The organism is [Flexibacter] sp. ATCC 35103, from assembly GCF_001975985.1.
Taxonomy (GTDB): Bacteria; Bacteroidota; Bacteroidia; order Flavobacteriales; family Flavobacteriaceae; genus Flavobacterium.
In genome coordinates this window covers 115,344-230,686 of the sequence record NZ_MTQF01000007.1, presented here as the reverse complement: position 1 = coordinate 230,686, position 115,343 = coordinate 115,344, and the positions used below count along the sequence as shown (strand labels likewise).

The window sequence follows — 115,343 nt, the reverse complement described above, 5'->3', positions numbered from 1 at the left end:
AATTCCTGTTAATCCTTATAAAAAAGTATGCGCAAAGATAGAATTAAACATTAATTTATGAATTCTTTTTAACAATAAAATAAAACAAAAAAAAGAGGTTAGATGAATCTAACCTCTTTATCAAAAAAAATAAAAAAAACAAAGCTAATGATTAACTAACTTTTAATGCTTTCACATTTATGATTAGAATGAAATAATCTTATACTTTTTAGATTTTTTCATTAATCAATTATTTCAAGATAGCATATTCTAAAGTAACATTTCCTCTTTCTCCTGCTTCATTCAACATGGTAAGGAATTTAACTTTATAATAGTTTCCAGCTGCATCTTTAACCACATAAAAACGGTCTGTTCTAATACTTGGTAAAGTTGTATCACTACCACCATTTCTCCATGTAGCTCCAATTATTCTTTGATCTGTAACAGAAACTCTAAAATTATCCTCAACAACTTTAGCTTTTGTAAAATCAGCATAAGCTCCAGTAGAAACTAAAACCTGATAAACTTGTGCTCCACCTTTTGCATTTGTAGTAATAAAATCAGAATAACCATAAGTAACTTCACCAGAACCCATGTTTAAATAATTAGTAAACACAGTAAAGTTTAAATCCCATTTTGCTTTTTCCGGCTCAACAGAAACTGTATTTCCAGAGGCTAAACTAAAAAATGTAAAATTGTAGGCAGCATCTTTAGAAATTACTTTCTCTGTAAAGGTTGCAGAAGTTAAATCAGCATATTGAATTTTGTATCCATTACCACTTCTTAAAATTCTAACTTTTTTCCATCCTCTAGATTCTCCATCTACACTAACTGATCCTTTGTTAGGTGTTGCGGTTCCTACTAAAGATCCCATATTTACAAGATAAACTTTATTTTCAGAATCTGTAGCTGAAATTTCTGCAATAGCAGTTCCAATTCCTGCGCCTGCACCTGCTAAAACACCAGTTGGGTTATCTACATATCCGTTTGAAGCAGCAGTTGTTCCAGCGCCAACTGTTACATTTGCATCGATTACTTGAGATAAAGTAATATCAGAAGTTTCTAATTTTTTTACGGCCATTTTCACAGATCCGTTTATTACAACTCTAAAATCAGTCCCTGAAGAGAAACCAAAATCCCAAGCTGCTCTGTTTACTGATTTAGACGTACCAGAACTTAAATCAAGATAAAGTTGATTTGGCTGATTTGGACCTCCAACAGTAGCTGCTAAAACACTTCCTAGTGAAGCTGTTTGATTAAAATTAACCTGAATTGATTTGTTCAATCCAGTTACAACGTTAATAGAAGAACTAGTAACAGTAAAAACAACATTTTTCACTTCTCCTTCAATAGCTTCTTTTAACTTATTAACAGTAAAGCTTACTGATGAAACATTTTTTTCGAAAGGAACAATAACAGTCTTAGCCGTTGCAGCTGGCAAAGTTGTAAAATCAGTTCCACTAACAACTGCAGTTTCAGTAAAAGAGATTGTAAGAGTTCCTGCAGCAGCTGTAGGTGTTGCAAATTTTAATTCTATAGGAGTTGTTGCTGCAGTTAAATTTAATGAAGCCTCTGCAAAAGTGACTGCATTAGCCTCAACTGTATTATCATCACTTGAACACGAAACAAGCGATAATAAAGCGATTGATAAAAATAAAAGTTTTTTCATTGAGTTATTAATTTATATTAAAGATTAAGGTTATATGCTAATTTTAAAAAGTATGAGCGCCCGTAAGCCAGCATCACTTCTCCCGGCGCAGCATGTCCAGCCGTTTGACTTGTATTTGTTTGATTTACATTGGTTATATCAAAAACATTTCTCGCTCCAATCGTAACTTCAAATTGGTCTTTAAAAAAGTTTTTTCGAATTGAAATATCAAGCCAGTTGCTTGGATCAATATCAGATATGATAAAAGAAGAAGAGCCTTCTATAAAACGTTGTGTTTTTCCATTGTATTTATAATATCCTGAAAATGTGGTTTTCCATTTTGGAATTAAATATGAAAAACTTGCATTTAAATTAAATGAATAAAGAAATTTGTCATCAGACGTAAATACTTTGTTCTCTATTTTTTGTGAAATACCAATTATTGCAGCTCCAAAATTAAAAGTCAAATTATCTTTTTGAAATTGATTCATTGTCGAAAAATTCCAAACCTTATATTTACTTATATTAATGTATTGATATTCTGGATTGCCTGTATCGGGATTAAATCCCGTTAATGCCATATCTATCCTATCATCTACATCTAAATAACTACCCGCCACAGTATTTGACATTTGTAATCCTGAAGAAAATACTGTTGTTTTTTTAATACTGGTTTCGTAAGATGTACTGGTTTCAGGGATAAGATTTTCATTACCAATAAAGAAATGTCCATCAAAAATTAGCTTAGAATATAGTTCCTCAAAAGTTGGTGTACGAAATCCATTTCCATATGATGCACGAGCTTCTACTCCTTTGTCGAATAAATATCTTAGACCTATTGAAGAAGCATATTGATTTTCAAATTTTGATTGAGCTGAAAATCTTAATCCCGGTCTAATCGAAAATCTTTGAGTTGCCATAATCTCCGAAGAAGCAAAAAAGTCATAATTTTCAATGGTTTTGCGTATGGGCACAAAAATATTACTGGCTTCCTGAACAAGTGAAAATCCTTGATTGTTTACAAATTCATATCCTATCTGTAAGTCAACTGTTTTATCTGTAAAAAAATTACTTAATGTTCCTGTAGAATAAAGAACTTCCATCGATTGGTCTTTTACCTTAACATTATTTGCCTCTGTCTTATTTGCAAAAAGATATCTGAAATCTTCTACGTCACGCTGTTGTTTTTGATGAGAAACGGACACATTGTAATTTAGCTGAGAAAATATTTTACCTGTTGAATTTAAATTATGGAAATATCTATTCGTTAAATATCTTTTATCATCAGCGTATCTGTAAGATCCTGTTACAGGATTAAAACCAGACTGTACCGTACTATTATAATAATCTACGTTTTCATCTAAATATTCAAACTTATAGAAAAAACGAAAATTATCTTTACTGTAAGCTATTAATGCAGTTCCGTTTAGCTGGTCTTTCGGCAACCATCGATAACCTCGTGAGCCATCATTTTCATCATAATCGACTCCATTTTTATCATTTAAATATCCTTGAAAGTCGTTACGATTTGCACCTAGTGAAACATACCAGTTTTTATTAAAATTATGAGAAACTTTTAAGGATTGAATATGTCGTCCTTCTTTAAAAAGAGAGTATTCATCACTGATAGTTTCTTCCTGAACCGCAGCATTTATACCCCATTTATATTTTGAAGATTTTTTTGTAATAATATTTAAGACACCACTAACGGCATTCCCACCATATGTAACTCCCATTGAGCCTTCAACGATTTCGATATGATCAACATCATTAAGGTTTATCTGAGATAAATCAGTATTATTTCCTAAACCTGCTTCATTAACCAAAGGAACATTATCAACCAAAATTTTAAAATACTGGGCATCTAAACCAAATAAAGAAACTGTTGATCTACCACTAGTACTACTTGGTCTTACAGTTATATTTAAATATTGATTTAAAACATCTGCTAAATTATTGGCTGCCAGATTTTGTATGTCCTTACTCGAAATAATCCGAACATTAAAAACCGATTTTTTAATTGACTGTGGTTCAAACTGTCCGGTAACAACCACTTCAGAAAGTTTATTTACAGCCGTAGAATCTTTTTCTTGTGCAAACGAAATTTGACAAAAAACAATAGCTGTAAAAAGGGTAAATTTTATTTTCATTATTTTTATTCAGTCTTAATAATGGCGCAAATATATAACTATTTTTAATTGTTCTAAATAAAATTTATATATTTGCAAAAAATTTAAAAACAAAAAATAAGTTATGATTTCAAAAAGCCTCTATTTTTCAGCCGTTATGGCTTTGACTTGTAGTCTTGGTTTCAGTCAGGACAAAAAACAGCAAGACATTAAATCAATTAAATCAATGTGTGGTTGTTATGAAGTGAAATTTAATTTTACTGAAACTTTTCAATATCCTAAAGATTCAGCTACTTATAAACCTTCTGAAACTAAACATGAATCTGCTTTAGAATGGGTTGAGTTATTAGAAGACACTCCAAACAAAATCGTAATGCAACACTTATTAATAGTAAGTGACGATATGATTATCAAACACTGGAGACAAGATTGGCTTTATGAAAACACAGACTTATATTCATTCGATAAAGGGACTTCCTGGAAATATAAAAAACTAGATAAAAAAGCCGTTAAAGGTCAGTGGACTCAAAAAGTATATCAGGTAGATGACAGTCCAAGATATGAAGGATCTTCAACTTGGGTGCATGTAGACGGAAAAGATTACTGGGCGAACGTTGCTGATGCGCCTTTACCAAGAAGAGAGCAAACAAAACGTAATGATTACAATGTTTTAAAAAGAAGAAACATTCACGAAATCACTGCTACAGGATGGAATCACGAGCAAGACAACGATAAACTAATCAGAGACGATAGTGGAAAAGATGTTTTGTTAGCGCAAGAAAAAGGATTTGATGTTTATACTAAAGTTCCGGATATTAAATGTATTGCCGGACAAAAATGGTGGGTAGCAAACAATGCTCTTTGGAAAAATGTTCGTGACAAATGGCAAACTCTTTTTGACAGGCATCAGGACTTAAACTTAGAAGCAAAAGTGGACAGAAAAGCTCTTTATTCTCTTTTGTTTGATTTAAAACCAACTGCTTCAAAAGCAGAAACAGATGCTATCATCAACAAATTCGTAAAATAAAATATTTGTGTTAGTTATTGAAAAAGCCGATAGTTTTAGGACTATCGGCTTTTCTTTTTAATAACAAAACCATTAAGATCAATTTCTTTGGTTTATGTTTATCCAAATCTTTAACAAGATACAATGTTAGTTTTTGTCCCAAAATAGTTTTGTTGCTAACTTATCTCCTCCTATTGATGCCGCAGCAGCATTATAGTTTATAGTATTTAAGGTTTGTTCCCTAATTGGATATGTCATTCTTGACGGAATCTGGCCTTCTGCAGAAGCATCAGCATTTGATGGTGGCAAAAGAGCCGGGAAATTCAATCTCCTTGCAGACGTCCATCCTTCAAATCCTCTATTAAAAATAGATATCATCTTAAAACAAAAAGCCGATAATTGATGATCAATTATCAGCTTTTTAGATGTTTTACTTATGTTTTTACATTCTCTCAGGAACCTCAATTCCTAACAAAGTAAAAGCAGATTTTATAACTTCGGCAACTTTTTGTGAAAGCTGAACTCTGAATATCTTTTTAGTCAAATCTACTTCTCCTAATATATGTACGGACTGATAGAATGAGTTATATTCTTTTACTAAATCATAGGTATAATTTGCAATAAGTGCAGGACTATGATTTTGCGCTGCATTTTGAATCACCTCAGGAAAAAGCTCAATTTGTTTTACCAATTCTTTTTCTTTCTCGTGTAATTCTTCTGTATTTGTTTTAGCGGAGAAATCAAAATCGGCTTTACGAATAATCGATTGAATTCTTGCATATGTATATTGAATAAACGGACCTGTATTTCCTGCAAAATCAACTGATTCTTCCGGATTAAACAAAATACGTTTTTTAGGATCTACTTTTAAAATGTAATATTTTAAAGCTCCAAGTCCAATTGTCTTATATAATTTCGCTTTTTCTTCAGGTGAATAACTATCTAATTTTCCAAGATCTTCTGAAATTTGTTTTGCCGTATCCGTCATATCCTGCATTAAATCATCTGCATCTACAACAGTTCCTTCACGGCTTTTCATTTTCCCTGATGGCAAATCAACCATCCCGTATGACAAATGGTATAAACTTGAAGCCCAGTCAAAACCTAATTTTTTCAGGATCAGGAACAAAACTTTAAAGTGATAATCTTGTTCGTTACCAACTGTATAAACCATTCCGCCAACATCCGGCATATCTTTTACACGCTGAATTGCTGTACCGATATCTTGCGTCATATAAACAGCAGTTCCGTCAGAACGTAAAACAATTTTACGATCTAAACCTTCATCTGTCAAATCGATCCAAACAGATCCATCAGGATCTTTCTCGAAAACGCCACTATCAAGACCTATCTGAACAACATCTTTTCCTAATAAATAAGTATTGCTTTCGTAATAATATTTATCAAAATTAACTCCCAGATTAGTATAAGTTGTTGCAAAACCTTCATAAACCCATTCGTTCATCTTTTTCCAAAGCGAAATTACTGCTTCATCACCGGCTTCCCATTTTTTAAGCATTTCCTGTGCTTCAACAATAATCGGAGCTTGTTTTTTAGCCTCTTCTTCGGTTTTACCGGTTTCCATTAATTGAGAAATCTCAGCTTTATACGCTTTATCAAACTCAACATAATATTTACCAACTAATTTATCTCCTTTTAAATGTGAACTTTCAGGAGTTTCTCCATTTCCAAATTTCTGCCAAGCCAGCATCGATTTACAAATATGAATTCCACGGTCGTTGATAATTTGTGTTTTGTACACTTTTTTACCAGAAGCTTTGATAATTTCGGCTACAGAATATCCCAACAAATTGTTACGAACATGACCTAAGTGCAATGGTTTATTGGTATTTGGTGAAGAATATTCGACCATTATTGCTTTATCATCTGAGGATGGAGTTACATACCCAAATTTTTGATTGTCTCTTATCTCATTAAAGAAATTCAAATAATAACTATCTGCAATTACAATATTCAAAAAGCCTGAAACTACATTAAAACGTGCTACTTCAGGAAGATTTTCGACTAAATAATTTCCTATTTTATTTCCTAATTCTACAGGATTGCTTTTAATCACTTTTAATAAAGGAAAAATTACCATTGTAATATCGCCTTCAAACTCTTTTCTGGTAGTTTGATATTCGATTTTATCAACAGTAACATCAAATAATGCTTGTATTGCTTTTTGTATAGAAGGTGTAAGAATTTGTGATAATGACATGTAAACTTATTTTTAAAGTGAGCAAAGATACTGCTTATTCATCAATTACAGAAAATGAAAAACATATAAAATAGAACAAATCAATTAGAATTTCTCAAAAAGGATTTTAATTTGATTGTTAAAATTATCAAAAAATTAAAACGCTAATCTATTAAAAAACAGGCTTTCTTAAAAAAAACTAAAAAATTTTTATTTTTTCCTGTAACATATCGGCGACAAAAGAGTCTTAATAGAAAATTAGAATTCATTTTCAAGAAGAAAAAATTAACAAAAAACAAAAAAACAATCATCATCAATCAAATCAAAATAATCAATTAGTACTTATGAAATTAAAAATTTTTCTGTTCGCATTACTAGGTGTAATTGCAACAGCACAAGCCCAGAACGCGGGAACCGTTTCTGGAAAGATTACAGAAAAATCGAACAACGCGCCTATTTCTTATGCGACAGTTTCAATAAAAGATAACGGTAAAGTAGTTACTGGAGTTAACACGGATGATAATGGAGATTTCTCTATTAAAAATCTGGCTTTAAAAAGTTATACTATCGAAATTCAATACATTGGATTTAGAAAATATACAGGCTCTCTTATTTTAAGTGACAATAAAAAAACTGCTACGGTAAATGTTTCTCTTGAAGAAGAAGCTACTCAGCTTAAAGGTGTAAATATTGTAAGTGACCGCTCGACAATAGAACAAAAAATTGACCGAAAAGTGATCACAGTCGGAAAAGATTTGACTACTGCCGGAGCTTCAGCATCAGATATCATGAACAATATTCCATCTGTAAATGTAGATCAGGACGGAAAACTTTCACTTCGCGGAAATGACAATGTTCGTGTATTAATTGACGGAAGACCATCTAATATTGATCCTGCACAATTATTAAAACAAATTCCATCAACATCGATCAAAAAAATCGAATTGATTACAAATCCTAGTGCAAAATACAATCCGGAAGGAATGTCAGGAATTATCAATATCGTTTTACATAAAAATGCAAATACTGGTTTTAACGGAAGTTACAGTGGCGGAATCACTTTTGGAGAAACGGCTAAATACAACCAGTCTTTAAACTTGAATTACAAAACCGGAAAAGTAAATTTCTTTGGAAATGTGGGACAAAACTTTGGAACGTATTATAATGATGGTTTCATTAAAAGATTTGATCCAAGCGTAGTGCAGAAAATTGATGTTATAAATGACAACGATTCCTATTTGTATAAAATTGGAATGGATTATTTAATCAATGATCATAACACTTTATCTTTCTATACGAATCAAAACAAATCAAATGGTAAAGGTTTTGTAGATACTGCCATTGACTATAATAATGTAGCGGGCTCTGATGTTGCAAGTATTTTTCAGAAATCTAAATATTCAGGACCAGATAACGTTGGAACTTACAATTTAGCCTACAAACACATCTTTAAAAAAGAAGGTCATACTTTAGATTTTGAAGGAAACTATAGTGATAATAAAGAAACTAATTATGCTTCTTTTGATACTCAATCTATAAATAACGACAATACTCAAAACAATGTTATTTATGATGATTACATCAAAGGAACGCGTAAATTAACTACTCTGAATGTAGATTATGTAAATCCTTTAAACGATAAAACAACGCTTGAAGCCGGTGCTGAAGCAAGAATTACTAAAACTGATAATTATTATAGTACAGGAAATCCGCTTGCAGCACTTCCAGTTTCTGTTTATACTTATGATACAGATATTTATTCGGCTTATGTAACATTTGGTCAGAAATTTAAAAAATTCAGCTATCAGGTTGGTGGTCGTTTTGAAAGTTATAAAGTTGTCGCTAATTTAAATCAAGGTCTTGAAAAATTCAATGATGATTATATTACCTTATATCCTTCAGCTTATTTTACATACAACCTGAACGAAAAAAACACTTTGCAATTTAGCTATAGCCGTCGTGTAGACCGCCCTAGTTTAGAGCAGACAAAACCTATTCGTGAGTTTTCTACTCCGTTAGTTACCTCATTAGGAAATCCTGAATTAAAACCTCAGTTTACAAATTCTGTCGAAGTAAATTATACTAAAACTCTTGAAAAAGGAAGTTTTACAACAGGTGTTTTTTACAGAAGCATCAATGACCAAATTAGTAGAATTTTATATCCGGACGATACAGATCCAACTGGTAACAAACAAATTCTGACTTATACAAACTACGATCATAATACGTCTTATGGTTTTGAGGTTTCGTTCAATTACAAAATCACAAAATGGTGGGATATCCAGCCTTCTATCGATTTCTCAAGCATTAATCAACAAGGAGTTGTGTTTGAATATGATCCTGTAACACAAACAAGTAATCCTTTTGAAAGAAAAGTTACAGTTGCAGCATTTAATGGTCGTATGAACTCAAACTTTAAAGTAAACAAACGTTTAAGCTTTTTATTATTTGGTTTTTACAGAGGTGGAGTTGACGGAGTTCAAAATAATAGCAATGAAATGTACAAAATGGACATAGGTTCGCGTTATACATTGTTAGACAACAAGATGAACATCAGTTTACGTTTTAATGATATCTTTAATACAATGAAATATTCATTTGATGCTATGTATCCTTATGCGCATGAAGGACAATTTAAATGGGAAAGTCAAACTGTTTATTTAGGTTTAACGTATAATTTTGGTGGAGCAAAAATCAAAAATTTAGAGCGTAAACAAAGAGAAGATAACACTAGTAAAGGTGGCGGCGGAATGTTTTAATCCCACTTTTAATAGTAGATTTTAATAGTTCTTGTAGAGGAAAAGCCTGGAGTTTGCCAACTTCAGGCTTTTCTTATTTTATGGAATGGCTATAGAAAATTTCGTAATTCTTTTATTTCTTCGGGATTCGCTGTTTCTGTATTGTCAGTAATAGCAGACGAATGATAAAAAGTTGGTTCTAATTTTTCCTGCAGCAATTTAATGTTTGAGGATCGTAAACCTCCACCAGGCATAATTTCTATTCTGTCTTTGGCAAGTTCCTGAATCATTTCTAAATCATCAATTCCTTCTTCGACATTTTTTCCTCTTCCAGAAGTCAGGATCGTTTGAAAACCACAATCTATTACATCTTCCAGTGACTGTTCAATGTTTTTTACAACATCAAAAGCACGATGAAAAGTACAAGAAAGCGGACTGGCTAAATTTACTAATTCCTGATTATGTCTTTTATTGACACTTCCATCAGGATTTAAAATTCCGAAAACAAAACCATCAACACCCAATTTTTTCAAGTGTTTTAAATCTTGCTTCATTTCAACAAACTCTTCATCAGTATATACAAAATCACCGCCGCGAGGTCTTATAATAACATGCATTTTAATCGAAAGAATATCACGAACCCTAACCGCTAAAACCGCATTTGGCGTTGTTCCGCCAAGTTGCATGTTTTCGCATAATTCGATTCTGTCTGCGCCACTTTCTTGTGCAATTATCGCCGATTCGTAATTAAAACACGCTATTTCTAATTGATTTTTTTTCATTTTGTTTTTTAATCTGTTTTTCCGCAAAAGAAACCTAACAAGTTTTAAAAACCTAACAGGTTTGAATATGCAATTTATAAAAAAAACCTGCTCTAAAAAAGAGCAGGTTTTAAAATATAATGCAAGATGAATTAATTTACCATTTAATGATTGCGCTTGCCCAGGTAAAACCACTACCAAACGCAGCTAAAACAACTGTGTCTCCAGATTTTATTTTTCCTTGTTCCCAAGCTTCTGTCAAAGCAATTGGAATTGACGCTGCGGTTGTATTACCATACTTCTGGATATTATTATGCACCTGATCATCCGTCAATTTGAATTTGTTCTGAATGAATTGTGAAATTCTCAAATTCGCCTGATGCGGAATCAACATATCAATATCTGAAACCTGTAAACCGTTTGCTTCCAAACCTTCGTTAATTACTTCTGCAAAACGAACTACGGCATTTTTAAATACAAATTGTCCGTTCATGTACGGATAATAACTTTCGTCGTTTGGGTCATTATCTGCCAAAATATCAGTTACCCAACGTGCTCCCATTCCTGGTGCCTGCAAAGCTAATTCCTCTGCATGTTGTCCTTCTGAATGTAAGTGAGTAGATAAAATTCCTTTTGTTAAATCTTCTTCACGGCTCAAAACTGCTGCTCCAGCCCCGTCTCCAAAAATCACAGAAACTCCACGACCGCGGGTTGTCATATCTAATCCTGTAGAATGAACTTCAGAACCAATTACCAAAATGTTTTTATACATTCCGGTTTTAATGTATTGATCTGCAACAGATATAGCATAAACAAAACCAGAACACTGATTTCTTACATCTAATGCCCCAACAGTTCTTAATCCTAAATCACGTTGTACTAAAACTCCGGGACCTGGAAAATAGTAATCAGGACTTAATGTAGCAAAAACTACAAAATCAATATCTTCTTTGGCTACGCCAGAACGTTCTATAGCAATTTTAGCTGCTTTTACTCCCATTGTAGTTGTGGTATCTTCTCCACGAATAATATGTCTGCGCTCCTGAATTCCTGTACGTTCCTGAATCCACTCATCATTGGTATCAATAATTTTAGACAAATCGTCGTTGGTCACAACATTGGAAGGAACATAATATCCTAAGCCCGCTATTTTTGAATGATACATATTCTTTTGTTATTTGTTAAAAATTTGGAATGCAAATTTAAGTATACTTTAAATCATTAGCGTACAAATTAGTGTTTTTTTCGTAATTGACAATTTAATATACTTTAATTATATATCGAATTAAGACTATTTGCATTTTGAAAAATCAGTTTTTACATCAAAATGATGAAAACTATGAAAAATAACCCATAAAATGTAACAAGATTCAATTACTTTAGTCAAACATAACGAATACCATTTTTAAACTCCTAAAATTCAAATTATGAAATTAAAGGTTACACTCCTCTTATTTCTTAACATTGGCTTTTTTGCCTTTGCTCAGGAAAATTTAACCTACCAAAAACCATCAAAATCTATATTAGATTTAGCTGATTACCAAAAAGCTCCCCTTGTATCTATGGATACTAAAAAAGAGAATATGTTGCTCCTTTACAGAAATACATATAAAACATTAGATGATCTTAACCAGGACGAACTTCGATTAGGTGGTGTGAGAATTAATCCGGTAACTAATATTTCGAGTACAGCAACGTACACAATTAATCTTAAGCTTAGAAAAATTAGTGGAAAAGACGAAATACAAGTTACAGGTTTACCTGAAAATCCTAAGATAACGAATGTTCTCTGGTCACCAAATGATAAGAAAATTTTATTCTCGCATACTACAAATACGGGTGTAGAACTTTGGGTTGTAGATGTTGCAACTGTAAAAGCTACAAAACTTACAGATGCGACTGTAAATGCAAATCTTGGCAATCCGTTTAGCTGGTTTTTAGACAATGAAACTATCTTGGTTAAAATGTTGCCAAAAAACAGAAAACCATTATTGGATTCTAAAAAAGATCTGCCAGCCGGACCTATTATTTCTAACACATCAGGGGCAAAATCTCAGAATAGAACCTACCCTGATATGTTGAAAAATCAAAATGACGAAATTAATTTTGAGAATATTATTACTTCTGAATTGTATAAAGTTAACCTTAACGGAACTGCCACTTTGTTTAAGGAAGCAGCCATGTATGCCGGAGAAAAAATTTCGCCGGATGGTAATTATATTATGCTAACTACAATCCAGAAACCGTTTTCATATGTTGTTCCTTTAAATCGATTTCCATCCAGAACTGTTGTTTATGATGCAAGAGGAAAAGAAGTTAAAGTAGTTAATGAAGTTCCTTTAAACGAAGTAATACCAAAAGGTTTTATGGCAGTTCGCAAAGGAAAAAGAGAAATGACCTGGAGAAATGACAAACCCGCAACCTTATCATATGTTGTTGCTTTAGACGAAGGAGATCCTGCAAACAAAGTCGAATTTAGAGATGAAGTTTTTCTTTGGGATGCACCTTTTACAAACAATGCAACAGCATTAGTAAAAGTACCTCAACGCTACAATGACATTGTTTGGGGTAATGACAATATCGCTTTTCTTACTGACGAATGGTACGATACCCGTAATACAAAAACATATTTAATCAATCCGTCAAATCCTGCCCAGCAAGCAAAAGTAATTACAGACAGAAACCAACAAGATGTTTATTCAGATCCGGGAACTTTTGAAACTAAAAAGAATGAATACAACAAATATGTTTTAGCGATCGAAAAAGACAATGCATATCGTATTGGAGAAGGATATACAAAAGAAGGACAATTTCCTTTTATTGATGAATTTAACTTAAAAACATTGCAGTCTAAACGCCTTTATACTTCGGCTTATAAAGATAAAAAAGAGGATTTATTAGGTATTGAAGATTTTAAAACCGGTAAGGTTTTAGTTCAGATCCAGTCTAAGAGTGAATATCCTAATTATTATTTTAGAAACATTAAAAAACAAAATAGCTTAACGCCAATTACTTATTTCCCAAATCCGTTTGAAAGCATTAAAGATGTTAGCAAAGAAGTAATCAAGTACAAGCGTAAAGATGGTGTTGAACTTTCAGGAACTTTATATTTACCTGCCGGTTATGACAAAGCAAAGAAAGAAAAATTACCATTATTAATCTGGGCGTATCCTGCTGAGTATAAAGATAAAAACAGCGCCGGACAATCGACACAAAACTCAAACGAATTTACAACTCCTTATTATGGATCGTTTGTATATTGGGTAACAAAAGGATATGCCGTTTTAGATGATGCAGCTTTCCCTATTATTGGAGAAGGAACTACAGAACCTAATGACAATTTTATTTCTCAATTAGTAGATAATGCTGCAGCTGCAATTGATGCAGTTGATGCTTTAGGATATATCAACCGTAAAAAAGTAGCTATAGGAGGACATTCTTACGGAGCTTTTATGACGGCAAATCTATTAACACATTCTAATTTATTTGCATGCGGAATTGCAAGAAGCGGAGCTTACAACAGAACCTTAACCCCATTTGGTTTCCAGACAGAACAACGTAATTATTGGGAAGTTCCTGAGGTTTATACTGCAATGTCTCCTTTTATGAATGCAGATAAAATGAAAACACCTCTTTTATTAGTTCACGGTGAAGCAGATAATAATCCCGGAACTTTTACTTTGCAGACGGAGCGTTATTATCAAGCATTAAAAGGCTTGGGAGCAACGGCAAGAATGGTAATTTTACCTAAAGAAGCACATAGTTATGTTGCCAAAGAAAACATTTTGCACCTGCTTTGGGAACAAGATCAATTCTTAGAGAAATATTTAAAGAACTAATTTATACAAGTAAACCCGACAGGTTTTAAAAACCTGTCGGGTTTAATAAAACAAGAAACCCGATAGTTTTTAGACTATCGGGTTTCTTGTTTTTATACTATTAAAAAGAATTATCTCATTTTCTAATTGACACATTCTCTAATTAAAGATAATTTAAACCTAAAAATATTTCCTGTTCCAGAGGCAAATCGATTTCACTTTCAAAAAATACCAGCTGTCTTTTATAAACGGTTTCAATTAAAAAATGATTTCCCCTAAAATAAGTCCTTCTAATTTTTACCGGTAAATTCGATTCGGTTACCATTTTAAACTGATGCGGATATACTAATGTTTTATGTGTTTGATCTTCATACGGCAATAACAAATGGGTAGGAATCTCATTTACTTCCCCAAAAAGCGAAGCCACATATTTTGTTTCAGGATCTTCATAAATTTTTGTCGGATTATCTTTTACGATAACTTCTCCGTTTCGCATCACGATTGCTTCATCTGCAAACGATAAGGCATCTGTACTGTCATGAGTTGCAATAATACAGGTAATTCCTTTTTGTTTTAAGTATCTAAATAAATTTCGACGTAAAGCGTTTTTACGAAAAGCATCTATTTGACTAAAAGGTTCATCTAATAAAATTACTTCCGGCTCCAGAGCCAAAACTCTTACCAGTGCTACCCTTTGTTGTTGTCCTCCACTTAAAAATTTAGCTTTTACATTAGAGAATTGCTCCATTTCTACCATTTCTAGTAATTCCTGAACACGTAGTTTTTTCATGTTGGCAAAACCATTCGACAGGAATTTTCCAACATTTTCGGCTACAGTTTCAAAAGGGGACAAGTCAAAATCCTGAGCCAGATATTTCATAAAAGGCATTCCCGGGATCAAATTGTATTTAGGACCTAAAATAGGTTTATCATTATAAAAGATCTTACCTTCTTTTAAGTCATATAAACCGTACATTAATTTTAAAAGTGTACTTTTTCCGCAGCCACTTTCTCCAATAATAGCAATATTCTCGCCTTTATTTATGGTAAAAGAAACGTTTTTTATAACAGGGCTATCGGTATACGAAAAAGAAATATTCTGAATGTCAAGCATGGGTTGTATTTGAAAGTTCAAATTTACAATGTTTAATTTCTAAAGTCAAAAAAAAGCTGCTTCAATTATGAAACAGCTTTTAAGAAATTTTATTGCGTTTGAAACTATTTACCTGCTTCGGTTTTAGCGTCATTTACCATTTTGTCATTTGCAGTGATAGAAAACTCTACACGACGGTTTTGAGCTCTTCCTTCCGGAGTATCATTTGTAGCAATTGGATCAACAATTCCTAAACCTGAAGTTTTGAAACGGCTTGATTTTAATCCTTTAGAAACTAAATAAGATTGCACAGAAGCAGCTCTTTGTCCTGAAAGTGTTAAGTTATATTCTGGTTTTCCTGTATTATCAGTATAACCAAAAATTTGAATATCAGTATCTCCGTACTCATTAAATACAGGAACTAATTTATCTAAATTTGCTTTTGCCTGAGTTGTCAAAGTAGATTTGTTTGTATCAAAACGAACCGCATTTTCATTAAGAGTCAAGTGAATTCCTTCTCCTACTCTTTCTACAGATGCACCTGGTAAAGCCTGATCAATTTCACGGGCTTGTTTATCCATTTTGTTTCCAATAAGAGCACCAGTTCCACCACCTACAGCAGCTCCAATTGCAGCTCCTAAAGCAGCGTTTCCGCCTTTTCCTAAATTATTTCCTAAAATACCACCAATAAGACCACCGGCAACTACTCCAATTCCTGCACCTTTTTGTGTATTGTTTGCGTTTTTAACTGAATCGCAACTTGCAAAAAAACTTACTAATACAAGTAAACTACTCAAACCTAAAACTGTTATCTTTTTCATATTATATATTTTTAATTTTAATTAGCTCTTTGAAATTGGTAAGTAACATCTTTTACTTGTCCTCCAACGTTGATGTTATCAACTAACTGAAATGAATTTTCAGTTAAACCGGCAACTTTTAATAAGTATCCGTCTCTTACTTTTTTTGCTTTTATACCAGCATCAAGAATTTTAAGTACAAACAATCCCTGATTATTTATACTCCAAACAATTGGTGAGCTAAAAGCAGTACAGCTTGGTGCTGTTAAAGCCATTGATCCTTTGTTATTATTTGAAATAAAATTCCAGGTACTTCCAATGAAACATTTAGAATCTGCAAGATCAAAAGAATTTACCTTGATATATTCAGAACCTGGATAAGATACATTAGTTAAAACCCAATTTCCTTTAATAGCTACCTGAGTAGGTCTGTCAAGTTTTTTTGATAGTGGAGTGGCTTCAGTTGAAGCTGTAGACGAAGCTGATTTACACGCGAATAACATCGTTGCGATCATGCAAATGAAAATAATTTTCTTCATTTTGTACTTTTATTTAAGTTAATACTTACTTATTTAACAATTATTATACGACAAAGATACAATTCATAAGAATATCTTTTGTTTTAGAATCTAATTATTTTCTTTCAAAATTAACACTTACGACATTTTGTCATTCAAAAAACAATTGGTATTCTATTTGAAGAAATGAAAATCATCACTTTAAACTAAAAAAATAATAAAAATATGACAACAGGTAAAATTAATGTTTCGGTAGAAAACATCTTTCCCTTAATCAAAAAATTCTTGTATAGCGATCACGAAATCTTTTTACGTGAGTTAATTTCAAACGGAACCGACGCGACTTTAAAGCTAAAACACTTAATTAGTATAGGAGAAGCTAAAGTAGAATTCGGAAATCCTGTTATCGAAATTAAAATTGATAAAGAAGGCAAAAAAATCCACATCATCGACCAGGGATTAGGTATGACAGCTGATGAAGTTGAAAAATACATTAACCAGGTTGCTTTTTCAGGAGCCGAAGAGTTCCTTGACAAATACAAGGATTCTGCTAAAGATTCCGGAATTATTGGTCACTTTGGTCTTGGTTTCTACTCTGCTTTTATGGTTGCAGAAAAAGTTGAAATTATCACTAAATCATACAAAGACGAACCAGCTGCGCACTGGACTTGCGATGGTAGCCCTGAATTTACTTTAGAGCCTGCTGACAAAACTTCACGCGGTACTGAAATTATCCTGCATATCGCTGAAGACTCTCTTGAATTTTTAGAAGATTCTAAAATCAGCGGATTATTGAATAAGTATAATAAGTTTATGCCTGTTCCAATTAAATTTGGAACCAGAACAGAAACACTTCCAAAACCGGAAGATGCTCCTGAAGATTATGTAAACGAAACTTTTGAAGTTGATAACATCATCAATAACCCAAATCCGGCGTGGACTAAACAACCAACGGAATTATCTGATGAGGATTATAAAAACTTCTACAGAGAATTGTATCCAATGCAATTTGAAGATCCGTTGTTTCACATTCATTTAAATGTAGATTATCCATTTAACTTAACCGGAATTTTATACTTCCCTAAGTTAGGATCTGATATGCAAATCCAGAAAGATAAAATTCAATTGTACCAAAACCAGGTTTATGTTACAGATAACGTAGAAGGAATTGTACCTGAATTTTTGACAATGCTAAAAGGAGTTATCGATTCACCGGATATTCCGTTAAACGTTTCCCGTTCAGGATTACAAGCTGATGGTGCAGTTAAGAAAATTTCTAACTATATTACTCGTAAAGTAGCGGATAAACTTAAAGCATTATTTAACGAAAACCGTGCTGATTTTGAAGCTAAATGGAACGACATTAAAATCGTTTTAGAGTACGGAATGCTTTCTGAAGATAAATTCTACGAAAAAGCAGGTGCATTTGTATTGTACCCAACTGTAGATGAAACTTATTTTACTCTTGAAGAATTAAAAGAGAAATTAAAAGAAAACCAAACCGATAAAGACGGAAAACTGGTTGTCCTTTATGCTGGAAATAAAGATGCACAGCACTCTTATATTGAAACAGCAAAAGAAAAAGGATACGAAGTATTGCTTTTAGATTCTCCGATCATCTCACACTTGATTCAAAAAATTGAAGGCGATAATAAAGATGTAACTTTTGTTCGTGTAGATTCTGATCATATTGATAATTTAATCAAAAAAGACGAAAACACGATTTCTAAGTTATCAGATGAAGAGAAGGAAACTTTAAAAACTTCATTAGAATCTTATATCCCTAAAGCATATAGTGTACAACTACAAGCTATGGATAGCCAGGCTGCTCCTTTTATCATTACGCAACCGGAATTCATGCGCAGAATGAAAGAAATGAGCCAATCTGGTGGTGGCGGAATGTTTGGAATGGGTAATATGCCTGAAATGTATAATCTGGTTGTAAATACAAACTCAGATTTAGCTTCAAGCATCTTAAATACTGAAGACAAAACACATCAGGAACACTTGGTAAAACAAGCTTTAGACTTAGCCAAGTTATCGCAAAACCTTTTAAAAGGAGAAGCTTTAACCGCTTTTGTAAAAAGAAGTTTTGAGATGATCAAATAATATTTTTTATTAAAAATACGTTCTAAATCCTGTAGGCTCTGCTTACAGGATTTTTTTATTATCATTTACTTTTTTTATTAAATTTGAATGCCTTTTTAACCCTAACAAAAACCCAAACTACTATGAAAAAGACCTTAATTTTATTACTAACCATTTGTGCAACAGGATTTACCTACATTTCTTGTTCCAGCAATGATGATGACAAAACGAATCAGGCCGATGTAAGCTCAGTTGGAGCTTCGATTGCAATTGACGCCACTAACGAAATGGACATCAAAACCGGATTATTGGTTTCATCAAAAATTTCATCTACAGGAAAATCAGCCGAAAATATAACTGGAATCTGTGGCACCATTACCATAACACAGCAAAGTGCAGAATCGTACCCTAAAGTATTTACGGTAGATTATGGAACTGCAGGATGCTCAGACAATCAAATAGTAAAAAAAGGAAAACTGAAAATTACATTTTCCGGACCTATTACTACGACAGGAAGCAAAATGACCATTGAGAGAATAGACTATTCTATTACTGGAATAAAACTGGAAGGAACAATTGAATATGTAAATACTACAACTATTGCAACTGTACCACAATTTAGCAGAAAAGTCACTAACGGAAAATTTACAGATTTAGCTGGAAGAGTTTATCTTAATTCAGGAATGGTTACCATAAAACAATCTGCAGGCGTAGAAACACCATTTGTTCTTGAGGATAATATTTATGAAATGACCGAAGGAACTCATACCGTAACAGCACAAAGTGGAGGAACATTAACCTTAACTGTTCAGGAACCATTGATCAAAAAATATTCGTGTGAGTTTATATCTAAAGGAAGACTAAAAATTCAGGGAGAATTGCTAAACGGAGTTGTAGATTATGGCAACAATGATTGTGATAGTAAATATACTTATACGAACGAAAACGGAACTTCATATAATTTAGCGATGTAGAGAGATAATTTTCAATAAAATTTATGAATCCCAATTTAGAAATAGATTGGGATTTATTTTTCGCAAAATTTAAACCCGACATCATTACATTCAAACTATTTTCTTTATTTTGCAGCAAAATCTAAAAAACCAATGAAAAAATCACTTATTGCTTTTGTTACACTCGCAGTATTAGCATCTTGTAGTAAAAAAGAATCAACTGACAGTTTGCACCTTACAGGAAATATAAAAGGATTAAAAAACGGAACTTTATATATTCAAAGAATCGTTGATACATCTCTTGTTGCTATTGACAGCATCAAAATAGACGGAAATTCTGCTTTTGAAAGCGATTTAAAATTAGAATCTCCTGAAATTCTTTATTTATATCTGGACCGTGGCGTAACGAACTCATTAGACAACAATATTATGTTTTTTGCTGAGCCAGGAAATGTAAATATCGATACCAACTTAGATAACTTTATCTATGGGGCAAAAATTACCGGATCTAAAAATCAGGATTTATATGAAGAATACAAAAAAATAAATTCTCGTTTTAATGACGAAAGCCTTTCTATGGTCGAATCAAAATTTAAAGCTATTAAAAGACAAGATCAAAAAGCGATCGACAGTATTAATATAAAACAAGAGTCTAATATTAAGAGAAAATACTTATATGCTACAAACTTCGCCCTTAATAATAAAGATCACGAAATAGCACCTTATATCGCTTTATCTGAGATTTACGACATCAATATTAAATTTCTGGATACGATTCAAAAATCGATGACTCCAAAAGTTGCACAATCACTTTACGGAAAAAAATTGACTAAATATGTTGCTGATATTAAAAAAGAGCAACAGAAATAACATATACCATTTTAAACAAATAAAAAAGTCCTGAGAATCTCAGGACTTTTTTTGTTTTATAGCAAACTCAAATTAAATCAATAAAAAAGATTCTTAGAAAGTTTGAAATTTTATTTTTCTATCTTCCTAATAAAGCTCCAAAAATAGCAAGTACAAATATTAATCCGTATAATACCAAAATGGCAAGCATAAAAATACCGATAAATTTGTAATGCGATTTTAAATATCCCAAAGAACTTGTCAGTGCTTCAGTATCATTATCCCTGAAAGCTTTTTTTGCATTAGATGCAAACTTAAATAAGTAATATACTGGAAAAAAATAGATTGCTCCGATAATAAAATACACTATGCCCATTACTACGCCAAAAGAACCTCCCATTGCATTTGCTCCGGGAATAGCTGCTCCCATTGCTGCGAAAAAGGTCCCGGCAAAAACGGCGATTAACATAATAAGCCCAATGCCCACAAAACCTAAAATAGATAAAAAATAGGCCCATTTTGCGGTTTCTTTTAAAAACTCTTTTGCAGATTGGTCGAGCTGCAACTCAAATTTTTCAAAAACTGAATTTTCTTCCATTTGTATAATATATGTTTTGGTTAAGAAACAAACATAAGAAAAATATGGTTACAATTTTCTAAATTATAAAATCAGGTTTTGTTCAATATTTTTTAATACGGAATCAAATATTTCTCACTTCAAAAAACGAGACAAAAAAAAAGAGGTTTTATAAGACCTCTTTTTTCATTACTTTCCTTTTATAATATTCTCTAAATATTCTGTTTTTTCTTTTTCTGACTGAACCAAACGCTCATAAAGTTCAACTACTTTATCAAGCGGATTAAATGAGCATTGTTGATTTTGACTAAAAGCTCCTTGACTATTGCTAAAATCAGTATCATGAAATGTATTGAAATAATTAATCATATTTTCTTCTGAGAAATTTTTAATTGCTTCTGCAGTTACACCATGTGCTTTTGCTACTTCAATTAATTTTTCTTCATCAATGGTTTCACTATTTTCAATAGCTGAAATAGTTTGCTGGTTTGTGCCTAAAGCTTGTGCCAATGCTTCCTGCTTCATGTCTCTAAGTTCACGAATACGGCTAATTTTTCGCCCTATATGATTTGGTTTTTCTAGTGTGCTCATAATTCAAAGATAATAATTAAGTGCAACAACAACAACAATATGTAAAAAACATATTTAACAATGTAGCATACAAATCACTGTATTAAGAAAAGCTCAAATTTTATTTAAAAAAGCAAAATCCGGGAGTTTTTTAAATTTAGAGCAAAAAAAAACCACCACTAAAAAGTGATGGTTTTCCGTTGAGCCGGCGGAGGGACTCGAACCCACGACCTGCTGATTACAAATCAGCTGCTCTAGCCAACTGAGCTACGCTGGCGACTCATTACGGGTGCAAATATAAAATGGATTTTTGTATTTTCCAAAATAAATTTACTGCTTATTTTAATAAAAAACCACCACTAAAAGTGATGGTTTTGTTGAGCCGGCGGAGGGACTCGAACCCACGACCTGCTGATTACAAATCAGCTGCTCTAGCCAACTGAGCTACGCTGGCGACTCATTACGGGTGCAAATATAAAGCGGTTTTTCGTTTTACCAAAATAAATTTGCACTTTTTTATACTTTTTTTTGCTTACAATTCGTTGATTTTAGCAATCAATTGATTAGCAGTTTCTTCCAATTCAACATTGATTTGTTTAAAGTGCGCTTTTTTGTTTTCAACGTTCTTAGCATTCACTTTTGTGATCAAAGTATCAAAAGCAGCGATAGCCTGATCGATCAAAGCATTCGTTTCTGGAGTAGGATTTCCTGATGTAGACATTTCGAACAAGTAAATTGCCTCAATAATATCTCCTAATACGAAGTTGATGTCTTTCTTTAAATTTTTAACGTTTGCCATTTTTATTTTTATTTTAATTTGCGACTGCAAAAGTACACATAATCTTTTTATTAAGTGCTATGAAATGTAAATTTCTAAAATTGAAGCTTTTCCGTTCAAAATAAATGCATTTATCTCAGCCGGAACTAAAACCGTATCTCCTTTTTTATAGGATTGTTTAAACCCATTATATTCAATTTCAAAATTTCCTTCGATACACATATAAACCGTAAAAGTTTCTCCTGTTTTTGCAACCTCAACTTTATCTTCAAGAGGGATAAAATTGGTCGTAAAATAGGGGCAATCAACCACTACATTAGAGGAGTTTGCTTTTCTTTCATATTTTTTTTGTGTATCTGTCTTATTATAGTTTATTGCATCAAGCGCTAAATCTACATGAAGTTCTCTTTTATTACCTTGCGCATCTACTCTGTCAAAGTCATATAAACGATAGGTAATATCTGATGTTTGCTGTATTTCGGCCACAACTAATCCAGCTCCAATGGCGTGAACAGTTCCGGTTTCTAAAAAGAAAACATCTCCGGCTTTTGCTTTTACATCATCTAAAATCGAAACTAATGTTTTATCTTCTAAATTTTTTAAATACTCTTCTTTACTTGAACTCTCCTTAAAACCCACAATAATTCTGGAATCAGGATCTGCCTGCATTACATACCACATTTCAGTCTTGCCAAAAGAGTTATGACGTTCTTTTGCTAATTTATCATTTGGATGTACCTGAATCGAAAGATCTTCGCGGGCATCTAAATATTTAAAAAGCAACGGAAATTGTTTTCCAAATCTCTTGTAAACTTTAGTTCCTAAAATTTCGTTTGGCATTTCATCAATAAGTTCCATCAATGATTTTCCTTTCAGAACTCCGTTAGCAACAACACTAACATCTCCTTCTACGGTTGATAATTCCCAATTTTCTCCGGTAATGTTAGAAACGATTGGTTTATGAAGAATTGTTTTCAACTTTTCTCCTCCCCAGATTCTATCTTTCAATATGGGTTCAAATTGTAAAGGGTATGATTTCAGGTTCATATTTTTAAGGCTAATAACTTTATTAATTCAATATCAATCTGATACTATTGATATATTCTATAATACTAATTCTTTGACAGTTTCCAGTGCTTTCGGTATATGCTTTCCGGCATTCATACTATCAAATATTAATATAACAACACCATTTCTATCAATAACATACGTTACTCTTCCAGGCAAAAGTCCAAACAAAGTATCACGAACACCAAAAAGATGTCGTAATTTTTTATCCTGGTCAGATAAAAGTATAAAAGGTAATTTATGTTTGCTGGCAAATTTATGATGTGACTTTACGCTGTCGCTGCTTATACCAATAACCTCAGCCCCCAAATCTTTAAAATCTTCGTATTGATCTCTAAAACTACAAGCTTCGGTTATGCATCCTGGCGTATTATCTTTTGGGTAAAAATAAATCACTAGAGGTTTTCGCCCCAAAACACTTTGGCTTTCAAAAACTTCTCCATGACTATCTTTTGCAGTAAAATTGGGAACTATATCTCCTATTTTTAGTGACATTTATTATTCTCCTTTATAAGTTACAAAATTGCGGTCCGTTTCATTCAACACGATTTCTAAGTCAAAATCAGGCTGAATTCTTTTTCTAATTTTATTCCATATCACAACGGCAATATTTTCTGCTGTTGGATTCAAATCCTGAAATTCCGGAACATCCAGATTCAGATTTTTGTGATCAAACGGAATCTCTACTTCTTCGTTTATGATATCCGCTAATACTTTCACATCTAAAACAAAACCAGTTTCAGGGTCAATTTTTCCTGTAACACTTACTGTTAAACCATAATTATGACCATGAAAATTGGGATTATTACATTTTCCAAAAACTGCATTGTTTTTTTCAAACGTCCAATCTTTTCTGTGCAATCGATGTGCAGCATTAAAATGTGCTTTTCTTGATATGGTTACTTTCATTTTGAGGTTGGTTAGTTTGGGGTTAAGCTTGTAATCTTTTAAATCTTATGATCTTCTAAATAATGATCAAATTCATCAAATATTATTTTAAACCAAACGGTGTAAATTTCAGGTTGCTTTTCGATATCTGCTTTTACATCTTCAATTTTCATCCATTTCCAGTCTTCTACTTCTTCAAAATTTATGTCCGGATTATCGTTATAATACCCAATCATAACATGATCGAGTTCGTGCTCTGTCAAACCATTATCAAAAGGAGCTTTATAAATAAAATGAAAGAGCTCTTTCAATTCTGCTTTAAAACCCATTTCTTCAAACAATCTTCTGCTTCCGGCTTCAATATTTGTTTCTCCTTCCCGCTGATGACTGCAACATGTATTTGTCCAGAGTAAAGGTGAATGGTATTTTTGATGGGCACGTTGCTGCAGCATTATTTCATTTTTGTCATTTAAAATAAAAACTGAAAAAGCGCGATGCAGAACTGCTTTTTCATGTGCTTCTAATTTTGGCATTAAGCCAATTTGCTCATCATTTTGATTTACTAATATTACGTTTTCTTCTATCATAGGGCTTATTGATCAAACAAAAATACGAAAAAAGAAATGGCTTTAAAATCCTCAGAGAGATTGTGAAAAGTTTAACGAGTCAATGATTTTTCAAAGCGTTAACTTTCAATCAATTGAAATTTAAACATCACATAAAAACCTTTACAAAACAAGCTATAAAAACTAAAACCAGCTATTATACGTAAATAAAGAAAAGTTAAAACATACTTAAAAAAATCTGAATTGTAAAGTACACGACATTTCAAGGCGAAATCTAGTTGTATCTTTGAAATCACAGAATTAAAGCACTAAAACAATGAAAACAAAAACTCAAATCTTCAGCCTTTGCTTTTTAATTCCGCTTTTCATTTTGCAGGCATGCGGACAAAGTGCAAAAAAACAAAATACCAAAACAGCAGTTATGGAAAACAAAATCACCAAACCCGGAAATCCTTATTATTCGAATACGGATACTACTAAACTAAATATAAGTAATGCCGAGTGGAAAAAAGTATTACCTGAAGACGTATATGATGTAATGCGTAATGCAGATACCGAAAGACCTTTTACCGGAAAATACTGGAATACAGATGAAAAAGGAACTTACTATTGCGCTTCATGCGGAAACTTACTTTTTCGTTCCGGAGCTAAGTTTGCCAGCAGCTGCGGATGGCCAAGCTTTTTTGAACAAGACAACAAAAAAAGTGTGGTCTATAAAAACGATAATTCTTTAGGAATGGAAAGACTTGAAGCTTTATGCGGTCGTTGCGGCGGACATTTAGGCCATTTATTTGATGACGGGCCTGCACCAACCGGAAAACGATATTGCATGAACTCGATTGCACTTGACTTTGTTCCTGATACTAAATAAAACATATAAATGAAAAATATAATTTTAATTTGCATTTTGGCATTCTCCTTAAACGGGTTTACACAAAATGATAAAACAAAAAGCACTTCAAACCTTGAAACCATCACTCTTGGCGGAGGTTGTTATTGGTGCGTCGAAGCAGTTTATGAAAACTTAGACGGAGTAAAATCTGTGGTTTCAGGTTTTTCCGGAGGTAAAGTTGCTAATCCAACTTATGAAGAAGTTTGCACAGGAACAACCGGTCATGCCGAAGTAGTTCAGATTACTTATGACAAAACGAAAACCGATATCAATGAAATCTTTCAGGTTTTCTTTACCGTTCACGATCCAACAACATTAAATCGTCAAGGTGCAGATGTTGGTACGCAATATCGCTCTGTAATTTTTTATAAAAATGCTGAACAAAAAAAAGCTGCCGAAAGTATTATTGCAGAACTAAACAAAGCAAAAGTTTACAGCAATCCTATTGTGACAAAAGTAGAGCCGTTTAAAGCGTTCTATAAAGCCGAAGATTATCATCAAAATTATTATGCAAACAACAAAAATCAGCCTTATTGCAAAATGGTCATTCAGCCAAAAATCGAAAAATTCGAGAAAGTATTTAAAGACAAATTAAAAAAGAAATAACAGTATTTTATCTTGGTTAATAATAGTTGCCGTCCATTTTTATGGACGGTTTTTTTATGTTCATTTTTGTCAAATTTTCCGAATTTTCATATTGAATTTAAAAAGATAATTCATGTAATTCGTGGTGATTTTTTTCTCTGATAGCAATTCATATTTTTTGTAATTTGCAGCGACAAATCAATCAAAAATCACAAAATGAAGCAATTATTGTTATTCTTTACCTTATTCATAACACTTTCTCAAGTTCATTCTCAGCAAAACCTTCCAACAGATTATCTTTCTAAAGAATTCCATAAAGGCCGCAGAGAAGCTTTTAGAAACTTAATGCCCGCAAATTCCGTAGCTTTAATTTTCTCTTATCCGGAGAGAGTTTTTTCTAAAGATGTAAATTATAATTACCATCAAAATCCCGACTTATATTATCTTTCAGGCTACAAAGAACCTGATGCTGTTTTAGTACTTTTTAAGGAAGATCAGGGCACAGAAAAATACAATGAAGTTCTTTTTGTGAGAGAAAGAAATGCCGGAAAAGAAATCTGGACAGGAAGACGCTTAGGAGCCGAAGCCGCAAAATCTAAACTAGGTTTTACAACGGCGTATAACGGAAAGGATTTCAAAGATTTTGTTATTGATTTTAAAAAATTCAATACCATTATTTATGATAAAATCCCAACAGATATTGGCAATGATAAAACCGGATTTGATCTTTATGGCTTATTAGAAAGTTTTAAAACCAAAGCCGGAATCACAAAGGAAAACGAAACCTCAATAGATTTATTTACAAACATCACAAATTCACTCAGAGAAATAAAAACCCCTGAAGAAATGGATTTGCTTCGTAAATCTGTAAAACTTTCCTGCATTGCACACAACGAGGTAATGAAAGCTATTGGTCCGGATATGAGCGAAAATGAAGCCGATGGAATCCATGCTTATATACACAGACATTATGGTGCCGAAGCCGAAGGATATGCACCAATTATAGGCGCCGGAGCAAACGGATGTATCCTGCATTATGGAGAAAACAATAGTACAAAAATTGACAATCAGTTACTTTTGATGGATGTAGGTTCTGAATATCACGGTTATTCTGCCGATGTTACGAGAACAATTCCGGCAAACGGAAAATTTACCGAAGAGCAGAAAGCGATCTACCAATTAGTATATGAAGCTCAGGAAGAAGTTTTTAAAATTTGTAAACCCGGAACTCCCATCCAGAATCTAAACCAAAAATCGAAAGAAGTTATAGCAGCAGGTTTAATAAAACTCGGAATCATTACAGAGCCTAAAGATGTCAGAATATATTATCCGCACGGCTGCTCTCATTTTCTGGGTCTGGATGTGCATGATAAAGGCAATTATATGGGAAATCTAAAAGAAAACATGGTTCTGACTGTCGAACCTGGAATCTATATCCCGGCAAATAGCAAATGCGATAAAAAATGGTGGAATATTGGTGTTCGCATCGAAGATGATCTTGCCATTACAAAAGACTCATATGAAAATCTCTCAGCAGAATCTCCAAGAAAATGGCAGGATATAGAAAAATTGGCCACACAAAAAAGCACTTTCAACGAAATGAAATTTCCTAAAATCTAATTTTATTTTTTTTGCCTTATAATCTGTAGCTATAAAAGTTTCAAACTGGAAACAAATTTTCACGTACTTTGTATTTCTTAATTTAATTAAAAAATGAAAGCACTAACCTTTTCTTCTTTTGGTAATTCTGATGTTTTAGAATATATTGAAATTCCGAATCCTGAATTAAAAACCGACGAAATTTTAGTCGAAATGAAAGCCATTGGATTAAATTTTGCCGATGTTTACAGACGAAAAGGAAATTATCATTTAAAAGGAAATCCGCCTTTTATTGCAGGTTACGAAGGTGCAGGAATTGTTGTTGATGCAAACAATCATCCGGAATATAAAGTTGGAGATCGTGTGGCTTTCGCCGATGTTCCTTTTGCAAATGCAGAATTGGTTGCCGTGAATACAAATCATGTTCTTCCGTTACCCGAAGCCATTTCTTTTGAAACTGCAGCTTCTGTGTTATTACAAGGTTTAACGGCACATTATTTAGCAACTAACAGTCATAAAACGAACCAGGGAGAAACCATTTTAATTCATGCTGTTGCTGGCGGAGTCGGTCAATTTCTTACCCAAATAAGCAAATTATTAGGTGCTAATGTTATTGGACTAACATCCTCTCCCGACAAGGCAAAAGTTGCCATTAAACAAGGTGCAGATTATGTTTTTTTATATCATGAAGATTGGAAATCAAAAATTTTTGAAATTGTCCCAAAAGGTGTCGATGTCGTTTATGACAGCATAGGAAGTACTCTTAAAGAAAGTTTTGAAGTCACAAAAGAATGCGGACAAGTCGTTTTCTTCGGGATGGCAGGCGGTGATCCTGAACCTGTTGATCCAAGAATGCTAATGGATGGCTCGAAAACTTTAACGGGCGGGGATTTATGGAGTTATTTAAATTCTAAAGAAGAAAGAATTAAAAGAGCGAATCAATTATTCTCTTGGATTATCGATGGAAAACTTACACCAACAACCCCAACTTCTTTTAAATTATACGAAGGAAAACAAGCACACGATTATCTCGAAAGCCGAAAAAGTACCGGAAAAATAATATTGATTCCGTAAACAATCCGGACAACCATTGATTTTCAGTTATTATTCTCAGATTTCAGTCTCAGTCTCACTTTCACTTTCACTTTCACTTTCACGTAACCTTATTATTCCCAGGAATAAAGGATCTCAACAACATAATCCGTTTTTATCAGCGTTTTCGCTTAGCGAATCCGTTTAATCTGCGTTCTTTTTTCAATCGTTTTTGACCTTCATAAAAACAAATTCAGGCAAACAACTTCGCGACAAAATTTAATCCAATATCTCAAATCAATTTTATAAATTATCAACCTCAATCTTCGTCAATGCAGACAATTCTAAAATTCTGGCAACATCACTTTTATTTGCTACAAAAAACAAATAATTATCTCCGTGCGTATCGTAACTCATTAATTTAAAACCTTTCTTTTCTAAAGCCGACTGTATGTAAGGAAACAAATCATGGCTATACGTTTCTTCCGGGTAATCGAAATTTAGATCTTCGCCAATCATCTCAGAGATAAAATATTCAGCATCTTCAGGATCAAATTTCCAATCGCTGTTCCAAGCATCGATAATTTCAAAAAAATCCCAATGCCCTTGCACTATTTCGTGATATTCTGTATGACCTTTTCTAAAATTCTTCAATAGCTTTTTCGACTGCTTTTGAACCAATTTCCCCTCTACATCTCCTCTTGTAACCAATTTTATAAACTCTTCAAAAGTTTCCTGAGTAACCTCAACATCTTCCGGCAACAGATTTTCTTGCGAAGGAAGTTCGATACTTTCCGGTAATTCTATTTGCAAATACTGACAAATACCCTGCAAAACCCTTTCAAATTCTTTAAAACCTATTTTCTGAGTCTCATTTTTAGGATCTTTTATATCAATAGATTCAGCTTCTAATATTCCTTTTGTATAATCCAGAAAATAACTATTATTATAGATCATTCTAAAATCATTCGTTTCCAGGCTATTGGTACAACAAAAAAATATCATGAAATTATGCAAAACATGTTTCAGATACTTTTTAGCTTCCGGCGCTGGCTCGGTGTAAAACTGAATATGAATATAATCGTATTCTAATTCCTGAAGCATCTGTTCTTCTGAAACTGACCCTATATTAATCTTTTTATATACTTCGTTCAAAACTTCGTATGCATTCTTAAAACCGCTTTTCCCGATCTCAATTTTTCCTTCATCGTGATCAAATGAAGTTGGAAATGAATACAAATTCACAGAAACTGTATCATGAATTCCTTTTATTTTAAATTCAAAACTATTATTCCCATTATACAATTCTGAATAAATACTGTCCATAACATCAAAAGAAACAATTGATTTTGGATCATTATTTCTACCAAAGAAATTAGAAAAGAAGTTCTTCATAATACTATATTATTTTAAAGTTTCGGCAATCATCAAAGCACATTTTTCGCCATCAATCGCAGCAGATATAATTCCGCCGGCATAACCTGCTCCTTCTCCGCAAGGATACAAACCTTTTATTTGCAAATGCTCATAAGTTATTGGATCCCTCGGAATACGAACCGGAGACGAAGTTCTGCTTTCCGGCGCATGCAAAATAGCTTCATTAGTCAAATAACCGCGCATTGATTTTCCGAATTCTTTGAAACCTTCGCGTAAAATTTGTGATAAAAATCCGGGAAAAACCTGCCCCATTTCTACCGAAGTTGTCCCGGGAACGTAAGAAGTTTTAGGAATATCAGCAGAAACTATATTTTGCGTAAAATCAACCATTCGCTGTGCAGGAACTTTTTGAGTCTCCCCTGCCAAATGCCACGCTTTTTGTTCGATACTTTTTTGAAATTCCATTCCGGCCAAAGCACCAAATTTTGCAAAAGGTTTAAAATCTTCTAATTTTAATTCGATCACAATTCCTGAATTTGCCGTAACCTGATCACGTTTAGAAGGCGACCAACCATTTGTAACCACTTCACCCGGACTTGTAGCACAAGGCGCAATTACACCTCCGGGACACATACAAAATGAGTACATTCCGCGACCGTTAACTTGTTTTACAATAGAATATGGCGCCGGAGGCAAATGTTCGCCACGATAATCGCAGCTATATTGAATACTATCTATTAATTGTTGAGAATGCTCTGCACGAACACCCAGCGCAAAAGGTTTTGCTTCAATAAAAATTTTCTTTTTATCCAATAATTCAAAAATATCCCTTGCAGAATGTCCGGTTGCCAAGATCAATTTATTAGCCAGAATCTTGTCTCCGTTTTGAGTAACGATTCCTTCAACTTCGTTATTCTTTACCAAAATATCAGTAACGCGGGTATCAAACAAAACCTGACCACCAAATTCGATAATTTTATTTCGGATATCTTCAATAATTTTAGGCAGTTTATTTGTCCCAATATGCGGATGTGCTTCTACGAGAATATCTTCAGAAGCTCCAAAAGCTACCAGAAGTTCTAATATTCTAGTCACATCACCACGTTTTTTAGAACGCGTATATAATTTTCCGTCAGAGTACGTTCCTGCTCCACCTTCTCCAAAACAATAATTAGAATCTTCGTTTACGATATGCTCTACGTTTATTGCTTTTAAATCACGACGACGGCCTCGAACATCTTTTCCTCGTTCTAAGACAATTGGCTTTAAACCTAATTCTATTAATTGCAAAGCTGCAAAAAGTCCTGCAGGACCTGCTCCAACTACAATTACTTCCTGAGCCGAAGAAACATCCTTATATATAGGTAGCTCTATTTTAGTTTCCTGAAAAGGTTCTCCTTGTAAATAGATGATTACTTTCAGATTGATTTTTATCGCTTTTTGGCGTGCATCAATAGATCGTTTTAAAATAGAAATATGTTGAATTTCCTTAGGAGAAACCTTTATTTGTTTAGACAAATAGTCTTTTAGCAACAATTCGTTTGCAGCTATTTCCGGAGTTACCTGAAGTAAAAGTTCTCTTGGCATTTTGTTATATTTATTCAATTAGCTTTTCTTTTTATGAAAAGAACATGCAAAAATACTATTTTGAAATGAGATTATGTATTTACTGTAAAATTTGAACGCAGATTGTGGTTAGAAAAAGTAAAGTTCGCCAAGCTTTATTTTTTAATCTCGCAAAGTCGCAGAGTCGCAAAGTTTTATTTTCTTTGCGCCTTCGCGACTTTGCGTGCATATTAAACATCAGTTTTAAAAAATCTTAGCTCACTTTGCGGTTAATTCTGCAGTAACTTTTTTAATTTTCATGAAAAAAGACTTTGTACCTTTGCTCCTCTGAACCTTTGCACCTATAAAAAAAAATGTCTAGAAAAATAAAATTGATTTGGGATTTTCGTGGTCCGGCTTCGGCAAAAACAGCCGAACATCATGAAATTCATTTAAAAGAATATATCGCAATAGAAAAATTGCCTTTGAATATTACAGGCTTTAAAATCATAAACGATATGCATGCTACCGCTTTTATGGTCGTAACGGATGAAAATATGATTTCTGTAAGAGATGCTTTAAAACCACATCGCGGGGAAGTATATGAGGGGTAAAAAAGTCACAGTTCTCAGTGGCAGTTTACAGTTTTATGTACTGAGAATAAATTTAAGTCGCAGTCTCAGTTTTCGGTCACAGTTTACAGTTCTGACTATGACTGTAAACTGTGACTGTAAACTTTTTAATTCGCTACTTCACTAATAAATTTAATTCGCATTAAGCGTAATTCATCAATATCATAATCGCCATCGAATTCTTTAAGAGCGTCTTCGATTTTATCTGATTCTGATTCCATGAAATAGTCGTGAATTTCTTCTTGCTGATCGTCGTCGAGCATATCATCTACCCAATATTTAATATTAAGTTTTGTTCCTGCATATACGATCATTTCCATTTCTTTGATCAAAGCATCCATCGAAAGTCCTTTTGCTGAGGCAATATCACTCAATGGTAATTTTCGATCTATATTCTGGATGATATATAATTTATTTGCAGAGTTCACTCCGGTAGATTTCACCACTAAATCATCTGGACGAATAATATCGTTATCTTCTACATAACGACTAATTAAGGTCACGAAATCATTACCATATTTCTTGGCTTTTCCTTCACCAACACCATGAATATTATATAGCTCAGTTAAAGTAATTGGATATTTTAAGGCCATATCTTCAAGAGAAGGATCCTGAAAAACAACAAACGGAGGAACTCCCAGTTTCTTGGCAACTTTTTTACGAAGTTCGCGTAACATTCCCATTAAAACTTCATCAGCAGTTCCTGATGATTTTGCTGCTGTTACGATTGCTTCATCTTCAGATTCATTGTATTCATGATCTTCAGACATCATGAATGAAACTGGATTTTTGATAAAGTCCAAGCCTTCTTTTGTAATTTTTACTACTCCGTAAGTTTCGATATCTTTAGATAAATATCCTGCTACTAAAACTTGTCGTAATAATGCCATCCAATATTTCTCGTCATGATCTGAGCCTGAACCAAAAAAGGATTGTGTATCTGTTTTATGTGCTTTAATTACGGCATTTATTCTACCTATTAATGTAAAGACAATTTCTTTCGACTTATATATATGTTTTGTATCACGAACAATTTCAAGTAATTTAACGGCCTGTTCCTTTGCTTCGACTTTAGTTTTAGGATTACGAACATTGTCATCCATATCAGCACCTTCTCCGGTTTCGCTGTCGAATTCTTCTCCAAAATAGTGCAGCAGGAATTTTCTGCGGGACATTGAGGTTTCGGCATAAGCCACGACTTCTTGTAATAATGCAAAACCAATTTCTTGTTCTGCTACTGGTTTTCCGGACATAAATTTCTCCAGCTTTTCTACATCTTTATAGGAGTAATAAGCTAAACAATGTCCTTCGCCTCCATCACGTCCGGCACGACCTGTTTCCTGATAATAACTTTCAAGTGATTTTGGAATATCGTGGTGAATTACAAAACGAACGTCTGGTTTGTCAATTCCCATCCCAAAGGCAATTGTTGCTACAACCACATCTACATCTTCCATCAAAAACATATCCTGATGTTTGGCGCGGGTTTTAGCATCTAAACCTGCGTGATAAGGAACAGCGCTGATTCCGTTTACTTGTAAAACTTCGGCAATAGATTCTACTTTCTTGCGGCTTAAGCAATAAATAATTCCGGACTTGCCTTTATGTTGTTTTATAAATCGAATAATATCCGATTCTATATTTTTAGTTTTTGTTCTAACCTCGTAGTATAAGTTCGGTCTGTTGAATGATGCTTTAAAAGTATTTGCATCAGACATGTCAAGGTTTTTAAGAATATCTTCCTGAACTTTTGGCGTTGCAGTTGCAGTAAGACCAATAATTGGCACTTGCCCCAGTTGTTTGATAATATTTTTCAGATTTCGATATTCAGGCCTAAAATCATGACCCCATTCTGAAATACAATGTGCTTCGTCGATAGCCACAAATGAAATTGGCACACTTTGCAAAAAAGCCACATATTCTTCTTTTGTCAAAGATTCCGGAGCTACATACAAAAGTTTTGTCAAGCCGGAAGTAATGTCTTTTTTTACTTGTGCGATTTCTGTTTTTGTGAGAGAGGAATTTAATACATGCGCAATTCCGTTTTCTGAAGAAAGGCTTCTGATGGCATCAACCTGATTTTTCATCAAAGCAATCAAAGGAGAAACAACAATTGCTGTTCCGTCCTGAATTAAAGCGGGTAATTGATAACAAAGAGACTTTCCACCGCCAGTAGGCATAATTACGAATGTATTCTTTTTACCTAAGATACTCGTAATGACTTGCTCCTGCAAACCCTTAAATTGGCTAAAGCCGAAATACTTCTTTAATTCCTTGTGTATTTCAATTTCGTTTGAATTCATTCTTTATATTAATGGTATTTTGTATAAATTTGCAACACATAAAGATACAACTTTCTTTTATACATACAAATTTTAAATATCCTGTTTTGATCACAAAAGAAAATATATTGGCGATCGCCAAAAAAACCATACTATCTGAAAGTGAAGCAATTACAAAGCTAATTGATTTTCTGGATGAAAATTTCTACGAAGCAACCCAACGTATTTACGAAACAAAAGGCCGATTGATCGTTACGGGCATCGGAAAAAGTGCCATCATTGCTCAAAAAATGGTAGCGACTTTTAACTCTACCGGAACGCCATCTATGTTTCTTCATGCTTCAGAAGCTATTCACGGCGACTTGGGAATGATACAAAAAGAAGACATCATTATCTGTATTTCTAAAAGCGGAAACAGTCCTGAAATAAAAGTTTTAGTACCGTTATTGAAACGTTTTGGAAATATTTTAATTGCCATTACCGGAAACATAACTTCGTCATTAGCCAAAGGTTCAGACTACGTTTTGAACACAACGGTCGATATGGAAGCTTGCCCTATAAACCTGGCGCCAACAAACAGTACAACAGCCCAACTTGTTATGGGTGATGCTCTTGCGGTTTGTTTGATGGAAATGCGCGATTTTAAACCCGAAGATTTTGCCGTTTACCATCCTGGTGGGGCTTTAGGAAAAAAGTTATTACTTCGTGTAAAAGATATGATCGAGCATTCATTAAAACCTCAAGTGACTCCGGATACTTCAGTTAAAAAAGTTATTTTTGAGATCTCTGAAAAAAGATTGGGTGTTACAGCAGTAATTGAAAATGAAAAAATTATCGGAATTATTACTGATGGTGACATCCGTAGAATGCTAAATGACGTAGATACTATTGCAGATTTAACTGCAAAAGATATTATGTCGAGAAACCCTAAATTAGTATCTTCAGAAACTATGGCAGTTGATGCTTTAAATATTTTAGAAGATTTTTCTATAACACAACTTATTGTTTCAGATAACGGCGAGTACAAAGGAGTATTACATTTACATGACATTTTAAAAGAAGGAATCGTATAATGGGAAAAAAGAACCTTGGGGAGATGTCATTTTTAGACCATCTTGAAGAATTAAGATGGTTATTAGTAAGAAGCACAATTGCAATATGCATTATGGCTTTTATCACTTATTTTATTAGTGATTATTTGTTTGATCAAATTATTTTAGGTCCAATAAGACCTACTTTTTTTACTTATGTCTGGTTTTGCGATTTGTCTCATCAACTTGGTTTTGCAGATAGTATTTGTATTACTGAATTAAATTTCATTATTCAAAATACTGAAATGGAAGGACAAGTTAACATCTTTGTCTGGATGTGTCTTTTAGCTGGTTTTATCCTGAGTTTTCCTTATATTTTATGGGAACTCTGGAAATTTATCAGTCCTGCACTATATGAGAAAGAAAGAAAAAATGCCAAATTCTTTATATTTACTTCTTCCTTACTTTTCTTTTTAGGAGTATTGTTTGGCTATTATGTAGTAATCCCGATGTCCGTGAATTTCGTAGCTACTTTCTCTGTGAGTGATGTTGTAAAAAATCAATTTACATTAGATTCGTATATGGGAATGGTAAAAACGAGTATTCTTGCCAGCGGATTATTTTTTGAATTACCAATTATCATTTATTTCCTTACCAAATTAGGATTAGTAACTCCTGATTTCCTGAGAAAATATTGGAAATATGCCGTTGTAATCATTTTAATTGTCGCTGCAATTGTAACACCTCCGGATGTTGTGAGCCAAACTATTGTTGCTATACCAATGTTGATTATTTACGAAGTGAGTATCCTTATTTCGAGAATCGTTTATAAAAATAAATTAAAACAAAATGTCTGATATCATACAAGAATTCAACGACTACCGTTCTAAGATGAACGAAAAATTATTAGCTGACAATAATAAAATTGTAAAGCGAATTTTTAATCTTGACACTAATGCTTATGCTCCGGGAGCTCTTGATGTAAAAACAAAAGAACTTTTAGGTTTAGTAGCTTCAGCAGTTTTACGTTGTGACGATTGTGTAAAATACCACTTAGAAACCAGCCATAAAGAAGGCGTTACTAAAGAAGAAATGATGGAAGCAATGGGAATCGCAACTTTGGTTGGTGGAACAATTGTTATACCTCATTTACGCAGAGCATACGAATTCTGGGAAGCTCTGGAAGAAGCTGCAAATTAGATAATTTGATAATTAGTCCATTAGATAATTATATACGATATGTTAATTCGTTTAATTGATTAATTAATTTTAACTTATTTTGCCTTTATTTTCTAAAAGAGAAAAGATAAATTTTTCCATATAGTCAATTATCTAATTTTCGAATTGACACATTATCTAATTAAAAAAAAATGAAGCTAAGAGCCGATAATTTAATCAAAACCTACAAAGGTCGTAGCGTTGTAAAAGGAATTTCTGTTGAAGTAAATCAAGGAGAAATCGTTGGACTTTTGGGACCAAATGGTGCCGGAAAAACGACTTCATTTTATATGATTGTAGGATTAGTAAAGCCAAATCAGGGTAACATATATCTTGACGATTTGAACATTACGGATTATCCGATGTACAAACGTGCCCAACAAGGAATTGGTTATTTAGCACAGGAAGCTTCGGTTTTTAGAAAATTAAGCATTGAAGATAACATCCTGAGTGTTTTGCAATTGACTAAACTTTCTAAAGAAGAACAGATTGCAAAAATGGAAAGTCTTATTGAAGAATTCAGCTTAGAACATATTCGTACTAACAGAGGTGATTTACTTTCTGGAGGAGAACGCCGTCGTACCGAAATTGCACGCGCTCTGGCAACAGATCCTAAATTTATTTTATTAGATGAGCCTTTTGCCGGTGTTGACCCTGTTGCAGTTGAAGATATCCAGAGAATTGTTGCTCAGTTAAAAAATAAAAATATCGGAATTCTAATCACTGATCACAACGTTCAGGAAACTTTAGCCATTACCGATAAAACATACTTAATGTTTGAAGGTGGAATTTTGAAAGCCGGAGTTCCTGAAGAATTAGTAGAGGACGAAATGGTTCGTCGTGTTTACTTAGGACAAAACTTCGAACTTCGTAAAAAGAAACTTGAATTTTAGAAAAAAGTATTCAGTCGCAGTTTACAGTATTCAGTCGCAGTGAGAACTGTAAACTGCGACTGAATACTGCGACTGAAAAGCTATTCAACTGTAATAAATTGCAACTGCTCGAGATCACCGTTATAAATATTAACATCTACGCGATGTTTGATTCCGGGCAATGATGCTTTTTCTGTAAATTGCCAAAAAAGCCAGTCGTCTTCAATTTTCTCCCTGTAAAAATTGTAATTGGCAATCCAGAATAGGTATTCTCCAAATTCTTCTTTCAAAAAATCACTATAATAACGTTCTCCTGTATAAATAATAGGCCGAACCTGATAATGTGCTTCTACTTTATTCAGCCAGCGTTTTAAGCCTTTTTTCAAACTATCCAAAGGTTGATTTTTTGGCAATCTTTCGATATCTAAAACAGGTGGTAAATCACCTTTTTGCAATTTTACTGTTTTAATAAAAAGATTGGCCTGCTCAATTGAGTTTTCATTTGGACGATAATAATGATATGCACCACGAATGATTTTATGTTCTTTTGCCCCTTCCCAATTTTTCTTAAACTGCCTGTCGACTCTGTCATTTCCAGCAGTAGCACGAACAAAAACAAATTTTACAGGATATTTTTCTTCTAAAACCTCAACTTCGTCCCACTGTACTTTTCCCTGAAATTCAGACACATCGATTCCTATTACTTTTCCTTTATGATTTTCAAGAACTTTAATGTTTCGAACATCAGACAAATGCTTATCAACAGCATCTTCGTCTAATACTTTACTGGATTTAAAGCCAAGATAATAGGCCAGTCCATCACGATAATGATAAACTGCTGCAAAGAAAAGCAATACAAAAAAAGAATAAATAATGAAACGAATTCCTCTTACTAAAATCGACCTTTGAGGTTTCGATTTTCGTGAGTAAGATGTTCTTCGGGTAGTGGTTTTTCTAGCCATTCAGATAAAACTACTTTTTCAGAAACATATTATTAACCACAGATAATAATACATAAAAAATGATAATTAACGGAATTGCCAAGTATTGAAGTGCGATCACCATAATTAATGATATCAATAAAAATACAATTTGAAGTACATTATCTTTTACGGCAAATTTCTTGATTTTTAAGGCAAACAACGGAATTTCGGCATTCAAAATATAAGCGCTGCATAATGTAATTGCAAGTAAAACCCATTGATTGGTTAGTATTTCTAATACCATTAATGAATCTGAAAATTCCAGAACCAAAGGCAAACTCAATATAAAAAGAGCATTTGCCGGAGTTGGCAAACCTATAAACGAATCTGTCTGACGTGTATCAATATTAAAATTTGCCAATCGATAGCATGATCCTAAAGTTATTATGAACCCTAAAAACGGAATTGCAGGATTTGTTCCCAGTTCGTGTGCACTATTGGTAAACAAACTATACATAACATAACCTGGCGCAACTCCACTGGTCACCATATCTGCCAAAGAATCCAGTTGCAAGCCAAGCGGACTTGAAACTTTGAATAATCTGGCAAAAAAGCCATCAAAAAAATCAAAAAAGATTCCTAAACAAACCATGTAAAAAGCCATTAAATAATTGGCTTCTGAGATAAAAACAACGGCGATACAACCACAAAACAAATTGATTAATGTGATTAAATTAGGAATGTGCTTTTTAATATTCATGTTTTATATAATTTGATAATGACAGGGAACAAATTTAGCATAATAACTGTATCTAATCGGCGTTTTTTTAAGAGTTTTTTGTTTGAAGTTTCGACTTTCGCAATATTTATCAAAAGGAATAAATTTGCTGAGTAAAATATTATATTTTTGGTAAAAATTAAAACAGACTCCGGTTTGCTAAAAAATATCCGTTGAAGAAAACATTTGTGCTTTTATTATTTTGGTGTTATACAGTACAGTATGCGCAAACTGCTCGAAAATATTCGAATGAATTTATGAATATTGGTGTAGATGCAGCTGCGTTAGGAATGTCCAGCGCGGTGACGGCTTCTACAAATGATGTAAACTCGGTTTATTGGAATCCGGCTGGTTTAACAAATCTTGAAGATCATCAGATATCATTAATGCACGCCAATTATTTTGCAAATATTGCACAATATGATTACATAGGATATGCGAGCCCCATTGATGACAGAAGTGCCTGGGGAATTTCGATGATTCGTTTTGGTGTTGATGACATTATGGATACAACCCAATTAATCGATAATCAGGGAAATATTGACTATAACAGGATTAGTTTATTCTCGACTGCAGATTATGGTTTTACTTTTTCATATGCCCGAAAACTGCCTGTTGAAGGATTTCAATATGGCGTAAATGCAAAAATAATCAGAAGGGTTATTGGTAAATTTGCTAATTCCTGGGGTTTCGGTTTTGATGTGGGTCTTCAGTTTGAACGAAATGACTGGAAATTCGGATTAATGCTGCGCGATATTACAACGACTTATAATGTCTGGAATATTGATGAAGAAGAGTATGCGAAGATCGCCAATGCTATTCCGGGAGAAAATAATGAATTACCTGAAAGTACTGAAATAACTTTGCCTAAAGCACAATTAGGGGTTTCAAGGAAGTTTGAATTTCATAATGATTATAGCCTTTTGGTTGCTACTAACCTAAATATGCGTTTTGAACAGACTAATGATATTATCTCATCAAAAGCTGTAAGTATTGATCCTGCTTTAGGATTTGAATTTGGTTACACTGATCTTGTGTTTTTACGTGCCGGAGCAGGAAATTTTCAGAATGTAACACAATTAGACAATACTGAAAAAGTAAATTTTCAACCCAATATTGGTCTGGGATTTAAATACAAAGGTATTCAGATTGATTATGCACTAACGGACTTAGGAAACCAAAGTACCGCTTTGTATTCAAATATTTTTTCTTTAAAAGTAGATTTAGGTATCTTTAGATAAAATTTACAAAACCATCAACTTCTTAAAATTTTAAATCATGAAAAATGTCATTTTCAAAAAAGCACTTTTTTGTTTACTATTATTACTGAGTTTTATTGGTTTTAGTCAAAATTTACCGCTGTCTAAAGATGCAAAAATAAGTGTTATCACTTGCGGATTGGGTAATGAAACGTATTCTTATTTTGGACATACCGCAATACGGGTTGCTGATCCCGGAAACAATATTGATGTTGTATATAATTATGGGGCTTTTGATTTTAGAACTCCAAATTTTGTAGCAAAATTTGCAAAAGGAGATTTACAGTATTTTGTGATTGTGCATTCATTTCCGGAATTTATTGAAGAATATAATACCGAAAAAAGAAGTGTGTTTGAGCAGGAACTTATTATCTCTCAGGCTGCAAAACAAAGGCTTTTTGACAATCTAAATACGACTTTAGCATCTGAAGATCGATACTATACTTATAAATTTATTGATAAAAACTGTACTTCGATGGTGGTTGACATCATCAATAAAAGTTTAAATGATACTGTTATCATTAAAAAAGGAGATACTGATATAACGTATCGATCAATTTTATTTCCTTATTTTAATGGCCATTTTTATGACCAGTTGGGTACAAGTATTATTTTTGGAACTAAAGTAGATCAGTTGGGAACTAAGATATTTTTGCCTTTTGAATTAAAAAACAGTTTAGAAAAAACGACTTATCAAAATCATCCTTTTGTTGTTAAGACTCAAACATTACTTAGTTTTGAGAAAGAAACGCCGGGATCATGGTGGAATAATATTTATACTTATCTTTTTATTCTTGCATTTGTTGTTTTGGCGCACAATAAAATAGTAGACAAAATCTATCTTTTGATTTTATCTTTTATGGGAATCTTTTTTGTTGCTGTGGGATTTTATTCTTTTCACCAGGAATTGGCGATGAATTATAATGTACTTTTATTTAGCCCATTATTATTGATTTTAATTTTCTTGTCGATTATCAAAAACAAAAGATGGACATATCGTTTTGCAGTATTGCATTTACTGTTTTTGATTTTTTACAGTATTTTCATGATTAACAAAGCGCACTTTTTAATTGTTTTACCAATGATCATTACAAGCGGATTTGTTTTAGTAAGAGTAGCAATCAGAAACAAAAAACGTATCCCGATTATCATCTAAATTATTGTCCGCGATAAAATAAAACTGTCGTAATGGTTTTAAATGTGATACTCAAATCCAAAAATATACTTCGGTGTTTGATGTAATATAAATCATATTGCAATTTTATCAAACTCTCATCAATAGATTCTCCATAAGAATAATTGACTTGTGCCCAACCGGTAAGTCCTGGTTTTATCACATGTCTGGTTTCATAAAAAGGCATTATTCGGGCTATTTCCTCAACAAAAAACGGTCTTTCAGGTCTTGGTCCAATTACAGCCATATCGCCTATTAAAACATTAAAAAACTGAGGCAGTTCGTCGATTCTTGATTTGCGCATCATTTTACCAAAAGGAGTAATTCTTTTGTCATTTGAGGTTGCAAAAGCAATTCCATCTACTTCAGAATTCTCGACCATGGTTCTGAACTTATAGATTTTAAAAACAATTCCGTTTTTGCCTACACGTTCCTGAGTGTAAAATAGTGATCCTTTATTTGCAAAAAGATTTACAATAAAGATTAAGGGAACAAAAACAAAACAAACCAATAGTCCACAAAAAGAGAATATAAATTCCATTGAGCGTACTAAAAAAAGATAAAGCTTATTGGTATTGCTTCGGCTAAAAGGGAAAAAACGATAAAAATCCCGTGAAATATAATGCACCGGAATACGATGGGTTTTGCTTTCATAAACCTGCGTATATTCTCTGATAATATTACCGGATTCTAATAAGTGAAGTAATTGCTGGTATAGATCAGCCGTAATTCCGTCTGTTTTTCGAGAAGCTATTACAATTTCAGAAACTTGATTTTTGATTACAAAATCTTCTAAATCATTCTTTTCAACTTCTTTTACATAATTAAGCCCTGAGTTTTCTTTAGAAATTGAATCAGAATTAACAAAACCAATAATTTTATAATGCGGATCGACATTTTCAAGACTTGAAACTAATTCCTGTACTTGATTTTGATCGCATATTAAAACTACATTTTGAGAAAATCGATGAGATGCGAGGAAAAAAACATAAAAAAAACGCCATAATAACAGCGTGCCAAGTATGGTAGAGTAGAATATAAATATTACTATTCTCTGCTTAGGCAATTCAGGCGATAATACGGGCGTAAACAAATATGCTAAAGTAGTAGCTGAAACAGTAAAAATTACACCTTGAAGTATTTGTAACTGATTACTTGCTACTTGTAGATCATACATTTCGAATATTACTCCAAAAGCATACATATAACTAAGAAGTAAAATAACACTTAAAAAATTACCTGAATCAAAAACAAAGTAATTATAATCAAATATTAAACTTAATATATATAAGGCAGATAAAATAAAAACAGCATCAAAGACAAGAAGCAATATTCTTCTTTCTGAAATCTCGAAGTGCATTTTGTTGTTAGAAAACATTTTTTCAATTTGTTTAGGGCTTAAACTTGAGCCAAATGTATTATAAAAAATAGAATCTAATCGATCAAATTTTCTGTTTTTTCAGGAATTTTAACCTGAACTAAAAGTAATGACAATGCATATACAAAAGCCGGTGCTGCTGTTCGCATTGCGGCATGATTTATTGTTAGTAACCAAAAAATAAAAAAGGACAGAAAATATAAATGCTGTCTATTATTAACATATACTACAAAAGGGGTTATAAAGAGTAATACAAGTCCAAAGATTCCAAACAAACCATGCTCACTTAGCATACGTGTAATCTCATTGTGTGAAGCTGCACTCTCGCCAAATGTTTCTTTCCTGACTTGTTTACCCATTCCTGCCCCAATTCCTAAAACAGGATTATCCATAAAGATTGCAATCTCTTCCCCCATTATTTCTTCTCGCCCGCCTAAACGATCTTTTTTTACTCTTCCGGCAGCATCTTGATTTGCATAACGTTTTTGTATAAGTCCATTGGTCTGAATAGACGAATACCCCCAAACTCCTACACCCATTATACCTGTTACAATAAAAACTAATACAAATTTGCTTTTACCTCTTGCGTTAGAAAAACTATATAATAAAGCCAGCAAGCAAACAATCATAACGGCTGCTGTTATAACTCCTCCTCTCGAGAAAGTAACAATCCCTCTGTAAGTCATAAATAATAGCAAGAAACCATTTATAGCAATTGTTATTTTTGATTTTGAGAACAATATTAATTGTGTAAAAAATATAAACATTCCTAAACCTAAAGCGGTCGAAACCTGGTTAGGACCAAAACCTCCGGAAGTTTCAAAATTAGATTGCGTACCTGTTACTACATCCCTAACGCTTGGATTAAATAAAAACAGATATACTGTAGTACTTACTAATGGCAATCCCATTGCAACTAATACATTCTGTAAATCAGAAAATAAAATTCTTCTTCGAAACATATAAATCGAAGATATTGCCAAACATACTGGTCCTGATAAATTAAAAACTAATGATTTCTTAATATCAACAGAAGGGTTAAAGACCGTAGAGGTAATTAAAATTGATGGAATTAATAAAATCAGGAAGAACCAATATATAAATGCATTTGTCGAAAAATTGCTATATATCATACCTAATAGCATGAAAAAAGTCACACCAAATTTAACAAATTCATTGTTTAAATTTCCGCCGGTCATTCGCAGAAAAACCTCTACTCCCACTAAATAACCTGCAACTAAAAGAACTTCATTATTTTTATTTTTTGTTCGATAAACAATAAAAAAACCAACTACTAAAATTAAAATTGCATATAATTTTGATAAAAAAGGAATAGTAAAAACAACTAAAGCAATAACTGCATGTAGGAGAAGCAGAAAACTATAAGATGATTTTGTATTTTTCATTTTTTATTTATTGTTATTTTAAGCTGTAAAAGTAGTCAAAGATTTCAACCATAAAAGATACTCTTTGATAATAGTGCTTTCGCTAAATTTAAGCTGAACATTATGATGTAAAGCCAAAGCGATTCTATCACCGTAATTTTGATCGTTAATTAGTTTTTCAATTGCGTTAACAAATGAATTAAGATCATTAGATTCTACTATTATACCTTCATTGTCTGAAGTAATTATTTTTGAGACTTCACCCACATTTGTTGCAACAACAGGCAACTTATACATTCCGTATTCTAAAATCGCTAATGGAAGTCCTTCTGAAATCGATGGCAGAACAGCAATTTGACATTGTTTTAATGCTGAACCAACTGTATCAGTTGTTCCATAAAAAAAAACAGTATCGTGAAGTTTTAAATCATCAATCTTTTTTTTCAGTCTATCAGAATACGAATCTTGAAAATCTTTACCAAATAAGTGAAAACTCCAATCCGGAAATTTATTTTTCATCAAATTTGCAGCATCCAATACTAAATCATGATTTTTTTGTGCACGTAAATTAGCTACGCAAATTATTCTTTTTCCTTCAAATCCGTTTAGATTAATTTTCTCTCCGGAAACAGAAGAATCAATTACAAAATTAGGAAAATAAGTAATATTAGAACTCCAGAGATACGATTTTGCCCATTCTTTCAAAGCAGAATTTACAGAAATGATTCCCATAAAAAAAAACGAACCCAATTTGAGGCTTACGTTTTTTCGGGAAGACAAATCTTGTGAAATTCCATAATGGTCATGCCAAATAATTTTGATTTTCGGCAAGGTTAATTTCACTAAAACAGCAATAAAAAAAGAAGAACTATGAGCATGAATTGCATCAACATTATTATTTTTCAAATATTGACGTAATTTAAAAACAGCTTTAAAATCTATTTTAGTTTTTTTATTCAGGAATAAATACGAAACCTTTTTATCGATTTGGTTTAGTAATAATCCTTCTTTTCTTGAGACAACTAATCCTGAAAATTCTATTTCTTTTGACAATGCATTAGCATAATTCACCGCCATTCGTTCTGCTCCACCAGCTTCTAAAGAGTCTATTATTTGTACAATTCTCATTTTGATAATAACTTTTTAATTTCCTCTTCAAAAAGATCTGTAGTATAATTTTGGGACCATTTTGCGGCTAACATGCTTTTTTCCAGAAACGCTTTTTCGTTATCAAGTATTTCGTTAATCTTATTTATATCTTTTTCTAAATCCATTTCTAATAAAATCCCACGATTACCATAATCTAACATAAAAGGCACACAAGAAACCTTACTTGCAACAGGAATACATCCCCAAAACATTCCCTCGGCAATAGCTTTTGGCCATCCTTCACTTTTAGAAGGTAAAATCACAAAATGACTTTTTTGATAAGCTTTCTTCAATGTTTCGTGATTTTGATTTCCGTGTAAAACAACTAATGTTTCTAAATTATTTGTTTTAATATAGTTTTCCAGCTTTGCTCTTTCAGAACCTTCTCCGTAAATATTCAGATTTACTTTGTGTCCTTTTTTTATTAATTGGTGAACTAATTCTATCGCATACAATGGATTTTTACCTGAAACTAAACTCCCTGTAAAAATAAATTCTATTGTAGTATCAAAACCTGTTTTTGTGCTATTTTCTTTTTCTGCCTGTGCGTATGTGGCAGTAAAAAAAGGTTTTATATTTTTAGACTGATTATACCAATCTCCATAAACCAAAACTTGCATATTACGTGTTAAAAATGTATTACTTAAAATCCATTTTTGCATTTTGTATGTAAGTGGCTGTTTACTTTGAGGATCCCAATTACCGGCATATTTAGCTGTTTTAGGTTTTGATGGAAATAAAATTTGAACCAAACATCCAATCAAACCCATATTACCGGGACAACGCAAGTGAATATGATTGGCATTTTTCATGGCTAAAAATATTCTCCAAGAAATAACCGGCAATTTAAAAACGGAAAGCAAACTGTTTTTTAAGCTTGTCAGATTAAAATCTGGCACTGCTTTAAAATCAATTTTATTGTGCTTGTAAGCGATGTCTATCGCCGTTGGCTGTTTACTTTGTAATGGCGCAACGACAATTACCTCATCTACATATTTAAACCAGATATTCATTTCGCGAACATAAGGTGCGTAAGCATAAAATAAATCCCGCTCACTATTGTGCATCACATGACTGATTATTACAAATTTCATTTATTTATTTTCTAATAATCTTTTAATAACTTTTTGAGGCACCAGATAGGTTTCAAAATAATTCCTGCTTTCGAATTCCAGTTTTCTTTTAAAACTAATATCTGTAGTCAGCTTTTCTATTGCTTTATTAATTTCGTCCTTGCTTTCAGCATATAATAAATGTTTTTCATTTATTAAATCTGCCGGTAATTTGTTGTAATGAGATGTTGAAATAATTGCTTTTCCTAAAGCTAGAAATTCGGCTAATTTCCAACCATGACAAGAGAGAACAGCGGGCGTATTAAAGACAAAGGCAGAATTCTTAAGTTTTTTCAGATAGGTTTTCAATGGAATTATTTGGGAATATATTAAAGCGTCAAAACCCAAATTATCACCATTAGTTCTCGATACAAAGCCGCCTTCAAAATCAATATTTTTATTGTTCTTGCAGGTTTCTATAAATAAGGCTCTATTGTTATTGGTTTCATTTTCTTTTTTCCAAATACTATTTAAAAAGAAAACTTCATTACTTGAAGACTGTGTCAAATGATATTTTTTTAATCTGAATCTTTTATATTGTCTCCAATAATTGGCTGCAAACCCTCTTTTGTTTACAATAGAATTTTTAAATCTGATAAAATTAAAAGTCCCATAATATAAGGTTTCAAACAAGTTCCAGATTTTAATACCAAAACTGGGTCCTATTGCAACGATTTTATCATGATCTGCAACGGGTAAACTATTAGTATTATAATTTACTTTTCCGTAGACATCACACCATTCCAAGCTAATTAAATCAATTTGGCCTGAATCTTTAGAATCAATAATTATTTTTTTCGAATAATTATTCCCTTCAATTATAAAAGCAAAGGTTTCTTCCGGAAAATCAGGAAATTTAGAAATATTGAATTCAAAATCTTTATAAATTTCTTTTATTCCCTGAATATAATAACCGTCATAAAAAACATCACAAAGTCCATAAATATAAACTTTCACTTTCATTTTATTTCTTTTGGTTTATTAAACAGCAAGCTCAACCAACCCATTGTTCTGCCAATTGCTTCTGTAAAAGGTGTTTTTTTATTGCCAGATGTAATGGTATTTGTAAATCTGATTAAAGTGAGCAGTATCGTAATTGCATTCCACTTAAAACGGTCTTTAAAACCCGGATTCGGGTTTTTAACACGCCATATATAATACCCGTTTCTTACTACCATTTTGCCATAATTATACTGATTAGGACGTCCCGATGCAGCATGAAAATGAGATAAATGTGCTTTTGTATTGATTACATTTTTACCAAAATTGAGCGCTCTTAAACTAAAATCTGCATCTTCGTATAAACCATAACCTTCAAAAAATTTAGAAAATTTAATATGGTCAACCACGACTTTTCTAAATGCCATCGACATACCAATAAGTAAGTCAACTTCGTATGTTTTTCCGGTCATAGGAAATCCGGAAGTTCTTCCGTGTGAGAAATTCGGCATTTTTCCTGAACCTAAATTAGATCCAAGCCCTAAATAATTCCTGACTACATTACGGGTCCCTTCTTTATAAAAATGTCCTTCGAATAAATAGTATTTTTTCTTATTATAAAAAAAATCCTGGTTTTGCGGTTTCCATTTATATTCATTGATCGCTATTCCTCCTACTCCGGTAATATCAGGATTGTTTTGAAATGTTTTTATTGTCTCAAAAAAATAATCCGGTTCTAAAACGGTATCATCATCTAAAAAACAAACTATCTCTATATCTTGATTTATTTTAGATATTCCAAAATTTCTTTGTCTTGTTAATCCTCTGTTTTCTTCTGAAATCAAAAAATATTTTAGGTTCTCGAATTTATTCTCTTCCAGAATAATTTTGGTCTCATTATTAGTCGATCCGTCAATTATTAAGATTTCATCCGGATACACAGTTTGTCCCTGAACTGATTGCAATAAAGCCAGCAAAGGTTCAGGACGCATGTAGGTGCAAACAATTAGGGAAAAGCGCAAAGGTAAATTCATTAAATTTTATACTTTTAAAACCACAAAGATATTTCCGGCTGTTAATTCTTCATCAGAATATTTTTTATAATCTTCATGAAGCGGCACTTTTTTAAATAGTTCATATCTTTTGGTGCCTTCTTTTAAGCTCTCATAATCCAGATGAACAATTTCATAATCATATTTTTTAAATATTTCCAGAAACTGCGGCAATCTTAAACGGTTATGATAATCATATTTAGTATGTATTTTATCCCACTCTTTCTTGCTGTATTTTAAGAAATCCTGAAGCGATAAAGAACTGTCATTATGTTGGCGTAAATCACTTGGGGAAATAAAATGAATTACATATGTACCTTTTTTAAGTACCGTTTTCATTTTTTTGTGCAACGCATCAACATCATTTTCATTCATATGCGAAAGTACATAACGCGAAAAAACAACATCAACATCAGGAAAATCATTTTTTACAATATTGTAATTTGGAAAATACTCAACTCTCTGAGGAAGACCGTACTTATTATCCGGGTTTGGCACTACTTCGCAGCCATATCTTTTAGAAAAAAGATCATTTAATTTTAAAACTGTTTCTTTTTTAAAATGTTCATTAATATCAAAAGTAAGTACTTTTTTTGCTCCTAATTTGTATTTAAAAAAGTAAGGCATACTAGGAAACCAACCAGAACCAAACTCAAAAACGACTTTTTCTTTTAAGTTGATATCTAAACCGGTTAAAACTTTTGAAAGTCTGGAATAAGTTGGTTCAACACTTTTTAACCGGTCTTCCAGAGTAGACTTATCAAAAAAACTTTGAATTTTATGATAACAATAATCATCTACTTTATTAGGTAATAAAGCAAGTGATTTAAACAATATCGTTTTTAGCTTGTGATTCATGTATAATTAAATTGCTTGTCGCTTTTGCAGACTTGTGTTGCTTTTTTCGAATATGTTTCCTTCTAAATCAATATCCAAAACCAATTTTTCAAAATCAGACCAATATTCAATTAACTCAGTAAGAGTAGGATTCCAGATTTGATTATTCTTGATTTTATAACCTAAATATTTAAAGTTTTCAGAAACCTTTTTGTCTATTGTAGTTTCTGTCGAGAATAATTTTCCTTCATGGTATTCCATTGGTACAGAAAAATAAGTGTGTGCAATAAAAACACCTTTCTCGTTGATTAACGTGTTTATATTTTCGTGAGATAGTGATTTCTTAAAATCAAGCATTTCTAAGGTCTGAAAAATATAAAACTCCTTATCAAAAATAATATGTTTAAATACCGTTGGTGAGTATTTTGCCAACTTATAAGGGTTCTTCTTTTTAGTATTCCAAAATAACAAAACCGAAAAAATAGAAATACTGAGTTTAAAAAAATCTCTCACTAACGGAAAAAATAATTTAAACTGTCTTTGAAAAAATACTTTTTTGAAACGGGATGCAGTATGTTTATATTTCAAAATTAATTCTTCTTCATTATAATAATGAAAAATAATATTCTTGATTATAAGCTGTGTATTTTTTATGAAACCTAAACCTTTGTTCCCGTTTAAGAAATTTGATAATGTGAAGTGCCTGGGATTAAATTGATTTATTACACCATGTGTTGCAGTTCCTGAATCAATATAATTCCAGAGTGTATTTATATTTTTTTTATTTAAAATGTTTTCAAATTCATTCTTATTGAATTTCTTATTCTTTAAAAGAGAAAAATTATAGGGTTGAAATCCGTGATCAATCCAAACTTTTATATCATGCAAAGGAGGAACAAATTGCTCAAAATCTACAAAACTTTCCTGATCTGTTTTTATAGATTGCGAAAGCGAATGATAACATAACTCATGTCCATCATCATTCCAGTTTAAAAGTTCCTGTTTTTGATTTTGAAATGATGCATTATCTTCCCGTTTTGAGAAATGGTTTAGAAAAAAACCTTTGGTTACTTTTATCTGATGTTCTTTAAAAAATTCTCTTTGCAAAATCAAATTTTCGGCAGTATCAAAATCACAGTGATCAGTAAAACACGCTACCGCCGTAAATGGATTTTTTGATCGGCTTATCTCAATTGCTTCGCTTTTAGGAAACAATAATGCAGGGGTTTCAATAAAATTAAACTGTTGGTTTGCTGAAGAAATCGTTTTCCTGTTTTCATCTCCCAGATAACTTGCAATTGGCACTGAACAGTCCGGATTAAATCGCCAAAGCAAAACTGTGGTATCATTTTCATCAATTTCCCAAATACCTGCAGTTATATTAGACTGAACAATCTGACCGTTTTCTAATCTTATTATTTTTGGACTAAACTCGTTTGCAATAAAATTAATTTCACTTTTTTGCCACGTATAATCATGACTGCGAAATTCAGCAATAGTTTGAGAAAACGTAATTTTTATATCAAATGAATTGAAATCCGAAAGATTAAACAAAGATAAATCTATAGCTTGTTTTAGTGAATCATTTACCTCAAAATCAATCTTTTGATCACCTGAAGGTGTTACGATAATTATGGAATGTATCAAAATTTATATTTTATTTTTTAATTGATTTGCCCAATACAAACTTTGTTTCCATTGTTTTTTGAAATAAGAAAAATATTGAATCGGATTTTTTATCGGTTGCAATTTATAAAATTTGAAAAATAAAACGGTTCTATAACCATCAATTTGCTCTTTACTAAAATGTAAAATCTTGTAGAGCATAACTGTTGGCGAAGGTTTAGGCTGAATTTTATCATTCTGCCATTCCAGAACCGGTTTCGTTCTAAATCCACCAATTGGTGCTTTCAGGTGTAAAATTTCGGGTTCAGGAAAGTACATAATATCTACACCTTTGTTGCGAAGCTGCATACCAAAATCTGTATCTTCTCCGTAACCAAACTCAAATCCTTTTCGGTATTTAAGATTTTCTAAACACTGGCGTTTTACAATACTACAGCCAGAACCAAAGGCTTCCCATTGCATATTGCTATGATATTTTTTACTAAAATCATACGCACTGTCATAGCAGCCAAAGGTAATTTCGTCAAGACCAAATTTATTGAGTTGAGCGAATGCTTCTTTCAGGAATGATTCCTTAATTCTAATATCATCATCAGCCATAAAAACCCATTCCTGCTTTGTTTCCGCCAAAGCTAAGTTTCTCGCATTGCAGGCACCAGCCTGATGCGTAAAAATATGTTTTATCTCAAACGGCCAACTCTCATTTTGAAGATAATCTAATTCTGAGATACTTTCTAAATTTGGATTTTGTTCTACAATAACAATCTTTTTTGGCAAATGTGTCTGAACAGAAAAATCTTTTAAGATATCATACAAAAAATCTTTTCTTCCAATAGTTGGGATAATAACATCTACAGTTTCTTCTTCTTGTATTTTTTTTGAAGACTGAACTTCTATGAGATTTAATTCTTTCTTGTCCAGTTTTCTATTTGAATAGAACAAACTAAAAATCAGAGGCAGAACAGCTACTTTTCTTTCGTATAAAAACAAATTCAAAAACAACAAGAATATCCAACGGGTTTTATAATGCTGTTTTACAAAACGGAACAGGACAAATAAACTTGCTTTTTTATTTACTTCCTGATTAAAAACATCATTTAACAAAAGTGGTTCTGAAGAGCACAAAAGTCCATTATTCATCGCTAATTTGGCAATTGAATGTAAAAAATACTCAAAGTTATCGCCTGCTGAAATCGATTTTCTAAGTTCTAATAATACTGATGCGTGAATTCCACCTACACAACTGCTCATTTGCCAGGTTGGGTAGCTCACTTTTTTATTTATTTTTATAAACGGAGTCTCTTCTACATAACCAATTGCATCACATAACAATGAATTTTTAAAAGGATTATAGGTCGCCATTATTTTTTTATGATGAAAAACACCACTGAATGCAGATAAATTTAAATGAGGTTTTAAATCAAAAATACACCAGATCAAAAATTCGTCCGGATTAGCAAGTGCCATTTCGATTAGGACATCTGAAATTTTCTTAGCAGAAAAATCAAGATTCTGTCCCTCGCGAATAACCTCTTTGACTTTATTATTTTGATGATAAACAACAATCATTATGTATTTTGGTATTGATTGATTATTTTTTGATAGAATTCTATATTTTCATCTGCTAATTTATTGATATCAAATTTGGCTTCTACTCGTTTTCTGGCTTGCGTACCTATTTTTAAGCAGAGAGACTCATCTTGCAATAACTCAGAAATTCTTTCTGCATATAAATCATGATCATTAGGATGCACGAGATAACCGCTTTCTCCATCAATAATAAGTTCCTTCGACCAGCCAATGTTACTGTTTACCACTGCTTTTTTCATCGCCATAGATTCTATTGTAACCATTCCTAAAGTCTCGGCAAAAGTTGGGAATACACAAACATTTGCTTTCTTAATATAACCTACAACTTCTTTATAGGGAATTTTACCTAAATATTCGACATTATTAAGATCATCCTTTTCAAATTGATTTTGCATCAGTTGCCATGTAGAACTTGAATTTGTTTGAATATCAACGGCATCACTTCCAATTAATACTAATCTTGCATCAGGATAATTTTTTCTAACTTTATTGAAAATATCCGGTAGCTCCAGAACTCCTTTTTTACGAATTATGGTTCCTACATACAAAATCATTCCTTTTTCAAAAGCTTCCGGAGAATCATTTGTAAAATTTTGTAATTCTAATCCGTGATGAATTGTTTGTACTTCATCATTTTTCAATTTAAAGATTTCCCTTGAAAGTTCTCCGGCAAAAGTAGTTGGTGCTATAAATCCTTTTGCATTCTTAAGGGCTAATTTTTCAGACCAGTAATTCTTTGGTTTTTGTTTTCTTTTTTCCAGATGGCAAAAATAGGCATCGCTACCATGAAAACGGATTATCAATGGTATTTTAAAATTCATAAAAGCTGTAATCCCAGTCCAGTCAGGAGCTTCAAGAATATCTATCTTTTTTTCAGAAATTGTCTCTTTTATAAATTTTTCAATTTTTTTTCTATTAAAATAAAATTTAAATAAACTTGCCTTGCTATCTGTTAAACTATAAATCGTAACATTATCCTCTTCTAAAATAAATTCTGTCTTTTGGTTGTATACAAACACAGAAACTTTATTACCCAACATCTTAAGTTTCTCTACTAAATTGTAAACACTGGTGCCTAATCCGCCATCATGGCCAAATACCTTATGCGGATAATGAGATACTATATATGCGATATGTAGTTTTGATGCCATGTTTATTTTATCAAAAGTAATTTTTTGACAGTTTTTTTAAATTGAATTTTTTTTCTTCTTACGTATTTTTTAATACTATAAGTATAACCACCAAAACTTAAAAATTGTACTCCGTAAAAAGGTATCCAAATTTTTTCAGGTTCTGACTCAAAATGCGGGTTTTCTGTTAAATCAGCAGCCTTCTTTAAATAAACATCTAAAGTATCCTTTTTTGTTTTTCTTTCGGTTTTAGAAAAATCAAAAATCCTTGAGAATAAACCCGGATCATTTTGAATTAATAATTCATCATAATTTAAGGCTCGGGAAACTTTAAAAATTTCGATTACATTATTAACAACCAATTTTACCTTAGGTTTGTTTAAAGCTAACCAACTGGAGTATATTAAAAGTGGTGGCAAAAAATAATCTTTTTCTAAAAAATAAATGTCATCAGCTGGTTCGATCTCATTATTACTAAAGGCAATTTTTACATCAAAATAACTTAAAATATAATTTTTAATTATTTCCTTATTTTTTTGAGATCGTATACAAAAAGCTAATTTACTTAATGTGATAGTATCGTTTAAATGATTGTATTTGATCCATCTTTCAGGAAAATAATCTTTGTCATTTAACTCGATACTTTTTAATCCGTCAAAATTCTTAAATGGTCTGATTATCTTAGTATCTTCTTTCTCTCCTAACCAGGCTGACCACCATGAAAAAGTCGAATTACTGATAATAAAATCATCACATAATGTTCCTAAACAAAGTTGCTCGACTTCGCTTAATCCATCACCAAAAAATGCATTTTTTAAAAAGGAGAAATGAAATTTACAATAATTAATATCATCACTAAGTACTACAAGATTACAGGATTCCCAATCCGGAAAAAAATGAATCAGACTGTTCAAATAATATTTTATTGATAACTGGACATAATCCGGATGATTCACAAAATCTCCTCTACGAATAGAGATAAGAATGGTGCGTTTTTTAAAGACTTCGTGATATTTCGTTTTTAATCTGTCAATTAAATTTTGAGTAAACTCAAAGTAATGTTTTGTCAGCTCTTTATCAAAATATCTCTCTGATTGAAGCCAGCCTTCAATATCATAATTATCTGTTCCTAAGTTTCTGTTATAATAACTATATTCTTTTTCTTCGATTGCTTTAAAATTCGAAAAATTAGCTTGTAAAAGCGGGAGTTTGTTTTTAAAATAATCTTGATATTTCCACTCTAAAAAAGAAAATTCCTGCTTGCCTTCAACAGCTATACCAATAGTTGAGGCTATTTGAAAAAGCTGATTTCCCAAATTACCTTTCTTTCCTATTTTGCTGTATGTTATCATTTCTTATTTTAGCTTTAAGAGAGAATTATTTAGTAAAAAAATCTTTTATAATTCTGGCTGTAAATATTTTAGCTCCGGTATCATTCATATGTCCGCAAGACGAAAAATACTTATTCTCTACAACAGCGTTTTCATAGTTATGAATTTCAGGATATGCTTTTTTTACCTTATCGAAATAATCCATTCCAACCACATTTTCGCACATAGGCGTCATTACAGTAATCAAATTGATATTATTCTCTTTACAAATCTTTTTAATTTGCTCGTAATATCTATTGTTTGGCAGCGGATTTAGATTCACGATGTTGTTTTTCATGTTTCCGTTTTCTACCCCTTTTAATGGATAATAACCGTCATTATCCAAATTACTTGTTCGTTTATGGACTGCATTAAAAAACATTTCCCTAAACCCTATTTTAGCTTCGTATTTTATATATCTGTAAAATGGGATATAATACAACTCATTAAAATCAGTTTGAGTTTCAAATTGTTCTTTTACAACTTTTGAATTATGAATATACGGTAGAAATGCACACGAAATTCCGTCAGATCTTTTGATCCCTGCAAGGTTTAAATCTGCTTCAAGAATAACATTCTTGATTTGATATTTTCGTTCTATCATAAGTTTCAACATCAGGGATGTCTCGAACAAATGCGAACCACTCATACCATAATTAAAGGTTTTTAATCCTTTCTCTTCAAACATTGAAGTTACAAAATGGTTATTTGCACGTGATGAACCCAAAATTATCACATCATACTTTTCTGCTTCTGAATTATAAACCTGATCTATTTTTCCTCTGTTTTTACTTTGTATAAACATGGCTGTATAGAATCCATCTAATACAATTGTGAGTAAAATTGTTATCAAAACAATTTTGCCTGTAAAAATTAAAAACTGTTTCATTAAAATTGAAAATATATAAATTCTTTATAATCTGAAAAAATTCCGAATGCGAGAATGGCAGCAATAGCAAGGGTTAATCTCAGAAAACTTCTTTTTCCTGAAATAGGTTCTTCTTTATTGCGATTATTCCATTCAACCAAAACGAACAAACCGGTTAGTATTAATAACTCATAATTATAACGTTCGTTTTCCAGATATTGAAAACTAAAATCAGCGTTTGTAAAAAGTCTTTTTAAATATAGAAAAGCATCTGTTATAGTCTTCGATCTAAAAAATATCCAGGCTACGCAAGTCAGTAAAAATGTTGACAGGATGTTTAATATGACTTTTACAGAATCAAAATTCCATCTTAACAGGATTGTATCCATGTTATTTCTGTTTCTGTTTGATAATAATAAGGGCAGAAAATAAATCGCGTTTATAAATCCCCAGGCAACATAAGTCCAATTGGCTCCATGCCAGAACCCGCTGACTACAAATATGATAAAGGTGTTTCTTATTTTCATCCAGATTCCTCCTTTGCTTCCGCCTAACGGAATGTACAAATAGTCCCGAAACCAGGATGAAAGCGAAATGTGCCAGCGACGCCAAAACTCAGCAATATCTCTTGAAAAATAAGGATAATTAAAGTTTCGCAATAAATCTAAACCAAACAGTTTAGAAACTCCTAAAGCAATATCTGAATATCCTGAGAAATCTCCATAAATTTGAAAGGCAAAATAAATGGCTCCCAGAATTAATGATAAAGTATTCATTGACGTGTAATTATCAAAAATAGCATTTGCATATGTGGCGCATGTATCTGCAATAACTACTTTTTTTACCAATCCCCAAACAATTTGAAAAACACCTTCTTTTGCTTTTTCAAAATCAAATTCTCGTTTTAGTTTTACCTGAGGCAATAAATGTGTAGCGCGCTCTATTGGTCCCGCAACTAAAAGCGGAAAGTAACTTACAAACAGGGAGTAATCTACAAAGTTGTATTCAGCTTTTATTCGTTTGTAATAAATATCTATTACATATGATAATCCGTGGAAGGTATAAAATGAAATTCCGACCGGAAGGATTACATTTAATAAAATTGGACTGGCTTTTACTCCTACTGAACTTAATAAATCTGAGAATGAAGAAGCGAAAAAATTATAATATTTAAAGATTCCTAAAAAACCTAAATTAACTATTATGCTGAGCCAAAACCAAAACTTGCGGCTTCGTTCTGATTTTCCTTTTTCGATTTGAATTCCGGTATAATAATCCAAAAAAGTAGAGAAAACTAATAAAAACAAGAATCTCCAATCCCAACAAGAATAGAAATAATAACTGGCAACAATTAATAATGCATTTTGGGTGTTTTTTGTTTTATTGAAGACAAACCAATACAGAAAAAAAACGACTGGCAAAAAAACAGCAAATGCTAAAGAGTTAAAAAACATATTATTTTAAAAATTTGATAAACAATTGAATAGGAATGAAATTTAGAAATTAGTGCACGATTTTTTCAATAGCTTTCCAAATTTTCTCAGAAACACTTTCTGGCGAGTGACCACTGATGATCTCAAACCATTTTTGAGCATTTTCTATTGTTTCCGTTGATTGCTCTAAACCAAGTCTGATTTTTTCTTTTATATCCTGAGGGGAATTTAACCATAAAACGGCATTTTTATTTGGCATGGACCTAAAGTGAACGTATTGATAAATTTTAGAAACTGACCAATTTTTATCGACTTTATTAGGCACATCATAATTTATAAAAGCACAAGGTTTTTGATGTGCAACATAATCAAATACCATTGATGATCCCAGGTTTAACACCATCTCTGTATGTTTGATTGTGTTAATTTGCAATTCGAGATCTTCTTTTGTTGGTAAAATGGTATTCCAGTCTTCTCCAACTTTTTCCCATAAAGGAGCAATTGGTGTAATTATATCTTTATTTTTTTCAAGTACTAAATCATATCTCTTAGAAAAATCTACCGGACAACGTCTAAAAATAATCCCTATAGAATTTCCCTGATTATTGAGTTCCCTGACAGCATCTGCAACATCAGATAAATATTGCGGATCATCAGGACAAGTTGTAAAATCATCTCCTGAATAACACGCGTATTTTTTATTGAAATCAAGCTGGTATTTTTCGAAAAATTCACTTTTTGATGCGGTATTATTGGTATCAAAATGACTTTCAAATTGTGGAGTTCCTGTCACAAATATTTGATTCTCTTTAATATACGGATAATAATGCAGCAGTTCCTTCTTCATATGCTCGCTCCAGACAAAATAAAAATCTGTCTCGACAACCATTGTTGCTTTTGGCAAATTATCCCAGGAGAATATAAAAGTGGCTGTTGGAATTTTTAATTCTTGTGCTGCTAATAATGGTGCAATTGCCAAAACCGGACGCTGATTTGTACAAAAAACGAAATCAGGTTTTTCTATTTTAAGTGTTTCCAGGCAATGCGCATAATAGTTGCCGCTTTTTTCTAGTTTTTTAATTTTTTCGCGAATTTTCTTCAATCCTTTATTTGAAGAATGAGTTGCAATTAAAAACTGAGAGATTAAATTTTTTACGGCTGGTTTTAATTTTTTATAGGAAAAAGGAAAACGATAAGTATCATACACCGGATCTTTCTCAATTTGAATATTTAAATTGAGCTCGATATGTTTTCTTGCATTTTTATAACTATCTGTTAAAAGATTCGCTTTGGCATTTTTGATTTTTACCTCATCAAATCCTAAAGTCGTTAAATCAAAGGGAGTATTATTCCAATATCTTATATCGAAATTTTGCTGTAATCCAAATTTAAAAAAATTTGAAAAAGCAAAATTACGCAGTCCTACTCCATCAGGCAGTAAAATAAAAATTTTTTTATTAAGCATTAACTGTCTCTAAATTGTTTTTGGTTATTAAGATGCCAAATATCTGATTTTTGAAGAGACTGAAGAAATAATTCGTTACTATTTCCTTCGCCAAAATCATCAACCGATCCCTGAACTTTATGAGAATCTATTATTGAAAGTGCTTTTTTTATGCCTGAAACAGAATAATCAGTGTTGATAATATCAGCATGTATTGCCCTGTTTTGCTGCCTTGTGCCAATGTTTATAATAGGAATTCCATAATAAGGTGCTTCTCTGATTCCTGCACTACTATTTCCTATTATAAATTGACTGTTTTTTAATAAAGTAAGAAAATATTCAAATCGCAGTGACGGAAAAACCCTGAATCTTGGATTGTCTTTTAGCTTTTTATAAGCATCCAGAATAAATTGACTTCCTAAATCATTATTCGGAAAAATCACAATATAATTGTGATGATCGTTTAATAGTGATGCTACAAATGATTCTGCATATTCTTTCATGATCGAAAACTCAGTCGTAACGGGATGAAACATTACAATCGCAAAATCATCAAAGTTAATTTTATAATAGTCTTTTGCTGTTTTTAAATCCGGTAACTGATCTGAAAACATAATATCAATATCCGGGGAACCAATTGTAAAAATGGATTCTTGTATTTCGCCCATCTGACTCAATCGTTTGGCTGCCTGCAGATTTGAAACAAAATGAATATGGCTTAATTTACTCACACTATGACGAATTAATTCATCAACAGTTCCTGAGATTTCGCCTCCTTCTATATGAGCTACCAAAACATTATTAAGAGACCCGACAATTGCACCTGCAAGGGTTTCTACACGATCACCATGAACCACTATCATATCCGGATTTATGGTTTTACAATAACTGGATAATCCTTCTATAGTTTTTGCCAATGTTAAATCCATTGTGGTCTCGTGCGTGTGATTTTCGAATGTAAAAACATTTTTGAAGTTACAGCGCTCAATTTCTATCAATGTATATCCATAAACTTCTTGTAGATGCATACCGGTAACAAAAACAAATACTTCAAAATTATCTTGTTTTTCAAGCGTTTGAATCAATGATTTTATTTTGCCAAAATCAGCACGGGTACCGGTAAGAAAAAGGATTTTTTTCATTTAAATATTTTTATTCAAAATCAGAGAAATCTAATTGTTCATCATTTTGAATGTCTCTTGTTGCAGATTTGCCTATTAAATCATTAAAATGTTCTGCTAAAATTTTTCCGGTTCCGGGACGTTTTACCCAAATATTTTGTTTAGATAAAACTTCTCCTTTTTTAATTGGAGCAATAGCGCAAACCGTAGCAAAGGCAAAATCAATTGTTACTTGTTCTTCAAGAGCCGGTTTTTTAGTTCCTCCACGCATTAAAGCAATCTCTGCAGATGAAACTATTAATTCCTGACATGCTTTTTCATCCATACTGCAAACAATATCCGGACCTGTACGCTGCATATGATCTGTAAAATGTCTTTCTAAAATGCTCGCGCCTAAAGCTACGGCACCTAAACAGGCATTATTATTTAAAGTATGGTCACTTAAACCGAAAATCTTATCCGGAAATGCTTCATGCAATTCAACCATCGCACCATAACGAACTAAATGAATTGGCGTTGGATATAAATTTGTGGTGTGCAAAATTGCCACCGGAACATTATATTTATCAAAAACTGCAATTGCTTTTTGTACACTTTCGATAGTATTCATTCCTGTGCTTAAAATTACAGGTTTGCCAAACGAAGCGATGTGCTCTAACAACGGGTAATTATTACATTCTCCGGAACCTATTTTATAGGCCGGAATATCGAACTTTTTTAAACGTTCTGCCGCAGCTCTTGAAAATGGTGTCGAAATAAAAATCATGCCTTTACTTTCGACATAGTTTTTAAGTTCCAGTTCATCTGCTTCATTTAGGGAACAACGCTCCATGATTTCATAAATAGAAACATCGGCATTACCGGGAATAACTTTTTTCGCCGCGCCGCTCATTTCATCTTCTACAATATGAGTTTGATGTTTTACAACCTCAGCTCCTGCCCTATGTGCAGCATCAACCATTTCTTTGGCAACTTGCAAAGAACCTTCATGGTTAATTCCGATTTCGGCAATTACTAAAGGTGGAAAATCTTGTCCAATTTTTCTTCCTGCTATTTCTATATATGGATTCATTATTTAAAGTTTTTTCTAATTTTTCTTTTTATAAAAGTCAGGGCTTTTTGTCTGGCCCAAAATAATTTCATTTTAAAAGTAGGGTTAATAAATATTAATTGCCCACCACCAATATAACTGTTTACACTTCGGCTTTCGTGTGCATAAGGTGGATTCTTCTTTAGTGTTATAACATTTACAAACAACGACTTAGGAAAAATACTTAATATTGATTTTGTTTGATCTTCTCTGCCGCCTTCTATAAAAAGTATCGCATTTACAGCACAATATTGTTCGATTTGTTTCAGTGAAAGATCTAAACCATCAATAATAATTAAATCAAATCTTTTACTGATAACATCATTCAACTCAGGAAAAAGTTGAATTTCATCATAATTTTGTACATTTTTTGGCAGGGCTTTCAAACAAAATTCATTGCTTTCTGTTCCCACATATTTAATATCCAGCCTGTTTAATTTAGAAAACTTTAAAATTGTATCAGAAACGGATCCAATACCCAAGCCTATTTCGAGAATATCAGATAAATTAAATTCTTTTATAAGTTTTAAAATAGTTTCTAAAGCAAATTCGCTTGCGATATAATCACTTCCTTCTAATGAACAAAAATATTTATAATTCTCAATAGCAAGTTTCTTTATTTTCATTTTTTATTTTTTGTTATTATCCATTCTGTATAATCAAAATCGTCCTGTGCATCAATATCAATTTTGGCAAAAATATGATCTATTATTAATGTATAAGCATTTTCAGAAATAATTTTATCTTCTAAAATAAGTTTTGCTTTAGTGATATAAAGCAATCCATTTTCATAAAAAAGAGGTTCGAGATCCTGGCTTCGCTGTCCAATTTTATAATTGTACGGAACGAATTTATTTTGTACAATTTTTCCAAACTTTTGATGATTCTGAGTTACTGTAAATAAACTGTCACAGTTATTTTGCTCATACATTTTAAAAGCATTTTTTAATAAATCATCCGGTCTTAAAGGATTTGTAGGTTGTAACAAAACTACATTTTCGACCGTTTCTTCTAATTGCTCCAATACATTTTTTAATGCTGTTACCGTAGGTTCTAAGTCACCAGATAAGGATTCAGGTCTGTCAATAACTTTGGCGCCAAACAATATTGCCTGCCTTTTGATTTCATCATTATCTGTCGAAACATAAATTTCGTCAATGATGTCACTATTTGCCTGAGCATATAAAATACTATGTGCCAAAAGTGGAATTCCTGCTAATATTTTTACATTTTTTTGAGGTAATCTTTTAGAGCCTCCTCTTGCCGGAATTATAGCAATTGTTTTCATTTGCACGCAATTATAATGTTATTTTTTTTCTGGTTGCCAATATATCCTGGTATCATCAAGTTTTTGAAATTCATCAAACTCTTTATCCGTAAATCTGTTTTTATTTTTTATGATCTTAGGAATGGAAACTATTAAGTTGAACAGGGCATAAATCAGTGCTTTTAGAGCTTTAAAATCACCTTTAAAAACTTTTAGTTTTAATTGCATCCAAATAGAATAAGCCATTTTTCTTGGAATTACTTTTAACGGTAAAAACAAAAAATATAAATACCATCCGGCTCTAAGTGATCTTTGTAATCTAATAGCATAATCGGCATTTTTTTTCCTGGCCTTAATATTCACTCTGTGATTAATTAAGACTTCCGGAAAATAATGAACCTCCCAATTTCTTTTGAATAATTGCATTGCTGAGAAATCTTCTTCTCCATAAAACTCAAACCATTCCGGATAATTAGGGGTATCTCTCCATGCACTCATCCTCCAGACATGACCGCAACCAACAAAGCCTTTTACTCTTTGTGATTTTTCTGTTGAAATTGTTTCAACCGGCTCGTCTAATCCCCAAAAAATGCGAAGTGCAATTAATCCACATTTTTTATTTTCATCAAAATGACTGCGTATAGCGTTTAAGGGATTTTCAGTAACAAAATGTGCATCGTCATCTAGTGAAATTGCAAATTTTGCCTGGGTTTCGTTCAGCATTTTATTTCGACAATAAAGATATCCTTTTGAAGATTCATTGCGAAAAATTTTAATACCGGGAAAATCTCTTTTTACTTTTTCAAAAGTACCGTCTATCGAGCCATCATCAAAAACCACACATTCTACCTCTTCTGTTTCTATTAAATATTTGATTTTATTTAATGTAAAAATCAAGTCGCTGCACCTATTTTTGGTTGTAATTAAAATAGAAAAATCATGTTTGTTTAAATCCATAAAAGTATTTTGATTTCATTAATCATGAGATTTCATTTTTAGCATTCTTTTATATCCTTTATAAGAAATCAATACGTTTGAAATTTTACCCTTTAAAAAAAACATTTTAACTGATTGAAAAATCTTTATATAATATTGTTGTTTCACTACTGTTTTTGAAAAGTGTTTTTGAAGGAAATAAAAATAAAGTTTTTCCTTTTCTAATTCCAGATTCAATGTTTTGGCTTTGTCTCTTTGTCCACCAACTGAAACCTGCAAGTGTTCTACCAAAATTTTAGGCTGAAAATAGATATTTGCCCCGGCCTGAAGCAAGCGCATTCCGTAATCCCAATCATCGCCCCATATGGTAAAATTTTCATCAAAGAAAAAACCTGCTTCTCTAAAAACATCTTTTTTTACAATATTCAAACCGGAACATACTTGCAGCCTAAATCTCGATTTTGAGAAATTATGTGGTTTTGCAATAGTATCTAAAATGGTTTGGTATTTAAACTCTGCTGTTTCCATTCCGTCAAAATGAATTCCGGGAATTAAAACATCAATTATGTTGGGTTTTAAAATTTCTGTAATTTGCTCAAACGCAATACTCGGGATTCTTAAATCGTCATCAAGAAAAAACAGCCATTCTTCATCTTTGTAATGTTTTAAAGCCTGGTTTCTGGAATGATTCACTGATTTTTCTCTTCCATTTTTTACGAAAGTAAAATTAAAGTCAAGTGGCAGTTTATCAATATCTGATTCTATATCGACCTGACTTTGATCAACAATAACAACTTGCGAAATATATGTCCCGAAAGCATTTAGATCTAATAACAAATTAGACAGACATTCTAATCGGTCTCTGGTTGGAATAACTAAAAAAAAGTTTTTCATTTCTTTACTATTTTAGCATACACTGCATAAACAGCTGTAAATATTTTGAGTTTCTTCAGTATCAAAATTATTTTATATTTTATTAATCGCAATTGAAATTGTATTGCAGATATAAATCCTATTTGCTTAAAATGATAAGCAATCATTGTTTTATAAGTTGCAAATGAAGGAATATTTAAAAAAGCGACTTCAAGCTTTTGTAAAATTATTTTCTTTTGAAATTTTGTAAACAACAAACTGTATTCTGTAAATAGTATTTCGCAAAATTGAAAAGTGGCCCAATTTTTACGATCATTTGTACTGGCATCTCCTGTTATACTTAAATTTGAAACCCGTATTAAAAGATGGGCATCATTTATAGAATAAATAAAATTGGGAGTCGAAAATTCTAAAATGGCTAAGTCATCAGAGTGCCACGCAAGATGTAAATCTTTGAATTTTTTGTCTTCAACAATTTCTTTTTTAAACAAATGTTCACTTAACGAACTTCGTGTTTTTTTTGAAAATTTCCTTGTCAAAAAATCTTGTGCGTTTTCTAAGACAGGATGAGTGAATTTATCTAAAACAACTTCTCCTTTTTCATTTATAACTTTAGTAGCGAAACGAACTACGTTTACATTTTTCTCTTTAATTTCTTTTTCGTTCTTATAAAATAGTTCAACTACATTATCACTCAGGACATCATCATCTCCCAGAATCATAATCCAGTCTTCATTCTCTGTAAGAGCGATACATCGATGCCATTGTTTTACTAGTGATGTTCCGCCCAGGTTCGAATCAAAAATATGATAATTATACTCAAAAGCACCTTTAAATTTATCCAGCAAAAATTGTGGATCTTCAGGACTTGAATCGTTTCCTATATAAACTTTAAATCTTTTGTCAGTCTGGTTTTTTAAGGATTGCAGCGTTTCTTCAAAAAACTCAAGTTTGTAATACGGTATTACGATCGCGATCATTTCGTTGCTTTTTTCAATATCCATTTTCCAAAACCAAGTAAGTGTAGTTTCGAAAGGATTTTTTTAATTTTATTTCCTAATTTGTATGATCCTGAATGTTTATATTTCTTCAGTTCAAGTCTGTTTTCTCTGGACTGCTGATAATACTTTTCGATTAAAAAAATTAAAAAAGTTTCAAATTCATCTTCAGATAACATGGTTTTTAAAATCGGAAAAGAATAGAAGAAATTGCTTTTCATATGAGCAAAATCTTTGGTCATATTTTTATCATGGTATCTGTAATAAGCTAATGGCAAATCGATAAAAATAACTTCAGGATTATTTTTAAAGATTCTTAACCACATAATCCAATCTTCTTTTGCGCCTAATTCTGATTGAAATTTAAAATTTTCGAAATTGCTTTTATGAAAAAAACCACAGTGGATTGGTATATTAAACTCGAAATCCCAATCGTATAATACTTTTTCAAAATTAAATTCGGCTAGGGTAAGTTTACAAAAAGGAGCTTCAGAATTTTGTAATGTATCTCTAAACATCCTAAAATTCGATATTACAATTTTACGATCGAATTCATCTTTTGCTAAAGCGGCCAAAGAATCTTTTATTTTATTTTCATGCAATAAATCATCTGAGTCCAAAAACTGTATAAATTCTCCTTTTACTACACTTAATGCATAATTACGGGCGTAACTTACTCCTTTATGTTGTAAATTATAAAACGAGAAACGGCTATCATTTTTAATAAATTCCTTAATAACGGCAACTGTATTATCTGTAGATCCATCGTCGACAATAATACACTCCCAATTAAGATAGCTTTGTAACAATACTGATTCTAAAGTATCTTTTATTAGATGTTCTCTATTAAAAGTTGGAATTATTATTGAAACTAAAGGGGCTGTTTGCTCCATTTTATTTTTTTAGATATTTTTATGTTAAAGTTTTATCTTGTTTTGTGTAACTAATATTTATCATATAAATTACTTTTTAAATTACCATTTTCATCTATTCCCCATGAACTTGAAGTGTTACAATGCTTAAAATAAAACTCTTGCTCTTCTGTTAAATTATTATGATCAATATACCAACCTCCATGTAGCGCCTGATATGGAAATTTCACACGAATAGCGTCATAAAAATTAGAATGCTTGTATTTATAAAACGGCCTGTAAATAGCAAATGTGGTATCTATATCTGCTAAAAAATCGCCTTCTTTATCTTTTGTTACATAAAATTTAGATTCCCAATTTATAATTTTATTTTTATTCAAATTTGATTCCTCTAAATCATCGATTTTCAAACTAAAACCTACTTTGGTTATTTGATAATTCTCATCCAGTTTTTGCTTGAAATAAGAAACAAAATCATTAGGACATTCCTTGACAGGAAGAATATCAGGATCTGTTATAATATGATACCCTTTTGAGTATTTTTTGAATATTTCTTTGTTTTTCCAAAAGGCCAGATGCCCGTAATTTTGTGTTAATCTGTATATTTTTACTGATGATTCTATTTCTGTAAAATAATTTAATAATGGCGGATAAGTCGAATTGTTATCAAGAATTATAATATTATCATGATTATTATTTTTCAAAAAGTCAATCAACTGTTTTAAATACAGTAATTGATTAAAACTTATTATTATTACAGGGATTGACTTGTGGTTTTTGTTTTGCCCAATAACAGTTTTATTGAATGAATTAAAAAATAATTTTAGAGATTTTAATTTTATATAGTTGGTCATTCTTTTTACAGACGATTTTATACCTAAAAAAATTAAAATCTTGATTATATATGTTTTCATTTGCAAATTATTTTTGCAGAAAGCATTTGATTATAAATTTTCCACTTTTTCTAAATCCGATATATTTAAAGAATTCAGGGATATTAAATAAAACAGAGATGCCATTTTTTACAGAATAATGATCTAATTTTTGATTCACTTTTTTACTAAAAGATATTTTCTCTTCCTTTATAAATTTTGAAAATAATTTTGAATCGTAGATTTTATTTTTATTATTTTCCTGAACTAAAAGATTAAGCAATTTCATTTTAGTTTTAAATTCTTTTGCCCATCCTTTTTGTTTGATTGGCAATGAGAAATCAAAAGGAAAAAAACTCGCATTCTCTAAATCAGGCACTACTTTTTGTAACATCATAATTTTTATACCTTGTGCTACTTTTTCTTGTTTTTCTCTTCTTAGATTTGAAGTTTGCAAGAGATGCTCTCTATAATACAATAATACCTCTCCTATATTTGCAAGTTCTCCCAAAAAAGCTAAACGCGACCATAAATCATAATCTTCTGCAGGTTCTTTTTTTACATCATACTCTACTTTGTTTTGTTCTAATACTGTTTTACGAATCATAACAGTAGGATGTGCAATATAGCAACCGGAAATTAATTTTACTTTAATTTCTTCATGACTTAACGGATGATCGCTAATCTTGTTTTTACCAATAATTTGATACAATGTCCCGCAAAGAATAATGCCGGGATTAGCATCTAAAAAAGCCACTTGTTTAGCAAAGCGTTCCGGCAAACTAATATCATCACCATCCATTCTGGCAATGTATTCTCCTTTAGCAATGCTTAATCCGTTATTTAAACTATTTGTATAACCTGAATTCTGAGGTTTTTCTATTAATTGTATTCTTGGATCATTATATGATTTTATAATCGAAACAGTTGAATCTGTCGAAGCGTCATCGATTATTATAAATTCAAAATCTGAAAAAGTCTGATTTAAAATACTGTCTACCGCTTCCTTTACATAAAGTTCGCAATTATAGACGGGCATTAAAACTGTTATTTTTGGGCTTGAAGACATTACTTTATTTCTTTTTCAAATAATTGTATATCTGATTCTACCATTTGTTCCACTATATCTTTAAGATCAAATTTTGGTTTCCATCCTAAAACTGTTCTTGCCTTTGTTGAATCTCCTATCAATAAATCAACTTCTGTTGGTCTGTAATAAGCGGGATCTATTTTTACAATTTCCTTCCCTATTTCTAATTGATATTTTGAATTTGAACAGGATTTAACTTTTCCAACTTCATTTTCATTTTCTCCCACAAAGTCTAATTCAATACCACATTCTAAAAATGCCATTCTAACAAATTCTCTAACTGTGGTGGTTTTACCAGTAGAAATAACAAAATCTTCTGCTTTGTCTTGTTGCAAAATTAACCACATGGCTTCTATATAATCTTTTGCATGTCCCCAATCTCTTTGCGAATTTAGGTTTCCTATGTATAATGTATCCTGTAAGCCTAAAGCAATTTTTGCCGTAGCCATCGTAATTTTTCTGGTAACAAATGTTTCTCCTCGCAATGGTGATTCGTGGTTAAATAAAATTCCATTACAAGCAAACATATTATATGCCTCACGATAGTTTACGGTTATCCAATATGCATAAATTTTTGCCACACCATATGGTGAACGCGGATAAAATGGTGTTTTCTCTGTTTGTGGTACTTCTTGCACTAAACCAAACAACTCCGAAGTTGAAGCCTGATAAACTCTGGTTTTTTCTGCCAGACCTAAAATTCTTACTGCTTCTAATAATCTCATTGCTCCTAAACCATCAACATTTGCAACATATTCAGGAGTGTCAAAACTTACCTTTACATGAGACATGGCTCCTAAATTATAGATTTCATCAGGCTGAACTTCCTGAATTATTCTTATTAGATTAGTCGCATCAGATAAGTCTCCGTAATGAAGAATGAACCGAACGTTTTCTTCATGAAGGTCTCTGAATAAATGATCGATACGTTGTGTGTTAAACGATGAAGCTCTTCTTTTTACGCCGTGAACTTCGTAGCCTTTTTCTAATAGGAATTCTGCTAAATAAGCTCCATCCTGACCAGTAACTCCGGTTATTAATGCTTTTTTCATTTTTTATATTTTAAGCCAACTTGTTGGTATTATATCATTAATATTTATAGAATTGTCATTAAACCAAAGTTTTGGAGCAATTACAATTTTATTCTGATTTTTATTGAGCCATGCACCCCACCAGCTAAAACTACTATTTGCTATAACATTATGTTTACAGGAAGCCATTAATTTTAAATCTTCGAAATTCGTTGAAGCATCATTAAAGTCAATAAATACTGTTTCATGATTTGTTGAGAAATTTGATTTAACCCAATTTATATCATCAGAAAAAACAAAAAAAACAGGGTTGGTTATCTTTTCTTCTATTATTTCTAAAGCTTTCTTATAGTATTCTTCTTTACTTGTATTGTGTAAAGGATTGTTTAAATAATCTCCTCGTCGAATATGTATTGAAACAGAATTTACAGTTTCAATTTTTGCAATTGTATCTGTAGTAATCTTTTTTAATGGTGTACGTATTTCAAAATCTTCCCGAATTTCTTTTTCGTATTTTTTAAAATATTTTTCTGACTGAAAATAACCATCTAAAAATATAGTATCTCCTTTTAAATTAAAAAGATCCTGGTTATAACCAAAATCAACTTCTTTATAGGAAGTATTTTTTTGATAAAAACTTTTTATTTTTTTAAAATATCTGTTTGGTTTGTTATAGACATTAGAAATAATATTAAAGTGATTTAATGCGTAGTTGTGCAATTTATAACTTTCAAATTGTGAGACATCTATATAAAGTTTCTGTTCTGTTTCTAAAGCAAAAGCTTTAGCTGCTGCATATTGAAACAACTGATTCCCTAAACCTCCAATTAACTGAACTACAATCATTATTTTTTTAATAAATTCTCAATAACTAATAAGTCTTCTTCTAGAAGCTCAGGATAATTTCCGCAATAAAAACCATTTGCATGCATCATATCTGCACCTGGCATATCATAAAGGTCTTTTACATATTTTTTATAAAAGGGCTGCTCTTGCATATTTCCGGCAATCATGGGTCTGATTTCTACTCCGGCCTGAGTAAATTTATCCAGATAATGTTTTCGTAATTCCGGCGTTTTGCAAACAAATGGAAAAGCGAACGTAGACAATCTGTTTATATGATTGTGTTTTAGATAAACAAAATCCGGATTGTCTTTTATAATATTTTCTATTCGCAAATAATTTTGTTCTCTTTTACTAATGTTTTCTTCTAAAAACTGCATTTGATATTGTCCTAGAAAACCGGTGATTTCAGTAGGCCTAAAATTATATCCTAAATCATAGAACGTATATTTAGCCTGAAATTCTGACTGAATATCGAATTTTCCTCTCCATTTTTCCTGTTGTTCAGCAGTAAGGTTTCTATCCCATCCGTTGGCTCTTACAATTCTAAGCATTTCGGCAAAATCATCATCACTTGTGCAAACCATTCCTCCTTCTATAGTTGACATATGATGTGCTACAAAAAAAGAAAAGCTTCCTCCAATTCCAAAATTACCGGTAGTTCCCTCTGGTAATTCGGTTCCTAATGATTCACAATTATCTTCTATTAAAATAATATTCCTATCGTTACAAATTTGTTTTATAGTATTTATATCTCCTGTAAAACCAAGAATATTGGTTATAAATAAAGCTTGCAAATCTGTTGTTTTCAATCTTTCTAAAAGATGATACGACATTGTATTCAATGTATCAGGTTCACAATCGAGTGCAACAGGAACCATACCTAACTGAATAATTGGCATTGTATTAGTTGACCAGGTTAATGCTGAAAAAGCTACTTTATCACCATCTTTTAATTTTCCTAAATTTTTTAATGCCTGCAGCATCGCTAAGTTTGCGCTGCCACCACTATTAAACAATACAGCGTGTTTAGACTTTTGATACTGAGCAAATTTATCTTCAAATTTTTTACACTCAATATCCATACTTAATCTGTCTGCAGTAAGAATAAAATCAGCCAAAGCTTTTTTAGTCTGTTCTTCTTTAAGAAATGCTTTTCGCATTAAGGGTATTTTCATTTTTTAATTTTATTAAAATATGGTTTTTCTAAGTATTCATAAATATAAATTGACACTAAAACGGCAAAAGAAAATGATATTATATATTCTAAAAGCATCGATATAAAACTAGGTATATTTAGATACATTATCAATTTGGCAGTAAGATTTAGTTTTGTTATTATAAAACAATGAATAATATAAAAAGAGTAACTAACCATTCCTAACAATTGCATAAAGCTATTAACGAGCAAAAATTCCAGTCTGTTTCCTTTTATTAGATTACCCAGAATTATCAGAAAAAAACCTATTTGAACTGTTATATAAAATATTGCGCTATAAAGTTTACTTGTTGCAATAGATGTTACCCAATTAAGGTTCTGCCAACCATACATTTGAAAAAATATGATAAAAAAACCCAGAATAACAATCAACTCTTTGTATTTTAATAAAATCTTAGATTGATTGATTTTTGTATGATATTTTGCTAAAGCAATACCAAAAAAGAAACCTAAAAATCTAACTGGCTCTTCTAGTATATGCTGCTCAATAAAAAAATGAATTAAGAGAATTGATATAAATATTAACAATAGAAACAGAATACTTGTGGTAATTTTATTTGGAAGTATAATATATAATATACCTGCTAAAATATAAAAATATATTTCGTAAACCAATGACCATGTGACTATAACAATACTTGAACTTGAATTAAAAATATTTAAAAAAAAAATATTGTCTAAAATGATCTTTATATTAAATCCTTTATAAATCATAAAGGGAATAATTAAAATAAAAATAATCACAGGTAATAATCGAGAATATCTTTTGTACATAAATTGTATAAAAGATATTTTATTATTATGATTAGTTAAAGATTTGTAGATTAAAAATGAACTAATTAAAAAAAAGCAATCTACCCCAATATGACCTGAATGTAAAAACTTAATAATTGGCTTAAAAGCAGAATCCTGACTTAGAAAGTAATCTTTCTTTTGAAATTTTCCGAAAAAATGAACACCAAACACCAATAAAATAGCAAAACCTCTTAATCCTTCAATGAAAGAATATTTATTAGTATTAGGGTTTAATTTTAGCGCATTAGTAATCATTTCAATTTCTTATAACTTTCTATTACCTCTTCTATACCTGTTTCTAATAATTTAGAAGGCTTAAATCCTTCTTTTATCATATTAGACACATCCATACATTTTTTAAGCATTCCGTTTGGTTTGGTATCATCCCACAAGATCTCTCCGGAATATTCAACCTTAGAAGAAATTAACTCGGCTAATTCTTTTATACTAATATCTGTTCCGGGACCTACATTAATACAATCAGGAGAATTATAATTTTCGAAGAAATATAAAATGGCTTTAGAAAAATCCTCAACATGCAAAAATTCTCTTCTTGCAATTCCTGTTCCCCATAACGTGATTGATGAAGCATTATCGTTTTTAGCGTCTGTAAATCTTTTTACTAATGATGATAAAACATGAGCATGATTTAGATCAAAGGTATCATTAGAGCCATATAAGTTACTCGGAATTAAAGTAATTCCATTAAACCCATATTGTTTATGGTAAGTTTCTAATAATTTAATTCCTGCAATTTTTGCAATTGCATATCCTTCGTTTGTTGGTTCCAGTTTCCCGTCTAGAAGATATTCTTCTTTCATTGGTTGTGGCGAAACTGCAGGATAAATGCAAGAGCTTGCAATAAATACAAACTTTTTCACATTGTATTTATGTGCCGAATTTATAACATTAGACTGCATCATTAAATTATCATACAAGAAAATTGCAGGATTATCAATATTAGCTTTAATACCTCCAACCTTTGCTGCAATATGAATTACATATTCAGGTCTTTCTTTATTAAAAAAATCATCAACTTCTTGCTGATTAATTAAATCTAAAGTTTTGTGTGTTGTTGTTATAATATTAGAATAACCGTTTTCTTTAAAAAAATTTAAAGTTATAGAACCCAGCATCCCTGTATGACCTGTAATATATATTTTAGCGTCTTTATTTATCATCCTGTTCAAATAATCCTGTTAGCTCTAATTTTTCTATTATCGTTCTGGCTTCATTTAAATCTTTAGACCACCAATCAGATTCCTGAATACTCTGTATTATTAAATCCGTGAATCTCATTTTAATAAATTTTGCAGGAGATCCTGCTACAACTTCAAAGGGTTTTACATCTTTGTTTACAAATGAATTTGCACCAATTACTGCACCATCCCCTATAGTAACACCCCTTCGTATCACTGAATTGGTACCGATCCAGACATCGTTTCCAATCACACATTCCTTTTCAGTTAGTGTATCCCAAGCATTTTTATAAAAGATGCTATTTGTCGAAACTCTGTTTATTTTGTGCTCTCCTATACCAATACTCACATTACCCGCTATAGAGCAATATCTTCCAATTTTTGATTTGGTTATTATACTATTAAATCCAATATAAGTATATTCTCCAATTTTATTCTCACCACTTAATATTACCGAAGACATAATTTCGACATTGCGAAATTTACCATGATTTGGGTTTACCAACAAATTCTCTCTTTTAGCTAATCTGAGATTAATAGTTCTATAAATCCGTTTTAATATTTTTCTCATCTTACTAAAACTCTTTTTATTTTGCTTAAAAATTGAACCAAAGCATTCTTCTTATTTATTTCAAATTCAGATCTTATTTTTACAAATTCCTTTTTTGAACGAATGCTTTTCTTGTCTAATATTTTGACCAAAAAAGGAAAAAAGTTATCTCTATGAAGACTTTCAAATGATTCTTTCCTGAGTAGTTCTAATCTTTTTTCAAATTCACTTTGTTCGATTGCGTTCTCAATTATTTTCACACTTGATTCAAAATCATCTATGTTAATTCTAATAAAAGATTCTTTATTGACTATCTTTTCTAAATTAGGACATCCATAATAAAATGGTAATGTATGAGTATATAAGCAGTCAAAGAATTTTTCTGTAACCCAATCGTCACAATAATCATTTTCTATTGCTATTGAATACTTATAATTCGCTAAAACATCCCATTTATCCTCAAAATCAATTATTCCTCTTCCGTAAACATCTAACTGATCTCCAAAATGTTCTTTCAATTTTTCAACAAAATTAACTCTTTTCCTATGTCCTTCGGTAAAGGCTTTATTAGAGGAAACAACCGAAATTAATTTTGTTTTATCCGGAGTTTGCAGAGAACTCAACTCATCAAATGATTTCCCAATAAACCAAGGATTTGCATTATGAGAATAAATAATATTTTTATGTTTTAATTCTCTTTGTACCGTGATGATTGTACCAAATTGATCTAAGAATTTCTGAGTAAACTTAGAACTTGTATTATAACACTCTCCAGGAATAAAAATAACATTTTCAGGATTGCATTTTACAGTTTCTGTTTCTATTTTATAATCGGTATATACAATCCAAAAATCACACTCTTTTAGATTATCGTCAATAACGAATTTGTAATCTCCCCAAATCTGTGAGAAATTTGAAGTTTGTCTAAAAAGAGGCCAATCATAATTAAATGTTAGTTTAACGATTTTCATTGCTTACAATTTTTTCCATTCTGGATTTAAAAAGAAAAGACCTGCTGCTCTTGGTAAATTTCTTATTGTATATTTACCTCCGTCCATAATTTGAAAAGACAATGCATTTTCAATACTGTCAAATATTTGATGTCCTGTTGTAGTATTACTGGTTAAACTTATCGTATATATACCCGGGAAAAGTCTTACATCTTTTATAGTTACGATGTACTCTTCCTGCTCTGTTAGATGATTTAATTCAAAATTTGAATCTCTTCCCATAATGTGAAATATGGGCATTTCATCAGAAGATTTTATTTGAATTCCAACTTCAGATTTTGCTTCGTTGGTGTTATTTTTTAATTTGAATTTAATATTTAAATCATCACCAATAGAAAACTCGTATTTTAATTTCTCGAACTGGTCACTGATCTCTGCCGAAATAAATTGCATATTTCCAGTACCTAGTCGCTTTGTATCTGAATCAAAAACAACACTATGTTCTGTAGAATTCGCATTATCTGAATAAACATCTAATGACTCATCAATATTACCTGTAAATTTAATTTTGCCATTTTCCAGCACAATTCCTCTGGTGCACAAACTCTTTACTGCTGCCATATTATGGCTCACAAATAAAACAGTTCTCCCCTGCCCTTTAGAGATATCCTGCATTTTTCCGATAGCTTTTTTCTGAAACTCTGCATCTCCAACTGCTAAGACCTCATCTACAACCAAAATTTCAGGTTCTAAAAAAGCGGCTACTGCAAAAGCTAACCGAACTGTCATTCCTGAACTATATCTTTTTACAGGAGTATCAATATATCTTTCGCAACCAGAAAACTCTATAATTTCATCGAGTTTTGATGTTATTTCTTTTTTGGTCATGCCTAAAATAGCGCCATTCAAAAAAACATTCTCACGACCGGTCATTTCTCCATTAAATCCTGTACCTACTTCAAGGAGCGAAGCAATTCGACCACGAGATTTTATACTTCCTGTAGTTGGCGCTGTTACTTTTGAAAGTATTTTTAAAAGTGTTGATTTTCCGGCTCCATTTTTACCAATAATGCCCAGAACCTCTCCTCTCTGTACTTCAAAATTAATATCTTGTAAAGCCCAAACATAATCTGAATCACCTTTTGTCGAGCGATCATTTGTATCACCAATCTTTAAATAAGGATTTTCTTTACCACGTATTTGATGCCACCAACGATTTAAATCATGGCTTAAAGTTCCAGTTCCTACTTGTCCTAAACGATATTGCTTAGAGATGTTTTCGGCTTTTAGTATAATATCCTTTTCCAATTTCAATTGTAATTATATTTTATTAACTCCCAACTATTGCATCTAAACAGTGTCTATAAAACTCTTTTCAGTTTTATTAAAAAACAAAAGGCCTATAAAAAATACCAGTATAGTTATAGTCAAGGTATAGATTAGTCCTAAAAGTGAAATTTCTCCAATATCAAGAAGCATATAACGGGCTGTTTCAATAATATATGCAAGCGGATTATATTCTACAAGCCAGCCAAATTCCGGCAATTTTTTCTTAATCAATTCCATTGGATACATTACTGCTGATAAGTACATCAATAACTGTATTCCAAAACTAACCAAATACGTAAAATCTCTATATTTTGTGACCAAAGAAGAGATAAGCATCCCTAATCCTAATCCTAAAATTCCCATGAATGCAATTAAAATGGGGAATAAGATCAACGTATTATTAATTGTCAGATTACTTCCGGTAAAATAATAAAAAAGATAAAAGGCAATAAAAATCAAGAATTGAATTCCGAATTTTATTAAGTTAGAAATTACAACAGATAAGGGTGTTATAATTCTGGGAAAATATACTTTACCAAAAATTGCTGCATTGACCTTAAAAGTATCTGATGTACCGGTTAAACAAGCTGTAAAATAACTCCACACTGTTATTCCTGCCAGATTAAATAAGAATGGCGGAACAGTTCCGGTATCAATACCTGCAACATTATTGAATATTATTGTAAATGTTACTGAGGTAAATAAAGGCTGGATAAGATACCACAGCGGTCCTAAAACAGTTTGTTTGTAAACTGTTATTACATCCCGCTTTACAAAAAGAAACAGCAAATCTCTATATTGCCAGACTTCCTTTAAATTCAATGAGAAGAATTTATTTTTAGGTGTTATCTCAAACAACCAATCATTGGGGGTATTGTTGTCGTTCATTTTATATTTTACAATTAAATTGTAATGGTTCTATTCTTGCATTTTTCATCGAATTAACAAGATTTTTATTCATGTATAAATTATCACTAAAGCAAAAAGGCGTTTTTGAAAAAAACACCTTTTTAATATTATTTAGAATAAAATTCGATTTATCGTAAGAAAACTACTTGTCTAAAATTTCGAAAGCTGAATTCATGCTTTTAAATTCCGGAACAATTTTTTTCATTTTAGTTACAATATCATCATTGTCATAAAAATCAGCGATACCTATTAGCTCATCAATTTCGATATGTAAATTTTCATATTCATCTTGTATTTCCTGAGCGATCATTATTTTATTATGATATGTTGGTAACGTTTTAGAGGTATCATTTAATAATTCTTCATATAATTTTTCTCCAGGTCGTAGTCCAACAATTTTTATCTTGATCTCTTTATCAGGAATAAAGCCTGCAAGTTTGATCATTTTTTTTGCCAAATCTATTATCTTAACTGGTTTGCCCATGTCAAATATGTAAATTTCACCTCCGTTACCCATTGCTCCGGCTTCTAATACCAGTTGGCAAGCTTCAGGGATAGTCATAAAATAACGAATAATATCCTGATGCGTTATGGTAACTGGTCCACCTTCTGCAATTTGTTTTGTAAATAAAGGAACTACTGATCCGTTTGATCCTAACACATTTCCAAAGCGAGTTGTAATAAATTTGGTAGCACCATCAACATTTTCTCTCTGATTTTTTAAAAATAAAGACTGAACATATTTTTCTGCTATTCTCTTACTGGCTCCCATAACATTGCTTGGGTTTACAGCTTTATCTGTTGATACCATAACAAATTTCTTAACATGGTACTTGCAGGATAAATCAGCAAGATTTTTAGTTCCCTTAATATTTGTTTGTATAGCTTGCGAAGGATTTTCCTCCATTAAAGGAACATGTTTGTAAGCTGCCGCATGAAAAACAACATGAGGATTGTAATTTTTAAAAACTTTATCTAATGCTTTTTTACTTCTTACGTCAGCAATTACAGCTACAATTTTTGTTTCAGAACCTAAGGTTAAAGTTTCGAGACAAAGATTATGAAGTGGTGTTTCGGCATGATCTAAAATAATGACCATTTTAGGATTAAAGCCTAATACTTGTCTTACTATCTCACTACCAATTGATCCTGCCGCTCCTGTAATAAGAATCGTTTTATCTTTTAGTTGTTTTGAAATTGATTTACTGTCCAGAACTATCGGTTTTCTTTCTAATAAATCTTCAATCTGAATATTCTTTACTTTTTGAGATATCTCTTTTTGATTTTCCCAGTCTGAAATCAATGGTACAGTATATACTCTGTAATTGAATTCCAAACATTGGTCTACTATAATTAATTGTTCTTCTTTAGATAAACTTTTATCAGCAATAATTACACCTTCTGCAGCTACAGAACGCATTAAAGCGGGTAATTTTTTTCTTAAAATCAAAATTGGCAAATCTAACATTCGTTTAGATGCATTTTGATTATTTTTATCTACAAATCCAACAATTTTAAATCTCGAAGGAGTCTCAAATTTTAATGCATTAGCCACCGAAATCGCATTAGCATCAGTTCCATAAATTACTGTTCTAATTAATTTAGAATTGGTTTTTTCTGAAAAATATAATTCGAAAGTTTGTTTCACTATCACACGATATAAAAACAAACCACAAAATGACAAGACTAAATTGATAAAAAGTGCTGTGTTTAAGAATGCTTTATGTCCTGTATATAATTCAAATACTAAATTAAAAAATAAGAAAAACACTAAAACCGACATTTGAGAAAACAGCAGTTTTATAGCATCAATATAAGAAGAGTGGCGAATAATACCGGAATAAGTTCTAAAAAGCCAAAAGAAAAACACATTTATGGTAATTAGACTCGAAACAAAATAAAATTGATGTGAGGTAATTATATATCCTAATGCCGTTCCTTCAAAAAGCATATACGTAAAAGTAAATGAAAAAATCAAAACCATTACATCTATAGCAATAATAATCCATCTAGGCAAATAGCTAAGATTATTAATACTGCTTCTTAGATTCCTTGGAGAGAAGAAATTATGCAAAAAAGAGACTATTTTAGTTTGTTTATCTGTATCCAATTTGGTTTAGTTTGATTTTGTAAACTACACATAAGTTACAAAAGTACAAATTAAAGGTTTTAAAAAATTATTTCTTAGTGTAAATTAGATTTTAACACCTTTTTTCTTTTGTTTTAAAAATTCTATTAAATAAGTCCCGTAACCGGATTTAACTAATGGTAAAGCAAGTTCTTCAAGCTGAGAGTCATTTATAAATCCTTGTCTCCAGGCAATTTCTTCAATACAACCTACTTTTAATCCTTGTCTTTCTTCAAGCACCTGAACAAATTGTCCTGCTTGCATTAAACTATTAAAAGTTCCTGTATCCAACCATGCTGTACCTCTGCTTAAAATTCCAACTTTTAAGGATTCTTTTTCAAGATAAACTTTATTGACATCTGTAATTTCATATTCACCGCGAGCACTTGGTTTTATATTTTTGGCAATTTCAACAACAGAATTATCATAAAAATATAAACCTGGAACGGCATAACTAGATTTAGGCTCAATTGGTTTTTCTTCTATAGAAATCGCTTTATAATTTTCATCAAACTCAACAACTCCGTATCGTTCAGGATCTGAAACATGATACGCAAAAACTACTCCACCTTTTGGTTTTGTGTTTGATTTTAAAAGCTCTTGCATATTGGACCCAAAAAATATATTATCTCCTAATATTAAAGCTACATCATCATTACCAATAAATTCTTCACCAATAACAAATGCCTGTGCTAATCCATTAGGAATTGCTTGTTCAGCATAACTGAAATTACAGCCTAAACTGGAACCATCTCCTAATAATTTTTTAAAATTTGGTAAATCATGTGGTGTTGATATAATCAATATTTCGTTTATACCAGACATCATTAAAGTTGACAGTGGATAATAAATCATTGGTTTATCATAAACCGGCATCATTTGCTTGCTCATCGCAAGAGTTAATGGATGTAAACGGGTACCAGATCCTCCGGCCAAAATAATTCCTTTCATAAATTTTCATTTAAGATTTTAGATTGTTCTTATCGAAACTAAAATCAATATATTTTATTATTTAAACATTTTTTTCAAACTCTCTTTATAATTGGGAATATCCAAATTATAAAAAGTTTTTATTTTTTTCTTATCTAATAATGAAAATTCCGGACGCTTTGCGGGAGTTGGGTATGATGCTGAAGGTATCCCGCCAACATTACAATTATATCCTCCCAATTCTTTTATACTCAACGCAAACTCGTACCAACTTATTTCACCCTCATTTGAATAATTGTAGATACCTGGAATCCATTCAGCCGATTTTAGAATAGCAATCATTGCCTGAGCTAAATCAGCTGCATATGTAGGAGAACCTATTTGATCATTAACCACGTTAATACTTTCTCTTTCTTGCATTAAGCGTTGCATGGTTTTCACGAAATTATTCCCAAATGTACTATAGACCCAAGAAGTTCGTATAATAATTGAATTTAGGTTTTCTTTTAAACAAGCAATTTCACCAGCTCTTTTACTAGCCCCATAAACGTTTATAGGATTTGTTTCTTCCTCTTCATTTAAAGCGATTGAAGATGATCCGTCAAAAACATAATCTGTAGAAATATGAATTAATCGAATATTATTGCTCAACGTATATTTTGCAATTAATTCTACTGCCAGATGATTTACTGCAAAAGCCAATTCTTTTTCTGTTTCGGCTTTATCAACTGCTGTATAAGCTCCACAATTAAAGATTATATTTGGTTGAATACTTTCTAATTGACCTTGAAGAATTTCTAAATGATCTAAAGTAATCTTAGTTCTGTCAGCAAAAATCCATTCATATTCCGGATAATTTGATGCCAGAACAGCCAGTTCAGATCCCAACTGTCCGTTTGCTCCTGTTACAAGAATTCTTTCCATTAAAATAAACTATTACAATTGTCAATAAAAGGAAGAATCTGGTCTTTCTCAGAGACAATTGCCTCTTCTAAATTCATTCCCCAATCAATATTTAGTGAAGGATCATCAAACTTAATTCCTCCTTCAGAAGCTTTATTATAAAACTGATCACATTTATACATTACTGATGCAGTTTCACTAATAACTGAAAATCCATGAGCAAAACCTTGTGGAACTAACAATTGCTTTTTATTTTCGGCTGACAATAAAACACTAAAAGATTTTCCGTAAGTAGGAGAATCTTTTCTTAAATCTACAGCAACATCAATAATTTCGCCCTCTAAAACACGAACTAATTTTGTTTGTGCAAAAGGTGGATTTTGGTAATGCAAACCTCTTAAAGTTCCTTTTTTAGAAAACGATTGATTGTCCTGGACGAAATTTATATCAATTCCTAAATCTTCGAATTTAGTTTTACTGTATGATTCAAAAAAATAGCCTCTTTCATCCCCAAAAACGGTTGGTTCTACAACTACTAAATCTTTTATAAATGTTTCTTCGATTTTCATATTAAAATATAATTCTTCTTTATTTTTATTTTAATTAAAAAAGGATTCTATTACCTCTTTAATTCTATTTTTATCTTCAATTGTTAGGCTTGAACCTGATGGCAAACATAATCCTTTTTCAAATAAATCTTCAGCGATTTTATTTCCATAATAAGGATATTTTTCAAAGATTGGTTGCAGGTGCATTGGTTTCCATAGTGGACGTGTTTCAATATTTTGATTTTCAAATGCTATTCTTAAATTTTCTGCGTCTATACCTTTTTCTTTATTTGGTTCAATTAAAATAGTGCTTAACCAATAATTAGAATAATAATCTTCATTTAAAACTTCGAAAAGCTTTACGCTTTCTAATTCTTTAAATATTTCTTTGTAAAAAGAATGATTTTCTCTTCGAGCAATTACATTTTTATCTAAAATTTTAATCTGACCGAGACCTATTCCGGCGCAGATATTACTCATTCTATAATTATAACCAATATCACTATGCTGATAATGAGCAGCGTCATCTTTAGACTGATTAGCATAAAAAATTGCTTTTTCTTTGAAATCAATAGAACTCGAAATCAATGCACCTCCACTAGAAGTGGTAATTATTTTATTTCCATTGAATGAAAGAATTCCAAATGAGCCAAAAGTACCACATTTTTTACCTTTATATGAACTCCCAAGAGCTTCTGCACTGTCCTCTATAATTGGAATCCCATATCTATCAGCAATAGCATGTATTTCATCAATTTTATAAGGGCTACCATACAAATGTACTGTAATAATTGCTTTAGGCTTTTTTCCTTTTTTAATTCTGTCTTTAATCGCTATTTCAAGGCTTTCCGGACAAATATTCCATGTTTCCAATTCGCTATCAATAAAAACGGGAATAGCATTTTGATATAAAATAGGATTAGCCGAAGCTGAAAAAGTCAAGCTTTGGCAAATAACCTCATCTCCTGATTTTACCCCTAATAAAATTAAAGCCAAATGAATTGCTGAGGTTCCCGAATTTAAAGCAGTTGTAAATGATCCATCTTTAAGATAGTTCTCTAAAATTTCCTCAAATTCATCAACATATGGTCCACCAGAAGTTATCCAATTTGTTTCTAAAGCTTTCTGAATATATTCTTTTTCGAAACCACTTTGTTGAGAAAGAGATAAATAGATTTTGTTTTTATCCATTTATTTTCCAATAATCTGCCACAAAGCGAACATCGTCATCACTAACATTTGATAATGGTAAAGTAGAAAATGAAATTAGTTTCGAATCTTTTTCTAAAGATTCTATAGCATTCGCATAACCTGAAGGTATATGAACTATTTTACTATCGCTGGCAGAAACAATTATAGTTTCAACAATTAAATCTTTTGATGGATTTTCCCAATTATCTATTTTAACAAAATGAATTTTAAAAGATCCATTTAAACAATAAAAATTTTTGGCATCTAATTTATGCCCTTGCCATGCACGAATTGGATTTTCATCAGAATTACTAATGATGTAGAATCTTTCAATATCCTTAAAACTAAAATCATTTACAAACGAAATAGTTCCGCGATGATCTGAAAAATTTCCACCTTGAATTATTTCAGGAATCATTTATTTGGTTTTAAATTCTTATTTTTTAATAAATAAAATTTCAAAGTATAGATTAAAAGCAAAGGGACAATTATAATAATAAATAATAATAAATCCTGCACTTTTTGATATAGAACAACTACTAAGACAGAAACCAGTATTTGTGTAATAGCATAATATAATGACACTAATCTATGTTGAATTTTACATTCGTTACTTAAAACCTGATATAAATGCAAACGATGTGCCTGAAAAATATTCTGTCTTAAGTACAAGCGGTGGATTATCGTGCAAATAGCATCTACTCCATAAACAGCCAAAAACAAAAGCCATATAACTGAATTCGTTACCAGAATAAGTTTCAAAATTAAATAAATAACCCAAAACGCAATTGCAATACTACCAATATCACCAGCAAAGCATTTTGCTTTTTTTCTATAATTAAAAAACAGAAAAACCAAACTGGCAATCATTGCATACTTTATAAAAACAGCATCAATAAAAAACTGAATATTTTTATTAACGTATAATAATGAGCCCATAACTGCAAGAGTGTATAAACCGGTTATTCCGTTGATACCATCCATAAAGTTATAAGCGTTAATTAATCCTATAGCCAGAATGTAAGTAATGATAATTGCGTATACAGGCATTAAATCAAAAATTTCCAGATCGTAGAAAATTAATGTAATAGCTAAAAAATGAACTGAGATTCTAATTTTATTGGATAAACTTTGAATATCATCCCAGAAACTGACTAAACTTACTAATGTAATTCCGGTAAAGAAAAAGTAATTACTTTCAACATGTTGTATGAAATATATTAAGGCAGAAAACCAAAAAATAATTCCGCCACCTCTTAACGTAATTTCAGTATGAGAGCTTCTTTCGTTTGGTTTGTCAATGATATTAAAATGATTGGCAACTCTAAAATAAAGTAACATCAAAATCATTAAAAGAATTCCCAGTATTGTGTATTGCATTGTTATTTATAAAACTTTTATTAATATTTAAAATTATTATCTTTTTACTTCTTTAATTCGTCTATCACTTTTATAATTTTTCTATCAGTAAGTAAAAAAATTTTAACGCCTAAAACATTATTATGAGATTTTAAATAATAAGGACTTATAAGGAATAAATTTAAATTCATCTTTTAAAGTACTTTCACTATCAATTTTTATAGCTCTAAAATAAGGTAATATGTAAAAGCATAATATAAAACCTATGAGTAGAAATTTCCTGTTACGTATGCTATAACGAATAATATCAGCCACTAAAATTATTTCAAATATTCTGAAATAGATATAGACTCGTGTTAATTCTCTGGATTCTGAAAATATATTTAAAAAAAAGATAGAGCAAACATAAAACAACAATAAATATCTTTGATAATCATTTTGAAAACCTTCTTTATCAAAATATTTAATTACTAAAAACCCCATTACATTCATTATTAATAACTTCAGCAAAGGAACTGGAATCGCTTCACTTGAAACATAATACAAATAATGAGAGTCTTGAAGTAACAAACTCAACCAATAAATCACTCCTATTTGTGATATAATGAATGAAATCACTATCAGAATATATAAATGATAGTTTTTTATCGAATCTTCATACCTATAAATTAGAAAAAAAATAATAAAAGGTATCAAACAACTATAATGCAAAGAAATCCCCATTATCATCAAAAAAACATATGTAATGTATTTTTTATCTACTAAAAAAGTGAAAGCATAAAATGCTAATGTAACAGACAAGTATTGCCTTATATATGTAAAAGAATACAAGAATAAAACTGGAATCAGAAAATAAAGCAGCAAAGGAAGACTCCTTTTTTTAGTATATTTTTTGATTGCCAGATAGGCAAACAAATAGGTAAAAAATGAAAAAGTAAAAAAGAGAAGCTTATAATCGAGATGTAAATACCGAAAGATTTTCATAATAAACAAAAAACCAAATTCAACACTGTCATCTCTGGTTCCCTTAAGGTACCAATTAGTATAACTATTATAATCCCACCCTATTCTGTCCCTTAATCCTCCAACTAAAACTAAAATCGCTAAAATCGCTAAGCTACAAGCTTTATCCAAACGTGGATATTTATAGCTTATAAAAAACAGGGATAACATTATTAATAATAGTAAAGCGTAAAAAATCATATTTACTATTTATTTTATTTATTTCTCATGTCATACTGTATAATTAGTTTTATTCTAGTAGCGATATTTTCTTCATTACATTTTAATCTTTTAAGAAAAAGAAATTTAATTTATAACAGTTTAATTGTCAAAAACTGCCAAATGACACTGCTATTGAAAACTTTTAATTGTTTTAACAAGTCCTTGCTCAGCAGTATAGGGAAGTTTTTCAATACCAATGGCTGATTTTATTTTATGATTTGAGACTTTGTAATTTTCTGTTAACTTTTGAATAGTCTCTGAATTAAGAGGGAATTTTAATAAATCCCCCCCTCTACCAATTACATTTATTAGTATTTTTGGAATTGCAATCGACAAATTTTTCTTATTTAAAACTAAAGATATTATTTGAACTAATTTGTTTGTAGACAAAAACTCATCATCAGAAAAATTATAAATCCCAGAAGGTATAGTTTTATTTTCAAGAATTTCTTTAACCATAAAATTGAGGTTATCGATTCCTAAAAATGATCTTTGATTTTCAAAAGCTGCTAAAGGATAAGGAATCCTTTTTTTTACTACATTATAAAGTAAATTTAAGTTTCCTTTATTTCCTGGACCATGAATCATACAGGGCCTTATTATAAAAAATCTTTTCCCTTTAGGTAATTCTTTAGATAAAATATATTCTTCAGCTTTAAGTTTAGATTCACCATATGGAGTTTTAGGATTAGCTTTAACATCCTCAGACAAAACATCAAAAACATCATCAGCAGCTGCTTTCACACTGCTGAAATAAATAAAATCTTTAATATCACTTTCTAAAAACGCATTGAACAATTCTTTTGTTAAATCTGTATTTACTTTAAAGTATTCTGAAACATCAGTAGTTTTTTTTGTATCGTGAGCTTTACCGGCAAGATGAATAATTGCATCACCCGTAAAATTATTTTTCCAATTTAAATTCCGCAAAGAAATTTTATCAATTGAATACAATTGATCTGACAAATAATCGGAAAGATTTTTACCCACAAATCCTGATGATCCTGTAATCTTTATTTTCATTTATCTAAATTGAGACAGTGCCTTCTTATTAATATTCTTTCTTTCGTTATCTAAAAACCAACCCCATTTATTAAAATAAGTTATTGCTGAATTTAAAAAAATCCTGAACAATCTACCATTTTTATTGGCCCCGGAATCATAACCATGATAAACAGAAACTAATGGAAAATATATTGTTTTATAATGTTGATGCATTCTTCTGGATAAATCCCAATCTTCAAAATACATAAAAAATTTATCGTCATACATTCCAACTTTTTTAATAGCCTCTAAATTTAACAATGTAAAACATCCTGAAAGTACAGGAGCATCATAAATCATTTCTTTTGCAACTTGCCTTAACTCATATTGATTTATAAATTTTTCATATGCCTTTGCTGGTTTTTTAAATTTCCTCCACAATATACTAAATGGACTTGGTAACAATTTTGGTAAATTTTGAACAGTTCCATCTAGATTTAATATTTGTGGCATCATCATTCCAATAGACAAATCTTCTTCCATAAAGTTAATCATTGAAGAGATCACATCCTGATCAAAATAAATATCCGGATTAACTATAAAATGGTATTTGACTCCTGATTCTAAAGCTTTTTCTATTGCAATATTATGAGCTGCACCAAAACCTGGATTCGAAGGATTGTGTATGTATATTATTTGTGAATTATAATCTGAAAAAGTTTTCAGATCATTTGTTGGTGAGTTATCAATTAAATAAAGTTTTAAATTTTCTTTTGTTTTAAAGATACTATCTATTACTCTTGACAATTCACTTTTATCAGTTTGATATAATACAATAGAAGCCGTAGCATTGTTTAATGATAACATTTAAAGTTATTTTTTATAAATATGCTTAGTTTCGACAATTCTTTTTCCTGTGAACTTTCTAACCATTTGTCTTAAAAATGCATCTGCCCTCAAAAAAACATTTTTAACTTGTTCATCAGGTCTACCGTAAAATGATGTTACATGAAAATATTCAGATGCTTCTGCCGGTTTTTTTGAAAAATAATAATTCGAAACACAACATCTTTTCCCTTGTGCTGTGACTTTACTTACAGAATGAATAGAAGTTTTATTGGTTACCATTAAAACCAAACGATTAAATTTAGAATGAATAACTCTTTGCGGTTTTCCCATTCCGTTATCCCACAGTTCTAAATTCCCTCCATTATTGATATCCCAATCTGGTGTTACGTAATATAATAGATTTAACACACGATAATTTTCTCTGTCATTATCATGTGAATTGTCTAGATGTGGATTTAGGAAATTACCAGTAGCCATTAAACTAATTCCTCCTGCATATAGTTTCTCATCAGGTATCATTTCTTTTAAGCCTGTAATTTCTTCAACTAGTTTTACAATTCTATCATCTTGAAACGCAAAAACAGCTTCTTCTAATAATGGATTATACAAATCCATCTGTGCCGCAATTCGTTTATTTTCTCTTAAAGATTTATGCAATGCCATTTCTTCAGGAGAAGGATATGCTTCATATATTTCTTTAGCTACCTCTTCAGGTAAAAGATCATCTATAAAACATGAATTAATCCTTCCTGTTTGATTAAACTCTTCTCTTAATTTTTCTTTAGAAACAGTTAATTTATCAAAAATTAAGTCTGCCAAATAAATTCTATTTAATTTCATAATGATATATTATATTCTTATCCATTTATTAATTTCAAAATCATATTTTTTTACAACTTTTGCAGGGCTACCTACAGCTATACTATAATCCGGTATATTTTTAGTAACGACTGATAATGCACCAATAACACAACCTTTTCCTATATTAACTCCAGGTAAAATACAAACCGATTCGCCTATCCATACATTATCTCCAATAATAACCGGTTTACAAACTGACTCTCTTTCTATTGGTATACTCATTGGATGATCACTAACCAAATCATCATAACTTCCGTGATTATGATCTGATATATAGATTTTACTTGCCATTAAAACATTATCTCCTATAATAATTGAACCAATAGCACCAATGTGAACATAATCGTTTATTTGAACGTTTTTGCCTATTTTTATACATGTATCACCTGTATGTCCATCAACAGGAAACACTTCTATTCTACAACCAAACCCTGCTGTAAAATTTTCTCCTATTTTAATATACTTTTTATTACGTATATCAAATGGCAATCGTATTAATCTTGCCTTTCTAAAAAAAAGCTTAGTGTAAATTAACGATAAAAAAAGCCTAATGGACCCTAAAAAACCATATCTTTCTAACATAATTATTCTTTCAAAAGTAAAAAACCATCAACTCTACCCTTAATAGCAAGCCAATATTTTTGTCGTTCATAAGTTGAGAAAATATTTAAAAAATATCTCACCACCTGGTACATTAAGGACATTAAAAACACAGAAAATATAATAAGATTAGAATTTTTTCTCATAATAGCAGCGTATCCATAAGCATAATTATAAATCTTATCATTTGTCATTGATAACACATCCAATTTAGGATGCCACACTTGAATAGTGGGAGAATACCATACATTATATTTTTTAATTGCACGTATCACATAATCCAACTCTTCTCCAGAAGAAATTTTAGATCCTACTCCATAATTTTCATTAAAGAGTATTTTAATTCTTGCGAAACATGTAATTGCTGAATATCTTACACTAAAATTAATTAAATTTAACTTTTTTTGTGTTTTTGGCCAATTTCGCATCACATTAGTATTTGTGCTTCGTTCAAATACACTCCCATAAACTACATCAACTTTTGGATTTGCATCAAAAAAATTGAGTGCATTTGAAATTGTATCAGGATAAAATGTGCAATCATCATCAGGAAAAGTTATTATCGATCCTTTTGCTAAATCTATTCCTTTATTTTTAGCTTTAGACAATCCTTTAAAGTCAGCTTTATAATGAACAAGATTAAATTTGGTACTATAATAATTTATTAAAGGATCTAAATTTAATTTGTCGTTTTGATCTACAACTATAACTTCAAAAATTTCAAAATCGCAATCTTGATTTGCGAGGGTTTCAAAAAGCAGCTCCACTTCTTTATATCGTCCATAGGTAGAAACTATAAGACTAATTTTTATATCCATTTAATATTTATTGTAAATATTATTTATTTTACTTTCCTAATAATTCATTTTGCAAAAGCTTAGCCTCAAAACTAATCACTAAATTATCTATTGCTAATTTTTTTTTTGCCATTCTCATATTATCTATGAAAGAATTATATTTATTATCATTTGATTTATTATAACTCATTAAAAAAGTTATTAACTCATCTACGGTATTAAACAGATATCCCATAGATCCATACTTTTGAAAATAATATTCAAAGAAATCATTTTTTAACCCTAACATTGGTATTTCATGATTAAGTGCATCAAAAAAAGCTCCACTTGCGCATAATTCATAATATGTATTGTCATAAAAAAATAATGAAAAATCGAGATCAGCTATTTTATTATCAAATGTTTGCTGGTCTAACATTATGTTTTCTTTGGAATAAATAACTCCGGGTCTTAAGTATTTATATACGTTTGGCAATATTTTTCCAATAATTTCTACTTGAATATCTGATTTATTTTTTTCAATAATTTTATCACCTATATCAAAAATGAATTGAGACTTTTTTTGTTCAGATGCTACCCCAATGGCTCCTATTTTTAAAACTGAAGAGCTATTATCTATTGATTTCGTTTTTCCATTATACAGACATGGATGGTCAATTGTTAAAACTTTATTGAGATCAACAATATTATATCTTTTCATATTGTTCTTTATAACATCTCCCAAAACTAAATAAAATGTCTTATTATCAGTCTTAACTTTAAAACTATATTTTAAAAACCATCCCCACATTTTAAGCATGAATGGTTGTTCAGCATGCTTTTTTAAAAATTCTAATTCTCCATGAATAACAAATATCATTTTGGTATTTGGAAAAAACATCTTTATTATTTTTATAGCAAAATTGGATGCTTGGCTAATTGAAGTTAATATAAGTAAATAATCATCTTTTCTAAATTTAAAAAAAATCTTAGATACATTCCATATTTCAAATAAAATTTTAAATGGTAAATAAAATCTCCCCTTATCAACAATGTTTATTTTTGAAAAATTGATTTTTTCGATTGTATTATCACCATCTTTTTCTAAAAAACTTTGTATACATTGTTTATGTGTTTCTTCCGAATAAAAAACAAGTTCTCCTCTATGGGGCATAATAGAAAGCATTTTTAAAAAAGATGCATTGAACATGCTATGCTTGTTGCCACTAACGTTTGCCTCTAAAACTCTAATTGTTGTCATTTAATAAGAAAAGGATATAATAAAGTAAATTGTATAAAACTATTTATTAATTAGGTAATGCTTTTGATAAACTAGAAATTATAAAAATATTTCATAATTTATTCTAATGCATTGATCTTGGAACATATTCAAAAATTGAATAATAAGGCACGTATAAGTCCCAATAGGCAGATAGAGCGCCATATAATTTAATGCAAAAATATAATATAAGTAACAAATAAACCCAAGATCCTGCTTTTGTGGGCCAGTATACTTTTAAAATTATTGCCAGAAGAAAAATTTCATATATATAAAAGTAAGCTCCCATTCTTATAAAAACTTCTATTGAAGTACAGAACGCAAAAAAAATGGCATTTCCAAAACAGAGTAGATTTAAATATCCATTATAATTTGGATCATATGCTTCACATCTTTTTCTACATAAAAATAGTGGTGTAAAAACTAATAATCTACGTATTAGACTTACGATAAAATTAATTGGATTATCTAAAGTGTTTTGATCTGCTCCATCTTCTAAATAATACAATAATTTTGCTGTTACAAATCCTAAATCTCCAACATTACTTAATTTAGATAAAATTACAATTGGTAACTTGATAAACCCAATAAATATGCATACTAAAAAGAGGTATATAATTTTTTTATTACTCCATTTAAGATGAAAAATTGGATATGCAAAAATAAAGAATAAAGATGTTACATGTATTGTTGCTGCTAAACAGACGCATAGTAAAAAAAATATTTTTTTTCTGTCAATTATGAAAATTGTGCTTGCCAACAAAATACCAACCGCCATGGCTTGTCTCACGGGAAAACTATCTCCTAAAAAAAAGCAATAAAATCCAAAAATAACAAAAACTATATTATCCGACTTCTTTAGTACAAATATTGATTTAGATAAAAGTGCTATTGACGATACTACAAAAAGCATTACTGAATAACTGTCTGAAAAGCTTTTTACAAAATAATTCAGATAAGCAAACCCAATTTCAAATCCTCCTTCAAGGAATTTATCTAAACTATCATTTAAAAGAAAAAAATTATTATAAGGAATCCAATCTGCTCCCGTTTCCCATCTAAGAGATCCAAAAATGATTAATATAAAGACGCTTAAAAAGTAAAGAATATACCGTAACTTACTATTATAAAGGCTAATAGTTGTAAACAATAATAATATAAAAAATATTAAAATATAGATCATAGGTTTCTTAACTTATAATAGAAGCCTTGGATAGAATTAAAAATATTTGATGGTATCCATAACTTTAATCTAAGTCCGATATTATGCGTCATTGGATAAATGACTGAAAAATCTCGGGAAATATAGTTTCTATATCCTGCTTTAATTATTTCATTATTAAAAGGTATATGCTCACAAATTGCTTCGTTAGAATTTACTGAGTTCTTTACAACAGTATATCTTAAATTTTTGATAGCCTCATATTTATAAATCCCAATCCCGCTAAATGCAGAAATTAAACTATAAAATTTGTTACTTTTTATATTCTTGTTAATCGTTTTAAAACTTTTATCCAAAGATTTTTCTGTAAAAGAGAAAACATCTTTTAATGGATATTCACATATAGCAAAAATATCATAGTAAATTTTAGAAGTTACTCCCCAAATTTTACCTTTAGTAATTCCGTTTGAAAATATTCCTCCCCAGTTATCTCTCATTTCGACCATGGAATTTACAAGCCCGTCGATAGAGAACCATTTAATATCTATATCTATAATTATAACGTAATCAATATCGTGTTGAAGAGTGGATATATAGTCTAAATAAATATTTCTATAAAAAGCCATTTTTTCAATCCTATAATAACTTGTAGTTGGCGAAGCAATTTCTGCAGTCTGATCTGGAATAGTTTTTGTACCAAAATCCTGTGAAATTATCTTAACTCCATCAGAAGTACTTTCCCAATCGCTTAAAATTTCCTTTGTACCATCAATACTGTCATTTTCTACTACTATTACTTTTGACCAAATGAATTTATTTCTAAGCTCCTCAACTAAAGGGATATTGTTAATTAGTGACTCTCCACAATCCCTGGCTAAAATCGCAATTACAACATTTTTATCAATTTTACTCATTATTTTTTATTAGAAAAGTTTGTTTCTCTAATCTTACAATTCCAGTTAAAAAGCTTATTAGTGATGTGTAATATTTAATTCCAATACAAAATTTCACAATCTTAAATGTTTTGATTATAATTCTCCCCAAAACACCTCTTCTTGATTTTTCTACCTCAGTAAATGTTGAAAAAGCATTTGATTTAACCCCTGTTAAAAGTTTATTTTTATTTAGTATTTTAAAAAAGTTATTATCCTTTTTAAATGGGTCTTCTATTTGGTAATCTTCTTCTAAAGCCCTAAAAAGTCTTCGGTGAAGTGGAATAATGTTTTCGCCATTTTCAAATGAATTAAAAGAGTAACTTAATTTTGAATATTTATCATACCCAGCTTCATAAACATCTTTAATATAGCTTTCAAACAATGGAATATAAGAAGGGTAAACATCTGTATTATATTTTGGATGTCTTCTATTAATCAATTTCGGCTTAAATGGATCAAATCCAGAGAAGTGAAAAAACAGTAATGGAAACAATTCTTTTGACTCAATATTACTTATCTTGTAATTTCTATTTTCATCAATCATCAATTCTCTTTCATGAAGATTCCAAATAGCGGGATTAATTCCCATATGATGTGTTATTAATATATCATTAGGAAAAAATGCAGGAATAAAATCCATCCATTTTTGATCAACATGCAAAGCGTCAAATTTATCTGCGTAACATTTATTTGCTAATCGGTTCATCCACCAATTAATAATTTTATTTCCTGTTAAATCATTATTAATTGCTGCAAAACCCAAATTATAAATACCCACAAACAAAATTTCTTCTTCTGTTATAGATCCTGTATATTCAGTTTGAATATTACAATAATGAGGTGTAAGAACTATAGTCTTTTTATCAAGATAATTATAAATTACATCCAATTCATTAGTTACATAGATATCCGGATCTAAATAAATTACTTTTTTATAACCTTCATTAAATAATTTTTTGAAGCAAAATGGTTTAATAGAAGTCGAAAATTCAATTACATTATATTTAAATGCCATCTGTTTCCAATTTTGCAACCAACTATCATCAAGTAAAATAAACTTATCTGATTCATCTGCTATTTCATCGGTATCATCAGATAAAAAAATAAAAAAATCACAATTTGGATTAAATTTTTCAAAAGATTTTTTTAAAGTAAAAGCTTGTGCTAAATAGTTTTTTGCACAAATAGTAAATGCTACATTTTCATTCATAGAGTTCTAATTACTTTTGCCGGATTTCCTCCAACAACAGAATTTTTGGGTATATCTTTTGTTACTACTGAATTGGCTCCAATTATACTGTTTTCACCAACTATAACATTTGGCAATATTACAGCTCCTTCTCCAATCCAAACATTTTTTTCAATTTTAACCGGTCCCTTACTAAACAACTTTCTTTCGGAAGGTGGAATTGTTATTGCATCACTGGATATTTCACCATGATAATGATCTGTTATAAATACTTTACTAGCAATCAAAACTCCATCTTCAATTATTATTTCATTAATTGCTCCTATATGACAATCTGAATTTATACTAACATTATGACCAATCTTAATTCTCGGTGTAAATTGATAACCTAAATGCTCGTCATATGCTTCTAAACGGAATCTCAAACTTGAGTTAAAGCCATCTCCAATTTCAATATGCTTTCCTCCATGTAAATAAATTGGATATTCAAAAAATAAATTTTCTCCAGATTTTTTTAATGAATTACTTTTCCAAATTGAATAAATTTGATTCATTCTTAATCCTACTCGTAATGCAGAAAAAAAATAAACTATCTTATAAATAATACGGAGTACTATAATTGTTATTTTTTTTACAACTTTCATACGCAAAATAGTCTATTAGTTTAATTATTAATTATAAAGCTGAAAACTTACAAATCTTATTTTCGTAGAAAATTAATCACTCTATAAAGTAACATTTTAAAAGACAAAAAATAAGACAAAAAAATTAAATAATAGTATTCTTTAATAGAGTAATATTCTTTTATACTTCCTTTTATATCTGTTAAATCATAAGTATAATTATTATTTTTAATTTTTGTATTAAAATACCATTCTACAAAAAAATTATTGAACAGATCGTTTTTAATCTTATTGAAAGTAGTAGGAGAAATTATAGCTTTTTTTTGTAATTCATCCATCATTGATAAATAATCAACTCCAAATGTTTTAAATAAATTATATCCTCCTTTTTGTGAAACTTCCTGGTTAATAAAAATTGATTCATTATTTATTATAAAATTCTTTTTATCATTCTGCCTTAACAAAAGTGAAGTGTGAGGAAACATTTTATTGAGATCTTTTTGAGAATATTTCTCTAAGTCTTCTTTCCAAATTGAAAACCCTGTACTCCAAGTGTTCCAATAAGACAATTCGCTAGTAAAAGAATCAAAAGTTTCAAAATTCTTACTATTACTATTTTTCAGAACACCATTTGTAAAAAATGTAACTGGCTTATTTATTTTCTCATTTTTTATAAAAGATATAATTTGTTTTAAGCCACCTTTCTTAAATATTGTATAATTATTATGTAATTTTAAAAACAATCCTTTCCCCATATTCAAAGCATTCACCGAATTTAAAAAACCTTCGGAAGTAGTTTTGTTATAAACGATATTAGGAAATTCTTTATAAGAAGTTAATAATTCCTCTAACATATTATCAGTAGAGTTATCTGAAATAACTACTTCGAAATCAGAAAAACTTACTTCACAATTAATGAATATACTATCTAGTGTTTTTTTTAGAATTTCAAGACGCCCATTTGTTGGAATACAAATTGAAAGATAAATATTTGACATTATTTATTTAATTATAATTGCGAATTATCAGTTTCATGAGATAAAAACTTTTGAATACCATTTTCTAAAGTGGTAAATTCATAATTCAAAATCGATTTAAGTTTAGTTACATCTAATATAATAGCGGATGCATCTACAGACCTTCCTTCTAAAAACTTTAAATCAATATTTCTTTTTGTAATTAGTCTCTTAAAGATATCTAATACTTGATTAACAGAGTATCCTTTTCCTGAACCAATATTAACTGTTTCATTTTCTTCTGCTTTATTTATTATATTAACAACAATATCAACAAAATCATCAATATAAATATAATCTCGAACAACAGTCCCATCTCCCCATATTTCTATAGGTTGATCTGTTAAAATATTATGTATACATGTTGCTATTAAACCTTGTTTACCATATAAACTTTGTCCAATACCATAAGGATTTGAGGGTCTTAATATCAAAAAATTCAACCCCGATTTTCTTGATTCAAATTTAATCGATTCCTCAATTATAAGTTTAGATTGCCCATAATATGAAATAGGCATTAAAACATCATTTTCAGAAAAAATACCGTTATTTTTTTTTCCGTATACAGCACCACCTGAAGAAAAGAACACAAGTTTTACTTTTAATTCTGAAAAAACAGTTAATAATTTAATAGTAGGTAAAATTATATTTTCAAGATCAACATTATAATGGTGTTCAGCACTTGAAGGAATAAGAGATGATGCTAAATGTAAAACGATTGAAATTTTATTTTTTACAATAATATCCTTTATTACATCTATTTGAGTTAGATCACCAGTATAAATATTTATCTTATCTTCAATGAGTTTAACTCGAAAAAGATTTGATTGAGGTAATTCAAAGATAGAAACTTCATTACCTTTTAATAATAATTCTTTTGCAATAGCTGATCCTATAAATCCTGCTCCACCTATTAAGAGATATTTATTCATATATATATTGTAAATAAAATATTATTCTTAATATTTTTTACTGGTTAACAAATTATGGGTTCTAAGATATTTGTTGTAAATTTTCCAGAGTATTCTCGAAGATTTACTCACATTTAAATATTTTGATTTCAAAAACTCCTTAGCTTCTTTTTCAATAAATATTTCTTTTATATAATGATCAATTTCTGCATTAATCTGAACATCAATAATTTTAGATAACATGAAGTGTATAAATTTATTAATATGCTCAATAGAGTTTAATTTTATTGTTCTCTCTAAAGCGAACCAATTAACGAAAGCCTTAGGGTTAAGAGTCTCATTTTTATCAAAAATAATTACAGCTAAAGGATCATTATTTATCAATATAACTTTGTAATCTTTGATCAATCTTTGATTAAAATCATAATCACTTATAGGATACATATCCTGATCAAAACCTCCTAACTTATAAACAACATCTCTCTTTAGCAAGGCTCCAGAAATATGATAATTACCACTAATTACATGTAATGGGTTAAGTTTATAATATGTTTTTTCTTTATTATTTTCTAAATTAACTCTTGTATTTTTTCTTTTGTCATGAAAAAGAGTTGAATGCACAATAGCATCTTTATCTTTAAATCTTGCAATATCCGTGGACAAAGTTTTAATAAAATGAGGCAAAAAATAATCATCATCATGCAATTGAATGATCCATTCACCTTTAGCTAATTCTATTCCTCTATTCCAATTAGCCATCATTCCAATATTTTCACTATTTACATAATACCTGAAATTGTCACAACTAAAATCAATATCTAATTTTTTTACATCTAAATTTTTTATACTTTCAGGATTATTATCCATCACTATAATTTCATAATCAACCAACCCCTTATCATCTTGATTTATAGCGCTTTTAATTGCTTCTTTTAATAGATCAAGACGATTATATGTAGGTATTATTATTGAAACTAAAATATTATTTTTTATCGAATTCTCAAACAATAGCAAACTCTCAACTTGTGAATAGTTAGTATTGTATTTTAGTATTTCCATTTAAAAGATTTAATAAGTAATAGTAAATTTGAAAAACCATCTTTAATAACCTCAATATAAGTAGTTTTTAAAACTTTGGATGCTTCATATGGCCATTTCCAATTATTGTAAGATAACTGAACTAAAAGTTGAATTAGTATCATGTACCAAACATTGGCACCAATAAAATTCAGCACCAAATAAGTTATGATTACTATTGAAAATCCTGACAACAAGGATGGATATAGAAAAGGAATCTTATTTGAAAAAGTCATTATATTCGCTGCTATCGAATGTTGAATTTCAAAGAAATTAACCAACATTATAACTGCAATCAAAGCACTGGGCAACATTCTTGTTTTGCTATTTATTGCTTCAAAAACAAATTCACCCAACAATAAAGTAACAATGGTGGATAATGAAAAGAATAAAAGTATCAAAACCAGCGACAAACTCCATTCTTTTTTTACTACATCTAGTTTACCTTTATAAAAATTATAAATCATTTTAGGGTAAACAGTATTAAAATATATCAAAGATGCGGAAGAAACAAAAGAAACAATTTGAAGAGTAAGTCCATATTGAGCGGCAATCTTCAATGAAAAAAAGCTCGTGACAAAAAACTGTCCCATTTTATTTATAAAAAAGGAACCTATAGACACAAAACCCATTTTTTTAGCATTAAACCATATTATGGATACAATTTCTTTTTTTTGATCAAATGTTGCTTTATTGTTTTTTATAATTTTTTTTATCCAAGAATCATAAAAATAATGAACTAAAAACAGTCTTTCAATTATACATGAAATGAGTAATGCAATAGCAATGGCTATTAAGCCATATCCTAAAAACAATCCTAAATATGCTATGATTATAAAAGATCCATTATAAATAATTTGTGCCTTTTGTGCATGTTTTATGTATCCTCGTCCAGTTAATAATGTAGTTAAATATAGATAATAAATTACGGTAACGGTAGCAATAACAAATATGCTCCAGGCAATCCAAACGTTATTTTGAAACAGCAATGTTTCTGATTTAATAACTGTATATAAATAATAAGTACCTAATGTGGCGAGTAAAAGTAAACCCACAAAGGACAAAATTGTATATATAAATTTAATACTAAAAATTACCCTTGAAAGAAATGACTCATTTACTTCGCCATTCATATCTGAGGAATCTTCTACAATACCTTCTTTTTGTAGCTGTGTTGCTCCTGCAAAAACATAAGTAACATTTCTTATTATAGTACTAGAGAAACCAAAATCAATTAACATTACTAAAGATGAAATCGAAGCAAATAAATACCATATGGCTAATTCTTCTGGAACCAGAGTTCTTAAAACTATTGGTAATATAAATAAATTTGATCCAAACCTTAATATTTGCGCTAAATAACTCCAAACTAAATCTGCTTTGCCAATTTTCAATTTAAAGTTTTTATGCGTTTAAATATTCTCTTATAACGTTCGCAATATAATCATAGTGAGTTTCATTCAATCCTGGCCAAACCCCTAACCAAAATGATTGATTCATAATTATATCTGTATTCGATAAGTCTCCCACAACTCTGTGCTCTATACTTGCGTAAGCTGGTTGTCTAAGTAAATTTCCTCCAAACAATAATCTAGTACCAATTTTATTCTTTTCTAAGTGTTGAACTAACATATGACGGTCGTTAGCATCTCCTTCACGAAGAGTTAACAGGAATCCAAACCAAGAAGGTTCTGAATTTGGAGTTGGTTCAGGAAGAATAAAAACTTCTTCAAACTCTTTCATTCGCTCGTATAACGCAGCATAATTTTCTTTACGTCTTTGTACAAAATGATCGATTTTCTTTATTTGCGAAACACCAAATGCAGCTTGCATATCAGTCACTTTTAAGTTAAAACCAATATGTGAATATGTATATTTATGATCATAACCATAAGGCAACGTTCCTAATTGTTGGCCAAAACGACATCCGCAAGTATCATCCTTTCCTGGTTCACAATAGCAATCACGTCCCCAGTCACGGAAACTTTCGGCTAATTTTGACAAAATTGGATTATTAATTAAAACAGCTCCTCCTTCACCCATAGTTATGTGGTGTGCAGGATAAAATGAAAATGTAGAAATATCTCCAAATGTACCGGTTTTTTTACCATTATATGTTGCACCTAATGAGTCACAATCGTCTTCTACAACCCATAAGTTATATTTTTTAGCAACTCGCATTACTTCGTCTAAATCGAAAGGATTACCTAAAGAATGAGCAATCATAATTGCTTTTGTTTTAGGGCTTACAGCAGCTTCGATCATGTCTGGTTTTACATTATGAGTAGCTATATCAACATCTATAAATACAGGAATTGCACCAAATTGAATAATAGGATTTATTGTAGTTGGAAAACCTGCAGCAACAGTAATAACTTCATCTCCGGGCTTAATCGCTCTTTCTCCTAATTTTGGAGAAGTCAATGCATAAAAGGCTACTAAATTTGCAGATGAACCTGAATTAACTAACAAAGAACGATGTGCTCCAAAATACGCTGCAAAGTCAGCTTCAAATTTGTTAGCAAAACGTCCGGCAGTTAACCAACCATCCATCGCTGCATCAACTCCATTTAATATATCTTCCTCATCAATGATTTTACCGGTAACTGATACATAATCAGTCCCAGGAACAATTACTTTACTAATATTTTTTTTAATAGATGGTAATAATTGTTCTTTTAAATCATTACTAATGTTTTTATATTCCATTTTTTATTGTTTTTAAAATAAAAGCATCCACATTTGTCAATTCAAAATTTGGATATTCTGTTATAAATTTATTATTTAAAAGCCCTCCTAACAAAGGTCTTTTTGCTTTTTGTTGTAAAGATTGCGTCGAAATTGCATTTAGATTCAAATGATCAGCCTCAGAAAAATATGATTTAACTTTACTTGCCAATTGATATCGGTTATAATAATCAGTAGAAGAAAGATTGTAAATCCCTTTTTTTCCATCAGAAATAAGCAAATAAAGCATTCTTGCAATATCTCCAGCATAGATAGGAGTAGCAAACTGATCATAAGGAAGATTAAATGTTTTATCTGTTTTTGACTTAATTAATGTCAATAAATGCGCGATAAAATTTTTAGATCTTTCTTCTTCTCCGTATACATTAGTAATTCTGGCAATTATATAATCATTAAGCCCCTGAACTATAATCTCTGCTTCTAATTTATGTTTACCGTAAACATTAATCGGATTTGGGGTTTCATTTTCTGTATATGGTCCGTTAATTCCATCGAAAATATAATCTGTAGAAATATAAACTAATTTTACATTTTTACTTTTACAGTATTCAACAACAACTTTAGTTGATTCAACTGTTAAATTATAACTTTCAATAACATTTTCTTCACAGTAATCAACATTCGTTAATGCTCCACAGTGAATTATAATATCTGGTAAAAAATTACTATTATCTAAAAAATCAAACCCATCTTTATGAAGCGGATCAAAAAATACCGTTTTATCAGTTTCAAATTTTAAATGTGTGCCGATTACAGAGATTTGTTTCTCAGCGAAATAATTTAAACAATGAGAACCTACTAGTCCGGAAGCTCCAATTACAAGTATGTTCATTTAAAAATATTTTTTATTTATATCAAATGGTAGAAAATCTGAGTCTCTTTCTGAAATAATAATATCCTTTATTGGAAGATTAAATCCAACCGAATCCCATTTAATACCTCCTTCACTTTCTTTATTTTGCATTGTACTGGTGTGATATTCTACAATTGTATTTTCTTCTAAAGATAAAAATCCATGAGCAAATCCTTTTCCTATATATAATGCTTTACGATTATCTTCTGAAAGTTCAATTTTTAAATACTTACCATAAGTCGGCGAAAATGATCTGAGATCAACAACAATATCTAAAATTTTTCCTTTAATTACATAAACCAATTTATCGTGATCATGAGGTGCATATTGAAAATGCATCCCTCTAAAAACATCCTTATTAGAAACAGAAAAAAAACTTTCTTCAAAACTCCAGTTTAAGTTTTTTTCAATAAATAAATCTTTATGAATAGTTTTCACAAACTCTCCTCTATGATCTCTAAATGTTTTATATTCTATAACAAATAAATCATTAAATTCTGTGTCTATAATTTCCATTATACTTTTAATTTTTCAAAAACAGATTAATTTGCGAATCCGTAAATTGGGTAATTTCACTTTTATCATTAAAAAAAACATTATACCAATCCATTGTCATTTTTACAGCTTGATCTGCATTAAATTTAGGATGCCAACCTAATTCCGCTATAGCCTTGCTAATGTCTAATTTTAACAAACCAGCTTCATGTGGCTGATTGTCAATCTTCTCAACAATATAATCTCCTTTACCCCAACTTTTAATAGTCAATTTAAGCATTTCTTCTACTGAAAGCGCATCAGATAAATTAGGCCCAAAATTATAAGCCTGATTAAATTTCAATGGATCCTTTTCGAGATTAGCCCCTAGCAATAAATAACCAACAACAGGCTCTAATACATGTTGCCATGGTCTGACTGATAAAGGATTTCTTATTATTACAGGTTGATCAATTGCGAATGCTTTAGCTATATCAGGAATTAATCTATCTTTTGACCAATCTCCTCCTCCAATAACATTCCCTGCTCTTGCAACAGCAATTGCTTTTTTGTGAATATTATAGGTTTTACTATTAAAAAAAGAATTACGGTAAGAGTCAATTAGTAATTCTGCACAAGCCTTGCTTGCACTATAAGGATCATATCCACCTAATCTATCCGTTTCTCGATATGGATAAATCCATTCATTATTATGATATACTTTATCAGTTGTAATTAAGACAACATTACATTTATTTTCAAGTAATCTAACTGCATCCAGAACATTTGCAGTCCCAATAGCATTTACTTCAAATGTCTCAGCAGGAATATCATATGACAATCTTACTAATGGCTGAGCTGCTAAATGAAAAATAAAATCTGGTTTAAAATCAACAATTTCTTTTTCAAGTCTTCTTTTATCCCTTAAATCTGCAATAATAGAATTACAAATTGAATCTCCATTAATTAAATAAAACAAGTCATCTTTTGTTATTGGATCTAATGCATATCCTTTAACATCTGCTCCTAATAATGATAGAGTTTTTAACATCCAGGATCCTTTAAAACCAGTATGTCCGGTTAAAAAGACTTTTTTACCACTATATGTTTTTTGTAATTGGTGAAATGAAGAATTTACCATGTTTTCCACTTTGCTATTCCTGAATTCCACATTGCTTCAAGTTCAACTCTGTCACGTAAAGCATCCATACATTTCCAAAAACCATGGTGTTTATACGCTGCTAATTGCTGATCTTTTGCAATAGCGCCGAGAGGTTCTTTCTCCCATTGAACATCTTCTACATCTCCATTTAAATAGTTAAAAACTTGAGGTTCTAAAACAAAAAAACCTCCATTAATCCACATACCATCTCCTGCTGGTTTTTCAACAAAACTATCAACCTCACCGTTATTATTAATTTCTAAATTTCCAAAACGACCAGGAACTTGTACGCTTGTTAAAGTAGCCAATCTTCCATGTGATTTATGAAACTTTAATAATTCTGTCAAATCGACATCACCAACTCCATCACCATATGTCAACATAAATGTTTCATCTTTAACATATTTCTGAATACGCTTCAATCTTCCTGCAGTATTAGTATGTAATCCTGTATCTATCAATGTCACTTTAAAAGATTCCGTTTCTGAGTAATGAACATTAATGTTATTATTTGCCAATTCGATAGTTACGTCAGAATTATGCAAATAATAATTATAAAAATATTCTTTTATATAAGTAGCTTTATAACCCAAACAAATAATAAACTCGTTATGTCCGTGTTGCTCGTACATTTTTAAAATATGCCATAAAATAGGTTTCCCTCCGATTTCTACCATTGGTTTTGGTCTAGCCTCCGTTTCTTCCATAAGACGAGTACCGAAACCACCTGCAAAAATTACTACTTTCATTATATTATATCTTTTTTATATATTTATATTTCTATGCAAACGTCATTTGTCAAAGGATAACTACAACAAAGCAAAAATTCATTATCTTTCAAATCATTCCTTGGTTTATCTAAACCAATCATCTTTAATTCTCCAAATTTAAGAGTTCCTTTACAAGTACTGCAATTACCTGTTTGACAAGAGTAAGGCAATTCTAAACCTGCTTCTAAGGCTTCTTCTAAAATAGAATTACCACTTTTTATTGATATTTTACTTTCAATGCCTGCAAAATTTAAATAAATTTCCTGATCTTTAATTTCTTTAAAATCTTCAGGATTTTTAATTAATTCAAAGTCCTCTGAAAACACATTATTGATATTTTCTCCTAAATTTATTAATGATTCCTTAACTGTATTTTTAAGCCCTATTGGTCCACATATGTAATGTTTGGAAGGGTATTCAATACTTTTTATAAGATTTTCTACAAAATTAGAATCAATCCTACCGCGATAATTATGTGAATCTTCATTAAAAAATTCTTCTTTTGAGTAAAAACTATAAATTTTAAAACGTTCAGAATGACTTGTTTTTAATTTTTCTAATTGATCTTTAAAAATTACAGATGAATTAGATTTATTACCATACACCAAATAAACGTTAACTAGAGAATGATTTAATAATATGTCTTTAATCATTGAAAACAAAGGCGTAATTCCGCTACCAACGCCCCAAAACACAATGGAATTTATTGAGTCATCTGATTCAAATACAAAATCTCCTAAAGGTTCTTGTACTTCAATAACATCTTCAACTTTTACAACATCATTAATATAATTAGAAACAATTCCTCCAGGAACTCTTTTCACTGTTACATCGAGTGTGGAGTCAATTCCGGGTGTCGAAGAAAATGAATAAGGTCTAATATATCTTCTACCATTGATTCTAAATTGAAGTGTTAAATATTGTCCCGCTAAGTATTTAATTTTTTTAAGTCCTGGCTGTTTAAAACATATTGTTACAGTATCATTAGTTTCTTTACGAACCTCCTGAACTTTTAAAGTATAATTTTTCATTCTATTTATTAATAAATAAATCCTACCCTAATAGCTGTTTTAATAATCTCCTAAAAACCAAAAAGAAAACAATTAAAAAGCCTCCCAAAAAACCTCCGATAATCATACCTTTAAGTTTTCCAAAACGCTCTTTAGGTAATGGTAATATTGGTCGATCAATAACTTGAATTAAAGGTGTTTCTTTACGTAAAGTTACTTTCGCTAATTCAGCCTGTTTCACTAATTCAGTTAATATAGCCGTATTTGCCTGTACATCAACCTGTCTTCTGGAAGAAGGAGCACGTCGCACATTCAAAGCTGGATTTAAATTAAATGTATTATCAGTGGCAACTGCAACACCAGTAATGGCGCCATTTAGCTCTTTTCTAATAGAATCAACTTGACGCTCTAAAATAGCCATATTTAACCTGGCCTTCTTACTTTTAGTCTCAACATAAAAATTCCCTACTTGACTAGCCAAAGATTCACAAAAGTATTTTGCAAACAATTCATCCGGATACGAAACATCAATGTTTACAATAGCTACTTTTTTATCTTTTTGACCTACTTTTAAAGCTCCTTGAGATAAATTTTTGTACATAACTCCCATAATGCTATCTTGAATTCTTGAGAACTTTTTACGATCATCATTAGGCAGAAATTCAATCTTAGCAAATTTAGGGTCTTTATTCCAGTTTTTACGCCATTCATTTTTTTGAATGTACATTTCTGCTAGAGAAATCTTTTTTCCATCTAAGGTAATAGGTGATAACAACGTTTTTTCAACCATTGATCTTGATTTAAACAATTCTGTTAGGTTAGATCCTGTAAAAATTCCTCCACCACTTCCTCCTAAATCTAACCCAAAAGAACTAGCTAAACCTAATGCTCCTCCATATCCTCCAGATTTGTCATCTTCTAATGCAAAAGACAGGGTTGCAGTATAAGTTGTTTCTTTTGAATAAGAATATAATAATCCTAATAACGCACCAAATAACCCTACCACTAAAATAATTTTCCATTGTGAAAGAATATAATCAAACCATTCCTTACCTTTTTGTAATAATTCTTTTAATGAAATTTCTTCATTTTTTATGTCTTTATTCTCCATCAAATTATTATTTAAAAGCAGTAACAATTAATAATGCTAGACTAGCCAAAACACTTCCAAGACCAGCCCATTCTCCCGCACTCATTCTCTTCATTTCAGGTTTTTCCGGCACGACTATTTGAGAATCTGGAGTTACTTTTGGATAAGATCTAAAAAACAAAAATGACCCTGTTACAGAAGCTTTACCATTTGGATAAATAATATATGCCTTTTTCTTCCACCCTTTATAATCTACACCTCCAACAGCATTTATATAATATTTAAATCCTTTCCCACTACGATAGGGAATTTCTGAAGTTAACAATACATTCCCTGTAACCTTAACTCCTTCATTGTAAACTGCCACTTCAATTTCATCACCAGGAAATAAAGTAACATTTGAGTAGTGATTCTTATCTTTCACAATTTTTTCCCAGTTAACAGGAATTGTTGCGTATTTTAATTCATCTCTAAGCTTTTTAGATAATTTATCTCTAAGTGTATCCTTCTCTACGACACTAAATTCTTTTTCTGCTTCAACAGCCTGTTTTTTATCAAGATTAAGATTAACACTTTCTAATTGCTCAATTTGCTCTTCCTTAATTGGTCTTTTAATTTTCATACCGTCTAAATTAGCTATAGACGTTAATCCTCCTGCTCTCATCACAACATTGTAAACTGTTTCTTTTTTATTAGCCAAAACATATTTTCCTGGATAACTTACCGCACCACTTACTTTTACCATTTCAGGTTTTTCATAAACTGCCATTTTACGAATGTTTATTACATCAAAAGGCTTTAATACAAAATTCTTAATTTGTTCATTATTCTCTGCATTAATCTCAAGTTCTACTAGCTCAATACGTTTTGGATCAGAGTCATCAATTACATCAGACTTAACCATCCTAGCAACTTCTACTCTTTTAGATGCTGAACCTGTTAAACCACCAACTTGAACAACAAGGTCGTTTAAGGTTAAATTTTCGAAATAATCATATTCTCCAGGATTTTTTACCTCACCGTCTATGGTAATTTTATATTCTTCTCTAAAATCAAGAATAGAATAAACCGTAACAATATCTTCCCTTTTTAATTCAATGTCAGAATTTAAATCTCCAGATAAAGCAGCACTTAGATCAATATTTACAATTTCTGTACTTAAATCTGTTTTTAAACGAATTATTCTTGCTCTTTTAGTATAGGCATCTTCCTTAAGGCCTTCAGCTCTTGTAATAAGATCTGAAATTCTCATTCCGTCACTATAAGAATAATAATCCGGTCTAAAAACAGCTCCTTCAATCTTAATACGATTTTCAAATCGATTCAAAATTTTAGTTACTCTAAAAACATCTCCTGATTGTGGTAAATAAGAATTATATTCACTTTCATTTACATCATGTACCTTAAATTCTTTTCCTGTTTTCTGCAATACATTTACAGATGCAGTATAAGCAAATTCGTTAAAACCTGAAGCAAAAGATAATAAATCTGTAAAAGTCTCTCCGTTTTTCATTTCGAAGATACCCGGACGTTTTACTTCACCTTCAACTACAACTCTCTGACTATACGCTGGAATCCTGATTACATCATTATCTCTTAAGCTTACATTATCAGATTGATCTCCTTTAACTAAGAACTTATAGATATCAATATTTTTATAAACTTTATTATTTCGAATTAATTCAATATTTCTATAGCTTCCATTTTTACCAGGTCCACCTGCTAAATGCAAAGCATTATAGACCGAAGCCAGAGATGAAATCGAATAATTACCCGGTTGCTTTCCTCCCACAATTGTCACCTTAATGGTTCTTATTTCGCTTAAACTTACACTAACCTGGGATTGTCCGGATCTAACCGTACTATATACTCTTGCTATTGCAGCTTTTATTTTTTGAGAAACCGCTTCAATAGACATTCCTGATACTGAAATTTGCCCAACATTCTGAATTGCTATTTTACCTTCAAAATTTACTGGAACAGTATCATCAAATTGCTGAACACCATATACACTTACTTCTAACTTATCACCTGGTCCAAGAACATAATTTATTGGCGTTGCCATTTTTAGATCAGGCTCAAAATTTAAAGTTGGATTATCAAATAGTTCAGATCCAAAAATTAATGCATTTAAGGAATCCTTCACTTTTTCATTTTTAATTTTCTCTTGCTTCCTTTTAAACTCAGAGTCTTTCTCTGTCTTTTTTAGTTTATCTTCTTTATCTTCTTTGTCTTTATCCTTATCTTTGTCCTTATCTTTGTCTTTGGAATACTTTTTTTCATATTCAGTAACTCGCTCTTTTAATTTATCGAATTCTGTCTGAGTCATACCTTTTGACAAAAGCATAGATTCCGCGTCATTAATAGTTGCTTTATTATTTTTCAATTGAGTAATAATTCTAGCTATTTCATCATCTGATAAATAATCGACTTTTAAGGTACTTAAATCTTTAGACTTTATTATATCCTGAGCATTTGCACTAAAAGACATTAGCAAAATAAAAAACAAAGTAAGAACGTATATTATCTTTTTCATATTTGAATTATAATTATAACCTAAAATTAGATTTAAAAGAAATTGCTTATTATATTTATGAATATTGTTTTTTGTAATAATCTTTGTAAGCTCCAGAAGTTACATTTTGTAACCATTCTTCATTATCTAGATACCAATTAATTGTTTTTTCCAAACCTTCCTCAAAAGTAACAGAAGGCTTCCATCCCAATTCTTTATTAATCTTAGATGCATCAATTGCATATCGCAAATCATGACCCGGTCTATCTTTGACATAAGTAATCAACTCTTGAGAAGTTCCTTCAGTTCTTCCTAATTTTTGATCCATTATTTGGCATAATAATTTAACCAAATCAATATTTTTCCATTCATTAAAACCGCCAATATTATAGGTTTCATGATTTTTTCCTTCATGAAAAACCAAATCAATAGCAATAGCATGATCTTCTACAAAAAGCCAATCACGAGTATAGTTTCCATCTCCATAAACTGGCAATGGTTTATTATTGATTATATTATTTATAAAAAGTGGGATTAATTTTTCAGGAAAATGATATGATCCATAATTATTTGAACAATTTGTCAAAACATAAGGTAAACCATAAGTCTCACCATAAGCTCTTACAAAATGATCTGAACTTGCTTTCGAGGCAGAATAAGGTGAATTTGGATCATAAGAAGTTCTCTCAGTGAAAAGTCCCTCTGCTCCAAGCGAACCATAAACTTCATCAGTACTAATATGATAAAAACGTTTACCTTCAAAATTATCTTTCCATAGATTTTTGGCAGCATTCAACAAATTCATTGTTCCAATTACATTTGTTTTAACAAATGCCAATGGATCCTCGATAGAACGATCGACATGAGACTCTGCCGCTAAATGCAAAACTCCATCAAATTTATGAAGTGAGAAAAGTTCGTTTATAAAATTCTCATCAACAATATCTCCTTTTACAAATGTATAATTAGATTGATTTTCAATATCCTTAATATTTTCCAGATTACCGGCATAAGTCAAAGCATCTAGATTGAATATTTGATATTCAGGATATTTATTTACAAAACGTCTAACGACATGAGATCCAATAAAACCAGCACCTCCAGTTATAAGAATTTTTTTCATTTGATTAATTTAATAAATCTGAATTTATTTTTTCCAACGCACTATATATGTCTTTAACATCTTGCGAGTTTTCCTTTTGCAAAATTAAATTTGCAGTATCTGTATAAACAAAAATAGTATTTTTTAGTCCTAAAAAAGTTGTATGCTTTCCTGACCCAATAACCATATTTCCATTTTTATCTACAGGATGATTTTTTGAAATCAAATAATCATAAACTGATTCAAATGAGCCTAAATCTGACCAGGAAAAAGCTGCGGGAACTACTTTTATTTTTTTACTACGTTCCATTACAGCATAATCTATGCTAATTGATGGTATTTCTAATGATAAATCCAAGTCTAAAAAACCATTTTTACTTGCTTCCCATACAGCTTTAGATTTTTCATAAACATCGGGCTGAAATTGCTTTAGTTCTTCTAAGAGAATGCTAGCCTTAAAACAGAACATTCCACTATTCCATAAAAAGTTTCCTTTTGCAATAAATTCTTTAGCAGTAGTTTCATTAGGTTTTTCTCTAAACGAAATCACTCTATCTCCTTTTGATTCTATGTAACCATAACCAGTTTCCGGCTTAGTGGGGATAATACCAAATGTAACAATAAATCCATCTTTTGCCTTTAATACAGCCTCATTAATAGCTTTATTATAATCCTCCATTTTATCTATAATATGATCTGAAGGGGTTACAATTAATATATCGTCAGGATTTGAAGCAAATGCAGCAAAAGCAATTGCAGCTGCAGTATTTCGAGGTGTCGCTTCAACTATATTTACATATGAAGTGTTGGTTTTATCCATGACATTACCACTTAAGTGATGATTATCAACATTTCCAACTACCATTACTTTATTTGCTAAATGACTGTTACGCTCGACAGTCATCTCAAATAAAGATTTATTTTCAAAAATTTCTAAATATTGTTTAGGTTGACTTTTTCTTGAAAGTGGCCATAATCTGCTTCCCACTCCTCCAGTCAAAATTACATGTATGATTGAATTGTTTGTTTCCATTTTTCTTTAAATAAGAAAAGGTTTTAGTCTCTATAATCTATTATCAGCTATAGTGCCTAAAACTCCTTTTACGTCATATATTAAACTATCTTCTTTTTGTAAGTCAGAAAAATTCAGTTTTAAAAATTCAGCATGTGCTACTCCTAAAACAATTGCATCGAATTTTTCTTCCGGAACAAAATTTATTGTTTCTAATTTATATTCTTTTTTGACCTCTGCTGTATTAGCCAAAGGATCGAATATAGTAACGGATATCCCGTATTCTTTCAATGCTCGCACAACATCTACAATCTTTGTATTACGAACATCAGGACAATTTTCTTTAAAAGTAATTCCAAGCATTAAAAGACTTGCTCCATTAACTGAAATTCCTTTTTTAATCATCAGCTTCACAATTTGTGACGCAACATATTCTCCCATACTATCATTTAAGCGTCGTCCTGCTAAAATTATTTCTGGATGATAACCAAACTCTTGAGCTCTTTGTGCCAAATAGTAAGGATCAACACCAATACAATGTCCTCCAACTAATCCTGGCTTAAAAGGCAGAAAATTCCATTTGGTAGATGCTGCTTCTAAAACTTCTTGTGTATCAATATTCATTAAATTGAATATTTTAGCTAATTCATTTACAAAAGCGATATTAATATCACGTTGTGAATTTTCTATAACCTTAGCTGCTTCTGCTACTTTTATTGAAGGTGCTAAATGTGTACCAGCTGTAATAACAGATTTATATAGCGCATCAACTTTTAAACCAATCTCTGGAGTTGAACCTGAAGTTACTTTCAGTATTTTTTCAACTGTATGTTCTTTATCTCCCGGATTTATTCTTTCAGGAGAATACCCCGCATAAAAGTCTTCATTAAACTTTAATCCTGATATTTTTTCTAAAACAGGAACACATTGTTCTTCAGTAACACCTGGGTAAACAGTTGATTCATAAATTACAATATCTCCTTTTTTTAATATTTTACCAACTGATTCACTCGATTTATATAAAGGAGTTAAATCAGGACGATTATTTTTATCAACCGGTGTTGGAACAGTTATTATAAAATAATTACAATCAGCTATATCATTTAAAGAGGTTGTACAATATAATCCAACTTTAGAACTAGAATTACTAACCAAAACTTTTTGTAAAGTTTCATCATCTACTTCTAATGTAGTATCTGTACCTGAATTTAAAGAAGCCACTCTTACCTCATTTATATCAAAACCTATAACTGAATATTTAGTAGCAAATAATCTAGCCAAAGGCAAGCCAACATAACCTAAACCAATAACCGCTATTTTTACATTTTCGCTCAATTTGTACTCTTTTTTATCTATTTCAGTCATAACAATTCACAGCTCCGCCGTTCTGAGTCACAAAGATTTGAAACAGACACTCTAAAATCATTTTCGGCAAATATAACATATTAAGTCAATTTATTCAATACGGTTTCCCGTATTACTAAAAAAACAAGCTATTAAAAAACAATAAGAAACAACAACCCTCTCTCAATCAGTTTATAAAAAAATACATTATAAAAAAAAACAGAAAATAAATCTCTATTTTGAAGAAATTTCACCTTCTGTTTAACAACAATAGCTACATAACAACGAAACTATTTATATTTTATTTTGAGTATACAACCTAAAGATTCAAGCATTAGTATATAATACGTATTTGATATTTCCTGAACCACCGCATCCTGATTGGTAAAAACTCCAGTCTCTAATTTTATACGATCCCCAACCTGAATTGAGCTTACTGTAATATCACTAACATTTGGAGCTTTAAGACTTGTTTTTATAATATTTATTTCTTCATCTCGAACAATAGCGGGCTTTCCTAACCAAAATAAATACCGAACGACGCCGGGAATTTGAAAAACAGAATTACGATCAATATCTTCTAAATAAACAAACACATACGAATTAAAAAGAGGAACCTCGATTTTCTTTTTTCTATCTGACCATTCCTTAATTTGAGTAATTAATGGACAGTAACACTCTATTTCAATCTCATTAAGCCTTTCTGCTACTTTCTTCTCCCACTTAGGTTTCGTATAAACTACATACCAATTCTTCATCTTTTTTTATATTGAAATAAAAATCTTAAACAATCCTCTCCCATTCATTTAATATCAAATTTCAATTCAATATTCTTACAATTAAGAACCTATACCTTTATAAATAAATCCAATTAATTCTAGTTCTTTTGCATTTAATATATTTCTTCCATCAAACAGAAACGCTGGTTTGTGCATCGAATCATAAATTTTTTGCCAGTCATAGGTTGTAAATTCGTCCCATTCTGTAAGAATTGCAATTGCATGAGATCCTTTACAAGCTTCGTATGCATTATCAAATATTGTTAACGCTTTACTATTTTCGTCAACAGTTCTGGTTTCAAGATAATCCAAATCGCTTAACATTTTACTTCTTGAAACTTTTGGATCGTAAACCGAAATTTTAGCTTGTTCATTAATCAAATCATCTGCTACATAGATTGCAGCTGATTCACGAGTATCATTGGTATCTTTCTTGAAAGCCCAGCCTAAAAATGTTATTTTTTTATCTGCAACGGTATTATATAATGTCTGAACAATTTTATTGGAAAATCTTCTTTTTTGATGATCATTCATTATAATTACCTGCTCCCAATAATCTGCAACTTCATTCAACGCATATGATTTCGCAATATAAACTAGATTCAAAATATCTTTTTGAAAACAAGAACCTCCAAAACCAACTGAAGCTTTTAAAAATTTAGAACCAATTCTACTGTCCATACCAATTGCTTTTGCTACTTCATTCACATCTGCACCTGTCTTTTCACACAATTCAGACATTGCATTTATAGATGAAATTCGCTGTGCCAAAAATGCGTTTGCAGTTAGCTTAGACAATTCTGACGACCAAACATTTGTTGTCAGGATTTTATCTTTGCTTACCCAATTTGCATAAACGTCAACTAATGCATCAATTGCTTCTTCGCCTTCTGGAGTTGTATCCCCTCCTATTAAAATTCTATCAGGATTCAACAAATCTGAAACGGCTGTACCTTCAGCTAAAAATTCAGGATTTGATAAAATTTGAAACTGAACTCCATTTCCTGTATTATCTAAAATACTTTTAATAGCCTCAGCTGTGCGTACGGGTAAAGTCGATTTTTCAACTACAATTTTATTTTGCTTTGCTACTTTAGCTATTTGTCTTGCACAAAGTTCGATGTATTTTAAATCTGCCGCCATACCTTTTCCTTTTCCATAGGTTTTTGTTGGCGTATTTACAGATATAAAAATTACCTGAGCTTCATCAATTGCTTTTTCTACCTCGGTTGAAAAGAAAAGATTTCTTCCTCTTGCTTCAGCTACAATTGCAGAAAGTCCCGGTTCATAAATAGGGATATTATCTGTATTTGGATCATTCCAATCTTGAATTCTTTGTTCGTTCAAATCAACAACAGTGACTTGAATATGTGGACATTTTTGAGCGATTACTGCCATTGTTGGACCTCCAACATAACCTGCACCAATGCAACAAATCTTTGTAATTTTCATCTATTTTCTATTATCTTGATCTTTATTTTATTTCAAATTACTCCAGTACCAATTCACGGCTTCTTTTAAGCCTTCTTGCAAAGAATATTTAGGATCATAACCCAATAACACTTTTGCTTTTTCGATACTTGCTAATGAATGAGGAATATCTCCGGCTCTATTTGCTCCATAAACAATTTTTACATCGGCTATTTTAGCATCAAACTCAGCTAAATATTCTTTTAAATATCCAACCAAATCATTTAATGTATTTCGATCACCAAATGCGGTATTATAAACCGTATTGATTGCTTCAGGATTTTGACTTAACATTGCCAGTTTATTCATTTGAATCACATTCTCTATATAAGTAAAATCGCGGGAATAATTTCCGTCACCATTAATTACCGGACTTTCATAATTCATTAACTGTAAAACAAACTTTGGAATCACGGCTGCATAAGCTCCGTTAGGGTCTTGCTTTCTTCCGAAAACATTAAAGTAACGTAATCCTATAGTTTGCAATCCGTAAGTTTTACTAAAAATTTCAGCATACAATTCGTTTACATATTTTGTAATAGCATATGGCGATAATGGTTTACCAATTACACTTTCTACTTTTGGCAATCCCTCAGAATCTCCATATGTCGAAGAACTTGCCGCATATATAAAACGTTTTACTTTTGCATCACGAGATGCTACTAGCATATTTAAAAAACCAGAAACATTTACATCATTTGTAGTAATTGGATCATTTATTGATCTTGGAACTGAACCTAAAGCAGCCTGATGCAAAACATAATCAACTCCGTCAACAGCTAAAACACAATCTGCAATATTTCGAATATCTCCCTCAATTAATTTAAAATTAGGGTTTTCTATAAAATCTTTTAAATTATGACGATGGCCGGTTGCAAAATTATCCAGGCAAACAACTTTATAACCTATTCCTAAAAAATATTCGGACAAATTTGAACCAATAAAACCTGCTCCACCAGTAATTAAAATTGTATTTTGAATTGATG

At 30.9% G+C, this 115,343-nt stretch carries 107 protein-coding genes and 2 tRNA genes (1 of these 109 only partly in view); 17 read left to right on the top strand and 92 right to left on the bottom strand.

Annotated features, from left to right (window positions below; genetic code table 11):
* Positions 1-229: 229 nt before the first annotated feature.
* Both BXU01_RS16240 and BXU01_RS16235 read right to left on the bottom strand, forming a co-directional pair.
* Complete coding sequence (locus tag BXU01_RS16240; RefSeq protein ID WP_083694158.1) at positions 230-1,648, bottom strand: HmuY family protein; 1,419 nt, start codon at positions 1,646-1,648, stop codon at positions 230-232.
* A 17-nt stretch (positions 1,649-1,665) separates the two neighbouring features.
* The gene (locus BXU01_RS16235) at positions 1,666-3,777 is read right to left on the bottom strand and encodes a TonB-dependent siderophore receptor (RefSeq protein WP_083694157.1); all 2,112 of its coding nucleotides are present in this window, start codon (positions 3,775-3,777) and stop codon (positions 1,666-1,668) included.
* Between the two features lie 103 nt (positions 3,778-3,880).
* Between BXU01_RS16235 and BXU01_RS16230 the strand changes: the two genes are divergently transcribed.
* Positions 3,881-4,783: a DUF6607 family protein gene (locus BXU01_RS16230; RefSeq protein ID WP_083694156.1), complete on the top strand. Its 903-nt coding sequence runs from the start codon at positions 3,881-3,883 to the stop codon at positions 4,781-4,783.
* A gap of 126 nt (positions 4,784-4,909) precedes the next feature.
* Here the strand turns inward: BXU01_RS16230 and BXU01_RS16225 are convergent, their stop codons facing one another.
* Together BXU01_RS16225 and argS are read right to left on the bottom strand one after the other, a co-directional pair.
* Positions 4,910-5,140, bottom strand: a complete 231-nt coding sequence (locus tag BXU01_RS16225) for a SusD/RagB family nutrient-binding outer membrane lipoprotein (protein WP_083694155.1) — start codon at positions 5,138-5,140, stop codon at positions 4,910-4,912.
* 64 nt (positions 5,141-5,204) lie between these two features.
* A complete protein-coding gene (gene argS, locus BXU01_RS16220) occupies positions 5,205-6,983 on the bottom strand; it encodes an arginine--tRNA ligase (protein ID WP_083694154.1) in 1,779 nt (592 codons plus the stop codon).
* A gap of 323 nt (positions 6,984-7,306) precedes the next feature.
* Between argS and BXU01_RS16215 the strand changes: the two genes are divergently transcribed.
* On the top strand, positions 7,307-9,721 hold the full coding sequence (locus BXU01_RS16215) for a TonB-dependent receptor domain-containing protein (protein ID WP_083694153.1): 2,415 nt from the start codon (positions 7,307-7,309) through the stop codon (positions 9,719-9,721).
* 89 nt (positions 9,722-9,810) lie between these two features.
* Here the strand turns inward: BXU01_RS16215 and BXU01_RS16210 are convergent, their stop codons facing one another.
* Together BXU01_RS16210 and BXU01_RS16205 are read right to left on the bottom strand one after the other, a co-directional pair.
* Entirely contained in the window at positions 9,811-10,482 is a 672-nt protein-coding gene (locus BXU01_RS16210) for a copper homeostasis protein CutC (RefSeq protein WP_083694152.1), read from the bottom strand.
* 136 nt (positions 10,483-10,618) lie between these two features.
* Entirely contained in the window at positions 10,619-11,626 is a 1,008-nt protein-coding gene (locus tag BXU01_RS16205; protein ID WP_055093260.1) for a 3-oxoacyl-ACP synthase III family protein, read from the bottom strand.
* Positions 11,627-11,888: 262 nt separating this feature from the next.
* Between BXU01_RS16205 and BXU01_RS16200 the strand changes: the two genes are divergently transcribed.
* On the top strand, positions 11,889-14,300 hold the full coding sequence (locus BXU01_RS16200) for a prolyl oligopeptidase family serine peptidase (RefSeq protein WP_083694151.1): 2,412 nt from the start codon (positions 11,889-11,891) through the stop codon (positions 14,298-14,300).
* A gap of 142 nt (positions 14,301-14,442) precedes the next feature.
* Here the strand turns inward: BXU01_RS16200 and BXU01_RS16195 are convergent, their stop codons facing one another.
* The 3 genes from BXU01_RS16195 to BXU01_RS16185 all read right to left on the bottom strand — a co-directional run bounded on the left by BXU01_RS16195 (position 14,443) and on the right by BXU01_RS16185 (position 16,711).
* Positions 14,443-15,393, bottom strand: a complete 951-nt coding sequence (locus BXU01_RS16195; protein WP_083694150.1) for an ABC transporter ATP-binding protein — start codon at positions 15,391-15,393, stop codon at positions 14,443-14,445.
* 104 nt (positions 15,394-15,497) lie between these two features.
* Entirely contained in the window at positions 15,498-16,193 is a 696-nt protein-coding gene (locus BXU01_RS16190; protein WP_055093254.1) for an OmpA family protein, read from the bottom strand.
* Between the two features lie 17 nt (positions 16,194-16,210).
* Positions 16,211-16,711 (bottom strand): lipocalin family protein, encoded by a 501-nt coding sequence (locus BXU01_RS16185; protein ID WP_055093252.1) that lies wholly within the window; start codon positions 16,709-16,711, stop codon positions 16,211-16,213.
* A 204-nt stretch (positions 16,712-16,915) separates the two neighbouring features.
* Between BXU01_RS16185 and htpG the strand changes: the two genes are divergently transcribed.
* The 3 genes from htpG to BXU01_RS16170 all read left to right on the top strand — a co-directional run bounded on the left by htpG (position 16,916) and on the right by BXU01_RS16170 (position 20,601).
* Positions 16,916-18,799, top strand: coding sequence for a molecular chaperone HtpG (gene htpG / locus BXU01_RS16180; protein WP_083694149.1), 1,884 nt, complete (start codon positions 16,916-16,918; stop codon positions 18,797-18,799).
* Positions 18,800-18,921: 122 nt separating this feature from the next.
* Entirely contained in the window at positions 18,922-19,752 is an 831-nt protein-coding gene (locus BXU01_RS16175; protein WP_083694148.1) for a hypothetical protein, read from the top strand.
* A 132-nt stretch (positions 19,753-19,884) separates the two neighbouring features.
* Positions 19,885-20,601 carry a DUF4369 domain-containing protein gene (locus tag BXU01_RS16170; protein WP_083694147.1) on the top strand — a complete coding sequence of 239 codons (717 nt, stop codon included), beginning with the start codon at positions 19,885-19,887 and terminating at the stop codon, positions 20,599-20,601.
* 118 nt (positions 20,602-20,719) lie between these two features.
* Here the strand turns inward: BXU01_RS16170 and BXU01_RS16165 are convergent, their stop codons facing one another.
* The 9 genes from BXU01_RS16165 to idi form a co-directional block, all read right to left on the bottom strand.
* Positions 20,720-21,178, bottom strand: coding sequence for a DUF5362 family protein (locus BXU01_RS16165; protein WP_083694146.1), 459 nt, complete (start codon positions 21,176-21,178; stop codon positions 20,720-20,722).
* Between the two features lie 168 nt (positions 21,179-21,346).
* Positions 21,347-21,748 carry a helix-turn-helix domain-containing protein gene (locus BXU01_RS16160; RefSeq protein WP_083694145.1) on the bottom strand — a complete coding sequence of 134 codons (402 nt, stop codon included), beginning with the start codon at positions 21,746-21,748 and terminating at the stop codon, positions 21,347-21,349.
* 182 nt (positions 21,749-21,930) lie between these two features.
* A tRNA-Thr gene (locus tag BXU01_RS16155) sits at positions 21,931-22,004 on the bottom strand.
* Between the two features lie 103 nt (positions 22,005-22,107).
* Positions 22,108-22,181, bottom strand: a tRNA-Thr gene (locus BXU01_RS16150).
* A gap of 78 nt (positions 22,182-22,259) precedes the next feature.
* A complete protein-coding gene (locus tag BXU01_RS16145; protein ID WP_055093243.1) occupies positions 22,260-22,526 on the bottom strand; it encodes a hypothetical protein in 267 nt (88 codons plus the stop codon).
* Between the two features lie 57 nt (positions 22,527-22,583).
* Positions 22,584-23,552 (bottom strand): type I phosphomannose isomerase catalytic subunit, encoded by a 969-nt coding sequence (locus BXU01_RS16140; RefSeq protein WP_083694144.1) that lies wholly within the window; start codon positions 23,550-23,552, stop codon positions 22,584-22,586.
* Positions 23,553-23,609: 57 nt separating this feature from the next.
* Positions 23,610-24,068, bottom strand: a complete 459-nt coding sequence (locus BXU01_RS16135) for a peroxiredoxin (RefSeq protein WP_083694143.1) — start codon at positions 24,066-24,068, stop codon at positions 23,610-23,612.
* Between the two features lie 3 nt (positions 24,069-24,071).
* Entirely contained in the window at positions 24,072-24,482 is a 411-nt protein-coding gene (locus BXU01_RS16130; RefSeq protein WP_055093237.1) for a 6-carboxytetrahydropterin synthase, read from the bottom strand.
* A 38-nt stretch (positions 24,483-24,520) separates the two neighbouring features.
* Positions 24,521-25,048 carry an isopentenyl-diphosphate Delta-isomerase gene (idi, locus tag BXU01_RS16125; RefSeq protein WP_083694142.1) on the bottom strand — a complete coding sequence of 176 codons (528 nt, stop codon included), beginning with the start codon at positions 25,046-25,048 and terminating at the stop codon, positions 24,521-24,523.
* Between the two features lie 295 nt (positions 25,049-25,343).
* Between idi and msrB the strand changes: the two genes are divergently transcribed.
* From msrB to BXU01_RS16105, 4 genes are all read left to right on the top strand, one after another.
* Positions 25,344-25,898 (top strand): peptide-methionine (R)-S-oxide reductase MsrB, encoded by a 555-nt coding sequence (gene msrB, locus BXU01_RS16120; RefSeq protein ID WP_083694141.1) that lies wholly within the window; start codon positions 25,344-25,346, stop codon positions 25,896-25,898.
* Positions 25,899-25,907: 9 nt separating this feature from the next.
* Positions 25,908-26,525 carry a peptide-methionine (S)-S-oxide reductase MsrA gene (gene msrA / locus BXU01_RS16115; RefSeq protein WP_083694140.1) on the top strand — a complete coding sequence of 206 codons (618 nt, stop codon included), beginning with the start codon at positions 25,908-25,910 and terminating at the stop codon, positions 26,523-26,525.
* Between the two features lie 195 nt (positions 26,526-26,720).
* Positions 26,721-28,124 carry an aminopeptidase P N-terminal domain-containing protein gene (locus BXU01_RS16110; protein WP_083694139.1) on the top strand — a complete coding sequence of 468 codons (1,404 nt, stop codon included), beginning with the start codon at positions 26,721-26,723 and terminating at the stop codon, positions 28,122-28,124.
* Between the two features lie 93 nt (positions 28,125-28,217).
* Positions 28,218-29,177, top strand: coding sequence for a quinone oxidoreductase (locus BXU01_RS16105; protein ID WP_083694138.1), 960 nt, complete (start codon positions 28,218-28,220; stop codon positions 29,175-29,177).
* A gap of 261 nt (positions 29,178-29,438) precedes the next feature.
* On the opposite strand, the gene BXU01_RS16100 is transcribed toward BXU01_RS16105, so the two are convergent.
* Positions 29,439-30,530 (bottom strand): hypothetical protein, encoded by a 1,092-nt coding sequence (locus tag BXU01_RS16100; RefSeq protein WP_083694137.1) that lies wholly within the window; start codon positions 30,528-30,530, stop codon positions 29,439-29,441.
* A gap of 9 nt (positions 30,531-30,539) precedes the next feature.
* Complete coding sequence (locus BXU01_RS16095) at positions 30,540-32,099, bottom strand: NAD(P)/FAD-dependent oxidoreductase (protein WP_083694333.1); 1,560 nt, start codon at positions 32,097-32,099, stop codon at positions 30,540-30,542.
* Between the two features lie 332 nt (positions 32,100-32,431).
* Between BXU01_RS16095 and BXU01_RS16090 the strand changes: the two genes are divergently transcribed.
* Positions 32,432-32,671, top strand: a complete 240-nt coding sequence (locus tag BXU01_RS16090) for a hypothetical protein (RefSeq protein ID WP_083694136.1) — start codon at positions 32,432-32,434, stop codon at positions 32,669-32,671.
* A gap of 125 nt (positions 32,672-32,796) precedes the next feature.
* Here BXU01_RS16090 and recQ read toward each other — a convergent pair whose 3' ends face one another.
* On the bottom strand, positions 32,797-34,992 hold the full coding sequence (gene recQ / locus BXU01_RS16085) for a DNA helicase RecQ (protein WP_083694135.1): 2,196 nt from the start codon (positions 34,990-34,992) through the stop codon (positions 32,797-32,799).
* 86 nt (positions 34,993-35,078) lie between these two features.
* Between recQ and BXU01_RS16080 the strand changes: the two genes are divergently transcribed.
* From BXU01_RS16080 to lptB, 4 genes are all read left to right on the top strand, one after another.
* Positions 35,079-36,044 carry an SIS domain-containing protein gene (locus tag BXU01_RS16080; RefSeq protein WP_083694332.1) on the top strand — a complete coding sequence of 322 codons (966 nt, stop codon included), beginning with the start codon at positions 35,079-35,081 and terminating at the stop codon, positions 36,042-36,044.
* The gene (gene tatC, locus BXU01_RS16075) at positions 36,044-36,859 is read left to right on the top strand and encodes a twin-arginine translocase subunit TatC (RefSeq protein WP_083694134.1); all 816 of its coding nucleotides are present in this window, start codon (positions 36,044-36,046) and stop codon (positions 36,857-36,859) included. Before BXU01_RS16080 ends, tatC begins: the two co-directional genes overlap by 1 nt.
* Positions 36,852-37,202 (top strand): carboxymuconolactone decarboxylase family protein, encoded by a 351-nt coding sequence (locus BXU01_RS16070; RefSeq protein ID WP_055093217.1) that lies wholly within the window; start codon positions 36,852-36,854, stop codon positions 37,200-37,202. Before tatC ends, BXU01_RS16070 begins: the two co-directional genes overlap by 8 nt.
* Before the next feature lie 170 nt (positions 37,203-37,372).
* Positions 37,373-38,113, top strand: coding sequence for an LPS export ABC transporter ATP-binding protein (gene lptB, locus BXU01_RS16065; protein ID WP_029272155.1), 741 nt, complete (start codon positions 37,373-37,375; stop codon positions 38,111-38,113).
* 80 nt (positions 38,114-38,193) lie between these two features.
* Here the strand turns inward: lptB and BXU01_RS16060 are convergent, their stop codons facing one another.
* Positions 38,194-39,054 (bottom strand): glycoside hydrolase family 25 protein, encoded by an 861-nt coding sequence (locus BXU01_RS16060; protein WP_083694133.1) that lies wholly within the window; start codon positions 39,052-39,054, stop codon positions 38,194-38,196.
* Between the two features lie 10 nt (positions 39,055-39,064).
* Positions 39,065-39,775, bottom strand: coding sequence for a phosphatidylcholine/phosphatidylserine synthase (locus BXU01_RS16055; RefSeq protein WP_083694132.1), 711 nt, complete (start codon positions 39,773-39,775; stop codon positions 39,065-39,067).
* A 275-nt stretch (positions 39,776-40,050) separates the two neighbouring features.
* Between BXU01_RS16055 and BXU01_RS16050 the strand changes: the two genes are divergently transcribed.
* Entirely contained in the window at positions 40,051-41,034 is a 984-nt protein-coding gene (locus BXU01_RS16050; RefSeq protein ID WP_083694331.1) for a PorV/PorQ family protein, read from the top strand.
* 37 nt (positions 41,035-41,071) lie between these two features.
* On the top strand, positions 41,072-42,208 hold the full coding sequence (locus BXU01_RS16045) for a DUF4105 domain-containing protein (RefSeq protein WP_083694131.1): 1,137 nt from the start codon (positions 41,072-41,074) through the stop codon (positions 42,206-42,208).
* A gap of 1 nt (position 42,209) precedes the next feature.
* Here the strand turns inward: BXU01_RS16045 and BXU01_RS16040 are convergent, their stop codons facing one another.
* From BXU01_RS16040 to BXU01_RS15700, 69 genes are all read right to left on the bottom strand, one after another.
* Positions 42,210-43,604 carry a sugar transferase gene (locus BXU01_RS16040; RefSeq protein WP_083694130.1) on the bottom strand — a complete coding sequence of 465 codons (1,395 nt, stop codon included), beginning with the start codon at positions 43,602-43,604 and terminating at the stop codon, positions 42,210-42,212.
* Between the two features lie 56 nt (positions 43,605-43,660).
* Positions 43,661-45,010 carry an O-antigen ligase gene (locus BXU01_RS16035; RefSeq protein ID WP_083694129.1) on the bottom strand — a complete coding sequence of 450 codons (1,350 nt, stop codon included), beginning with the start codon at positions 45,008-45,010 and terminating at the stop codon, positions 43,661-43,663.
* An 18-nt stretch (positions 45,011-45,028) separates the two neighbouring features.
* Positions 45,029-46,117, bottom strand: a complete 1,089-nt coding sequence (locus BXU01_RS16030) for a glycosyltransferase (protein WP_083694128.1) — start codon at positions 46,115-46,117, stop codon at positions 45,029-45,031.
* Positions 46,114-47,232 (bottom strand): glycosyltransferase, encoded by a 1,119-nt coding sequence (locus BXU01_RS16025; protein WP_083694127.1) that lies wholly within the window; start codon positions 47,230-47,232, stop codon positions 46,114-46,116. Before BXU01_RS16025 ends, BXU01_RS16030 begins: the two co-directional genes overlap by 4 nt.
* Positions 47,233-48,213, bottom strand: a complete 981-nt coding sequence (locus tag BXU01_RS16020) for a hypothetical protein (protein ID WP_083694126.1) — start codon at positions 48,211-48,213, stop codon at positions 47,233-47,235.
* Positions 48,210-49,223, bottom strand: a complete 1,014-nt coding sequence (locus tag BXU01_RS16015) for a glycosyltransferase family 2 protein (RefSeq protein WP_255373783.1) — start codon at positions 49,221-49,223, stop codon at positions 48,210-48,212. Before BXU01_RS16015 ends, BXU01_RS16020 begins: the two co-directional genes overlap by 4 nt.
* 6 nt (positions 49,224-49,229) lie before the next feature.
* The gene (locus tag BXU01_RS16010) at positions 49,230-50,099 is read right to left on the bottom strand and encodes a class I SAM-dependent methyltransferase (protein WP_083694125.1); all 870 of its coding nucleotides are present in this window, start codon (positions 50,097-50,099) and stop codon (positions 49,230-49,232) included.
* Positions 50,100-50,105: 6 nt separating this feature from the next.
* Positions 50,106-51,725, bottom strand: a complete 1,620-nt coding sequence (locus BXU01_RS16005; RefSeq protein WP_083694124.1) for a hypothetical protein — start codon at positions 51,723-51,725, stop codon at positions 50,106-50,108.
* 3 nt (positions 51,726-51,728) lie between these two features.
* Entirely contained in the window at positions 51,729-53,273 is a 1,545-nt protein-coding gene (locus tag BXU01_RS16000) for a glycosyltransferase family 2 protein (RefSeq protein WP_083694123.1), read from the bottom strand.
* The gene (locus BXU01_RS15995) at positions 53,273-54,445 is read right to left on the bottom strand and encodes a glycosyltransferase family 4 protein (protein ID WP_083694122.1); all 1,173 of its coding nucleotides are present in this window, start codon (positions 54,443-54,445) and stop codon (positions 53,273-53,275) included. Before BXU01_RS15995 ends, BXU01_RS16000 begins: the two co-directional genes overlap by 1 nt.
* A 2-nt stretch (positions 54,446-54,447) precedes the next feature.
* Entirely contained in the window at positions 54,448-55,776 is a 1,329-nt protein-coding gene (locus BXU01_RS15990; RefSeq protein ID WP_083694121.1) for an alpha-1,2-fucosyltransferase, read from the bottom strand.
* A gap of 25 nt (positions 55,777-55,801) precedes the next feature.
* Positions 55,802-56,683 carry a hypothetical protein gene (locus BXU01_RS15985; protein WP_083694120.1) on the bottom strand — a complete coding sequence of 294 codons (882 nt, stop codon included), beginning with the start codon at positions 56,681-56,683 and terminating at the stop codon, positions 55,802-55,804.
* A complete protein-coding gene (locus BXU01_RS15980; RefSeq protein WP_083694119.1) occupies positions 56,683-58,116 on the bottom strand; it encodes an MBOAT family protein in 1,434 nt (477 codons plus the stop codon). Before BXU01_RS15980 ends, BXU01_RS15985 begins: the two co-directional genes overlap by 1 nt.
* A gap of 49 nt (positions 58,117-58,165) precedes the next feature.
* A complete protein-coding gene (locus BXU01_RS15975; RefSeq protein WP_083694118.1) occupies positions 58,166-59,560 on the bottom strand; it encodes a UDP-glycosyltransferase in 1,395 nt (464 codons plus the stop codon).
* Complete coding sequence (gene neuC / locus BXU01_RS15970) at positions 59,560-60,681, bottom strand: UDP-N-acetylglucosamine 2-epimerase (protein WP_083694117.1); 1,122 nt, start codon at positions 60,679-60,681, stop codon at positions 59,560-59,562. Before neuC ends, BXU01_RS15975 begins: the two co-directional genes overlap by 1 nt.
* Before the next feature lie 10 nt (positions 60,682-60,691).
* Positions 60,692-61,732 carry an N-acetylneuraminate synthase gene (neuB, locus tag BXU01_RS15965; RefSeq protein ID WP_083694116.1) on the bottom strand — a complete coding sequence of 347 codons (1,041 nt, stop codon included), beginning with the start codon at positions 61,730-61,732 and terminating at the stop codon, positions 60,692-60,694.
* Entirely contained in the window at positions 61,732-62,376 is a 645-nt protein-coding gene (locus BXU01_RS15960; protein ID WP_083694115.1) for a hypothetical protein, read from the bottom strand. The genes neuB and BXU01_RS15960 overlap by 1 nt, the downstream gene beginning before the upstream one ends.
* Positions 62,373-63,038, bottom strand: a complete 666-nt coding sequence (locus BXU01_RS15955; protein ID WP_083694114.1) for a cytidylyltransferase domain-containing protein — start codon at positions 63,036-63,038, stop codon at positions 62,373-62,375. The genes BXU01_RS15960 and BXU01_RS15955 overlap by 4 nt, the downstream gene beginning before the upstream one ends.
* Before the next feature lie 18 nt (positions 63,039-63,056).
* The gene (locus tag BXU01_RS15950) at positions 63,057-63,974 is read right to left on the bottom strand and encodes a glycosyltransferase family 2 protein (RefSeq protein WP_083694113.1); all 918 of its coding nucleotides are present in this window, start codon (positions 63,972-63,974) and stop codon (positions 63,057-63,059) included.
* Between the two features lie 18 nt (positions 63,975-63,992).
* Complete coding sequence (locus BXU01_RS15945) at positions 63,993-64,847, bottom strand: glycosyltransferase family 2 protein (RefSeq protein ID WP_083694112.1); 855 nt, start codon at positions 64,845-64,847, stop codon at positions 63,993-63,995.
* The gene (locus BXU01_RS15940; protein ID WP_083694111.1) at positions 64,844-65,830 is read right to left on the bottom strand and encodes a glycosyltransferase family A protein; all 987 of its coding nucleotides are present in this window, start codon (positions 65,828-65,830) and stop codon (positions 64,844-64,846) included. Before BXU01_RS15940 ends, BXU01_RS15945 begins: the two co-directional genes overlap by 4 nt.
* Positions 65,803-66,717 (bottom strand): glycosyltransferase family 2 protein, encoded by a 915-nt coding sequence (locus BXU01_RS15935; protein ID WP_083694110.1) that lies wholly within the window; start codon positions 66,715-66,717, stop codon positions 65,803-65,805. Before BXU01_RS15935 ends, BXU01_RS15940 begins: the two co-directional genes overlap by 28 nt.
* A 50-nt stretch (positions 66,718-66,767) precedes the next feature.
* Positions 66,768-67,610, bottom strand: coding sequence for a glycosyltransferase (locus BXU01_RS15930; RefSeq protein WP_083694109.1), 843 nt, complete (start codon positions 67,608-67,610; stop codon positions 66,768-66,770).
* A gap of 7 nt (positions 67,611-67,617) precedes the next feature.
* Positions 67,618-68,637, bottom strand: coding sequence for a glycosyltransferase (locus BXU01_RS15925; protein WP_083694108.1), 1,020 nt, complete (start codon positions 68,635-68,637; stop codon positions 67,618-67,620).
* The gene (gene gmd, locus BXU01_RS15920) at positions 68,637-69,710 is read right to left on the bottom strand and encodes a GDP-mannose 4,6-dehydratase (protein WP_083694107.1); all 1,074 of its coding nucleotides are present in this window, start codon (positions 69,708-69,710) and stop codon (positions 68,637-68,639) included. Before gmd ends, BXU01_RS15925 begins: the two co-directional genes overlap by 1 nt.
* A 3-nt stretch (positions 69,711-69,713) precedes the next feature.
* Positions 69,714-70,535 (bottom strand): alpha-1,2-fucosyltransferase, encoded by an 822-nt coding sequence (locus BXU01_RS15915; RefSeq protein ID WP_083694106.1) that lies wholly within the window; start codon positions 70,533-70,535, stop codon positions 69,714-69,716.
* Positions 70,535-71,710 carry a DegT/DnrJ/EryC1/StrS aminotransferase family protein gene (locus BXU01_RS15910; protein WP_255373782.1) on the bottom strand — a complete coding sequence of 392 codons (1,176 nt, stop codon included), beginning with the start codon at positions 71,708-71,710 and terminating at the stop codon, positions 70,535-70,537. The genes BXU01_RS15915 and BXU01_RS15910 overlap by 1 nt, the downstream gene beginning before the upstream one ends.
* Positions 71,707-72,801: an acyltransferase gene (locus BXU01_RS15905; protein ID WP_083694105.1), complete on the bottom strand. Its 1,095-nt coding sequence runs from the start codon at positions 72,799-72,801 to the stop codon at positions 71,707-71,709. Before BXU01_RS15905 ends, BXU01_RS15910 begins: the two co-directional genes overlap by 4 nt.
* The gene (locus BXU01_RS15900) at positions 72,798-73,727 is read right to left on the bottom strand and encodes a GDP-L-fucose synthase (protein WP_083694104.1); all 930 of its coding nucleotides are present in this window, start codon (positions 73,725-73,727) and stop codon (positions 72,798-72,800) included. The genes BXU01_RS15905 and BXU01_RS15900 overlap by 4 nt, the downstream gene beginning before the upstream one ends.
* Complete coding sequence (locus BXU01_RS15895) at positions 73,717-74,316, bottom strand: CatB-related O-acetyltransferase (RefSeq protein ID WP_083694103.1); 600 nt, start codon at positions 74,314-74,316, stop codon at positions 73,717-73,719. Before BXU01_RS15895 ends, BXU01_RS15900 begins: the two co-directional genes overlap by 11 nt.
* Positions 74,313-75,266 (bottom strand): glycosyltransferase family 10 domain-containing protein, encoded by a 954-nt coding sequence (locus BXU01_RS15890; protein ID WP_083694102.1) that lies wholly within the window; start codon positions 75,264-75,266, stop codon positions 74,313-74,315. Before BXU01_RS15890 ends, BXU01_RS15895 begins: the two co-directional genes overlap by 4 nt.
* Before the next feature lie 3 nt (positions 75,267-75,269).
* Entirely contained in the window at positions 75,270-76,553 is a 1,284-nt protein-coding gene (locus BXU01_RS15885; RefSeq protein WP_083694101.1) for an ABC transporter ATP-binding protein, read from the bottom strand.
* Positions 76,554-76,595: 42 nt separating this feature from the next.
* Positions 76,596-77,462 carry an ABC transporter permease gene (locus BXU01_RS15880; RefSeq protein WP_083694100.1) on the bottom strand — a complete coding sequence of 289 codons (867 nt, stop codon included), beginning with the start codon at positions 77,460-77,462 and terminating at the stop codon, positions 76,596-76,598.
* Between the two features lie 163 nt (positions 77,463-77,625).
* Positions 77,626-79,593 carry a nucleoside-diphosphate sugar epimerase/dehydratase gene (locus tag BXU01_RS15875; RefSeq protein ID WP_083694099.1) on the bottom strand — a complete coding sequence of 656 codons (1,968 nt, stop codon included), beginning with the start codon at positions 79,591-79,593 and terminating at the stop codon, positions 77,626-77,628.
* Between the two features lie 84 nt (positions 79,594-79,677).
* Entirely contained in the window at positions 79,678-80,562 is an 885-nt protein-coding gene (gene rfbA, locus BXU01_RS15870; protein WP_083694098.1) for a glucose-1-phosphate thymidylyltransferase RfbA, read from the bottom strand.
* Between the two features lie 57 nt (positions 80,563-80,619).
* Positions 80,620-81,465 carry a dTDP-4-dehydrorhamnose reductase gene (gene rfbD / locus BXU01_RS15865; protein ID WP_083694097.1) on the bottom strand — a complete coding sequence of 282 codons (846 nt, stop codon included), beginning with the start codon at positions 81,463-81,465 and terminating at the stop codon, positions 80,620-80,622.
* A complete protein-coding gene (gene rfbC / locus BXU01_RS15860) occupies positions 81,465-82,013 on the bottom strand; it encodes a dTDP-4-dehydrorhamnose 3,5-epimerase (RefSeq protein WP_083694096.1) in 549 nt (182 codons plus the stop codon). The genes rfbD and rfbC (BXU01_RS15860) overlap by 1 nt, the downstream gene beginning before the upstream one ends.
* 30 nt (positions 82,014-82,043) lie before the next feature.
* Positions 82,044-83,183, bottom strand: coding sequence for a DegT/DnrJ/EryC1/StrS aminotransferase family protein (locus tag BXU01_RS15855; protein WP_083694095.1), 1,140 nt, complete (start codon positions 83,181-83,183; stop codon positions 82,044-82,046).
* Entirely contained in the window at positions 83,176-83,601 is a 426-nt protein-coding gene (locus BXU01_RS15850; RefSeq protein WP_083694094.1) for a WxcM-like domain-containing protein, read from the bottom strand. The genes BXU01_RS15855 and BXU01_RS15850 overlap by 8 nt, the downstream gene beginning before the upstream one ends.
* Entirely contained in the window at positions 83,598-84,563 is a 966-nt protein-coding gene (locus BXU01_RS15845; RefSeq protein ID WP_083694093.1) for a glycosyltransferase family 4 protein, read from the bottom strand. Before BXU01_RS15845 ends, BXU01_RS15850 begins: the two co-directional genes overlap by 4 nt.
* Positions 84,564-84,683: 120 nt before the next feature.
* Positions 84,684-85,745: an EpsG family protein gene (locus BXU01_RS15840; protein ID WP_083694092.1), complete on the bottom strand. Its 1,062-nt coding sequence runs from the start codon at positions 85,743-85,745 to the stop codon at positions 84,684-84,686.
* A gap of 150 nt (positions 85,746-85,895) precedes the next feature.
* Entirely contained in the window at positions 85,896-86,789 is an 894-nt protein-coding gene (locus BXU01_RS15835) for an NAD-dependent epimerase/dehydratase family protein (RefSeq protein ID WP_083694091.1), read from the bottom strand.
* Entirely contained in the window at positions 86,790-87,617 is an 828-nt protein-coding gene (locus tag BXU01_RS15830; RefSeq protein WP_083694090.1) for a glycosyltransferase, read from the bottom strand.
* Between the two features lie 6 nt (positions 87,618-87,623).
* Positions 87,624-88,439 carry a 2OG-Fe(II) oxygenase gene (locus BXU01_RS15825; protein ID WP_123774075.1) on the bottom strand — a complete coding sequence of 272 codons (816 nt, stop codon included), beginning with the start codon at positions 88,437-88,439 and terminating at the stop codon, positions 87,624-87,626.
* Positions 88,440-88,448: 9 nt separating this feature from the next.
* Complete coding sequence (locus BXU01_RS15820) at positions 88,449-89,042, bottom strand: DapH/DapD/GlmU-related protein (RefSeq protein WP_083694088.1); 594 nt, start codon at positions 89,040-89,042, stop codon at positions 88,449-88,451.
* A 2-nt stretch (positions 89,043-89,044) separates the two neighbouring features.
* Positions 89,045-89,878, bottom strand: coding sequence for a glycosyltransferase family 2 protein (locus BXU01_RS15815; protein ID WP_083694087.1), 834 nt, complete (start codon positions 89,876-89,878; stop codon positions 89,045-89,047).
* Between the two features lie 28 nt (positions 89,879-89,906).
* Complete coding sequence (locus BXU01_RS15810) at positions 89,907-91,097, bottom strand: hypothetical protein (RefSeq protein ID WP_083694086.1); 1,191 nt, start codon at positions 91,095-91,097, stop codon at positions 89,907-89,909.
* A gap of 103 nt (positions 91,098-91,200) precedes the next feature.
* Positions 91,201-92,298: an EpsG family protein gene (locus BXU01_RS15805; protein ID WP_083694085.1), complete on the bottom strand. Its 1,098-nt coding sequence runs from the start codon at positions 92,296-92,298 to the stop codon at positions 91,201-91,203.
* A complete protein-coding gene (locus tag BXU01_RS15800; RefSeq protein WP_083694084.1) occupies positions 92,295-93,191 on the bottom strand; it encodes a hypothetical protein in 897 nt (298 codons plus the stop codon). Before BXU01_RS15800 ends, BXU01_RS15805 begins: the two co-directional genes overlap by 4 nt.
* Positions 93,184-94,422 (bottom strand): hypothetical protein, encoded by a 1,239-nt coding sequence (locus BXU01_RS15795; protein WP_083694083.1) that lies wholly within the window; start codon positions 94,420-94,422, stop codon positions 93,184-93,186. The genes BXU01_RS15800 and BXU01_RS15795 overlap by 8 nt, the downstream gene beginning before the upstream one ends.
* Positions 94,419-95,045 (bottom strand): DapH/DapD/GlmU-related protein, encoded by a 627-nt coding sequence (locus BXU01_RS15790; protein WP_083694082.1) that lies wholly within the window; start codon positions 95,043-95,045, stop codon positions 94,419-94,421. Before BXU01_RS15790 ends, BXU01_RS15795 begins: the two co-directional genes overlap by 4 nt.
* Before the next feature lie 56 nt (positions 95,046-95,101).
* Entirely contained in the window at positions 95,102-96,022 is a 921-nt protein-coding gene (locus tag BXU01_RS15785; protein WP_083694081.1) for a glycosyltransferase family A protein, read from the bottom strand.
* An 11-nt stretch (positions 96,023-96,033) separates the two neighbouring features.
* Positions 96,034-96,972 (bottom strand): NAD-dependent epimerase/dehydratase family protein, encoded by a 939-nt coding sequence (locus BXU01_RS15780; protein WP_083694080.1) that lies wholly within the window; start codon positions 96,970-96,972, stop codon positions 96,034-96,036.
* A 27-nt stretch (positions 96,973-96,999) separates the two neighbouring features.
* A complete protein-coding gene (locus BXU01_RS15775; protein WP_083694079.1) occupies positions 97,000-98,010 on the bottom strand; it encodes a glycosyltransferase in 1,011 nt (336 codons plus the stop codon).
* Positions 97,998-99,422 carry an O-unit flippase-like protein gene (gene wzx / locus BXU01_RS15770; RefSeq protein WP_083694078.1) on the bottom strand — a complete coding sequence of 475 codons (1,425 nt, stop codon included), beginning with the start codon at positions 99,420-99,422 and terminating at the stop codon, positions 97,998-98,000. Before wzx ends, BXU01_RS15775 begins: the two co-directional genes overlap by 13 nt.
* Positions 99,423-99,432: 10 nt before the next feature.
* Positions 99,433-100,737 carry a lipopolysaccharide biosynthesis protein RfbH gene (gene rfbH / locus BXU01_RS15765; protein WP_083694077.1) on the bottom strand — a complete coding sequence of 435 codons (1,305 nt, stop codon included), beginning with the start codon at positions 100,735-100,737 and terminating at the stop codon, positions 99,433-99,435.
* The gene (locus tag BXU01_RS15760) at positions 100,727-101,608 is read right to left on the bottom strand and encodes an SDR family oxidoreductase (protein WP_083694076.1); all 882 of its coding nucleotides are present in this window, start codon (positions 101,606-101,608) and stop codon (positions 100,727-100,729) included. The genes rfbH and BXU01_RS15760 overlap by 11 nt, the downstream gene beginning before the upstream one ends.
* Positions 101,609-102,145, bottom strand: a complete 537-nt coding sequence (gene rfbC / locus BXU01_RS15755; RefSeq protein WP_083694075.1) for a dTDP-4-dehydrorhamnose 3,5-epimerase — start codon at positions 102,143-102,145, stop codon at positions 101,609-101,611.
* Between the two features lie 7 nt (positions 102,146-102,152).
* Positions 102,153-103,244 carry a CDP-glucose 4,6-dehydratase gene (gene rfbG, locus BXU01_RS15750; RefSeq protein ID WP_083694074.1) on the bottom strand — a complete coding sequence of 364 codons (1,092 nt, stop codon included), beginning with the start codon at positions 103,242-103,244 and terminating at the stop codon, positions 102,153-102,155.
* Positions 103,238-104,014, bottom strand: coding sequence for a glucose-1-phosphate cytidylyltransferase (rfbF, locus tag BXU01_RS15745; protein WP_083694073.1), 777 nt, complete (start codon positions 104,012-104,014; stop codon positions 103,238-103,240). The genes rfbG and rfbF overlap by 7 nt, the downstream gene beginning before the upstream one ends.
* 23 nt (positions 104,015-104,037) lie before the next feature.
* Positions 104,038-105,066 (bottom strand): ferredoxin--NADP reductase, encoded by a 1,029-nt coding sequence (locus BXU01_RS15740; RefSeq protein WP_083694072.1) that lies wholly within the window; start codon positions 105,064-105,066, stop codon positions 104,038-104,040.
* A gap of 22 nt (positions 105,067-105,088) precedes the next feature.
* Positions 105,089-106,156: a lipopolysaccharide biosynthesis protein gene (locus BXU01_RS15735; RefSeq protein ID WP_083694328.1), complete on the bottom strand. Its 1,068-nt coding sequence runs from the start codon at positions 106,154-106,156 to the stop codon at positions 105,089-105,091.
* 7 nt (positions 106,157-106,163) lie between these two features.
* A complete protein-coding gene (locus BXU01_RS15730) occupies positions 106,164-108,671 on the bottom strand; it encodes an SLBB domain-containing protein (protein WP_083694071.1) in 2,508 nt (835 codons plus the stop codon).
* A gap of 55 nt (positions 108,672-108,726) precedes the next feature.
* Entirely contained in the window at positions 108,727-109,773 is a 1,047-nt protein-coding gene (gene rfbB / locus BXU01_RS15725) for a dTDP-glucose 4,6-dehydratase (protein ID WP_083694070.1), read from the bottom strand.
* A 4-nt stretch (positions 109,774-109,777) separates the two neighbouring features.
* Entirely contained in the window at positions 109,778-110,785 is a 1,008-nt protein-coding gene (locus BXU01_RS15720) for a mannose-1-phosphate guanylyltransferase (RefSeq protein ID WP_083694069.1), read from the bottom strand.
* Positions 110,786-110,815: 30 nt separating this feature from the next.
* Complete coding sequence (locus BXU01_RS15715) at positions 110,816-112,129, bottom strand: nucleotide sugar dehydrogenase (RefSeq protein ID WP_083694068.1); 1,314 nt, start codon at positions 112,127-112,129, stop codon at positions 110,816-110,818.
* A 269-nt stretch (positions 112,130-112,398) separates the two neighbouring features.
* Positions 112,399-112,866 (bottom strand): UpxY family transcription antiterminator, encoded by a 468-nt coding sequence (locus tag BXU01_RS15710; protein ID WP_083694067.1) that lies wholly within the window; start codon positions 112,864-112,866, stop codon positions 112,399-112,401.
* Positions 112,867-112,947: 81 nt separating this feature from the next.
* Positions 112,948-114,339, bottom strand: a complete 1,392-nt coding sequence (locus BXU01_RS15705) for a UDP-glucose 6-dehydrogenase (RefSeq protein ID WP_083694066.1) — start codon at positions 114,337-114,339, stop codon at positions 112,948-112,950.
* Positions 114,340-114,366: 27 nt separating this feature from the next.
* Positions 114,367-115,343 carry the 3' portion of an SDR family oxidoreductase gene (locus tag BXU01_RS15700; protein ID WP_083694065.1) on the bottom strand. The gene runs 7 nt beyond the window's last position, so the window shows 977 of its 984 coding nt (coding positions 8-984); its start codon lies beyond the right edge, outside the window; its stop codon occupies positions 114,367-114,369.

What these genes read in the sequence shown, in the direction of transcription:
- BXU01_RS16110 (WP_083694139.1), top strand. Translation starts at nt 26,721, where the DNA reads ATGAAGCAATTATTGTTATTCTTTACCTTATTCATAACACTTTCTCAA.
- BXU01_RS15805 (WP_083694085.1), bottom strand. Translation starts at nt 92,298, where the DNA reads ATGATCTATATTTTAATATTTTTTATATTATTATTGTTTACAACTATT.
- BXU01_RS15840 (WP_083694092.1), bottom strand. Translation starts at nt 85,745, where the DNA reads ATGATTTTTTACGCTTTACTATTATTAATAATGTTATCCCTGTTTTTT.
- BXU01_RS16130 (WP_055093237.1), bottom strand. Translation starts at nt 24,482, where the DNA reads ATGAAAGTAACCATATCAAGAAAAGCACATTTTAATGCTGCACATCGA.
- BXU01_RS16000 (WP_083694123.1), bottom strand. Translation starts at nt 53,273, where the DNA reads ATGATTGTTGTTTATCATCAAAATAATAAAGTCAAAGAGGTTATTCGC.
- BXU01_RS15785 (WP_083694081.1), bottom strand. Translation starts at nt 96,022, where the DNA reads ATGTCAAATATTTATCTTTCAATTTGTATTCCAACAAATGGGCGTCTT.
- BXU01_RS16020 (WP_083694126.1), bottom strand. Translation starts at nt 48,213, where the DNA reads ATGAAAGTGAAAGTTTATATTTATGGACTTTGTGATGTTTTTTATGAC.
- gmd (WP_083694107.1), bottom strand. Translation starts at nt 69,710, where the DNA reads ATGAAAAAAGCATTAATAACCGGAGTTACTGGTCAGGATGGAGCTTAT.
- neuC (WP_083694117.1), bottom strand. Translation starts at nt 60,681, where the DNA reads ATGAAAAAAATCCTTTTTCTTACCGGTACCCGTGCTGATTTTGGCAAA.
- BXU01_RS15825 (WP_123774075.1), bottom strand. Translation starts at nt 88,439, where the DNA reads ATGAAATTAAATAGAATTTATTTGGCAGACTTAATTTTTGATAAATTA.
- BXU01_RS16205 (WP_055093260.1), bottom strand. Translation starts at nt 11,626, where the DNA reads ATGTATCATTCAAAAATAGCGGGCTTAGGATATTATGTTCCTTCCAAT.
- BXU01_RS15855 (WP_083694095.1), bottom strand. Translation starts at nt 83,183, where the DNA reads ATGGATAAAAACAAAATCTATTTATCTCTTTCTCAACAAAGTGGTTTC.
- BXU01_RS15960 (WP_083694115.1), bottom strand. Translation starts at nt 62,376, where the DNA reads ATGAAAATAAAGAAACTTGCTATTGAGAATTATAAATATTTTTGTTCA.
- idi (WP_083694142.1), bottom strand. Translation starts at nt 25,048, where the DNA reads ATGATAGAAGAAAACGTAATATTAGTAAATCAAAATGATGAGCAAATT.
- BXU01_RS16210 (WP_083694152.1), bottom strand. Translation starts at nt 10,482, where the DNA reads ATGAAAAAAAATCAATTAGAAATAGCGTGTTTTAATTACGAATCGGCG.
- BXU01_RS15780 (WP_083694080.1), bottom strand. Translation starts at nt 96,972, where the DNA reads ATGAATAAATATCTCTTAATAGGTGGAGCAGGATTTATAGGATCAGCT.
- BXU01_RS15730 (WP_083694071.1), bottom strand. Translation starts at nt 108,671, where the DNA reads ATGAAAAAGATAATATACGTTCTTACTTTGTTTTTTATTTTGCTAATG.
- BXU01_RS15890 (WP_083694102.1), bottom strand. Translation starts at nt 75,266, where the DNA reads ATGAAAATCGTTAAACTAACATTTAATTATGATTGGCCTCTTTTTAGA.
- BXU01_RS15880 (WP_083694100.1), bottom strand. Translation starts at nt 77,462, where the DNA reads ATGAACGACAACAATACCCCCAATGATTGGTTGTTTGAGATAACACCT.
- BXU01_RS15720 (WP_083694069.1), bottom strand. Translation starts at nt 110,785, where the DNA reads ATGGAAACAAACAATTCAATCATACATGTAATTTTGACTGGAGGAGTG.
- rfbG (WP_083694074.1), bottom strand. Translation starts at nt 103,244, where the DNA reads ATGGTAAATTCTTCATTTCACCAATTACAAAAAACATATAGTGGTAAA.
- BXU01_RS15995 (WP_083694122.1), bottom strand. Translation starts at nt 54,445, where the DNA reads ATGGCATCAAAACTACATATCGCATATATAGTATCTCATTATCCGCAT.
- lptB (WP_029272155.1), top strand. Translation starts at nt 37,373, where the DNA reads ATGAAGCTAAGAGCCGATAATTTAATCAAAACCTACAAAGGTCGTAGC.
- BXU01_RS15710 (WP_083694067.1), bottom strand. Translation starts at nt 112,866, where the DNA reads ATGAAGAATTGGTATGTAGTTTATACGAAACCTAAGTGGGAGAAGAAA.
- rfbD (WP_083694097.1), bottom strand. Translation starts at nt 81,465, where the DNA reads ATGGAAAGAATTCTTGTAACAGGAGCAAACGGACAGTTGGGATCTGAA.
- BXU01_RS15950 (WP_083694113.1), bottom strand. Translation starts at nt 63,974, where the DNA reads ATGGATTTAAACAAACATGATTTTTCTATTTTAATTACAACCAAAAAT.
- rfbF (WP_083694073.1), bottom strand. Translation starts at nt 104,014, where the DNA reads ATGAAAGTAGTAATTTTTGCAGGTGGTTTCGGTACTCGTCTTATGGAA.
- BXU01_RS15925 (WP_083694108.1), bottom strand. Translation starts at nt 68,637, where the DNA reads ATGTCTTCAAGCCCAAAAATAACAGTTTTAATGCCCGTCTATAATTGC.
- BXU01_RS15735 (WP_083694328.1), bottom strand. Translation starts at nt 106,156, where the DNA reads ATGGAGAATAAAGACATAAAAAATGAAGAAATTTCATTAAAAGAATTA.
- neuB (WP_083694116.1), bottom strand. Translation starts at nt 61,732, where the DNA reads ATGAATCCATATATAGAAATAGCAGGAAGAAAAATTGGACAAGATTTT.
- BXU01_RS15705 (WP_083694066.1), bottom strand. Translation starts at nt 114,339, where the DNA reads ATGAAAATTACAAAGATTTGTTGCATTGGTGCAGGTTATGTTGGAGGT.
- BXU01_RS15740 (WP_083694072.1), bottom strand. Translation starts at nt 105,066, where the DNA reads ATGAAAAATTATACTTTAAAAGTTCAGGAGGTTCGTAAAGAAACTAAT.
- BXU01_RS15850 (WP_083694094.1), bottom strand. Translation starts at nt 83,601, where the DNA reads ATGATTCCTGAAATAATTCAAGGTGGAAATTTTTCAGATCATCGCGGA.
- BXU01_RS16170 (WP_083694147.1), top strand. Translation starts at nt 19,885, where the DNA reads ATGAAAAAATCACTTATTGCTTTTGTTACACTCGCAGTATTAGCATCT.
- BXU01_RS15895 (WP_083694103.1), bottom strand. Translation starts at nt 74,316, where the DNA reads ATGAGAAAAATATTAAAACGGATTTATAGAACTATTAATCTCAGATTA.
- BXU01_RS16140 (WP_083694144.1), bottom strand. Translation starts at nt 23,552, where the DNA reads ATGAACCTGAAATCATACCCTTTACAATTTGAACCCATATTGAAAGAT.
- BXU01_RS16135 (WP_083694143.1), bottom strand. Translation starts at nt 24,068, where the DNA reads ATGTCACTAAAAATAGGAGATATAGTTCCCAATTTTACTGCAAAAGAT.
- BXU01_RS15810 (WP_083694086.1), bottom strand. Translation starts at nt 91,097, where the DNA reads ATGACAACAATTAGAGTTTTAGAGGCAAACGTTAGTGGCAACAAGCAT.
- BXU01_RS16200 (WP_083694151.1), top strand. Translation starts at nt 11,889, where the DNA reads ATGAAATTAAAGGTTACACTCCTCTTATTTCTTAACATTGGCTTTTTT.
- BXU01_RS16230 (WP_083694156.1), top strand. Translation starts at nt 3,881, where the DNA reads ATGATTTCAAAAAGCCTCTATTTTTCAGCCGTTATGGCTTTGACTTGT.
- BXU01_RS16100 (WP_083694137.1), bottom strand. Translation starts at nt 30,530, where the DNA reads ATGAAGAACTTCTTTTCTAATTTCTTTGGTAGAAATAATGATCCAAAA.
- BXU01_RS15940 (WP_083694111.1), bottom strand. Translation starts at nt 65,830, where the DNA reads ATGGATATTGAAAAAAGCAACGAAATGATCGCGATCGTAATACCGTAT.
- BXU01_RS16175 (WP_083694148.1), top strand. Translation starts at nt 18,922, where the DNA reads ATGAAAAAGACCTTAATTTTATTACTAACCATTTGTGCAACAGGATTT.
- BXU01_RS15715 (WP_083694068.1), bottom strand. Translation starts at nt 112,129, where the DNA reads ATGACTGAAATAGATAAAAAAGAGTACAAATTGAGCGAAAATGTAAAA.
- rfbC (WP_083694075.1), bottom strand. Translation starts at nt 102,145, where the DNA reads ATGGAAATTATAGACACAGAATTTAATGATTTATTTGTTATAGAATAT.
- BXU01_RS15945 (WP_083694112.1), bottom strand. Translation starts at nt 64,847, where the DNA reads ATGAAAAACTTTTTTTTAGTTATTCCAACCAGAGACCGATTAGAATGT.
- BXU01_RS15835 (WP_083694091.1), bottom strand. Translation starts at nt 86,789, where the DNA reads ATGAAAATAAAGATTACAGGATCATCAGGATTTGTGGGTAAAAATCTT.
- BXU01_RS15900 (WP_083694104.1), bottom strand. Translation starts at nt 73,727, where the DNA reads ATGATAAATAAAGACGCTAAAATATATATTACAGGTCATACAGGGATG.
- BXU01_RS15955 (WP_083694114.1), bottom strand. Translation starts at nt 63,038, where the DNA reads ATGAAAACAATTGCTATAATTCCGGCAAGAGGAGGCTCTAAAAGATTA.
- BXU01_RS16055 (WP_083694132.1), bottom strand. Translation starts at nt 39,775, where the DNA reads ATGAATATTAAAAAGCACATTCCTAATTTAATCACATTAATCAATTTG.
- BXU01_RS16190 (WP_055093254.1), bottom strand. Translation starts at nt 16,193, where the DNA reads ATGAAAAAGATAACAGTTTTAGGTTTGAGTAGTTTACTTGTATTAGTA.
- msrB (WP_083694141.1), top strand. Translation starts at nt 25,344, where the DNA reads ATGAAAACAAAAACTCAAATCTTCAGCCTTTGCTTTTTAATTCCGCTT.
- argS (WP_083694154.1), bottom strand. Translation starts at nt 6,983, where the DNA reads ATGTCATTATCACAAATTCTTACACCTTCTATACAAAAAGCAATACAA.
- BXU01_RS16010 (WP_083694125.1), bottom strand. Translation starts at nt 50,099, where the DNA reads ATGAATCACAAGCTAAAAACGATATTGTTTAAATCACTTGCTTTATTA.
- BXU01_RS16165 (WP_083694146.1), bottom strand. Translation starts at nt 21,178, where the DNA reads ATGGAAGAAAATTCAGTTTTTGAAAAATTTGAGTTGCAGCTCGACCAA.
- BXU01_RS16025 (WP_083694127.1), bottom strand. Translation starts at nt 47,232, where the DNA reads ATGAAATTTGTAATAATCAGTCATGTGATGCACAATAGTGAGCGGGAT.
- BXU01_RS16040 (WP_083694130.1), bottom strand. Translation starts at nt 43,604, where the DNA reads ATGTTTTCTAACAACAAAATGCACTTCGAGATTTCAGAAAGAAGAATA.
- BXU01_RS16090 (WP_083694136.1), top strand. Translation starts at nt 32,432, where the DNA reads ATGTCTAGAAAAATAAAATTGATTTGGGATTTTCGTGGTCCGGCTTCG.
- BXU01_RS15830 (WP_083694090.1), bottom strand. Translation starts at nt 87,617, where the DNA reads ATGTTATCATTAAACAATGCTACGGCTTCTATTGTATTATATCAAACT.
- BXU01_RS15985 (WP_083694120.1), bottom strand. Translation starts at nt 56,683, where the DNA reads ATGAAACAGTTTTTAATTTTTACAGGCAAAATTGTTTTGATAACAATT.
- rfbC (WP_083694096.1), bottom strand. Translation starts at nt 82,013, where the DNA reads ATGAAAATCGAAGAAACATTTATAAAAGATTTAGTAGTTGTAGAACCA.
- BXU01_RS16145 (WP_055093243.1), bottom strand. Translation starts at nt 22,526, where the DNA reads ATGGCAAACGTTAAAAATTTAAAGAAAGACATCAACTTCGTATTAGGA.
- BXU01_RS16235 (WP_083694157.1), bottom strand. Translation starts at nt 3,777, where the DNA reads ATGAAAATAAAATTTACCCTTTTTACAGCTATTGTTTTTTGTCAAATT.
- BXU01_RS16215 (WP_083694153.1), top strand. Translation starts at nt 7,307, where the DNA reads ATGAAATTAAAAATTTTTCTGTTCGCATTACTAGGTGTAATTGCAACA.
- BXU01_RS16035 (WP_083694129.1), bottom strand. Translation starts at nt 45,010, where the DNA reads ATGAAAAATACAAAATCATCTTATAGTTTTCTGCTTCTCCTACATGCA.
- BXU01_RS16070 (WP_055093217.1), top strand. Translation starts at nt 36,852, where the DNA reads ATGTCTGATATCATACAAGAATTCAACGACTACCGTTCTAAGATGAAC.
- BXU01_RS15990 (WP_083694121.1), bottom strand. Translation starts at nt 55,776, where the DNA reads ATGATAACATACAGCAAAATAGGAAAGAAAGGTAATTTGGGAAATCAG.
- BXU01_RS15795 (WP_083694083.1), bottom strand. Translation starts at nt 94,422, where the DNA reads ATGAATGAAAATGTAGCATTTACTATTTGTGCAAAAAACTATTTAGCA.
- BXU01_RS16225 (WP_083694155.1), bottom strand. Translation starts at nt 5,140, where the DNA reads ATGATATCTATTTTTAATAGAGGATTTGAAGGATGGACGTCTGCAAGG.
- BXU01_RS15820 (WP_083694088.1), bottom strand. Translation starts at nt 89,042, where the DNA reads ATGTTAGAAAGATATGGTTTTTTAGGGTCCATTAGGCTTTTTTTATCG.
- BXU01_RS15845 (WP_083694093.1), bottom strand. Translation starts at nt 84,563, where the DNA reads ATGCAATACACAATACTGGGAATTCTTTTAATGATTTTGATGTTACTT.
- BXU01_RS15775 (WP_083694079.1), bottom strand. Translation starts at nt 98,010, where the DNA reads ATGGAAATACTAAAATACAATACTAACTATTCACAAGTTGAGAGTTTG.
- BXU01_RS16060 (WP_083694133.1), bottom strand. Translation starts at nt 39,054, where the DNA reads ATGGCTAGAAAAACCACTACCCGAAGAACATCTTACTCACGAAAATCG.
- BXU01_RS15935 (WP_083694110.1), bottom strand. Translation starts at nt 66,717, where the DNA reads ATGGAGCAAACAGCCCCTTTAGTTTCAATAATAATTCCAACTTTTAAT.
- BXU01_RS15910 (WP_255373782.1), bottom strand. Translation starts at nt 71,710, where the DNA reads ATGAAAATACCCTTAATGCGAAAAGCATTTCTTAAAGAAGAACAGACT.
- recQ (WP_083694135.1), bottom strand. Translation starts at nt 34,992, where the DNA reads ATGAATTCAAACGAAATTGAAATACACAAGGAATTAAAGAAGTATTTC.
- BXU01_RS16105 (WP_083694138.1), top strand. Translation starts at nt 28,218, where the DNA reads ATGAAAGCACTAACCTTTTCTTCTTTTGGTAATTCTGATGTTTTAGAA.
- BXU01_RS15790 (WP_083694082.1), bottom strand. Translation starts at nt 95,045, where the DNA reads ATGAAAGTTGTAAAAAAAATAACAATTATAGTACTCCGTATTATTTAT.
- rfbA (WP_083694098.1), bottom strand. Translation starts at nt 80,562, where the DNA reads ATGAAAGGAATTATTTTGGCCGGAGGATCTGGTACCCGTTTACATCCA.
- BXU01_RS16185 (WP_055093252.1), bottom strand. Translation starts at nt 16,711, where the DNA reads ATGAAGAAAATTATTTTCATTTGCATGATCGCAACGATGTTATTCGCG.
- rfbB (WP_083694070.1), bottom strand. Translation starts at nt 109,773, where the DNA reads ATGAAAAAAATTCTTATAACTGGAGGTGCTGGTTTTATTGGATCTCAT.
- BXU01_RS15905 (WP_083694105.1), bottom strand. Translation starts at nt 72,801, where the DNA reads ATGATTACTAATGCGCTAAAATTAAACCCTAATACTAATAAATATTCT.
- BXU01_RS16095 (WP_083694333.1), bottom strand. Translation starts at nt 32,099, where the DNA reads ATGCCAAGAGAACTTTTACTTCAGGTAACTCCGGAAATAGCTGCAAAC.
- BXU01_RS16050 (WP_083694331.1), top strand. Translation starts at nt 40,051, where the DNA reads ATGAATATTGGTGTAGATGCAGCTGCGTTAGGAATGTCCAGCGCGGTG.
- BXU01_RS15980 (WP_083694119.1), bottom strand. Translation starts at nt 58,116, where the DNA reads ATGTTTTTTAACTCTTTAGCATTTGCTGTTTTTTTGCCAGTCGTTTTT.
- BXU01_RS15915 (WP_083694106.1), bottom strand. Translation starts at nt 70,535, where the DNA reads ATGATTGTAGTTCAGTTAATTGGAGGTTTAGGGAATCAGTTGTTTCAA.
- BXU01_RS16015 (WP_255373783.1), bottom strand. Translation starts at nt 49,223, where the DNA reads ATGAATTTACCTTTGCGCTTTTCCCTAATTGTTTGCACCTACATGCGT.
- htpG (WP_083694149.1), top strand. Translation starts at nt 16,916, where the DNA reads ATGACAACAGGTAAAATTAATGTTTCGGTAGAAAACATCTTTCCCTTA.
- BXU01_RS16045 (WP_083694131.1), top strand. Translation starts at nt 41,072, where the DNA reads ATGAAAAATGTCATTTTCAAAAAAGCACTTTTTTGTTTACTATTATTA.
- BXU01_RS15815 (WP_083694087.1), bottom strand. Translation starts at nt 89,878, where the DNA reads ATGGATATAAAAATTAGTCTTATAGTTTCTACCTATGGACGATATAAA.
- BXU01_RS16030 (WP_083694128.1), bottom strand. Translation starts at nt 46,117, where the DNA reads ATGAGAATTGTACAAATAATAGACTCTTTAGAAGCTGGTGGAGCAGAA.
- rfbH (WP_083694077.1), bottom strand. Translation starts at nt 100,737, where the DNA reads ATGGAATATAAAAACATTAGTAATGATTTAAAAGAACAATTATTACCA.
- BXU01_RS16195 (WP_083694150.1), bottom strand. Translation starts at nt 15,393, where the DNA reads ATGCTTGACATTCAGAATATTTCTTTTTCGTATACCGATAGCCCTGTT.
- msrA (WP_083694140.1), top strand. Translation starts at nt 25,908, where the DNA reads ATGAAAAATATAATTTTAATTTGCATTTTGGCATTCTCCTTAAACGGG.
- BXU01_RS15800 (WP_083694084.1), bottom strand. Translation starts at nt 93,191, where the DNA reads ATGAGTAAAATTGATAAAAATGTTGTAATTGCGATTTTAGCCAGGGAT.
- BXU01_RS16240 (WP_083694158.1), bottom strand. Translation starts at nt 1,648, where the DNA reads ATGAAAAAACTTTTATTTTTATCAATCGCTTTATTATCGCTTGTTTCG.
- BXU01_RS15975 (WP_083694118.1), bottom strand. Translation starts at nt 59,560, where the DNA reads ATGCTTAATAAAAAAATTTTTATTTTACTGCCTGATGGAGTAGGACTG.
- BXU01_RS16160 (WP_083694145.1), bottom strand. Translation starts at nt 21,748, where the DNA reads ATGAGCACACTAGAAAAACCAAATCATATAGGGCGAAAAATTAGCCGT.
- BXU01_RS15760 (WP_083694076.1), bottom strand. Translation starts at nt 101,608, where the DNA reads ATGAACATACTTGTAATTGGAGCTTCCGGACTAGTAGGTTCTCATTGT.
- BXU01_RS15930 (WP_083694109.1), bottom strand. Translation starts at nt 67,610, where the DNA reads ATGAAAACATATATAATCAAGATTTTAATTTTTTTAGGTATAAAATCG.
- tatC (WP_083694134.1), top strand. Translation starts at nt 36,044, where the DNA reads ATGGGAAAAAAGAACCTTGGGGAGATGTCATTTTTAGACCATCTTGAA.